Source organism: Streptomyces ovatisporus, assembly GCF_042653885.1.
GTDB lineage: Bacteria > Actinomycetota > Actinomycetes > Streptomycetales > Streptomycetaceae > Streptomyces > Streptomyces ovatisporus.
Map to the genome: position 1 here is coordinate 1 of NZ_JBHSFH010000005.1, position 115,343 is coordinate 115,343.

The following is a 115,343-nucleotide window of genomic DNA, read 5'->3' on the forward strand; positions in this document are numbered from 1 at the left end:
AGCACTCGGAGGCAAGCCACCGATCAGCCGTGTGAACAACGCATCAGGTCAATACACCTAGTGGGTCATGGCTTCCACCCTATGTGCGGGCCCGGCGCAGCGGCACGGCCGCCCTCGCGGAGCTTTTTGCATCAGATCGGCTACAGGCTCGGTCCGATGCGGTACCCGCTCTGTGTTCACCCCGGCGGCGCAAGGCAGACTGCCGTCCATGAATGAGTGGCCCGGTGGATGGAACGACGGTTCCCGTGACAGGTACGGCAGCCCGCGAGCCCACGGTGGCGTGCCGCCCCAGGCGAGGGGCGGCCATGACGCCGGTTACGGCAGACAGCCGGGCTACTACGAGGACGGTTACACCGACTACGACTCCGGATACAACACGGGGCAGGTCTACGGCGGCCAGGGCGGCTACGACGACTACGCCCCGTACGACGAGCCGCCCCGACGCAGGCGCGTGCGCTTCAAGACCGTGCTCATATCGCTGGTCGTCGTGCTGCTGGCGTGGTCGATCGGCACGTACTTCTGGGCGAACTCCAAGCTGAAGCGCGAGGTCGACCTCAGCATCGTCCAGGACCGGCCGGAGACCGGGGACGGGACCAATTACCTGATCGTCGGTTCCGACAGCAGGGAGGGCCTGTCCGCGCAGGAGAAGAAGGACCTGCACACGGGTTCGGCAGCCGGGAAGCGCACGGACTCGATGATGATCCTGCACGTCGGAAGCGGCGCCCCGACGCTGATCTCCCTGCCGCGTGACTCCTGGGTCGAGATCCCGCCCTTCAAGGGTTCCGAGTCCGGCAAGCAGTTCAACAACACCCAGCAGACGAAGCTCAACGCCGCCTACTCGCAGGACGGCGCCCCGCTGCTGGTGCGTACGGTCGAGCACAACACCGGCCTGAAGATCGACCACTACGCGGAGATCGGTTTCGGCGGCTTCGCGAAGATCGTCGACTCGGTCGGCGGCGTCGAGATGAACATCCCGCAGGACATCAAGGACAAGAACTCCGGGGCCGACTTCAGGAAGGGCAAGCAGACGCTCGACGGCAAGCAGGCCCTCTCCTTCGTCCGCAACCGTCACGCGGGTACCGGGGACAGCGACCTGGGCCGCACCAAGAACCAGCAGAAGTTCCTGGCCGCGCTGGCCAGCCAGACGGCGACCCCCTCGACGGTCCTCAACCCCTTCAAGCTCTACCCGACGATGGGTGCCGGCCTCGACACGCTCATCGTGGACGAGGACATGAGCCTGTGGAATCTGGGCTCGATGTTCTTCGCGATGAAGGACGTCTCAGGCGGCCAGGGCAAGCGGATGAACATGCCCATCTCCGGGCCCGCGCCCGCCGGTTCGCTCCAGTGGGACAAGGCGAAGGTCCAGAAGCTGATGCAGCAGCTGAAGAACGACGAGGAAGTGACCGTCACTTCGGACCGGTGACCCGGCTGTCCGCGCCCGCTGTCGACGGCGGCGCGGACACCGGAACGACGTGGGTCCAGCCGTCGGCCTACGACACGCACAGACAGAACGGGTGCCCGGCAGGGTCCAGGTAGACGCGGAAGCCCAGCTTTCCGTCGTCGTCCCCCTGGATCCTCCGGGCACCCAGTGCGATGACGTCCTGCTCCGCCTGGTCCATGCGCTCCCGTGGCACCTGCAGGTCCAGGTGGAGCTGCTGGGCGTGCTCGAGACTGGGCCACTGCGGCGGGATGAAGCCGGGCGACTCCTGGAACGCGAGCTTGTGTCCGTCGGGACCTGTGACGTCCACCCAGTCGTTGTCGTCGCCGGGTTCGATCTTTCCGCCGAGCACCTGCGCGTAGAACTCGGCGAGTCTCCTCGGGTCCGGGCAGTCAAGAACTACCGAGTGCATCGTGGCGATGGCCATGGTGGTTACCCCTTAGTGCCGTTATCCGGTAACGCTCTTGGTTACCGAATGATGGTCCCCTGTCGGTAATCTGGCAAGCGTGACGGACCGCTCAGCCCCGAAATCGCTCGTTCTGGTTCAAGAGCTGACGAACACCCTCGACGTCGAGACGGGTGAGGACGCGCTCGCCGCCCCGGACGGCGTCGCGGACTTCGTGCAGCGCCAGGGACTGCGCGGCCTCGGCCTGGAGGAGACGGGAGAAGCCGGGCTGCGGGCGGTCCGCGAACTCAGGGAGGCCCTGCGGGCGGCGTGCCTGGCACACACCGGGCCGGACATGCCGCAGGAGGCGTCCGCCACCCTGGAGCGGATGCTCGCCCGCGCGCCCCTCGTCGTGACAGTGGACGGGACGGGCCGCGCACGGCTGGGCCCCGCCGAGGGCCTGTCGGGGATCGCCGCACTGACCGCCCGGATCGCCGCGGGCATCGCCGCCGCCGAGGCGGACGGCACATGGCAGCGGCTCAAGGCGTGCGAGGCACACGACTGCCTGTGGGTGTTCTACGACCGCAGTCCGGCCGGCCGGGGCCGCTGGTGCACGATGGCGGTGTGCGGCAGCAGGGCGAAGATGCGCACGTACAGGGCGAAGCGCCGCACCTGAAGCCGGGCCCCGGCGCCCGGCCCGTCAGGCCGGACGCCGCCGGTACCGACGGGGAGATCAGGCCGTGGGGCGTCCCAGCGCACGGAACTGCCAGTTCTCCTTGCGCCACAGAGCCGCGTCCAGAGTGTTCCGCCCGTCCAGCACACGCCGTACGGCCACGGCCTCGCCCAGCGCCGCCGGGTCCAGCTCCTGGAACTCGCGCCACTCCGTCAGATGCAGCACCACGTCCGCGCCACGCGCGGCCTCCAGCGCACTCGGCGCGTAGCGCAGCGTCGGGAAGATGGCACGCGCGTTGTCCATGCCCTTGGGGTCGTAGACCGTCACCTGCGCGCCCTGCAGGTGCAGTTGGCCGGCGACGTTGAGCGCGGGCGAGTCGCGTACGTCGTCGGAGTCCGGCTTGAACGTGGCCCCCAGCACGCAGATGCGCGTCCCCAGCAGGGTGCCGCCGACGGCCTCGCGGGTCAGCTCGACCATCTGTGCACGGCGTCGCATGTTGATCGAATCGACCTCGCGCAGGAACGTCAGCGCCTCGGACGCGCCCAGTTCGCCCGCCCGTGCCATGAAGGCGCGGATGTCCTTGGGCAGGCAGCCGCCGCCGAAGCCGATGCCGGCGCGCAGGAACTTCTTGCCGATGCGGTCGTCGTACCCGATCGCCTCCGCCAGCTTCACCACGTCGCCGTCGGCGGCCTCGCACACCTCCGCCATGGCGTTGATGAAGGAGATCTTCGTCGCCAGGAAGGAGTTGGCGGACGTCTTGACCAGTTCGGCGGTCGGGAAGTCGGTGACGACGAAGGGCGAGCCCTCCGCCAGCGGCGTCGCGTACACCTCGCGCAGCAACTGCTCCGCACGCTCGCTGCGCACGCCCACCACGATGCGGTCGGGGTGCAGGGTGTCCTTGACCGCGAAGCCCTCCCGCAGGAACTCCGGGTTCCAGGCCAGTTCGGCCTCCTCCCCCGCCGGCGCCAGCTCCGCGAGGCGCGCTGCGAGCCGCTGCGCGCTGCCGACGGGCACGGTCGACTTGCCGACGACCAGGGCCCGGCGGTTCAGATGCACGGCGAGCGAGTCGACAGCGCTGTCGACGTAGGACATGTCGCAGGCGTACTCGCCGTGCTTCTGCGGGGTGTTGACACAGATGAAGTGGACGTCCCCGAACTCGCCCACCTCCTCGTAGGAAGTGGTGAAGCGGAGCCGTCCGCTGGAATCGGGGTGCCCCGCAACGTGCCTGCGCAGCAGTGCGTCCAGGCCCGGTTCGTACATCGGGGTCTCGCCACGCTCCAGCAGCGCGATCTTCTCCGGCGAGATGTCCAGTCCCAGCACCTCGAAGCCCAGTTCGGCCATGGCGGCGGCGTGGGTGGCGCCGAGGTATCCGGTACCGATGACGGTGATCCTGAGCGGGGCCGTGTTGGCCATGAAGGGTGCTCCTGTGGGACGACGTCTGGAACGCTCCGAGAACGCTGCCCGGGCAGCATATCCGGGGCGCCCTGTCGTGAACCTCACGTATCCCGGTCAGGCCGCGGGCCTCTAGAATCGAGTTACTTAACGGTAGTTAGCAATCCCAGACGTATGCCGCTCGCCGCCCAGCGGAAGCAGAGCTGAAGAGGAGTGAGTCACCTTGGCGCCATCGGGAAAAAGCGCGGCCGCCGAATTCGGCCTCTACCGGCCGTCCGAGGAGCACGACATGCTCAGGGACTCGGTGCGCGCCCTCTCCGAGGCGAAGATCGCCCCCTTCGCCGCGGAGGTCGACGAGGAGGGCCGCTTCCCGCAGGAGGCGCGGGACGCGCTCGAGGCCAACGACCTGCACGCCGTGCACGTACCCGAGGCGTACGGGGGCGCGGGGGCCGACGCTCTCGCGACCGTCATCGTGATCGAGGAGGTCGCCCGCGTCTGTGCCTCCTCCTCCCTCATCCCGGCGGTCAACAAGCTCGGTTCGCTGCCCGTGATCCTCTCGGGCAGCGAGGAGCTGAAGAAGAAGTACCTCGCGCCGCTGGCCCGCGGTGAGGCGATGTTCTCGTACTGCCTGAGCGAGCCGGACGCGGGTTCGGACGCGGGCGGCATGAAGACCAAGGCCGTGCGGGACGGCGACCACTACGTACTCAACGGCGTGAAGCGCTGGATCACCAACGCCGGTGTCTCCGACTACTACACGGTCATGGCCGTGACCGACCCGGACAAGCGCACGAAGGGCATCTCGGCCTTCGTCGTCGAGAAGGACGACGAAGGAGTGTCCTTCGGCGCCCCGGAGAAGAAGCTCGGCATCAAGGGCTCCCCCACCCGCGAGGTCTACCTCGACAACGTGCGCATCCCCGCCGAGCGCATGCTGGGCGAGGAGGGCACCGGTTTCGCCACCGCGATGCAGACCCTGGACCACACCCGCATCACCATCGCGGCCCAGGCGCTCGGCATCGCGCAGGGGGCCCTCGACTACGCCAAGGGCTACGTCGCCGAGCGCAAGCAGTTCGGCAAGCCGATCGGCGACTTCCAGGGCGTGCAGTTCATGCTCGCCGACATGGCGATGAAGCTGGAGGCCGCCCGTCAGCTGACGTACGCGGCCGCGGCCAGGTCCGAGCGGGTCACCCTCGGCAGCGACGAAGAGGCGCTGACCTTCTTCGGCGCCGCGGCCAAGTGCTACGCGTCGGACGCCGCCATGGAGATCACCACGGACGCCGTCCAGCTTCTCGGCGGCTACGGCTACACGCGCGACTACCCGGTCGAGCGGATGATGCGCGACGCGAAGATCACGCAGATCTACGAGGGCACGAACCAGGTCCAGCGGATCGTGATGTCCCGCAACCTGCCGTAGGGCGGACCGGGACGAGCCGTCCGGGACCGGTTACGGCGGCTGCCGGCCCACCGGCCGGAAGAGGGGCGCTCCCTGTGCGGGAGCGCCCCTTCGTCCTCTCCGCACTCCTCTGGCGCTGCCCTGACGCAGCCCTGGCACTCCTGCGGCACTCCTCTGCCCTCTAAGGGGCCGCGCCGCCTGCTCCGGAGGACGCGCGGCCTCCCGTCCCTGCGAACCCGTCGCGCGGCCGTGCCGCTCCACCCGCCGCACCGGTGTCCGTACGCACCGCGATCCACTCGAGGACCTGCTCGGCGACAGCCGGTACCCGCATCAGCGCCCCACCGTGCTCCGCCCCGGGTACCGTCACGACGCTGATGTCGTCCCGTGCCATGCCCTGCCGCCGTTGAGCCGCGCGCAGGGCGTCGGAGTGGAGCACAGGGACGAAGTCGCGTCTCGAGTGGACGAGCAGCATGGGGGCGTCCTCGCTGCCCGTCGCGTGGTGCACCGCGGACATGTCCCGCCAGACGCGCAGGCAGCCCGTCCGGTCCCGCCCGGTGCCACGCCGGGGGTCACACCCCGCCAGCACGGCGGCACTCGCCCGCAGCACCGCGACCCCGCTGCCGCCGGTGCCGCGCCCGCCGTCCAGCCAGGCACGGTACGGATCGACGACGGGCGAGAGCCCTATGACTCCCGCGAGGAGCTTGCGGCCCGCCCCGTACGCCGCGACGTTGGTGGCCAACTGCCCCCCGGCGGACGACCCGAGAAGCACCAGCCGGCGGGTGTCGACGCCGAAACTGGCGGCGTGCCGGCGTATCCAGCGCAGCGCTCGCAGTACGTCCCGGCGCTGCGCGGGCCAGGGGGCGTCCACGTTGCGCCGGTAGTCGACGTCGAAGACGACGGCACCAGCGTCCGCGATCCGCTGCGCCCAGACGTTCCAGCCCGGGGACCGGTCCTTGAACCAGAAGCCGCCGTGCAGGATGACCACGCCGGGGCGCGCCGCGCGGTCGGCGGGCGCGGTCCGGTCACGGTAGGCGACCAGCCGCTGGCGCGCCCGGGGGCCGTAGGAGTGGGTGCGCTCCGCCTCCCGGCCGTCTCCGGAGCCGACGTACATCACGGGTGACGTGCAGAGCAGCACGGCCAGACAGACGATGACAGCGAGCGGGAGCCTGCGCACCCCTTCAGCGTCAGGGCGCCCGGCACTGGCCGCAACTGCACGCTCTGTGACGACGGGCCGACGGGAGACTGCGGGAGAACGACAGGAGCACGACCCGAGCACAGCGGGAGCACGCCGCGTACGACGTCGCCCGGAGCCCGGACGCACCGCGGCCCCCGGGCTCGGACAGTGAGCCGGGGGCCGCACGTGGGCCTGCTGCGCGTACGCCGGGCGGGTGCTACTTCACCGAACCCATCAGCGGCCTGATCTTGTTGCGCGCGGCGAGGAAGACCACACCGGCGAGGGCGGCGATGACGCCCTGCACAGCGAATCCGGTCTTGCCGCTGGCGGCGTCGCCGACGAGCAGCTGGACGATCGCGAAGACGCAGTCTCCCGCCGTGACCGCGAGGAACCACACGCCCATCAGCTGACTCGCGTACTTGGCCGGAGCCAGCTTCGTCGTCACCGACAGACCGACCGGGGAGAGACACAGCTCCGCGAGGGTCTGGAGCAGATAGACGAAGATCAGCCAGAGCGGGCTGACCTTGGTGTCGCCTGCCGCGGCGGCCATGGCCAGCATCATCAGCCCGAAGGAGACACCGACACCGATGAGGCCCATGGAGAACTTCGTCGTCGTGGTGGGGTTGCGGCTGCCGAGCTTCACCCACAGCGCGGCGAGCACCGGGGCGATCGTCATCACCCACAGCGGGTTGACGGACTGGAACCAGCTGGTGGGGAAGTTGATGCCCCACAGGTCGGTGGACGTCTCCTTCTCGGCGAACAGCGTCAGCGTCGAGCCGGACTGGTCGAAGATCATCCAGAAGATGGCGGCGGCGACGAAGAACCAGATGTACGCGCTGAGCTTCTTCTTCTCCTCGGCCGTGACCTCACGGTCACGCCGCATCCGGACGAAGTACCAGGTCGGCAGGACCAGTCCGGCGATGCTCAGCGGCCACAGCACCCAGTCGATGGTGAACGCCTCGGCGAGCACGACGGCGGTGTAGAAGAGCGCCAGTACGACGGCCGCCAGCACGGTGTTGCGGATCGCCTTGTTCCGCTCCTCGCCGCTCAGCGGGTAGGGGACGACGCTGGACCGTGCCGGCAGGTGCCGCGTCCCGATGAGGAACTGGATCAGCCCCAGCCCCATGCCGAGTGCGGCGAGACCGAAGCCGAGGTGCCAGCTGACCTTCTGGCCGGCCCAGCCGATCAGCAGCGGCGCGGCGAAGGCACCTATGTTGATCCCCATGTAGAAGACGGTGAATCCGCCGTCCCTGCGGGGGTCGTCGGGCCCTTGGTAGAGGTGGCCGACCATCGTGGAGATGTTGGCCTTCAGCAGGCCGGAGCCGACGCCGATGAAGACCAGCCCGACGAAGAAGAGGGCGTCGACGCCCACCGCCAGCAGGGCGTGGCCGATCATGATGACGAACGACGAGACCGCGACCGTCTTGCGGGGACCCCAGACGCGGTCGCCGAGCCAGCCGCCCGGCATCGCCATGAGGTAGACGGTGGCGTTGTAGACGGAGTAGAGGGCGACGGCGGTGGCCGAGGCCATTCCCATGCCGCCTTCGGTGACCGCCGCCGTCAGATAGAGAACGAGCAGGGCGCGCATTCCGTAGAAGCTGAAGCGCTCCCACATCTCGGTCATGAAGAGGGTGGCGAGACCACGAGGGTGACCGAAGAAGGTCCTTCCCTCGGCCGCGGGTGGATCCTGCGGCTCGTCCTTGGAGAGTGTGGAGGCCATGTGGGGGGTTCCTCGCTGTGTGGATGGTGCCCGCCAGCCGAGCGCACCCCCGTGCAACGCGCGTAGACCACGCGACGGGCCCGGCCGACGGGTCATTGACCGATCTCGGGCCGCCTCCGCCGTGCGCATCAGGCCGCGACGACGGCCGGGCGGGCATCTGCGTGCAGAAGCCCCGAACAGGGCCGACGGTGATACGTGCACCGCACACGCACCCGGAAGCGGCCCTCACCATACGTCACGCCCGCCCCCCGAACGGAAGGTCTTGCGACACAGATCACAGGTGACGGCCGTATCATTTCAGCCAAATCGAAGGTAACGAGTGTGCATCTCCGAGGATCCGCACTGGTTGCCGGGGACCGGCCTTACGCACCGCAACGAGGACTACCATCAGCCCATGACCCGTGTACTGCTCGCCGAGGACGACACCTCGATCTCGGAGCCGCTGGCCCGTGCGCTTCGCCGCGAGGGATACGAGGTCGAGGTGCGCAAGGACGGCCCCACGGCACTCGACGCCGGGCTGCGCGACGGGATCGACCTGGTCGTGCTGGACCTCGGCCTCCCCGGAATGGACGGTCTGGAGGTGTGCCGCCGGCTGCGCAACGAGGGGCACACCTTCCCCGTGCTCGTCCTCACGGCCCGCGCGGACGAGGTGGACACGGTCGTGGGCCTCGACGCCGGTGCGGACGACTACGTCACGAAGCCCTTCCGGCTCGCCGAACTGCTGGCGCGCGTCCGGGCCCTGCTCCGGCGCGGGGCGCCCGTCGAGCCCGCGGTGCCGCCCTCCACGCACGGGGTGCGCATCGACGTCGAGTCGCACCGCGTGTGGATGGGCGACGAGGAACTCCAGCTGACGGCGAAGGAGTTCGACCTGCTGCGCGTGCTGGTACGCGACGCGGGCCGGGTCGTCACGCGCGACCAGCTGATGCGCGAGGTGTGGGACACGACGTGGTGGTCCTCCACGAAGACCCTCGACATGCACATCTCCTGGCTCCGCAAGAAGCTCGGCGACGACGCCGCCAACCCGCGCTACATCGCCACCGTGCGGGGTGTCGGGTTCCGCTTCGAGAAGAGCTGACCGTGGAGGAGCGCACGTGCGACGACGGCTGATCCAGTCGACGCTCGCGGTCGTGCTCGTCGTCGTCGCCGTCTTCGGCGTCTCGCTGATCCTCGTGGAGTCCCGCTCCATCGAGAACAGCGCCCAGGACGGTGTGAAGTCGGAGGCCGTCCAGCTCGTCTCCGTCGTGGAGAGCCGCATCGTCGCAGGTGAGAGGGTTTCCCCCGGCACGATGGGCAATGCCGTCCCCAAGAACCGCTACGTGCGCATCGAGGTGCCGGGACGGCGCGCCATCACGCTCGGAGAGCGCCCGGAGGGCAGGGTCCTCGAGGCGTCGCAGACCGGCGGCCACGGTGAACGCATCACAGTGCAGCGGTCCTACAGCTCGGTCCAGGAGGAGATCGGCCGCACCCTCATGATCATCCTCGCCGTGGCACTGCTCGCGGTGGCCGCCGCCGCGATCCTCGCCGTACGGCAGGCGCACCGGGTCGCCGCGCCCCTCACCGACCTCGCCGAGACGGCGGAGCGGCTGGGCTCGGGCGATCCACGGCCGCGTCACCGGCGCTACGGCGTCCCCGAGCTGGACCGGGTCGCCGACGTGCTGGACGGCAGCGCCGACCGCATCGGCCGGATGCTCACCGCTGAGCGGCGGCTGGCCGCGGACGCCTCACACCAGCTGCGTACGCCGCTGACCGCACTGTCCATGCGGCTTGAGGAGATCATCGCGACCGCCGACACGGACGATCCCGAGGACCGGGCGACCGTCAAGGAGGAAGCCACCATCGCCCTGGCCCAGGTGGAGCGGCTGACGGACGTCGTACAACGTCTCCTGACCAACTCCCGCGATCCGCGCTCCGGTTCGGCTGTCGACTTCGACCTGGACGAGGTACTCAAGCAGCAGGTGGAGGAGTGGAAGCCCGCGTGCAGGAACGAGGGACGGGCGATCGTTCGTTCCGGGAAGCCGGGCGTGCGGGCCGTGGGCACCCCCGGAGCCGTGGCACAGGTGCTGGCGACGCTGATCGAGAACTCCCTGATGCACGGCTCCGGGACGGTCGCACTGCGCACCCGCGTCACGGGCAATCAGGTCGTGGTGGAGGTGACCGACCAGGGCCCGGGGGTGGACCCCCAGCTGGGCTCGCGGGTCTTCGAACGTACGGTCAGCGGCCACAACTCGACAGGTCTCGGCCTGGCAGTCGCCCGCGATCTCGCCGAGGCGGACGGCGGACGGCTGGAGCTACTTCAGCAACACCCGCCGGTCTTCGCTCTTTTCCTTGGACGAGAGGTTTCCGGAGCCGCCGGAACGTCCGAAGATGCGGCCCGCTGAACCGGTCCGGAACACCCACGTGCGGTACGTCCAGAAGCGGAAGACCGTGCCGATGCCCAGGCCGATCACGTTCTTGGCGATGTTGTCCGCGAGCGGCGAGGTGAAGCCGAGGCCGTAGTGGGAGACGGCGAGCACCGCGTTCTCGATGACGAGCGCGACGCCGCTGAAGGCGAAGAACAGGGCCGTCTCACGCCGGATGCGGCGCTTGTCGGTGTGCCGGTACGTCCAGTAACGGTTGCCCAGGTAGTTGGTGCCGATCGCGACGACCTGCGAGATCACGCCGGACCGGATCGGCGCCAACTGGAACGTGTGGATGCACAGGTTGAAGACGGCCACGTTGACCAGGAAACCGACCGCACCGACAGCACCGAACTTGGCGGCCTCGCGAGCGAGGCGTTCGAGCCGGGTGCGCAGTCTTCTCACTGTGCGCGCTGCGCCCCATTCACCCATGGTCTCGCTGTGCCCCGTTCCGGTCGTGGTCGTCCGTCCCCCGCCGCACATGCTAACCAGCGGCCCCGGCTCGCGCAGCGCGGTGCGCGGCGGCCGGGCGGGCCGGGACGGCGGCCCGGCGCCCGTCCCGGCGGCCACAGGCGCACCAGGGCGGGGGCCGGACGGCCGGGGCGCCGCGCGAGCCGCGGCGAGGTGCGGCAGGGCCCGGAGGAGGATCCCGGGCGGCACCTGCCGGTCTTCGGACCCGCACGGCGTACGGATACGCTGACGTTGTGACGTTCCCGGTAGTCGGCATGGTCGGCGGTGGCCAGCTCGCCCGTATGAGCCACGAGGCGGGCATCCCCCTCGGCATCGGATTCAGGCTTCTCTCGGACACTCCGCAGGACTCCGCTGCGCTGGTCGTGCGCGACGTCGTCGTGGGCGACTACCGCGACCTGGACACGCTGCGTGCGTTCGCCCGCGGGTGCGACGTGATCACCTTCGACCACGAGCACGTACCGACCGATCACCTGCGGGCCCTGGAGGCGGACGGCGTGCCCGTACGCCCGGGGCCGGACGCTCTGGTGCACGCCCAGGACAAGGGCGTGATGCGCGCCCGGCTCGACAGCATGGGGGTGCCGTGCCCGCGGCACCGCATCGTGCGCGATCCCGCAGACGTGGCTGCGTTCGCTGCGGAGGTGGCGCGGGCGGACGGCCTGAGCAGCGGCCGCGATGCCGGCAGCCCCGGCGGCCGCGATGCGGGCGGCCCCGGGGCCGGGAGCGGGTTCCCCGTGCCCGTCGTGCTGAAGACCGTGCGCGGCGGCTACGACGGCAAGGGCGTGTGGGTCGTGCGCAGCGCCGCCGAAGCGGCCGATCCCTTCAAGGCGGGAGTGCCCGTCCTGGCGGAGGAGAAGGTCGGCTTCGCCCGCGAGCTGGCGGCCTGCGTGGTGCGCTCGCCGCACGGCCAGGCGGTCGCCTATCCCGTCGTCGAATCGATCCAGGTGGGCGGCGTCTGCGACACCGTGATCGCCCCCGCGCCGGGTCTGCCGGCGCACGAGGCCGTGCAGGCGCAGGAGTTGGCGCTGCGGATCGCGGACGAGCTGGGCGTCGTCGGCCATCTCGCGGTGGAGCTCTTCGAGACCCCCGACGGCCGCGTACTGGTGAACGAACTGGCGATGCGCCCGCACAACTCCGGCCACTGGACGCAGGACGGCGCGGTCACCTCGCAGTTCGCCAACCATCTGCGGGCCGTGCTCGACCTTCCGCTGGGTGATCCGCGGCCGCGTGCGAGGTGGACGGTGATGGCGAACGTACTCGGCGGCGACTACCCCGACATGTACTCCGCGTACCTGCACTGCATGGCACGGGACCCGCAGTTGAAGATCCACATGTACGGCAAGGACGTGAAGCCCGGCCGGAAGGTCGGCCACGTCAACACCTACGGCGACGACCTGGCCGATGTGCGCGAACGCGCCGCCCACGCCGCCGGATACCTGCGAGGGACGATCCCCGAATGACGACTGGAACCCCGCTTGTCGGCCTCGTGATGGGCTCCGACTCCGACTGGCCGGTCATGGAGGAAGCCGCCAAGGCGCTGGACGAGTTCGAGATCCCGTTCGAGGCGGACGTCGTCTCCGCGCACCGCATGCCTCGCGAGATGGTCGCCTACGGGGAGGGGGCCGCCGCACGCGGACTGCGGGCGATCATCGCCGGCGCGGGCGGCGCCGCCCACCTGCCGGGCATGCTCGCTGCGGTGACGCCCCTGCCGGTGATCGGCGTGCCGGTGCCGCTGAAGTACCTCGACGGGATGGACTCGTTGCTCTCCATCGTGCAGATGCCTGCCGGGGTGCCCGTGGCGACGGTCTCGGTCGGCGGCGCGCGCAACGCGGGCCTCCTGGCCGTCCGGATGCTCGCGGCCGGCGAGCCGGATCTGCAGGAGCGCATGCGGCGGTTCCAGGACGAGCTGAACGACGAGGCGTCCGAGAAGGGCCGCAGGCTGCGCAGCAAGGTGGCAGCGGGCCGTTCCGGCTTCGGCTTCGGGAGCTGATGCGGGGTGGCGACCGACGACTCCCTCCTGGAGCGGGCACGCGAACTCCTCGCCGCACACCCCGTCGTCGACGGGCACAACGACCTGCCCTGGGCGCTGCGCGAACAGGTCGCCTACGACCTGGACCTGCGTGACATCTCCGAGGACCAGTCCGCCCATCTGCACACCGACATCCCCCGGCTGCGTGCGGGCGGTGTCGGCGGCCAGTTCTGGTCGGTGTACGTACGCACCGACCTCCGCGGGGACAGCGCCGTGAGTGCGTGTCTCGAACAGATCGACGTCGTACGTCAGTTGGCGGACCGCCACTCCGCGGACCTGCGGCTCGCCCTGACGGCCGACGACGTGGAGGCGGCACGGTCGGAGGGCCGTATCGCCTCGCTCATGGGAGCCGAGGGCGGCCACTCGATCAACAACTCTCTCGCCACGCTGCGAGCGCTGCACGAGCTGGGCGTGCGCTACATGACGCTCACCCACAACGACACGATCGACTGGGCCGATTCGGCGACCGACGAGCCGCGGCACGACGGCCTCTCCCGCTTCGGCGAGGAGGTCGTACGGGAGATGAACCGGGTGGGGATGCTCGTCGACCTCTCGCACGTCGCCGCGAGCACCATGCGGGACGCCCTGCGGGTGAGCGAGGCGCCGGTGATCTTCTCGCACTCCTCGGCACGCGCGGTGTGCGACCATCCGCGCAACATCCCCGACGACGTGCTCGCGGCGCTGCCCGCCAACGGGGGTGTGGCCATGGCGACGTTCGTTCCGAAGTTCGTCCTCCCGGAAGCCGTCGCGTGGACGAAGGCCGCCGAGGAGAACATGAGCGCCCACGGGATGCACCCGCTGGACAGCAGCGAGCAGGGCATGCGCGTGCACCGGGAGTTCGAGCGGGACAATCCGCGTCCGCTCGCGGACGCGGCCACGGTGGCCGGTCATCTGGACCACATGCGTGACGTGGCGGGCATCGACCACATCGGCATCGGCGGCGACTTCGACGGCACGGCGTTCGTACCCCGGCAACTGGAGGACGTCTCCGGCTACCCGCACCTCGTCGCCGAACTGCTCCGCAGGAGCTGGTCGGAGGAGGACCTGGCGAAGCTCACGTGGCGCAACGCGGTGCGTGTGCTGCGCGACGCGGAGGCGGTCGCACGTGAACTGCGGGCGCGGCGCGGGCCGTCCGTGGCGCGGATCGAGCAACTCGACCGCTGAGGCCGGGAGTCAGGGCGGAAGTTCAGGCCGGGAGTCAGGGCCGGGTCGAGGGTGCCGGAACGCGGGACGGGCCGGACGGGCTTTCGGCACCGGCCCACCTGGGCATACGAAGGCGTGAGAACGGCGCCCGTCAGCTGGGGGCTGCCAGCTCCGCCCAGACGGTCTTGCCGCTGCCCTCCGGATTGCGCACGACACCCCAGTCGAGGCAGAGCCGCTGGACGATGAACATGCCGTGTCCCCCGGGACGTCCGGCACGGTGCGGCGTGCGGGGGGCGGGCGAACCGCTGCCCTGGTCGACGACCTCCAGCCGGAGCATCTTGGATCCGCTGCCGACGCGCAGTTCCTCGGGCCCGTCCGCGTGGAGGCACGCGTTCGTCACCAGTTCGGAGACGACCAGCAGGACGTCTTCCGCGGCGGCACGCTGGTCGCCGGTTGCGGCGGGCAGCCACCCCCAGTCCTGGAGCGCCTGCCGGACGAAGTCACGGGCACGGGGAACGGCACCGCTGACCCCGACCAGGCGCAGTCTGCGCACCTGGCGCATGGGATGCCCCTTCCCGGTCTCTCCCTGGGCGGGACCGCCGGCACGGCCGGTCTGCCCCGTTTCGCCGTCGTGGGCCGCGTCACCTGTGGGAGGCGCCTGCACGGGCTGCTCGGCCCGAGCGGCACCGGGGGCCTGGTTCTGCGCACCCGGCTGCTCCGCCGAGCCGGAGACACCGCCTGTGCCGGGGGGCCCTGCCGGGCCGGACGCGCTCGCGACACCGGGGCCGGAGATGCCGGCGACGGCTCCCGTTCCGGCAGTCCCGGCGCCGGGCGTGGCTGCTGTCGTCGCGGCGCCCTCGGGCTCCGGACCGCAGTCGCCCGCCGGATACGGCCGGATGGTGCTCATCAGTGGTTCACCTCACCGATCACCGATAATGCCTCTCGTCGCCGGGTGCCCGGGCCAGCGACAACACACGAGTGTCTGACTGCCCATCTGACTGCCCAGAGGACCTCCTGCCCTACGGGGCCGTGAGAACACCCACTGATTCGGACCGACTCGTGTGACACGCGTAACTTCCGCGTCGCCTCCCCTGCACAAGCGATGCGGACACCGTCACGCCTCCGCCACATGCGCAAGCGCTGCGTCGACGTCGTCGTGCACAGTGAAGACCGCTCCGGCGCCCGTGATCTCGAAGACCCGGGACACCACCGGCAGCATCCCGGCCAAGTGCACCCCGCCGCCGGCCGCCTCGGCCTTCAGCCGGGCTCCGAGCAGCACGTTCAGGCCTGTCGAATCGCAGAACTCCAGTCGCGCGCAGTCCAGGACCAGGCGGCTGTAGCCGTCCTCGAGGGCTTGCTCCAGCGGGGCGCTGAGCACCTCCGCCGTGTGGTGATCGAGCTCACCCTCGGGGGTCAGGACGGCACTGCCCCCCTGGTGTCTGACGTCGACCGTCAGCCGACCCCGGCTCGTACTGCCGGGCATCCCGCGGTCCATGCACACCCCTTTTTGATTGCCAAAGCGCCGTCACTTGTTCCCCCGTCGAGCGACATGAACCCTACGCCTTCACCGACACAACCGGTAGCCGAACAACCCACACATTGGTGCAAATTCGGACATTTAGCACTTGCCATGCGTGTGCACGACCGGGTAGGCGTATAGGCATACAGAAAACGCGTCGGCTTTGGAGGCGCCGCACCTTCGTAGTGCACGTCACGGCTTCGGCAGCCATATGCCGAGATGATGGAGGACACCGCCATGTCACCCAGGCTCGACCACGGGAAACCGGGCATCGTCACCGACCCGGTCGTTCCGGCGCAGTTCAGCCCGGAGCAGGTGCCGGACCCCGCGGGCCCGGAAGAGGTCGCGGAGATCCTCGAGGGCCAGTTCGGGCTTCCGGAGCTCCCACCCTACGACGAGGTCGGACCGGTCGACGCGCGGGCCATGTCCAAGACGCTCTTCAAGCGCCTGGAGCGCCTCGAAGAGGGCACTCACGAGTTCGCGTACGTACGCAACACGCTGGTCGAACTCAACCTCGCGCTGGTGAAGTTCGCGGCCTCCCGCTTCCGCTCCCGCAGTGAGCCCATGGAAGACATCGTCCAGGTCGGCACGATCGGCCTCATCAAGGCGATCGACCGTTTCGACATGGAACGGGGCGTCGAGTTCCCGACCTTCGCGATGCCGACGATCGTCGGCGAGATCAAGCGCTTCTTCCGCGACACCTCCTGGTCGGTGCGCGTGCCGCGCCGCCTGCAGGAGCTGCGGCTGGACCTGGCGAAAGCCGGCGACGAACTCGCCCAGACCCTCGACCGCGCGCCCACGATGGAGGAGCTGGCCGAGAGGCTCGACATCAGCGTCGAAGAGGTCGTCGAAGGCATGGCGGCGAGCAACGCCTACACCGCCAGCTCGCTCGACGCGCAGCCCGAGGAGGACGACACCGAGGGCGCCCTCGCGGACCGCATCGGCTACGAGGACAACGGCCTGGAGGGCATCGAGTACGTCGAGTCCCTCAAGCCGCTGATCGCCGAACTTCCCGCGCGCGACCGGACGATCCTCTCCCTGCGCTTCGTCGCCAACATGACCCAGAGCGAGATCGGCGAGGAACTCGGCATCTCCCAGATGCACGTCTCCCGGCTCCTGTCGCGGACCCTGAACAAGCTCCGCAAGGGGCTGATGATCGAGGAGTGATCCTCCCCGCCCCCTTCGGGGCGGGACACGCACGTGAGGCGGTCCGCTCCGGTCGTGAAGACCGGAGCGGACCGCTTTCCGCTGCCGCGTCCGGCCCGTTCCCTGTTCCTGCGGCGGGCCTTCGGCCAGTGCCCTGCCCGCCTCACTCCCCCAGCAGTGCTCCGCGGCGCCAGACCCGCGAGACGAGCGGGACGCCCGGCCGGTAGGCGAGGTGCACGTGCGAGGGCGCGTCGAGCAGCACGAGATCCGCGAGAGCGCCCGGGGCGATGCGCCCGATGTCCGTACGCCGCAGCGCCCGTGCGCCGCCCGCAGTCGCCGCCCAGACCGCCTCGTCGGGGGTCATGCCCATCTCCCGTACGGCGACGGCCACGCAGAACGGCATCGACGAGGTGAAGGACGAACCCGGGTTGCAGTCGGTGGACAGGGCGACAGTGACACCGGCGTCCAGCAGGCGGCGGGCGTCGGGGTACACGGCGCGGGTGGAGAACTCGCAGCCGGGGAGCAGCGTCGCGACGGTGTCGGCGGACTGGCTCAGAGCGTCCACGTCCGCGTCGCTCAAGTGCGTGCAGTGGTCGGCCGAGGCGGCACCCAGTTCGACGGCGAGCTGCACGCCGGGGCCGTAGGAGAGCTGGTTGGCGTGGACGCGCGGCGTCAGCCCCTTCGCCTGGCCCGCGGTGAGGACGGCGCGGGCCTGGTCGCCGTCGAAGGCGCCCTTCTCGCAGAAGACGTCGACCCAGCGGGCGTACGGGGCGCAGGCGTCCAGCATGGGTCCGGTGACGAGGTCGACGTAGGCGGCCGGGTCGTCGGCGTACTCGGGGGCGACGATGTGGGCACCCAGGTAGGTCACCTCGTCGGTCTGCTGCGACGCCACCCGCAGTGCGCGGGACTCCTGGCCGGGGGTGAGGCCGTAGCCGGACTTGGTCTCCATGGTGGTGGTGCCCTGGCGCCGCGCCTCGGCGAGGTAGCGCGCCAGGTTGTCCGCCAGCTCCCCGTCGCTCGCCTCGCGGGTCGCGGCGACCGTGGTACGGATGCCGCCCGCGCTGTAAGGGCGTCCCGACATGCGGGCGTTGAACTCGGCCGTGCGGTCGCCGCCGAAGAGGAGGTGCGAGTGGGAGTCGACGAATCCGGGGAGAGCGGCGCAGCCTTGCGCGTCGTGGCGTTCGTCGGCCGCGGGCGCCCCGGACGCGGGACCCGCCCACGCGACGCGCTCGCCGTCGAGGACGACGGCCGCGTCCTCGACGAGGCCCAGCGGCCCCTCGCCGAGGGCGGGGTCGTTGGTCACCAGAGTGCTGATGCCGGTGACGAGGGTGCTGGTCATCTCTCGGGTCCTCCCGGTGGTCACGTGGGCGCCTCGCCTGCCCGGCCTCGGGTGACCGGGCAGCGGGATGAGGGGGTGTCTCGGGCGACACCCCTAGTTGAGGGCTCCGATGGCTTCGGCGAGTGCGCGGGGCACGTCGCCGACGGACGTGTGGTGGCCGTCCCTTACGACGTGGCGGCCGCCGACGACGGTGTGCCGGACGTCCGCCGCGGTCGCCGCGAACACGGCCGTCTCCGCGGCCGTACGCGGCAGCGCTCCCGCCGTGCGGACGGAATCCAGCGCGACCGTGGTGAAGTCGGCGAGCATTCCCGGCTCCAGGCGGCCGGCCTCGGGCCAGCCCAGCGCCTCGTGTCCCTGCTCCGTTGCCGCGCGCAGCAGTTGAGCCGCGGTCCAGTGCCCCCGGGTGCGGGCGCGCAGCCGTTCGTTCAGCTCCATCGCGCGCATCTCCTCCAGCAGGTCGACCACGGCGTGGCTGTCGCTGCCCAGCGACAACGTGGCCCCGGCACGTTCGAGTCGGGGGGCCGGGCCGATGCCGTCCGCGAGGTCGCGTTCGGTGGTGGGGCACATGCACACCCCTGCCGATGCGCCGCCGAGCAGAGCGATGTCGTCGTCCGTGAGGTGCGTGGCGTGGACCGCGGTGGTGCGGCGTCCGAACACCCCGTGGTCGGCGAGGAGACGGGACGGTGTGCAGCCGTGCGCCTCCTGGCAGGCGTCGTTCTCGGCGGTCTGCTCCGAGAGGTGTACGTGCAGGGGCGCCTCGCGTGCCCGTGCCCACTCGGCCACAGTGCCCAACTCCCTTGCGGGGACCGCCCGTACGGAGTGGATGGCCGCACCCGTACGGACGTGGGCCGCGTCGGCCCGCAGGTCGCCGGCCCGCTCCGCCCACGCGTCCGCGGTGCCGTCGGAGAACCGCAGCTGCGGGCGGGTGGGCGGCTCGCCGGCGCCGTGGCGTCCGATGCCGGAGGCCAGGTAGGCCGTGTCCAGCAGGGTGATGCGGATGCCCGCGTCCGCGGCGGCGGCGACGAGTGCGTGCCCCATGGCGTTGGGGTCGTCGTAGCGCTCGCCGCCGGGTGCGTGGTGGAGGTAGTGGAACTCGCCGACGCAGGTGATGCCGGCCAGGGCCATCTCCGCGTAGACCGCCCGGGCCAGGGCGTAGTAGGAGTCGGGCGTCAGCTGGGACGCGACCCGGTACATGGTCTCCCGCCAGGTCCAGAAAGTGCCCGACCCGACCTGTACGGTTCCGCGCAGCGCACGGTGGAAGGCGTGCGAATGCGCGTCGGCCAGGCCGGGCAGGGTGAGTCCGCGGAGCGGTTCGGCGCCCTGCGGGGGTGCCTCGACCGCCGTGCGCACGTCGGTGATCATGCCGTCGGCACCGGTGCGCAGCACGACGCCGGACTCCACGAGACCGTTCAGCCACGCGTATTCGCACCAGTAGGCAGTCCGCGCCGGCTCCCGCCCGGATGTCATCGGCACGCCAGCCCCTCCAGTACGTCGGCCAGTGCGGCCACCCCGGCCTCGCAGTCGTCCTCCTCGGCGAACTCGGCGGGCGCATGGGAGATCCCGGTGGGGTTCCGTACGTACAGCATCGCCGTCGGGACGGACGCGGAGAGGATGCCGGCGTCGTGTCCGGCTCCGGTCGGCAGCAGGGGCGCGTCGCCCAGCTGCTGCGCGATGCGGTCCCGCAGGCCGTGGGCGAACTCCACGACGGGGGTGCGGGATTCGCGCGTCACGTGCACGTCGACGCCGTCGCGGCGCCCGCGTTCGGCGGCGGCGTGCTCCACCGCGGCGACGACGGCGGCCAGGGTGTCCTCGTCCGCGGCACGGGAGTCGAGCCAGCCGCGCACCAGGCCGGGGACTGCGTTGACGCCGTTGGGCTCGACGGCGACCTTGCCGAACGTGGCCAGCGCACCGGCATGCAGGGCTTCCTCGCGGGCTGCGAGCACCGTGGCCGCGTAGGTCAGCATGGGGTCACGTCGGTCCTCGATGCGGGTCGTGCCCGCGTGGTTGGCCTCGCCGTGGAAGTCGAAGCGCCAGCGCCCGTGCGGCCAGATCGCCGACGCGACACCGACGGGACGTCCCCGCGGGCCCACGGAACCGCTGTCCGCGCCGGTGCGGGCGAGCGCGGCCGGGTCGGCGAGCGCGCGTCCCTGCTCGATGTGGAGTTCGACGAACGCGCCGATACGGGCGAGGCGTTCGGGGTCGGGCCCGATGGCGTCCGGGTCGTGCCCCGCCCGTTCCATGGCTTGCGGGAGGGTGATGCCGTCCCCGTCCGTCAGGGCGTGCGCCTGCTTCTGGCTGAGGCCGCCCGCGCTGAGCCTGGAGCCGACGCAGGCGAGCCCGAAGCGCGCGCCTTCCTCGTCGGTGAAGTTGACGATGCCGACGGGCGCGGTGAACGCCGCGTGGTCCTCCCGGAGCCGGTCGAGCGCGGCGAATGCGGAGACGACGCCGAGCGGCCCGTCGAAGGCGCCGCCGTCCGGGACGGAGTCGAGGTGGGAGCCGGTGACGACCGCGTTGCCCAGGGCGATGTCCTCCGCGGTGGCGACTCCGAGCCAGGCCCACTGGTTGCCGTTGCGGTCCAGCTCGTAGGCCAGGCCGCGGCTCTCGGCCTGGGCGCGGAACCAGGCTCGGCAGTCGGTGTCCGCGCCGGTCCAGGCGTAGCGGCGGTAGCCACCGCTACGCCTGTCGCGGCCGATGGAGGCCAGGTCGCGCCACATCTCGTGGAAGGAGGGCTGCCGCATGACGGCTTCCGCGGCATCCGCGGCGGCCCGCAGTCGCGGTACGGGCCTGCCCACGACCGGCCTGCCCCGGGCCGACGCGGCGGGGCCGCCCGCCGCGCCGGGGGCGTCCTGGCTCTCATGGTCCTGCTGCGGTGAGGTCACACGCTCTCGCCTTCCCGCATCGGCACGCGTACGCCCCTCTCGGCGGCGATCTCCTCCGCACGCTCGTATCCGGCGTCCACATGCCGTACGACGCCCATGCCCGGGTCGTTCGTCAGCACGCGGCGCAGCTTCTCCCCGGCGAGGGCCGTGCCGTCCGCGACGGTGACCTGGCCGGCGTGGAGCGACCGGCCCATGCCGACGCCACCGCCGTGGTGCACCGAGACCCAGGTCGCCCCGGAGGAGACGTTGACCATGGCGTTCAGCAGCGGCCAGTCCGCGATGGCGTCGGAACCGTCACGCATGGCTTCGGTCTCCCGGTAGGGCGAGGCCACCGATCCGCAGTCGAGATGGTCGCGCCCCAGGACGACGGGGGCGGAGAGTTCCCCGGCGGCGACCATGTCGTTGAAGCGTTCGCCGGCGCGGTCCCTCTCGCCGTATCCGAGCCAGCAGATGCGGGCCGGAAGGCCCTGGTAGTGGACGCGTTCACCGGCGAGGCGCAGCCATCGCGAGAGCGACTCGTTCTCCGGGAAGAGGTCGAGCAGCGCCCGGTCGGTCGCGGCGATGTCCCTGGGGTCGCCGGACAGGGCCGCCCACCGGAAGGGCCCCCTGCCCTCGCAGAAGAGCGGCCGGATGTAGGCGGGCACGAAGCCGGGAAAGTCGAACGCCCGCCCGTAGCCGTGGAGTTGCGCCTCCCCGCGGATGGAGTTGCCGTAGTCGAAGACCTCGGCGCCCGCGTCCATGAAGCCGACCATGGCCTCCACGTGCCGGGCCATCGACTCCCGTGCCCGCAGGGTGAAGTCGGCGGGCTTGTCGGCCGCGTACGAGGCCATGTCGTCGAAGTCGACTCCGACGGGCAGATAGGACAGCGGGTCGTGCGCGCTCGTCTGGTCGGTGACGATGTCGATCGGAGCGCCGCGCCGGAGGAGCTCCGGCACCACCTCGGCCGCGTTTCCGAGCACGCCGATCGACAGGGGCCGGCGGTCGTCCCGGGCCCGGGTCGCCAACTCCAGCGCGTGGTCGAGGGAATGGGCGCGTACGTCCAGGTAGCCGTGGTCGATGCGCCGCTCGATGCGGGACGGATCGCACTCGACGCAGATCACGACCCCGTCGTTCATCGTCACGGCGAGCGGCTGGGCACCGCCCATGCCACCGAGGCCGGCGGTCAGAGTGATCGTCCCGGCGAGGGTGCCGCCGAAGCGCTTGGCCGCGACCGCCGCGAACGTCTCGTAAGTCCCCTGGAGGATTCCCTGCGTTCCGATGTAGATCCACGAACCGGCCGTCATCTGCCCGTACATGGTCAGGCCGAGGGCGTCGAGGCGGCGGAACTCCTCCCAGTTCGCCCAGTCGCCCACCAGGTTGGAGTTGGCGAGGAGGACGCGCGGAGCCCACTCGTGGGTCTGCATCACGCCGACGGGGCGGCCCGACTGGACGAGCATCGTCTCGTCGTCCCGGAGGGTGCGGAGCGTACGCACCATCGCGTCGAAGGAGGGCCAGTCCCGGGCCGCCTTGCCCGTGCCGCCGTAGACCACGAGCTTGTCGGGGTGCTCGGCGACCTCGGGGTCGAGGTTGTTCTGCAGCATGCGAAGGGCGGCTTCCTGCTGCCAGCCCCGTGCACTGAGTTCGGTGCCGCGCGGCGCCCGTACGGGTCGCGGTCCAGACATGTGCCCTGCCTCCCTGCTGTGCACCCGACTTCATTTATTCACCAACTCTACGGAGTGAATAGACCTAGTCAACACCGTGAAGTGGTCTATACCGCTCCTGGCCCGAACGTGTTTGGCTTGTTCCATGCACCACTCCACCGACACCCAGGGCGACTCCGCCGCCGCAGCCACCCGCCGCGACCTGGCCGTGCGGGCCGCCGTCGATCAGGGCCTCGTCACCGAGGACGACCAGCCCGTCGTCGCACTGCTCGACGTACGGAGCGTGCGGGAGACCGCAGCCGCGGTGCGCGACGCCTTCACCGAGGTGGCCGCCCCGGGCCAGAACGTCCTGCACACCTTCGCCGTCAAGGCCGCCTCGCTCGTGCCCGTACTGCGGCTGCTGGCCGACGAGGGCATCGGCTGCGAGGTCGCCAGCCCCGGGGAGCTGGCGCTGGCCCGCGCAGCGGGCGTCCCGGCGGACCGGACGGTCCTGGACTCCCCCGCCAAGACCGGCGCCGAACTGCGCGAGGCGCTCGCCCTCGGCATCGCGCTCAACGCCGACAACCCGCAGGAACTCGCCCGGCTCGACGCCCTCGTCACACCCGGCGCGGCTCCGGCCTCACCCGTCGGGCTGCGCGTCAATCCGCAGATCGGCGAAGGGGCCATCGGCGCCATGAGCACCGCGACCGCCACCTCGAAGTTCGGCGTCGCCCTCCGCGACCCCGGAGCCCGGGACTGGGTCGTCGAGGCGTACCGCGAGCGCCCCTGGCTGACCCGGCTGCACTCGCACATCGGCTCGCAGGGCATACCGCTCGAACTGATGGCGGAGGGGGCCCGGGCGACGTACGACCTCGCCGAGGAGATCAACGCCGCCACGGGACGCCGGCAGATCGACACCCTCGACCTGGGCGGCGGCCTTCCCGTCAACTTCTCCTCCGACGAGTTCACACCGACCCACCGCGACTACGCGCGGCTGCTCGCCCGTACCGTGCCCGGACTCTTCGACGGCCGCTACGGCATCGTCACCGAGTTCGGCCGTTCCCTGACCGCGAAGGCGGGCACGGTCCTCGCCCGCGTGGAGTACGCCAAGTCGGCGGGCGGGCGGCCCATCGCCGTCACCCATGCGGGCGCACAGATCGCGGTACGCACCGTCTTCACGCCCGACGCCTGGCCGCTGCGCGTCGCCGCCTACGACGCCAAGGGAATGCCGAAGAGGGGCGACACCGTCGCCCAGGACGTCGCGGGCCCCTGCTGCTTCGCCGGCGACCTCGTGGCGCGCGACCGGCCGCTCCCGCGACTGGAGGCGGGCGACCATGCCGCGCTCCTGGACACCGGCGCGTACTACTTCTCCAACCCCTTCGGCTACAACTCGCTTCCCCGGCCGGGCGTCTACGGCTTCACGGTGGCCGACGACGAGGAGGTCAGCTTCACGGCCGTACGCGAACCGCAGTCGCTGGACGACATCGTCGCCGAGTCCGGCGGGGCACAGCGCGACGCGCTGCGGTCCGCGAACTGACCGAGTTCGGCGGCGAGTTCACCGAGAAGCCCGAGGCCGGCGGCGACAGCCGGGTGACCGTCGCCGCCCCGCCGCGTGACGGTCAGCAGACGCCTCGACGGCGCCGACTCCAATGGCGTGCGTACGAGGTCGAGTTCGGAGGGCAGCACGGCCAGCCGCGGCACCAGCGCGATCCCCAGGCCGTGGGAGACGAACGTGGCGGCGACGCTCCACTCCCGCGCCTCGTGGGAGATGGAGGGCACGAACCCCGCACTGTGGCAGGCCGACATCACGAGCTGCCGTGAAGTGCAACTGCTGCCGGGCATACCCAGAATCCACTTCTCACCGGCGAGATCGTCCAGCGGGACGGCATCCTTGCCGGCAAGCGCATGGCCGGGGTGCGTGAGCAGGTCGAACGGGTCGTCCAGCAGCCGCCGCTGGTCGAAGCGCCGGTCGTTCGGGGGAGGATTCTCCGGCGTCGCCTCGACCACGGCCAGGTCGGTGTCGTCCGCGAACAGCAAGGAGAAGCACTCGAGCGGCTCGGCCTCCCTCACCTGGACGGTCAGCGCGGACCACGTGCTGTGCAGCCGTACGGCCATCGGCGCGAGCAGCGCGGAAGCGGCGGTCGGGAACCCGGCCACCCGCAGCGTCCCGCTCGGCTCCCCGACGGCCGTGCCGTGCAGCTCGGCCTCGGCACGCTGCCACAACTCCTCCATGGCGTCGGCATGTTGAAGCAGCACACGCGCCGCGGGAGTCAACCGCACGCGCCGGCCTTGCGGCTCCAGCAACGCCACACCCAACTCCCGGCCCAGCAAGCGGACTTGCTGGGAGACCGCCGAAGGAGTCAGATGCACTGCCCCCGCGGCAGCGGTCACTGTGCCGTACTGCGCGATGGCCCGCAGGACAGTGAGACGCCGCAAATCAATCATGTAGCTGTTGTACACGTTCAGTTGAAAAAATCGAACCTGGACCTGAACGGTTCCGCCCCGGCAGCCTTGACTCATGTCTCACTGCCCGTACTGCGGCCGGCCCGACGACCAGCCGGCCCAAAATCTCTCCCTTCACCCCACAGCCGAAGGCGCGGTCGTCTGGACCCGCTGCGCCTGCGGCTCACTCCAGGCCCGGGTCCTCACCTCCGGCAGCCTCAGAATCGTGACCCGCAGCCGCCCACCCTGCTGACGGAGGCAAGACCGCCGGAAGGGAACGGAGCCCGAGGCGGAACCCACCGAAGGAACCGACGGACCCGAGGCGGAACCCACAGAAGGAACCGACGGACCCGAGGACAGGACGGACGGGGGACCCACGGGACCGACGGGCCCGAGGCTGGACTCACGGGAGGGGACGGGGTCGGAGCGGTGGCCGTTCCGGGACACTCAAGCGTGATTTTCGGCCCGGACACACCATCTGGCTGGGCTGCAACTCACCGCACGGGTCCGGGCCGTAAATCATGCCGTCCCGGAATGGCCACCGCGGAGGCCCCGGCCCCGCCCAACCCCTCGCCCGCCCCGCACCACACCGCACCCGCAAACGGACCCGCACCCGCACCCGCACCCGCACCCGCACGAAGCAACCCACAGCCCCGCCGCCCCCACCACCCCGCGCGCCGGCTCACGCCCCGCCCCACACCTCCTCCGCCGTCTCCACGATCAGCGCCAGCTTGGCCTTCTGGTCGTCGATCGTGAGGTTGTTGCCCTCCAGCGTCGAGGAGAAGCCGCACTGCGGCGACAGGCACAGCTGGTCGACGTCCACGAAGCGTGACGCCTCGTCGATGCGGCGCTTCAACGCGTCCTTGTCCTCGAGTTCCGGCCGCTTGCTGGTCACGAGCCCGAGGACGACCTGCTTGCCCTTCGGCACGTACCGCAGCGGTTCGAACCCGCCGGAGCGTTCGTCGTCGTACTCCAGGAAGAAGCCGTCGACGTCCAGCCCCCCGAAGAGAGCCTCGGCGACGAAGTCGTAGCCGCCGGAGGCGACCCACGAGGAGGCGAAGTTGCCGCGGCACATGTGCGTGGTGACGCGCAGGTCGCCGGGACGGTCCGCGAGGGCCCGGTTGATGTTGGCGATGTACGTCTCGTGCTGGTGCTCCGGATCGCCGCCGATCTCCGCGACGTGCCGGCGCTGTTCGGGGTCGTTGAGGTAGGCGAGGCTGGTGTCGTCGAGCTGAAGGTAGCGGCAGCCCAGCTCGTACACCCCGCGTACCTGGTCCGCGTACGCCGCCGTCAGGTCCTCCCAGAAGGCGTCCATGCCGGGGTAGACGCTCTCGTCGATGGCAGCGCGCCCGCCCCGGTAATGGACCATGCTCGGCGAGGGAATGGTCAGCTTCGGTGTGACGCCTGCCGGGACGGTGTCCCGCAGGAACGCGAACGCGTCGGCGAAGATCGTCTCTTCGAGCCGCACCCGGCTCACCACGTGGGCCGAGGGCGGGGCGAACTCGATGTCCCCCTCCTCGTTGTGGAACTGGACGCGCAGGTTCTCGTCCATGACCTTGTTGACGCCGCCGAGCGCGTAGATGAAGTCCATGTGCCAGGACTGTCGGCGGAACTCCCCGTCGGTCGCGCCCCGCAGCCCCGCGTCCCGCTGAAGCTGCACGACCTCGCGCACTGCCTCGTCCTCGGCCGCCCGCAACCCGGCCGCGTCCAGCTTCCCGGCGGCGTGGTCCTCCCGTGCGGCCTTCAGCCCGGACGGGCGCAGCAGGCTCCCCACGTGGTCGGCGCGGAAGGGAGGCAGCGTGCGGGAGCCGGTCGTGACAGGGCCCGGCGGATTCGGTGGTGTCGTCGGCTCTGGCGTCATGTGAGGCGTCCTCTCCTCGGGGTAGGGGGAGACACCCTGCTCCGGAACGGTCCGCTCCTCAACCGTGTCTTCCGGTATCCGGAAGCGGCATCCACAGCCGCTTCCGACAGGTGGCCGGGCGCCGCGGCACCGCACCGCCGGCCCCGGCACGGCACCGCCGCCCGGTACCGGCGGCCCCGCCCTCAGCGACGAGCCCCCTGCGGACCGAAACGCCACCGCGTCTGCGCGTAGTCGCCCTTGCGGAAGCCGAACGCCTTCACCGGCGCCACCTCGTAGACCAGCGCCTTCCCACCGTCCGAGTGGTGGAACGCCCCGTCCCCGGCCTCGAAGCGCCACTCCTCCCCGTACTTCTCCACCCACGCCTCCGCCAGGCGGCGCAGCTTCGCGTCCTCCGGCACACGGACCGCGTCGCCCTCCACGACCAGGTCGAGCCCTTCGTCGGCGGAGTCGTTCCCCGTCGTCAGGACGCAGTGCGAATTCGCCGCCAGATTGCGGGACTTGCGCTCCTCCTCCCCGGTGCAGAAGTACAGCGCACCGTCGAACCACACCGCGAGCAGCGGCGTGACGTGGGGCCTGCCGTCGGGACGGACCGTCGAGAGCCAGTAGATTCCCGCGGCGGCCAGCCGGTCCCGTGCCGTATCCCACTCGGTGGGCACCGCGTCGGGGGCGCTGTATCGGGGGTCCAGATCGGTCGTCGGTCGCTTGTCGGACATGCGGATCTCCTCGTCGCTGCCGTTACGGAACGCCTCCCGCGGTCCCGCGGTCCCGTGCGCTCGGGCGCGTGCATGGGGGCGCTTGCATGGGGGCGCGCACGGCGTGCCGGCCCCCGCGGACAGACCACGTGACGGAACGGAAATCATCGGAGGCGCTAACGATCACTGGGATGGGAAGCTAGTGCGCATGCCGGACACTCGAGATGCGACAGCGCCCACGAACCCCTCCGGGGAGACCCCTCTCCACCGCGCGATCGGCCCCAAGCTGCTGGTCCTCTTCATCATCGGCGACATCCTGGGTACCGGCATCTACGCCACCACCGGCAGCGTCGCGGGCAAGATCGGCGGGGCGCTGTGGCTCCCGTTCGTCATCGGGTTCGCGGTGGCGTTGCTGACTGCGGCGTCGTACGCGGAACTGGTGGGCAAGTACCCGCGTGCCGCCGGAGCCGCGCTCTACACGCAGCGCGCGTTCAAGGTGCCCTTCCTGACGTTCATCGTGGCGTTCATGGTGATGTGTTCCGGGCTGTCGTCGGCAAGTGCGGCCGCCCGCGCGTTCGCGGGGGACTACCTGGGCGAACTCGTGGACGTGCCGCCCACGCTCATCGCGATCCTCTTCATCCTCGCGCTGGCCGCCCTGAACCTGCGCGGCGTCTCGGAGTCGGTCAAGACCAACGTCGTCCTCACGGTCATCGAGCTGACGGGTCTGCTGATCATCATCTCCATCGGCGTGTACGCGGTCTTCGCGGGCGAGGGCGACCCGGGCCGGCTGGCCGAGATCGACACGGCGGGCGGCACCGGATACGCCGTACTGACGGGCGTGATGGGAGCGACCGCGCTGGGCTTCTTCGCCTTCGTCGGCTTCGAGGACTCCGTCAACATGGCGGAGGAGACCATCGATCCCTCGCGTACCTTCCCCCGGGCGCTGTTCATCGGCGTCTGCGTCACGGGCACGATCTACGTGCTGGTGGCGCTGGTCTCCTCGCTGCTGGTCGACTTCCGGGTACTGGAGAACTCCAGCGGCCCGCTGCTGGAGGTCGTCAAGGCGGGCGGGGTGAGCTTCCCGCCCGAACTCTTCGCCGTCATCGCCCTGTTCGCGGTCAGCAACTCCGCGCTCATCAACATCATGATGGCTTCGCGGCTCTGCTACGGGATGGCCAACGAGCGCATCCTGCCCCGCTTCATGGGCAAGGTCCTGCCGGTGCGGCGTACGCCCGTCGTCGGCATCGTCTTCGTCACGCTGCTCGCCGTCGCCCTCGTCTCCACGGGGGAGATCGAAGGGCTGGGCGACACCACCTCGTTCCTGCTCCTGTGCGTCTTCGCCGTGGTCAACGTCGCCGTGCTGGTGCTGCGCAAGGAACGGGTGGACCACGAGCACTTCCGTACGCCCACCGCACTGCCGGTCATCGGTGCCGTCGCGGCCGGGCTGCTGGCCAGTCCGCTGGCGGACCGTGAGACCGACGTCTATGTCCGGGCGGGCGTGCTCGTGCTGCTCGGCGTCGCGCTGTGGGCGGTCAACAGGTTCGCTCTCGGAGCGGCCGCCCGGCGCCGATGAGTTCGCGGTCCGCGCGCAGTCCGTACAAGTGACATCGGAAGAACCGTCACCTGTGGAGGACTCATGGCAGCCCCCGGCAATCTGCACGCCGTCGGCATCCTGCTGAGCAGCACCGACCGCGACCGGCTCATCGCCTGGTACCGCTCCGCACTCGAACCGCTGGGCGCCCGCTGGGAGGAGCACCTGCTGGCGATCGGGGACGGCATGTACCTGGGGTTCGACAAGCGGGACGACGTCGCGCCGAGATCGGCCGAACCCGGCCGGCACATGGTCAACTTCAGCGTGCGCGACATCCGGGCCGCCGAGCGGCACCTGAACTCTCTCGGCGTGCGCTGGGTACGTCCCGTGGAGGAGACCGACTTCGGCTTCTGGTTCTCCACGGTCGAGGATCCGGACGGAAACTACGTCCAGTTCATCCAGATGAAGGACGAACAGGACTGAACCGTAGGGGCGTTGGGCGGCGGGAGGGCGGGAGGGTGATGGAGGACGGCACGCTGACGGCCGAAACGGCGTTGCTGGAGCGGGCGTTGGGGTACGCGCTGTGCGCTCTGCGGCCCGTCACTTCCCGGACGCTCAACCATCCGACGCCGTGCCGGAGTTGGGATCTGCGGACGCTGCTGTGGCACACCCACGACTCGCTGTGCGCGCTGTGCGAAGGCATCGAGGACGGATACGTGGAGGTGCCCTCCGCGGCGCAGGCGGCGGACGCGGGCCCGCGTGCGGAAGCTGCTGACGCAGCGGCAGCGGAAGCCCGTGCGAACGCCGCTCCGGAGCCTCACGCTCCGGCGGACGCCCACGAGAACCACAGGGACGATCCGGCGGCGGCAGTACGTTCGACGGCGTCGCGCCTGCTGGGCGCCTGGGCGGCCGCCGGCAGCGGTTGCGACCGGGTGGTCGCCGTCGCCGACCTGCCGATCACGGCCGCAGCCGTCGCACGCGCCGGAGCGCTGGAGATCGCCGTGCACGGCTGGGACATCGCTCGGGCGACGGGGCTGCCCCGACCCGTCCCGGCTGCTCTGGCGAACGAACTGATCCGTACGGCACGGCAGTTGGTGCCGACACCGGCGTTGCGTTTCCCGCTCTTCGGGCCACCGCTGACGGTTCCCGCGGAGGCCGATCCGAGCGACCGCCTCGTCGCGTTCCTGGGACGCGATCCGCACTGGCAGGCGGACGGACCGCGGCACCGGACCGGCTCCCGCCCGGCCCCGCCTCCGGAGACCCCCTCCCCTCCGCCGCTCACTCCATGAACAGCCCGCGTTCCGCCGCCCGCGCGTCGAAGTCCTCGAGGCGTGCCTGCGCCTGCGGCAGCCCGTCGCACATCGCCTCCAGCAGCACCCGGCCCAGCAGCATCGGCGCACAGGCGGTGTCGAACACCAGCCCTGTTCCGACGGCCGCCGGGAGCAGCAGATCCTCCGGGTGTGCGACGGGCGCGAAGGCGCTGTCGGCGACGGTGACGATCCGCAGCCCGGCACCTCGTGCGTACGAGAGCGCCTCGGCGACCTCCTTCGGGTGCCGGGGCAGCGCGAAGCAGAGCAGCACCTGCGCCCCGGCTCGTACGCACCCGTCGATGCGGTCGGCCAGCATGCTGCCGCCCTCGTCCAGGAGCCGCACGTCCGGGTGGACCTTCGCCGCGAAGTAGGCGAAGCCGCGAGCCTGCGCCGACGCGGCGCGCAGGCCGAGGACGGGAAGGGCGGGCGTGGCGGCGAGCATGCGGCCCGCGCGTTCGACGGGGGCGGGGTCGGCGAGCAGCGCGGCGAGGTGCCGCAGGTTGTCGATCTCCGCCTGCACGGCCTGCTGGTAGGCGTTGCACGGATCGGGTTCGCCGTCGTCCTCGCCGCGCGGCGGCGAGGACGCCGTCTCGGGGGCCGTCTCCCGGAGGTGCCTGCGCAGTGCCGGGTAGCCGTCGAAGCCGAGCGCCACGGCGAAGCGGGTGACGGAGGGCTGGCTCACGCCTGCCAGCTCCGCGAGCTCCACGCTGGACAGGAACGGCGCGTCGCCGGCCTGCCGCACCATGCAGTGCGCGATGCGGCGCTGCGTCGGCGTGAGGCGGTGCCCCTCGAAGAGCTTCAGCAACCGCGCTCCGGCGCTGCTCATCCCGTCCTCCTGGTCATGACGCTCCCGCTCGCCGTGCGTCGTGGCGCCGCCGGCGGCCCGGGGACCGGAGGTTCCCCACCCGGCTCGTGAGATCTATTCACCACGGAACGACTGTGCATGACTATATGCAGTCGGGCAAGTGACTCCGGATGATCAGCTTCGGCGACGAGGCACAGCACCGTACGGCCCCGGCAGCCCGCGCACCGCCTCACCGCCTCACCGCGAGCCAACTTCCGGCGAACCTCGGCGGGACGGCGATCGGCTCGCTCCGGCTGGGGAACGCGCCGACGTGTACGTCGTCGGGCCCCTCGCCCGACTCCCGTTCCCGGCAACGCACTTCGGCACCGGGCACGTCCCCGGCCGCACGATCCCCGGAACCGCACCGCAGGGGGTCCGAGCCGGGACCCCGCCGCCGCACAGGAGGGGCCGCCCGCAGCCGCATACGGGGGCTAGCACCACTGTTGTCGGCAGCCCGGAAGCGTAACGTCGCGGCCATGAACGCCCGCGACCCCGAGTTGGCACGAGAACTCGACGCGACTCTCCAGACCCGCAGGGAACTCGGCCAGGAGTACGAGGAAGAGCTGATCGCCTCCTTCCTGGACAAGATCGACAAGCGGCTGGAGACCGTCGTGGACAAACGGACCCGCCGCGCCATGGCCGAGCAGCAGATGGTCGTCGCCCGCGGCAGCACTCGCTCGCACACCACCGCCGGCTCGCCCTCCTACCCGGAAGGCATGGGCCCCCGGCTGCTCGGCGTCGCCTCGCTGGTGCTCGCCGTTCCCCTCTCCGCGATCGCCGCGGTCAACACGGGACTTCCCGGGCTGCTGGTCTGCTGGGGCGGGATCGTGGCGGTCAACGCCGTGCAGGCGCACCGGTCCTGGTTCGGCTTCGGACGGGCCAAGGAGCCCCGCAAGGACGACGACTGGGACTGACACCGCACGGAACGGGACGGGTGCGGGGGCCGGCCAGCCGTTCCCCGCACTGGTGTTCACCGGCCGTGGACCGCGACGGTCACGGCGGCGGTGTGACGCAGACCGCGGGCGAGGGCCGGGGAGTGCGCCGGGACGGGGGCCGCCGCACCCCGGTGCGTGCACCGGGGCGGGACGACGGCGGCCCCCGCCGGGATGCGCGCCGGCCGGAACCGGTCGCGTCCAGGGCGTCCTCGAGGTCCGGGAGCCGCTCCGGAATTCCCCGACGCCGACACGGACAACTCTGCGGGAGCGGTGTTAAGCGCTCTTTTCCGGGCCGTGACACTTGCGGATCACTTCGAGGACCCGCTCCCTGCGCCCTGGTTGCTCCGTCGGCTACTTCTTCGCGCCGCTCGCGAGGTACGCCAGCAGGTCCTGCCTGCTGACCACGCCCACGGGCTTGCCGTCCGCCAACACCACTGCCGCGTCCGCGCCTTCGAGCACCGGCATCAGATCGTCCACGGACTCGCCGGAACCGACGTGCGGCAGCGGGGCGCTCATGTGCTTCTCCAGCCGGTCCCCGAGCGAGGCGCGCTGCGCGAACAGGGCGTCCAGGAGCTCCCGTTCGACGACCGACCCGACGACCTCGGCCGCCATCACGTCCGGGTGCCCGGCGCCCGGCTTGACCACCGGCATCTGCGAGACCCCGTACTCGCGCAGTACCTCGATCGCTTCACCGACCGTCTCGTCGGGGTGCATGTGGACGAGCGAGGGGATGGGACCTTCCTTGTGGCGCAGGACGTCTCCGACGCGTACGACCGTGGCCTCGCCCTCCGAGAGGAAGCCGTAGTCGTTCATCCACTCGTCGTTGAAGATCTTGCTGAGGTAGCCCCGGCCGCCGTCCGGCAGCAGCACGACGACCACGTCGTCCGGGCCGAGCCCGCGGGCCACCTCCAGCGCACCCACGACGGCCATGCCGCAGGACCCGCCGACGAGCAGCCCCTCCTCCTTGGCGAGACGCCTCGTCATCTGGAAGGAGTCCTTGTCGGAGACGGCGACGATCTCGTCGGCCACGCCGCGGTCGTACGCGTCCGGCCAGAAGTCCTCACCGACACCCTCGACGAGGTACGGGCGGCCCGAACCACCGCTGTAGACCGACCCTTCCGGGTCCGCGCCGACGATCCGCACGCGGCCTTCGCTGATCTCCTTGAGATAGCGGCCCGTTCCGGAGATCGTGCCGCCGGTGCCGATGCCCGCGACGAAGTGGGTGATGCGTCCGTCCGTCTGCTGCCACAGCTCCGGTCCGGTCGTTTCGTAGTGCGAGCGCGGGTTGTTGGGGTTGCTGTACTGGTCGGGCTTCCATGCGTCGGGCGTCTCGCGCACCAGCCGGTCCGAGACGTTGTAGTACGAGTCGGGGTGCTCGGGATCCACGGCAGTCGGGCAGACGACGACCTCGGCGCCGTACGCGCGCAGCACGTTGATCTTGTCCGTGGAGACCTTGTCGGGGCACACGAACAGGCAGCGATACCCCTTCTGCTGGGCCACGATGGCAAGCCCCACACCGGTGTTGCCGGAGGTGGGCTCGACGATGGTGCCGCCCGGGCGCAGTTCGCCCGACGCCTCCGCCGCCTCGATCATCCGCAGCGCGATCCGGTCCTTCACCGAACCGCCGGGATTGAAGTATTCGACCTTCGCCAGAACGGTCGCCCGGATACCCTCCGTGACGTTGTTCAGCTTGATCAGCGGGGTGTTGCCGACAAGGTCGATCATGGACTCGTGATACTGCACCGTGGTCTCCGCGTGTCCGTGGGCAGCGTCGTTGCTTGCCCGTACCGTCACCATATTGCGCAACACGCGCACACCGGAGGCCCGTTGCGAAGGTTGCAGAGGGGGCCTCACGGGGCAACACAGTGTTAGGAGCGCTCAGCCCGCACGTCACAGGACGCGCACCGGGCGCTCACAGCGACTACCCATCCAGGGTGCCCCTTCATGCACCTGAGCACCACCGGCACCTGGATTTCGGCGGTACGGGCACGACCGACGCGGTCACACGGATCGCCGGAACACAGCTCACACGTGACGAACCACGCACCACCGCACACGCACCACCTACGACGCACCATCCAGCACGTACGACCCACAACGTACGACCAGCACCACGCAGCAGGCCCCGGGCAGGCAGGGACGACCACGCACCACGCACACTCCGTCCAGGGCGCCGGAACCATCAGCCGGGAGGCGGACCAGAAACATGCCGATGTCGAAGGCGGCGAGCGCAAGAGTGGCACGGCGGATCGCGACCGCGGCCGCATACGGGGGCGGCGGACTCAGTCTGCTGGGCGGCGCGGCGGTAGGACTGCTGTTCACCGAGGCACAGCTCGCCAAGCGCAAGATCGGTGGTTCGGACGACGAACCGCCGCCCGCAGACGGGCTCTACGGGTCCGCGTTCGCCGGCCAGCAGCACGGCCGCCGGATCCGGCTGGGCTTCCTCGGCGACTCGACCGCTGCCGGCCAGGGCGTGCAGCGTCCGCGGCAGACACCGGGCGCGCTGCTCGCCTCCGCGCTCGCGGCCGTGGCCGAACGCCCGGTGGAACTGCGCAACGTGGCACTGCCCGGAGCCCAGTCCGACGATCTGGAACGGCAGGTGACGCTGCTGCTCAGCGAGCACGACCTCGATATGGCGCCGGACGTGTGCGTCATCATGATCGGCGCCAACGACGTGACACACCGGATGCCGCCCTCCCGGGCGGTGCGGCTGCTCTCCGACGCGGTGGCAAGGCTGCGCACAGCCGGATGCGAGGTGGTCGTCGGCACCTGCCCGGATCTCGGTTCCATCGAGCCGGTCGGACAGCCGCTGCGCTGGGTGGCGCGGCGGCTGAGCCGCCAGCTGGCCGCGGCACAGACCATCGCCGTGGTCGAGGAGGGCGGCCGGACCGTCTCGCTGGGGGACCTGCTGGGTCCGGAGTTCGCGGCACACCCCAGCGAGCTGTTCGGCCCCGACAACTACCATCCCTCGGCCGAGGGTTACGCCACCGCGGCCATGGCCGTCCTGCCGACGCTGTGCGCCGCGCTGGGCCTGTGGCCCACCGAGGACGAGCGTCCGGACGCCGCCCGGCGCGAGAGCATCCTGCCGGTCGCGCGTGCGGCGGCCGAGGCCGTCGCGGAGGGCGGCACGGAGGTCACCGGCGTACGCGGCCCGTGGGCGCTGCTCAAGCACCGGCGCCGCCGCCGGCTGCCGCCCGCGGAGGACGTCACGACTCCCCGCGAGGAGGCGGTCTAGGGTGCGTCGTTTGGATCTTCGTGGGTCGGCGAGCGGCGTCCGGTGCGTCCAGATGCCAGGCGGAGGATCGCCCTCGTACTGGGCGTACTCGGGCGACTCCGACAACGCAGCAGATGGGCGGGCCGGGCGTCGCGAGCCCGCGAAGATCCAAACGACGTGCCCTAGTAGGCGGTGTCGCTTCGGTCACGTCAGATCCATCGGGCGGCTGACGGCGGCGGCCCCTCACGGGAGCCGGCAGCCAGAAAAGTGAGTCGAACGCGGCGTCGACCTCTGAGAAGGTCCTGAGTGCCCCGGAACTGCTGCGAAAGGAAGCCCGTGCCGCGTGCCGTCACATTGATCCGCTCTGCCTCCCTGTCCGATGTTGCGGAGTACGCCTACGCGGCCACGGCCCCGGCCGAGTCGCGGCTGATCTTCCTGGCCGGAGCTTGTCCTCTGAATGAGGACGGCTCCACTGCGGCGATCGGGGACTTCGCGGGGCAGGCGGCCAGGGCTGTGGAGAACATGCGGACCGCTCTGACGGACTCCGGCGCATCACTGCACGATGTCATCAGCACCCGTGTTCTTGTGGCCTCCCACCGGCGGGAGGACCTGGTGACGGCGTGGGAGGTTGTCCGGGACGCGTTCGGCGACCACGACGTGCCCAGCACATTGATGGGTGTCACCGTGCTCGGCTATGACAGCCAGCTCGTAGAGATCGAAGCCATCGCCGCCGTGCTTGATTCCTGAGCCGACGGGCCGTCCCTGCCGGGGACCAACCGCCAGCGGCCCTCCGCGACCAGGTGCATTTCGGCCGTCAGTCCGAGGTGCCGTCGGCCGACCACAGCAACTGCCGCTTGTGAACCGTCTTCCACGGCCGAGGCGTTCGGGCAGCAGACCGTGCGGCAGGGCACGCACGAGCCGGTACGGGTCCGGCCGGCGTGGCGGGCAGCGCCTACTTCCGCACGCGGAAGCGGAGCATCGTGACGGCGCCCGACTGGGTGTTGCTGAAGGGTTCCAGTTCGATCCTGCCGAGGCTCGGGGGCGAGAAGCGGACGCCGTCGCCGAGCAGCACCGGCAGGACGTACACCAGGATCTCGTCGACGAGCCCGCGCTGCAGGCACTGGGCGGCCACGTCGGCACCGAGGATCTCCAGGTTCTTGTCGCCCGCGGCGCTGCGTGCCGTGGCAACGGCTTCCTCGAGTCCACAGGTGAGGAACGTGACGGTGGTGTCCGGCTCGTCGGGAGGGTTGTGGGTGAGGACGAACTGTGCGCCCCCGTCGTAGGTGGTGTCCTGGTCGGCCATCCGCTTGGCTGCCTCATACGTGCCCCGGCCGATGAGCATGGCGCCCGTGGCCGCCATGACCTCCGGGAACGCGTCCGCAGTCACGTAATCGGCGATCCAGTCCATCGCGTGGCCAGGACCGGCGATGAAGCCGTCCAGCGACATCGCCCTGTTCACGACCACTTTGCCGGTGCGGGTGCTCACATCACTCATGCGTTTTCCCCAACGATTGTGGAGGCCCGAAGCCGATCATAGTTCGGCCGGCGGGGAGGGCGAGGGCGCGAGCCGTACGCGCATCCGTGGCACACCGCGGACAACCGGGCGCCCGGATGCAGGGGCCGCGCAGCGCGGCGACCGGCATACCGTGGAGTGGGGCCCTGTCCGTCCCGCTCTGCGCGAGCCGGCCGGGAACCAGCGGAAAGCAAGCGCTTAGAAAAGAGTCCCGCATCACACCCTGCGAGCAGTGACCCGGGGCTTACGGACAGGTAGCTTCCCGCACGTAGCCAACGTGCCGACGCAGACACCCTCTGGAGCCGTGATGCCCGAAGCAGTGATCGTCTCTGCAGCCCGCTCGCCCATCGGACGCGCCTTCAAGGGGTCGCTCAAGGACGTACGGCCCGACGACCTGACCGCGGAGATCGTCAAGACCGCGCTCGCCAAGGTCCCCGCGCTCGACCCCGCGCAGATCGACGACCTGATGCTCGGCTGCGGTCTGCCGGGCGGCGAACAGGGCCACAACCTGGGCCGGGTCGTCGCCGTACAGATGGGCATGGACCATCTGCCCGGCTGCACGATCACCCGGTACTGCTCCTCCTCCCTGCAGACGACCCGGATGGCCATGCACGCCATCAAGGCGGGCGAGGGCGACGTGTTCGTCTCGGCCGGCGTGGAGACGGTCTCGCGCCAGGTGAAGGGCACCTCCGACGGCATGCCCGACACCCACAACCCCCTGTTCGCCGAGGCCGAGGCCCGCACCGCCGCCCGGGCGGAGAACGGCGGCGAGGGCTGGGAGGACCCGCGCGAGAGCGGCGGGGTCCCCGACGTCTACATGGCGATGGGCCAGACCGCCGAGAACCTGGCGCGCCTCAAGGGCGTCACCCGCAAGGACATGGACGAGTTCGGCGTCCGGTCCCAGAACCTCGCCGAGAAGGCCATCGCCGACGGCTTCTGGGAGCGCGAGATCACTCCCGTCACGACGCCCGACGGCACGGTGGTGGCCAAGGACGACGGCCCGCGCGCGGGCGTGACCATGGAGGGCGTCGAAGGGCTCAAGCCGGTCTTCCGCCCCGACGGGCTCGTCACCGCGGGCAACTGCTGCCCCCTCAACGACGGTGCCGCGGCGCTGGTGATCATGTCGGACACCAAGGCGCGTGAGCTGGGCCTGACCCCGCTGGCCCGCATCGTCTCCACCGGCGTCTCCGGCCTGTCCCCCGAGATCATGGGCTACGGGCCCGTGGAGGCCAGCAAGCAGGCGCTGGCCCGGGCGGGCATGACGATCGGCGACATCGACCTCGTCGAGATCAACGAGGCGTTCGCGGCCCAGGTCATCCCCTCCTACCGGGACCTCGGCATCGACCTGGACAAGCTCAACGTCAACGGCGGCGCCATCGCCGTCGGACACCCCTTCGGCATGACGGGCGCCCGCATCACCACGACACTGCTCAACTCCCTGCAGTGGCACGACAAGCAGTTCGGTCTGGAGACCATGTGCGTCGGCGGCGGCCAGGGCATGGCGATGGTGCTGGAGCGCCTCAGCTGACGCCGCCGCGGTTGCGCGGAGGCCGCCGCGAGATGGTGCCGAAGCAGCCGCACTGCCCGTTCTCACGGGAAGCATGCGCCCCCGGGATGTGATTTATCCCCCGGGGGCGCTGCGTTTCCCCAGCTCACAACGGCAGGGGCGACAGCGGTCGGTGTTCACCTCTGTCCTATTCACGGCGTTTGGGACTACGGTCGACACGCCTTCCACCTAAATGGAGGATGCACAGGACTTCGGGGGAACAGACCAAACCGGGAGTACGTCAGTGAGCGCCATATCTCTGCTTCTGCTCGCGACCGCGGTGACCGCCACGGCCGTCGGCGGCGCTGCCCTGCACTCTGCGCGCGGCCTGCGCCGCCAGCTCGACGACCTGGGTGCCCGGCTGGGCGCGGCAGCGGACGCCTGCCCGGCTCCCGGCAGCCACTCCGCAGCCGCCACGACCGTGCCGCAGGCCCGTACGGCCGCCTCCGCGGAGGAGATCCGCAGCGTCGTCGCGGAGGCGCTCGCCGAGGAGCGGGAGCGCGAGCTGGCCGAGGCGCGGGCCTTCTGGGCCGCTCAGGAGACGCGCGGGGAGAACCCGGAAGAGGGTTCGCTGCTGGCAGGGCACGGCACCGAGTACGAGGTCGCCCCCGCACCCTCCGGTGTCGACTCCGCCCTCTGGGACGCGCTGCTCAAGGGCCGCGTCGACGAGGACGTGCTGCAGATCCTGCGGGACCTGCGGGAGCGGGACGTACCGGAGCCGGGCGTCTTCGTGCCCCGGCAGGCGGAGCGGGACATCGAGCCGGCGCTGGACATCGACGTCCGGGCCGTGCCCGGGGACGGCGCGGCCGGCTCAGGAGCGGGCGCGGAAACCGGCACGGCGGCGGGTGCGGAAACCGGCGCGGAAACCGGCACGGAACCCGGCACGGAACCCGGCTCCGCAGCGGCGGACCCCGCCACGGAGCCGCCTGCGGGCAGCCCGGCCGGGACTCCCGGGAGCACCGCCTCCCCCGCACCGGACGAGGCCGGGGAGCACGGCCGCGCGGTGGGCGACAGCCCCGTTCCGGGTACGGCCGCCGACAGCCCCGTTCCCGGCGCGGAGTGCGGCGCCGAGCCGCCCGAGGTCACCGCCGCCCGCCGGCGCCACCCCTCGCAGCCCGACTACACGCTCAGCGGCGAGCCGTCCGCACCGGCCGGGGCACCGCCGTCCGGCGCCCAGGTCGTCGCGGGCCACGAACGGACCGTAGGGCGGCTGGCCGAGCTGGCGCACGCCCGTACACCGTTGGCCGACGTGCGGCAGGGGCCCCTGGGCACCCTGGACGTCTACCTCTTCCAGGACGGCACCACCGTGTGCCTCTCCCCCGGTCACCGCGAGACGGCGGACCTGCTGTGCGCCGCGCTGCGGGAGGGCGACGTACCGGTGCTGATGGGCGGCTCCAGCGTCTCCGGGGCCTACGCGCTGACTTTCGCCTACGGAGAGGGACGTACGGCCTACCTGCTGGCCGACCGCGTCATCGCCTCGCTGTAGCGGCGTCTCCGATCCTGCGGGCCGCCGCGGCGACGAGTCCGGCGGCGTCCGCCAGTTCGTCGGCGGCGTCAACGTCGCGCACGATTTCCGCCAGATCGTGTGCGGCCACCGCGAGCTGGTCCCCGACGGCGAGAACGCCCACGTCGGGCAGCTCCAGCGGGGTGCGTGCGGGGAACTCCAGGAGCTGCGCCCTGCGGGCCAACTCCCGGGCCAGGGCAAGCCCTTCGGCCGCCGCACCCCTGCGCAGGGCGCTTTCGGGGAGCCTGCGCAGACGGTCGCTCAAGAGCTGCGCGGGAACGGTCAGCGGGGCTGTATCGAGCACCGTGCAAGCGTATGCGCCCCTGCCGGACTGTTGCCAACGCCCCCGCGCTCAGGCACCTTGGCGGGAAGGACTCCAAAAGGCAGCATCCGGAGGCGCCGATGTCCCAGATCTTCTCCGAAGAAACCCACCGGAACATGCTCACCCGCATCCCACACTGCACCGGTCGTGAAGTGTCCGACTGGCTGCGCACCGTCGACGAAGGTCCGTCCCTTTTCCGCTTCGAGGAAAAGGTCAGCTGGCTGCGGGGCGAGCACAACCTCGCCTACGGCCACGCGAAAGCCATCATCCACGAGTACGACCTGCGACGCGCTGCGCGTCACCGCTGAACCCGCCTCCCCGTCAGGACTTGGAACCTCGGAACACGCGACAGGGCCCGTGAGGCGGTCGGCCGCCTCACGGGCCCTTCGTCGTGCGGGTACGGGCTCACAGGTCACGCATGAACCTCACCGGCCCGCCCCGGTCGTGCGGAGATCCCGGTCAGTCGTTCCCTTGCAGGATCGCGATCAGCCGCAGGAACTCCAGGTAGATCCACACCAGGGTGAGGGTCAGACCGAAGGCCGCCAGCCAGGACTCCTCACGGGGCGCGCCGTAGGAGATGCCGTCCTCGACCTGCTTGAAGTCGAGCGCCAGGAACAGGGCCCCGATCACGATGCCGGCGATGCCCATGATGATGCCCAGGGTGCCGCTGCGGAAGCCGAGGCCGTCACCGCCGCCGATGACCGCGAACAGCAGGTTCACCATCATCAGCAGGACGAAGCCGATCGCCGCCGCGATCGCGAACTGGTAGAAGCGCCGGGTGACACGGATGATCCGGGTCTTGTACATCACCAGCACCGCGGCGAAGACCGCCATGGTGCCGAGCACCGCCTGCATCGCGGCGCCGTCGGCGATGTAGCTGTCGACGAAGTTACTGATGGCGCCCAGGAAGAGACCTTCCAGGGCGGCGTACGCCAGGATCAGTGCGGGCACTGCCTTGCGCTTGAACGACTGCACAAGCGCCAGCACCATCGCGACGAGACCCGCCCCGATGGCCAGCGGCAGCGCCAGGTCGGTGATCCAGGCCACCGCAGCCATGACGACGACGAGCCCGACCGTCATGCCTGTGCGGGCGACGACGTCGTCCATCGTCATCCGCCCGGTCTGGGGCGGAGCGGCGGGCGGAGCACCGAGGGGCTGCCCGGTGGTCTGGGGCTGCTGCTGGGCGTAAGGGTTGTTCGCGTAAGGGCTGTTCGCGTACGGGTTCCCGGCCTGCGGCTGCTGTCCGGCGTTGAAACCGGCGTAGCCGCCCGAGCGGCTGAACCCCCGACGCGAGAAGACCGGGTTGCTGCTCCTCATCTCACTCCTCCATGGCCGCACGGCACGACCTAGCTTTCAGAGTAATGCTTTAGCAAAACCAGCACGCTACTCCACCGTCAAGAACGAAGGAAAGCAACGGCTGGTTCCGTCTTTGTTCCGTTCTTGTACCGCTGTACGAGCGGCGTACACGGTGAACGTCTCACTCCCGCAAAGCTGTTCCGGAGCCCGGGTTTCGCGGCGCCCGGGGCGTGCGCCCGCACAGGGCTACGGGAGCCCCGGGGACCGGCTCGGGAGAACGACCGTGGCGGGTGCAGCCAGGAGAGTCACCAGGGCGACCCATCGTCGTCCAGGCCACGGAGTCGTCGACGGGCCCCGGCTGGAGGCGCCGCAGCGGACCGGGCCGCTTCTCCGTACGGCCTTCCGGCGGGCGCCGACGGCGGCGACAGCCGTGCCGCGCACCGGCGCGGGGTGACGAGGTGCCGAACGGCGGCGGTCCGCCCAAGGCCGTGTCTGAAGAGTCTGAAGAGTTCGAAATGGACGCCCATCAGGGGGAGTTCGCGTGGAGCCGCGTCGCCGCGGGAGGCCGTCGGGGTCAGCCGAGGGCGTGGCCGGTGGTGGCGTCGATGTGGCCGGGGAGCGGGTCGTGCCGTTCGCCGACGGTCGAGGTGCCGGAGGGCTCGAACATCAGGATCGCGGCACCGTGCCCGGAAGCAGGCCTGTGTGGGACGCCGCGCGGGACGACGAAGACGGAGCCCTTCCGCAGGGTCACCGTTCGCTCGGTCGCTTCCGTTCCGGCACCGCTCCCGGCCGCGCTCCCGCCGCCGTCCTCACCGGCGTTCCCGTCGCCGGTGCGGCGGTCGCCGTCGCGGAGTGCGATGTCCACCTCGCCGTCCAGCACGAGGAAGAACTCGTCGGTGTTCTCGTGCACGTGCCACACGTGCTCCCCGGCGACCTTCGCGACCCGTACGTCGTAGTCGTTGACCCTGGTCACGATGCGCGGGCTCCACAGCTGCTCGAAGCGTGCGAGTGCGGACTCCAGGTCGATCGGCTCGTCTCTCATGCAGGGCATCCTCGCCGCTGGTGCCCGAGCCCGGTGAGTGCTAGGAATCGCATGTGCCGCATGAATCCTCGCAGCCCTGCCGAGACCGCCGACGCCGCCCACACCGCCCTCCGGCAGCCGGAGCCGGAGGGCGAGAAGCACGTCCGCCGCACCGCGTCGCCGCGATCGTCGACGAGGGCTCCAACCCCTTCGAACTGGGCGTGGCGACCGAGCTGTTCGGGCTGCGCCGTCCCGAAGTAAAGCGGCCCTGGTACGACTTCACGCTGTGCGCCGCGGCACCCCGCACCCGGATGCATCTGGGGATGTTCACGCTCTCGGACGTGGCGGACCTCTCGGCGGTCGACGAGGCCGACACCGTCCTCGTCCCCAACCGGCCGGACCCCGAAGTGCGGCCGTGCAGCGGCGTTCTGGACGCCGTGCGGCGTGCGGCGGACCGGGGCGCGCGCCTGGTGAGCTTCTGCACGGGGGCGTTCACGCTGGCCGAGGCGGGCGTGCTGGAGGGCCGGCGGGCCACCACGCACTGGCGGTGGGCGGAACTCTTCTCGGCACGGTATCCGTCCGTACAGCTCGAACCGGATGTGCTGTTCGTGGACGACGGCGACATCCTCACCGCCGCCGGCAGCGCTGCCGCCCTCGACCTGGGGCTGCATCTGATCAGCCGCGACCACGGCGCCGAGGTGGCGAACACGGTCAGCCGCCGCCTGGTGTTCGCCGCCCACCGTGACGGCGGGCAGCGGCAGTTCGTGGAGCGGCCGGTGCCGGTGACGCGGGACGCCTCACTCGCACCCGTACTCGACTGGGCACGCGAACGGCTCGGCCGGCCGATGACGGTGAACGCCCTGGCGGTCAGGGCGGCGGTCAGTCCGGCGACCCTGCACAGGAGGTTCCGTACGGAGCTGGGTACGACGCCGCTGGCGTGGCTCACCGGTGAACGCGTAGCGCTGGCCTGCCGGATGATCGAGCGCGGTGAACGTTCACTCGACGTCGTGGCCCGCGAGAGCGGACTGGGCACCGCGGCGAATCTGCGCGCACAGCTGCGACGCCGCACCGGGCTCTCCCCCAGCGACTACCGCCGCCAGTTCAGCGCACGGAGCACGTGACCGGCCGCCCCGTCACCCGTTGCCTGGCCTCGGCCCCGCTCCCGGCACGCCGCGCGTATCAGGGCTTCCGCGCGACACCCCCCAGGATCAGGGCCTTGTTGTCGGGAAGTTCGGGCGCCTCCCCGTCCGGGCGCCACCGGGTCACGGGTACGAGGCCGGGCTCGACCAGATCGAGGCCGTCGAAGAGCGAGAGGATCGTCCCGTACGGACGGGCCTGCCCGTCGGAGACGTTGGTGCGGTAGTACTCGGCGGCACGCTCGGACACCTCCGTCTCCTCCGGGTCCTCCGTGCCGTGGGAGATCACCAGATGGCTGCCCGGCGCCAGCGGCTCCATCAGCCGGCGCACGATGTCCGTCGCGGTGCCGTCGTCCGCGATGAAGTGCAGCAGCGCGACGAGCGACAGGGCGACCGGCTGCTCCAGGTCGAGGGTCTCGCGCACCTCGGGAGAGGTGAGGATCGCCCGCGGGTCGGTCACGTCGGCGTGGAGATAGGCGGTGCGGCCCTCCGGCTTCGAACGCAGCAGGGCCTGTGCGTACTGCAGGACGATCGGGTCGTTGTCGACATAGACGACCCTGCACTCCGGGGCGCACTTCTGGGCGATCTGATGGAGATTCGGCTCCGTGGGGATGCCGGTGCCGATGTCGAGGAACTGCCTGATGCCCGCCTCCGCGGCCAGATGGCGCGTCGCCCTGTGCATGAACGCCCGGTTGGCTGCGATGAGCCGGCGGACTCCGGGCCACATCCTCTCGACCTGCTCGCCCGCTTCGGCGTCGACCTCGTAGTTGTTCTTGCCCCCGAGCCAGTAGTCGTAGACCCGCGCCGAGTGGGGCTTGCTGGTGTCGATCTCCGGATTCACGTCGGTCCCCTCATGAGCCCTGCCTCGTCCCGGCTGGATCCGTGGTCGCTCCCCGGCAAGGTCTGGCCAAAGTTTAGGCACGGGCTCCGTGGCTGTCCGGCTTTCCCCTCGTCCTGACCGCCTCCGGCCTGCGCAGCGCGCCCTTCCGGCCACGTCCGCCCGGCGCCCAGGCGCCTCCCCGTTTCCCCCGCCCTCCCCGTCCTCCCGTGCCCCCCGACCGGCGGCGACCGACTCGCGCACCGCCGGGTACCCGCCCGCGCGGCCACGGCACGCACGGCGCAAGAGAAGCGAGGACCTCGGTGACTGGAGCAGGACCCCGACGTGTCTGACGTATCCCCGCAGGAGAACACCCGTCGCTGGAAGGCGCTGGCCGTCTGCCTGGTGGCGGGCTTCATGGCGCTGCTGGACGTCTCAATCGTGAACGTGGCCCTGCCGTCCATCCGTGAGGGACTGCAGACCTCCGAGTCCGAACTGCAGTGGGTGCTCTCCGGGTACGCGCTCTCCTTCGGCCTGTGCCTCGTACCCGCGGGGAGGCTGGGCGACGCGCGGGGGCGGCGCAGGGTCTTCATGGCCGGTCTGGCCCTGTTCACCGTCGCGTCCGCCGGCTGCGGAGCCGCCCTGTCGAGCATGTGGCTGATCGTGGCCCGCCTCGTGCAGGGGCTGGGCGGCGGGCTCATGTCCCCGCAGATCTCGGCGCTGATCCAGCAGATGTTCAGGGGCCAGGAACGCGGCAGGGCCTTCGGCATGTTCGGCACCGTCGTCGGCGTCTCCACCGCTGTCGGGCCGCTGCTCGGGGGTCTGCTGATCCAGGTGGCGGGCGCGAGCGAGGGCTGGCGGTGGGTCTTCTACGTCAATCTGCCGATCGGCATCGTCTGCCTGGTCCTCGCCAGGCGTCTCCTGCCGGACACGCCCTCCGCCGCCGGCGCCCCGCACACGCAGAGCCTCGACCCGGTCGGCGTCGTGCTCCTCGGCGGGACGGTGGTGGCGGTGCTGCTCCCCTTCGTGCAGTCGCAGCAGTGGCGCGGTGACGCCAAGTGGCTGCTGCTCGTCGTTGCGGCAGCCCTCGCGGCGGTCTTCGTCAAGTGGGAGTCGCACTGTTCACGCAGGACCACGGTGCCACTCGTCGACCTGACGCTCTTCCGCATCCGCTCGTACTGGCTGGGCTGCCTGCTCATCCTCTTCCACTTCGCCGGATTCACCTCGATCTTCTTCGTCACCACGCTCTACCTGCAGAGCGGACTGGACTACACCGCGCTGGAGGCGGGCCTCGCCATCACCCCCTTCGCGCTGGGCTCGGGAGCCTCGGCGGGGCTGGGCGGGAGGCATGTGCTGCGCTACGGGAGGCCCCTCGTCGCCTGGGGCCTCGCGCTCACAGCCGTCGGCCTCGCGGGCGCCATCGGCACCGCGCACGCCGTGCCGGGCCGCGAGACGGGCTGGTTCCTGACGGTGCCGCTGCTGGTCGCCGGCGTCGGCTCGGGGCTCGTCATCTCGCCGAACCAGACGCTGACGCTCTCGCAGGTCCCCGTGGCGCGCGGCGGCAGCGCGGGCGGCGTACTGCAGACCGGGCAGCGCATCGGGGCGGCCGTCGGCATCGCGGGCGTGGGGTCCATCTTCTTCAGCCGGCTCAACGCGGGGAACGGCAGCCCGGGCTCCTGGGCCGGGGCGTACCAGCACGGGCTGGTGCTCTCCGTCGCGTTCGTCCTCGTGGCGCTGGCCGCCGCACTGGCCGACGTCTGGACGGGGCGGCGCGAGGAGGGACGCGGGACGAAGCAGTCACTGCGCCGAGGGATCCTGCGGCGGCTGCCCCGCTGAGCGCTGACGGGCGGTCAGGGCCTGCCCGGTGAGTTGCGCTGCTGCGGCTGCCCGCTGCCGTCCGCTGCCGGTTCGTCGTCGGACAGCCCCGAGCCACCGCTGGGCATCGCCGGATGACGCCCGAGGAGGAAGATCGCGGAGACGGCCGCCCCCAGACCGACGATCTCCCCCAGCATCGCCAGCGGCGTGACCCGTACGGTGTCGCCGAGGAATCCGATGCTGCACGCGATCCCGGAGAGCGGGTTGGCCGCCGTCAGAGCCGGCAGTGACTGACGCAGCGGCCCGGCCTCGAACGCGCTCTGCACGAGGACCAGCCCGACGACGGCCGAGGTGACGATCGTGTAGGGCTGCCATGTGGTGACCAGCCCGCCGATGCCGGACTCCTCCAGGACAGTGCTGGCGTCCCGCGTCAGCGCGTCCTGCAGCCCGTAGAGCACTCCCGCACCGGCGGCCAGCCAGGGCGGCTCCTCCGCCAGCCGCAGATGGCGGGCGATCATCACCATCAGCAGGGCCACCGCGATCACCGCACCGATCACGAGCCAGCGGCGCAGGGGGCCGATCTGCGCGTCGTCGTTGCCCTGCGGCGAGCCGGCCGCCACGAACACGGCCACTCCGCCGCTGAGCAGCACCACCCCGGCCCAGCCGGTGCGTCCGAGCCGCTGACCGCTGATGCGCCTGGCCAGCGCCATGGCGAACAGCAGATTCGTGGCCAGCAGCGGTGCGACCCGGGAGACGTCGCCCAGCGAGAGCGCCAGCGCGCTGAGCAGCTGTCCGACGACCATGAAACCGATGCCGAGCAGCCACCGCGGGACCTTCATCAGGTCCAGCAGCAGACGGAAGGAGAGGATGTCGGCGAGCGGGGCGCGGGCGGCGGCGTCCTGCTGCAGTACGAACCCCACTCCCAGGAAACAGGACGCCGCCAGGCCGTACACGTAGACCAGGATCGGCATGCCACTCCACGGCGCTCGGGCGGGGCCCGCGCAGCTGCCCCGGCGGTTCGTCCGGTTTCGCCCCAGCATCTCCCACCGGTGGCACCGGGATGCGTTCACGAGGCCGCGACACAGGTGATTGCCATCCCTGCCGCTGCCGGCCGCTGCTCCGCCCTGGGCGTGCGCGGCCCGGGCCTCCGCCGGCCCGGGGGTTCGCTGCCGCGTCCGGGGCCGCGTCCGGGGCCGGAGGCGGTCGTGCAGGGCGAGGGAACCGGGACGGCCGTCCGGTGCCGCCCGCCCTCGGCGGGTCAACTCCCGTGGCTGGAAAGGCAGTACGGCAGATGCCGCACTCGGCCCCGCTTCCGCAACCCGGCACACGCCCGGCTCCGCACTGCCTAGCGTGGACGGCATGAGCCTGATGACCGAGGGAGAGGCACCGGGGCCTGTGCGGTTCTACCTGACCTGTGACGACATCGGCTGCCCAGCACGCGCGGTGTTCGACCTCGTGATCGACGAGCCTCCGCCTCCGATCGAGCAGGACCTCTTCGCCCACGTCCTGCACAGCAGCACGCGAGCGGCCCCCTACCTCGAGAAGCAGGGCTGGACCTTCCGGCAGGGCATCGGCTATTGGTGCCCCACCTGCTCCACTCCCCGGTCCCTGCGGCCCGCTCCGCCGAAGCCCGCACGCCGGTCCCCCGTGCGGCGCCAGCGGCGGGACCCGAAGGGCCCCCAGAAGCAGTGACCCGCGGTGACACGCGATGCGTGACACGCAACCCGCAGTGCCGCGGGGTCCCGCGCGACGTGGTCCGGCGCGGCCCGCCGTGACGCTCGGCCGACGGAGTCGTCCACGGATGCCGGAGGCGCTCGGACGGTCCGCGGCACCCCGTTCTTCAGCGCCTCGCGGGCCTCCTGCGCCCTCCACGGCACCGTCCGCGCCCGCTGCGGTTGTGTCCGGTCCCGTCTGGATCGACCCTGTAAGAAACGAATGCGGGCTGGATTGGTGCCATGAACGCGTGGAGCGAGGCCGAGACCATCGACTTCCGTGGACCACTCGACGTCACGAGTGCCGCCACGGCGCTGCTCGACAGCGAAAACGTGGTCATCGGGTGGAGCGAAGCCGCCGAGGAGCTCTTCGGTTACACACCGCGCGAAATCCTGGGCCGTCGGGTGGACACGCTGATGGTGGGCCGTTCGGCCCACGAGCACGCGTTGATCGAACTGCTCGACAGGTCCGTCGGTCCCACCTGCCGCAACGAGGCCCGTATCGCCCGCCACCGTGACGGCCACCCGGTGGAAGTGGCCACGACCATCTGTTCCCTGGCGGGCGAAGACGGCCCACCGCAGATCATGGTCGCCGTTCCGCTGGAGCCGCTGCGCTCCTGGGAGGCCCATCAGGCCATGCTGCGCGGACTGTCGACGCAGTCGCCCATCGGTCTCGGCATCTACGACACGGAACTCCGGCTGACCTGGGCGAACGCCAAATACCGGAGCGAGATCGACCGCAAGTTCAGCGAGTACGCCGGGAAGCGCGTCGACGAGCTGTACAACGAGGGCGAAGTGCTCACGGAGGGCTACCCCCGCGCTCTCGAAGACGTCATGCGGGGCGTGATCGAGAGCGGCGAACCGGTCTTCGGCCTGCTCTACCAGGCACGTCCGCCTGTCGACCCCGAACACGAGCACGTCTGGTCCTGCGCGTACTACCAGCTGCGCGATCCCGACGGCCACGTGCTCGGCGTCTGCGAGGACGCGCTGGACATCACCGATCGCTACCGCGCACAGCAGCGGCTCGCGCTGACCGTACGGGCAGGCGTCCGCATCGGCACGACGCTCGACATGGTCACCACGGCCCGCGAGATCGCCGAGGTCGTCATCCCGGCCTTCGCCGACAGCGTCACCGTGGATCTGGTCGAGGGCGTCCTGGAGGGTGAGGAACCCCGCCCGCAGGGAGAGTCGCCCTCCCTCGTACGGGTCGTGGAGCGGGTCGGAAGCCCGTACGCGGGCGCCGACGGCGAGGACGCCCCCGCCAGGGGCCCGTTCCACGTCGACTACGAACCCGGCTCCCCCCAGCAGGCCGCGCTCTCCACCCGCAAGGCCGTCATCGTCGACCGGGAGAGCGAGACGGAGCCCCGCGAGCAGAACGGCATGCACTCCACCCTGGCCGTTCCGCTGCGCGCGAGGGGCACGACCATGGGACTCGTCACCTTCCAGCGCCACGAGAGCTCCGCCCCCTTCGACCAGGACGAGATGTCGCTGGCCAACGAACTGGCCACCCGTACCGCCCTGTCGATCGACAACGCCCGCCGCTACACGCGTGAGCGCGCCGCGGCACTCACGCTCCAGCGCAATCTGCTGCCGCGGGGCCTGCCCGAACAGTCCGCCGTCGACGTCGCCCACCGCTATCTGCCCGCCGACATCGGCCTCGGCGTCGGCGGTGACTGGTTCGACGTCATCGCTCTCTCCGGCACCCGCGTCGGCCTCGTCGTCGGCGACGTCGTCGGGCACGGCGTGAACGCCGCCGCCACCATGGGGCGACTGCGCACCACCGTCCGGGCGCTCGCGCGGCTGGACCTCTCCCCCGACGAGCTCCTCTCCCGCATGGACGACCTCGTTCTCCAGGGTGTCGAGGAACAGGAAGCGGGCGCCGGCCCCGGAGCGGACGAGGGCCTGGGCGTCGCCTGCCTGTACGCCGTGTACGACCCGGTCTCCCGCGTGTGCACCGCCGCCCGCGCGGGCCACCCGCCCGCCGCCGTCGTCGATCCGGAGGGCCGTTTCACCCTGCTCGAGATCCCGCCGGGACCGCCGCTGGGTGTGGGCGGTCTGCCCTTCGAGTCGATGGAGATCTCCTTGCCGGAAGGCAGTCTCCTCGCCCTCTTCACCGGCGGTCTCGTGCAGGACCGCGACCGCGACATGGACACCGGGGTCGAGAAGCTCAAGGACGTCCTCAGCGACCGGCAGAGCACCCTGGAGCAGCTGTGCGACCGGGCTCTCGCGGAGCTCCAGCCCAACGGCCCCGCCACCGACGACGCGGCTCTGCTGCTGGCCCGTACCCACGAGCTGGGCGCGGACCAGGTCACCGGCTGGGAGCTGGAGGCGGAACCCAGCGCGGTCTCCCGCGCCCGCTCCCTTGCCCTGGACCAGCTCGGCGAATGGGGCCTGGAAGAACTGTCGTTCACCACCGAGCTCGTCGTGAGCGAACTGGTCACCAACGCCATCCGGCACGCCTCCGGCCCCGTCTACCTCCGGCTCATCCGGGACCGCAGCCTGCACTGCGAAGTCTCCGACAAGGGCCACACCTCGCCGAACCTGCGGCACAGCGCCACCGACGACGAAGGGGGACGCGGTCTGTTCATCGTCGCGCAGATCGTCCAGCGCTGGGGCACGCGCTACACCGCTTCGGGGAAGACGATCTGGACGGAACAGGCCCTGCCCTGACGGACGAATCCCGCGCCCGGCTCCCTCCCGGCGGCCCGCTCCCTCCGGTGGCCCGCTCGCTCTCAGCGCCCGGCTTTCTCTCAGTAGCCTCGACGCATGAGCGAGGCAGCGGTCGCACGCTTCTACGACGGCCTGGCCGACCACTACCACCTGATCTACGCGGACTGGGACGCGAGCATCCGTCGCCAGGGCGCCGCTCTCGACGCCCTGATCGGCGGGGAGCGCGCAGCGGTGCTCGACTGCTCCTGCGGTATCGGCACGCAGTCGACGGGGCTGGCGCTCCGTGGCCACCGCGTCACGGGTACCGATCTCAGCCCCCGTGCCGCGGCCCGCGCCACCAGGGAGGCCGCCCTGCGGGGGCTGACCGTGCACACGGCTGCCGCCGACATGCGACGCCTTCCCTTCCCCGGCGAGCAGTTCGACGCCGTCGTGTGCGCCGACAACTCCCTGCCCCACCTTCTCCGGGAGGAGGACGTACTCGCCGCCCTGGCCGAGATGCGCCGCGTGCTGCGTCCCCGCGGACGGCTGCTGGTGAGTACCCGGCCCTACGACGACCTCCTGCGCGACCGTCCCTCCTCGACGCCCCCTCAGGTCCACCGAGGCGCCGGGGGCGGCGAGGGCGGCGAGGGCGGCGAACGTACCGTCACCTTTCAGCTCTGGCACTGGCACGACGACGGCGAGCACTACGACCTGGAGCTGTTCCAGCTCCTTCCGGCGGGCGGCGAATGGCACGTCCAGGTCCACCGGGCGACGTACTGGGCTCTCGGCAGCGACCGGCTGACCGGGCTCGCGTCCGCCGCCGGGTTCGTGGAGCCCCGGTGGCTGACGCCGCAGGAGTCGGGTTTCTTCCAGCCGCTGCTGACGGCCCGCGCGGACGGGTGAGCCGCTCGGCCCGGACGGCTCTCCGGGCGTCCCGCACCCGCACCGGTTCGCACGAAGGCTCTTGGACAGCACGATGACGGCACTTCGACGGCAGGAGTGCCACCCGGAACTCCGCGGGGAGCGCGGCAGTTGGTGCCGCCGCCGCGGATCACCGACTTGATCGGATGGTGCCCGGAGCCGGACTTGAACCGGCACGGCCCTTAGGGCCAACGAGGTTTAAGCTCGTCGTGTCTACATTCCACCATCCGGGCACCGGCTCCAGGACTCCCGCCGTCCGCTACAGAGAGCGCGCGGTCCTACCCCAGGGTGCAGGGAGAGCCTATCCAGCGTCACGCCCCCAACTGCGGGGCGCTGGCCCGATGTTGTCTTATTTTATGGGCAACTGACGAGCCGTCAGTACAGCGGCCCCCATTTCGGGGCCTCCTGCGGAGTCCGTCCCTTGCTCGGGAAATGACGGAAAGTCGCCGTCCGGCCACTGGAATTCACATTCCGCCACCGGGGCCTCCCCCACCCGCACCGGCACTCAGGGAGAGCGTCATACCCAAGGAGGACTGCCCGGGCGGGCACTACCTCGGAAGGCTGGGCCGGAAAGGGGCACCGGGGCTGATCCGCAGGCCGGGACGGCACGGAAGGATGAAGTCGTCCCGATCCGCCACACCTTCCGACAGGAGCCCAGTCCCGTGACCACCACCTACACAGGCGTCAACGCAGCCGCACCCGCGCCCGCCGGCGTCGCCGCCGCGCGCGCCACAGATCTCACCAAGGTCTACGGACAGGGGGAGACCAAGGTGGTCGCCCTGGACCATGTTTCGGTCGAATTCCGGAAGGCCGAATTCACCGCGATCATGGGGCCGTCGGGCTCCGGCAAGTCGACGCTGATGCACTGCATGGCCGGACTGGACTCCGTCTCCGGCGGCAGCGCCCTCATCGGCGACACCGAACTGACCAAGCTCAAGGACAAGAAGCTCACGCAACTGCGCCGCGACAGGATCGGCTTCATCTTCCAGGCGTACAACCTGCTGCCGACGCTCAACGCCCTGGAGAACATCACGCTTCCGCTGGACATCGCCGGCCAGAAGCCCGACAAGGCATGGCTCGACCGGGTCATCGACACCGTCGGTCTCTCGGGCCGCCTGAAGCACCGGCCCAGCGAGCTCTCCGGCGGTCAGCAGCAACGCGTCGCGGTCGCCCGCGCGCTCGCGAGCAGGCCGGAGATCATCTTCGGGGACGAGCCGACCGGCAACCTCGACTCCCGTTCCGGCGCGGAGGTCCTGGGCTTCCTGCGCAACTCCGTACGAGAACTGGGCCAGACCATCGTCATGGTCACCCACGACCCGGTGGCGGCCTCCTACGCGGACCGCGTCATCTTCCTCGCCGACGGCCGCATCGTCGACGACATGTTCGGACCGACGGCCGAGTCGGTGCTGGAGCGGATGAAGAGCCTCGACTCCAGGGTCCGTACGAGCTGAGCGGCCCGTCTGCCGAGACGGCCCCCGGCAGGCGCCACTCGCAGGTGAATCCGCGGGCACCGCGACATCCGGGCCCGCGAACTCGCAAGCAGGACAGTCCACTCCACAGGGCACGCCACGCGAAGGACGGCGGGCCCGTCAGCCGGCCTGCCCGCGGCACACCCCACCGAAGCCCGCCCACGACCGGGGCGGGCCCCACTCACTTCCAGGACTCACCGATGCTCCGTACCGCCTTGCGCAACGTCTTCGCGCACAAGGCCCGGCTGCTGATGACCGTACTCGCCGTGCTGCTCGGCGTGGCCTTCGTCTCCGGCACCCTGGTCTTCACCTCGACCATCTCCGACGCCTACCAGAAGAGCTCCGAGAAGGGCTTCAGCAACGTCGACCTCGCCATCGAGCAGACCGGCGGCGAACCGTCGGACACGGGGGCTCCGGGCAAGCGGCCGCGGATCTCCCAGGCCACGCTGGAGAAGGCCCGGGACCTGCCCGGCGCCGCCGGCGTGACCGGATCCGTCTCCGGATTCGCCGCGCTCGCCGACAAGGACGGCAAACTCGTCGGCGAGGGCTGGCAGTCCACCGGCGCGAACTACTACGCCGGCCCCGAGGGGGAGGACAAGGACGCCCGCTACCCGATGAGCGAGGGCAGAGCACCGCAGCGCAGCGGTGAGATCGCCCTCGATCAGAAGACCGCGGAACGCACTGGCTACAAAGTGGGAGACACCGCCCGCCTGTCCATCGACGGCCCGGTACGCAAGGACCGCGTGGTGGGCGTCTTCACCACCGACGACGGCAACGTGGCCGCGGGCGGCACACTGGTCCTCTTCGACACCTCCACCGCGCAACGCCTCTTCGCCGTGCCCGGCCAGTACGACCAGGTGACCCTCGAGGCCGCCGCCGGCACGTCGCAGGGAGAACTGAAGTCGCAGGCGCAGAAGATCCTTCCCGCCGATGCCGAGGCCGTCACCGGCAAGAAGCTCGCCGCGGACCAGTCGAAGACGATCGAGGAGAGCATGAGCGGCATGCAGACCGGCATGCTGGTCTTCGCCGGGATCTCGCTGTTCGTCGGCATCTTCATCATCGCCAACACCTTCACGATGCTCGTCACCCAGCGCACCAAGGAGCTGGCGCTGCTGCGGGCGGTCGGTGCGAGCCGCCGTCAGGTGACGCGTTCGGTTCTCATCGAGGCTTTCGTGGTCGGGACGGTCGCAGCCGTCGCGGGCCTGGCGGCGGGCGTCGGAATCGGTGCCGCGCTGCGCTCCCTCATGGGCAAGGTCGGCGCGACGGTCCCGGACGGGCCGCTCGTCGTGGACAGTTCCGCCGTCGTCACGTCACTCGTCACGGGCATCGTGGTCACGGTGCTCGCCGCGTGGCTGCCGGCCCGGCGGGCTGCGAAGATCCCGCCGGTGGCGGCGATGAGCAGCATCCACGCCACCGCAACCGTGCGTTCCCTCGTCGTCCGCAACTCGATCGGCGCGCTCCTCGCCGCCGGCGGCACGGCCCTCGTGCTGTACGCGACGACGCTGGACAGCGCCGGCGAGGGCGACGTCCCCATGGGGATCGGTGCCGCCGTGCTGCTGATCGGCATGTTCGTACTGACGCCGCTGCTGTCGCGGCCCCTCATCGCCGCAGCCGCTCCGCTGATGCGCGTGTTCGGCGTCTCGGGGAAGCTGGCCCGGCAGAACTCCGTGCGCAACCCGCGCCGTACGGCCGCGACCGCCTCCGCGCTGATGATCGGCCTCACTCTCATCACGGGCATGACCGTGATCGCGGGCAGCGTCCAGGAAGCCATCGACAAGATGGCGACCAAGTCGTTCAGGGCCGACTACAGCATCAGCATGGCCAACTTCACGCCGCTCGCCCCGCAGGTGGAGAAGAAGCTGGAGCGGGAAGGGCAGATCACCGCCTCCAGTCCCATGCGCAACTCGCCGGCGCGCGTGGGCAAGGACGTCGAGTACATGACGGGTGTGAACGGCGAGACCATCGGCGAACTCACCGATCTCGAGTTCACCTCCGGCAGCTTCGACGGTCTGTCCGGCAACAAGGTCGTCGTGGACAAGAAGACCGCGGACAGCAAGAAGTGGAAGGTCGGCTCGTCCTTCCCGGTGATCTACGAGGACGGGAAGAAGAGCAGGCTGACCGTCTCGGGTGTCTACGAGGGCAACGAGATGATGCAGGGCATGCTGCTGGACACCGGCACCCTCGACCCGCACATGGAACGGGTCGCGAGCATGCAGCTGATGGTCAAGACGGCGGACGGCGCGAGCGAGTCGGCCAAGTCCTCGCTCGAGAAGGCCCTCGGCAACAACCCGGCGATCCTCGTCCAGGACGAGAAGGACCTCTCCGAGTCCATCGCGGAGATCTTCACGCTGATGCTCAACATGCTCTACGGGCTGCTGGCGATGGCGGTGATCGTCGCGGTGCTCGGCGTGGTGAACACGCTGGCCATGTCCGTCTTCGAACGCTCCCAGGAGATCGGCATGCTGCGGGCCATCGGTCTCGAACGGCGGGGCGTCAAGCGGATGGTGCGGCTGGAGTCGCTGGTCATCTCCCTCTTCGGCGGGGTGCTGGGCATCGGCCTGGGCGTCTTCTTCGGCTGGTCTGCCGGGGAGTTGATCGCGTCCTCGCTTCCGCAGTACGCACTGGTGGTGCCGTGGGAACGGATCGGCCTCTTCCTGGCACTGGCGGCCCTCGTGGGCATGCTGGCGGCGCTGTGGCCGGCACGCCGGGCGGCGAAGCTGAACATGCTCACCGCCATCAAGAGCGAGTGAGGCAGCAGGGCTGAGGCAGGCATTGCCTCAGCGACGGGCGGTGGCCCGGTTCCCCGGCTACGGGGGACCGGGCCACCGCCGTGCGGGCGTCAGCTCGGCGGGTCGCCGAAGTCGGGGACGGTCAGCCGCTCACCGTCCCGCCGCGCCGAGTCGTGAGCGACGATGCCGGGCACTGTGTAGCGGGCGGCGACCCACGCGTTCACCGTCGGCAGCGTTCCGCCGTTGACGGCCTCGACGAAGTCGTCGACGAGGAAGTGGTGCGAGCCTTCGTGCCCGTTGGGGGCGTGCGCGAACTCGCGGGGCAGCCGCGACCGGTCGTGCACGGGGGCCGTGCCGGAGATGAACGCGTCCCGCAGCGCGGGCGCGACGTTCTCCAGCGAAGGATCGTCGGCCGCGAGTGTCGGCACCGCCTGAAGGTGTTCGGACACGTCCCGCACACCCGTCTTGTCCTGCCAGACGCTGACTGTCGCGAGCTGCTCGAAACTGCCTTCCGTACCGAAGAAGCGGAAGCGGGACTCGCGGATGTGGGAGGGGTAGCCGACCCGCCGGAACTCGTTCGTACGGAACGAACCGCCGCCCGCCACCTCGAAGAGCGCGGTGGCGTTGGAGAAGTCGTTGTCGAACCGGCTCGTCCCGCGGTCGAAGACGCCGTCCCCGCGGTCGTCGGTCACGCCGACCGCGCTGACGCTGGTGGCGTACGTCTGCCACGCGCCGAGGATTCCCCCGATGGAGTGCGTGGGGTAGAGCAGCGGCGGATAGCTGGCCGTCTCCTTCCACGTCTCCCCGCCGCTGTACCGGTACGCGTCGTAGAAGCCGAGGTCCATGTCGTGGACGTAGTCGCCCTCGGCGTAGAAGAGGCGCCCGAAGCCGTTGCCGGCGATCTTCTCCCGGGCGTAGACGGTGGCGGGGTTGTAGTGGCTCGTCTCGCCCATCATGTACGTCAGGCCGGTCTCCTTGACGGCCTCGATGATGGCTTTGGTCTCCTCCAGGGAGACGGCCATGGGCACCGCGGAGTAGACATGTTTCCCGGCACGCAGCGCCTGCACCACCAGCGGTCCGTGTGTCCAGCGCTGGGTGAAGAGGGCGACCGCGTCCACATCGCCGGTGAGGAGTTCGTCGAACGAGGGCACGCTGCCTGCCAGACGCAGTTCCCTCACGAGCCGGTCCGCACGCTCGGGAAGCAGGTCCGTGGCGTATATGTCACCGACGCCGGGGTGCAGTTGGAAGAGTTTGGCGAACGACCCGGCGAACTGGCCGGCGCCGACGATTCCGATGGAGAAGGGCACGGGTGGGGGCCTTTCCTGTTGTTGCATGCCGTCAATTGTCCTGTTCGAAAAGGAAGTTGATTTGCTTGTTGACTTCGTCGAGAGAGCTGACGGGGGCGCCTCCCCCGTATATGTCCTGCATGACGGGGATCATGATGGCGCCGATGTCGGCCGCGTGATCCGTCACGGGGAAGGGGAAGGTCGTCTTCTCCGCTATGTGCCGGGTGAACTTCCACGACTGGGCCCGTGGCGCCGCGGTACTCGCCATCCAGGTGCTCGTCCTGGGCGGCGCCGCCGAGGACTGACGGCGCCGCCGCGACTAACCGGCAGCCGGGTCCGAACGACGGCCGGGCAGGGTGAGTTCGTCAGCCGCCGAGCCACTCCCGCGTCCGCAGCGGAAGTCCGGAGTCCCCGCTGACGGGCGTCTTCACCGCGAGGATCTGGTTGATGCCGATCCGGTTGCGTTCGAAGGCGAGCGCGCTCGCAGCCATGTAGAGCCGCCAGACCCGTGCCCGTCCGGGCGAGGTGAGCGCCGCGGCACGTGCGAAGGCCCCCTCCAGGTTGGCGACCCAGGCGCGCAGCGTCAGGGCGTAATGCTCCCGCAGCGACTCCACGTCCCGGACCTCGAAGCCCGCCTCTTCCAGGACGCCCGCCGTCAGGGCCAAGGGCGCCAGCTCGCCGTCCGGGAAGACGTATGCCTCGATGAAGTCGTCGACCTGGTAAGCGGATTCGTCCTGCAGGGGGCGCCGCGCGATCTGGTGGTTGAGCAGCCGCCCACCGGGTTTCAGCAGCGAGTACAGCCCGTTCGCATACTGCAGGTAGCGCTCCCTGCCCACGTGTTCGGCCATGCCGATGGAGGAGATGGCTTCGTAGGGGCCGTCGGAGACGTCCCGGTAGTCCTGGACCCGGATCTCCACACGGTCCGCCAGGCCCTCCTCCGCCACGCGCTTGCGCGCATAGGTCGCCTGCTCGTGCGACAGCGTGATGCCGACAGCGCTCACCCCGTACTCGCGCGCCGCGTGGAGCACCAGCGAGCCCCAGCCGCATCCGACGTCCAGCAGCCGACGGTCCGGACCGAGCGCCAGCTTGCGGCAGACGAGATCGAGCTTGGCGCGCTGGGCGTCCTCCAGAGTGGGCGTCCGTCCAGGACTCCCCGGCTCCCAGTAGGCGCAGGAGTAGACCATGCTCGGACCGAGCACCAGCTCGTAGAAGTCGTTGCCGACGTCGTAGTGGTGCCGGACGGCCTGACGGTCACGCCCCGGTGTGTGCCGTGCGCCGAAGCGCCGGCGCTTCTCCTCCCGGGGCGGTGCGGGAGGGGGCAGGAGACCGCCGAGGGACAGCAGTTCACGTGCGGCCGCCCGGATGTCCGGGTCGCGGGCGAGCGCAAGGACGCGCCGCTCGGGACTGCCGCCTTCGTCCTTCTCCCAGAGGAGACCGGCCAGTCCGCTGAGCAAGTCGTACAGCTCTCCGTCGACGTCGAGTTCACCGGCAACCCAGGCGCGGGCGAGCCCCAGCTCCCCGGGCGACCACAGGATGCGGCGCAGCGCGCGACGGTGCCGGATGCGGAGTACGGGGGCGCCGGGCGGCCCGGCCTCACTGCCGTCCCAGGCCCGGACACGGATCGGAAGCGGTTCCTCGAGCACTCTCTCGGCGAGCGCGACGAGCCGCGGCGCGACGTCGGTCAATGCACACACCTCCAGGGAAGGAAGGGGCGAATCTCCCTATATGCAACCCGATTGTCGTGCAAATTATGCCGATTCACACCTGACTTCGGGCAGTTCGTCGCACCGCCGCCCGGGCACCGGCCGCAAGGACGCCGCGACACGGGCAGCGGCCGTCGCGCGCCCCGCCGACCGCGCCCCCGGACACGGCGAAGGGGGCGCCCGCCCCACGGATGGCGGACGCCCCCTTCGCGGGGCTCTCTGCTCTTCGCTCCCCGGCCGACGGCCGGCTCCTCGTCGCCCGGTGCGTCCGACGATGCGACCGAGCCGGCGTCAGGAAGCCTTGGCTTCTTCCCTCTGCCGAGCGCGGCTCTCCTTGACCCGGGTCTTGCGCTCCGCCTCCGCCTCTTCACCGGCGACCCTCGAGACGGGCGAGGCCGCTTCGTAGAACTCCTCGCGCGGGTGTTCCATCGCCCCCAGCGAGACGACCTCCCGCTTGAGGAACATCGCCAGCGTCCAGTCGGCGAAGACGCGGATCTTACGGTTCCACGTCGGCACGGCGAGACCGTGGTACCCGCGGTGCATGTACCAGGCCAGCCGGCCCTTGAGCTTGATCCGGGTCCTGCCCAGGACGATCATCGCGACGCCCTTGTGCAGTCCGAGACCGGCGACGGCGCCCTTGTTCGCGTGCTTGTAGTCGCGCTGGGGGAAGCTGCGCAGCCGGGAGATGACGTTGTCGCCGAGCACCTTGGCCTGACGCAGGGCGTGCTGCGCGTTGGGCGGGCAGTACGCCTGCTCCTTGCCCGCCGTCAGGTCCGGCACCTGTGCGTTGTCACCGGCTGCCCAGATGTGGTCCGTGCCGCGGACCTGCATCGTGGCGTCGACGTCCACGTGACCCTTGGGGCCGAGCGGCAGACCGAATCGAGCCAGTGCCGGGTTGGGCTTCACGCCGGCCGTCCACACGATGGTGCTCGACTCGACGTCGAGACCGTTCTTCAGCAGGACGCGACCGCCGACGCAGGACTCCAGCGAAGTGCTGAGGTAGACCTCCACACCGCGGCTCTTCAGATGCTCCAGGCCCCACTCGCCCAGCTTCGGGCCGACCTCGGGCAGGATGCCGGGCGCGGCGTCGACGAGGATGAACCGCATGTCCTCACGCCGGACGCCGGGGTAGTACTTCGCGGCGTCCCGGGCCATGTCCTCGACCTCGCCGACGGTCTCGGCACCCGCGAAGCCGCCGCCGACGAAGACGAAGGTCAGCGCCCGGCGCCGCACGTCCTCGTCGTTGGTCGAGTCGGCCTTGTCCAGCTGTTCGAGCACGTGGTTGCGCAGGCCGATGGCTTCCTCGACGCCCTTCATGCCGATGCCGTTCTCGGCGAGGCCGGGGATCGGGAAGGTGCGGGAGACGGCTCCCATGGCGATGACCAGGTAGTCGAAGGGCAGGTCGTACGCCTCGCCGACCAGCGGTGCGATCGTGGCGACCTTGCGGTCCTGGTCGATGGTCGTGACGCGGCCGGTGAGGACCTCGGCCTTGGGCAGCACGCGTCGCAGGGGAACCACGACGTGGCGCGGCGAGATGCTGCCGGCGGCGGCTTCGGGGAGGAAGGGCTGGTACGTCATGTACGAGCGCGGGTCGACGACCGTCACGGTCGCCTCGCCGTAGCGCATCTTCTTCAGGATGCGGCGCGCCGCGTACAAGCCGACGTACCCGCCGCCCACTACGAGGATTCGGGGACGCTCCGTGGTGCTCATGTCTCCGAGTATCCACCCGGCCCCCGGGGGGACCTCGTGAGGGGCTTCACAAGCACCGTCCGGGGGGCTGCTACACTGCGCGGCCACGCACCGGAAGCCGTCCGGCCCGTCGAGGGTCCGTAGCACGCCCGGTGCCGCGATACCCGCCTTGAGCTGCACTTGTCGTCGTCTTCACGAGGACAGCGGGGAGTGTGGCAGCACCGGTGTCACACGGCTGGAATCCGTCGTTCACGAAGCCGGGCCGCGACGGAGGCCCTGATTCGGCTCTCACGGGTGTGATGTGCGTCCGACGAGGCACTTTCCCGCGTGAATTATTTCACGAGACTTCTTCGGCGGCCTTGCGGAGGCCGCATCCGGCTCCTTTCAAAGGAGCCACGGGGGTGCTCAAGTGAGGCTCCACGCAATGCCGTCGAGGATGTCGTGCTCGCTGACGACGACCTCGCCGGCGCCCGTACGCTCCATGATCACCTGCAGTATCAGGGCTCCCGCGGCGATCACGTCCACACGTCCCGGATGCATCACGGGGACCGCTGCCCGCTCCTCGTGCGTGCTGCTCAGCAACCGCTGTGCGATCTCACGGACCTGCCCGGCGGACACCCGGGAGTGGTGGATGGCGGCGGAGTCGTACGCGTCCAGCCCGAGAGCGATCCCGGCGACGGTGGTGACCGTCCCCGCGAGCCCGACGAACGTACGGGCCTCGGCCAGCGGGACGCTCTGCTCCGCCTCGTCGAGCGCGGCGGCGACGTCCGCGCGCATCGCCTCGATCTGGGCGGGGGTGACCGGGTCGGAGAGCCCGTGGCGTTCCGTCAGCCGGACACAGCCGATGTCGACCGACCGCGCCGCGCGGACCTCCTCCTCACCGACCACGAGCTCGGTCGAGCCACCGCCGATGTCGACGACCGCATAGGGCTTCTTCAGGTTCTGGCGGCCCGCGAGCTCCTTCGTGGCGCCCGTGAAGGAGAACTCCGCCTCCTGGTCGCCGGTGATCACTTCCGGCTCGACGCCGAGGATCTCCACCACGCCGCGTACGAACTCGTCACGGTTGTCCGCGTCCCGCGACGCCGACGTGGCGACGAAGCGCAGACGCTCCGCGCCGTGCTCCTCGATCACCTGCGCGTACCGACGGCACTCGGCGAACGTCCGCTCCAGCGCCTCCGGCGCGAGCCGGCCCGTACGGTCGACTCCCTGGCCGAGCCGGACGATCTCCATCCGCCGGTCCAGGCTCTTCAGTTCACCGGTGGCGGGGTCGGCGTCGGCCACCAGCAACCGGATCGAGTTCGTACCGCAGTCCACAGCGGCGACACGGGGCATGCGTTCTCCTCACGACAGCCGCCCTTCGAGGCAGCCGCCCGATCGACGGCTGTCCTCGCGACGGCCTCACGACGGGCCGGCCTCCAGCGTATGCGGCCACGCCGCCGGGACGGCCCGGGTTTCGGCGCCGTCAGTCCCGGTCCGACGGGGCCTGGGCCGGAGTGACGCACGGACCCTTGGCCCACCACTCCGGCAGCATCGCCAGCGCCTCGTCACCGAGGGGGTTGACGCCGGGCCCGGCGACCAGGGAGTGCGCGACCAGTACGTGCAGGCACTTCACGCGGTCCGGCATGCCGCCCGCGCTGGGGAAACCGCTGAGCACCTCGATGGCGTCGCGCCGGGCCAGGTAGTCCTCGTGGGCGGCGCGGTACGCGGCGGCCAGCTCCTCGTCCTGCTCCAGCCGCGCCGTCATCTCGCGCATGACGCCGTTGGCCTCCAGCGTGCCGATGGCGGAGGAGGCACGGGGGCACGTCAGGTAGTACGTGGTGGGGAAGGGGGTGCCGTCCTCCAGGCGCGGCGCCGTCTCCACCACGTCGGGGAGCCCGCAGGGACAGCGGTGCGCGATGGCACGCAGGCCGCGCGGCGGACGTCCCAACTGCTCCTGGAACGCGGCCACATCCGCGTCCGTGGGGGGCGTGGGTTCGGTCTGCGGCGGAGGCGTGTCCATCGGTGTCGGGCTCTTTCCGGGGTGAGTCGGCTGTGGTCGGGGGCAGAGCCGGCGCAGCCGGCCGGCGGAACGGGAGTTGCCGGGCCCGGGAGGACCCGCGGCCGTAGTGGCCCGTACGGGAGGACGGAAGGACGGGCAGGACGGGCAGGACAGGCAGGACGGGGGTGCGGAGCGGGAAGCGGGACGGATGGGTGGCGTCAGCCTCGTCCGTCGGCCTCGTCCACGCCGTCCCACAGGTTCTGGTACCAGGCGCGGTCGGGTCCTCGGTCCGTGGGCCGCCGGGCGCCGCCCGTCCCGTCGCGCACGGTGTAGCCGACCTCGCCGGGACGGACGAAGTGCAGGTGCTCGCGGGCCTGTTGCTCGACGTACGCCGGGTCCTCCCAGCGAACCCGCAGTTCGCGCAGCTGCTTGACCTTCTTGCGCGCCTGCTCCGCCTGACGCTGCTGCTCGGCGATCTCCGAACGCTGCGAGACGTACTGGCGCATCGGGTACGCGAGCGCCACCACGAGGGAGCAGACGACCAGGGCCAGCAGCGCGGCACGTCCGGTCAGGCGGCTGCGGCGCGGCGTGCGCACGGTGCGGCCACGGGCCCGGTAGACACGTTCGGCAGCCTGGGCACCGAGGGCCCTGATTCTGGTCGCGGTGGAGAACCGATCCGCGGGCACGTTCCTCCCCTGTCCCCTTCAGCTGTCCTTGGGCCCGTCCCGTCGGGCCGCCTCCGGCGGAACGCCGGCATGTGGCCCGGGCCGTCGCTGCGCCCGTCCCCGCCACCGTACGGGAACGGCAGCGGGGTCGGGCGCAGCGACGACCGGTCGGACCGGCCGCCCGGCCTCGCGGGCCAGGCCCTTGCTGTCAGCCCTTGTAGCGCGGGAAGGCGCTGCGGCCGGCGTACACGGCGGCGTCGTCGAGGATCTCCTCGATGCGCAGGAGCTGGTTGTACTTGGCGACGCGCTCCGAGCGGGCCGGGGCACCGGTCTTGATCTGACCGCAGTTGGTCGCCACCGCCAGGTCGGCGATGGTGACGTCCTCGGTCTCGCCGGAACGGTGGGACATCATGCACTTGAAGCCGCTGCGCTGGGCCAGCTCCACGGCGTCCAGGGTCTCGGTGAGCGAACCGATCTGGTTCACCTTCACCAGCAGGGCGTTCGCGGCGCCGTCCTCGATGCCGCGGGAGAGCCGCTCGGGGTTGGTGACGAACAGGTCGTCGCCGACGAGCTGGACCTTCGTGCCGAGCTTCTCGGTGATGGTCTGCCAGCCGTCCCAGTCGTCCTCGTACAGCGGGTCCTCGATGGACACCAGCGGGTAGGCGTCGACGAGTTCGGCGTAGTAGTCCGTCATCTCGGCGGCGCTGCGGTCCTTGCCCTCGAAGGAGTAGACGCCGTCCTTGTAGAACTCGGACGCGGCGACGTCGAGGGCCAGGGCGATGTCCTGCCCGACGGTGTAACCGGCCTTCTGTACGGCCTCGATGATGAGGTCGAGTGCTTCACGGTTGGAGCCGAGGTTCGGCGCGAAACCGCCCTCGTCGCCGAGCCCGGTGGCAAGGCCGCGCTCCTTCAGTACGCCCTTGAGCGCGTGGTAGGTCTCGGCACCCCAGCGCAGCGCCTCCGAGAAGGACTCGGCGCCGATCGGGGCGATCATGAACTCCTGGACGTCCACGTTGGAGTCCGCGTGGGAGCCGCCGTTGAGGATGTTCATCATCGGCACGGGGAGCATGTGCGCGTTCGGGCCGCCCAGGTAGCGGAAGAGCGGCAGGTCAGATGCCTCGGAGGCGGCGTGGGCGACTGCGAGCGAGACACCGAGGATGGCGTTGGCGCCCAGCGAGGACTTGTCGGCCGTGGCGTCCAGGTCGAACATCGCCTGGTCGATGAGGCGCTGCTCGGTGGCGTCGTACCCCACGAGCTCGGGACCGATCTGCTCGATGACGGCGAGTACGGCCTTCTCGACGCCCTTGCCGCCGTAGCGGCCCGTGTCGCCGTCGCGGAGCTCAAGGGCCTCGAAGGCACCGGTCGAGGCGCCCGACGGGACGGCAGCACGCCCAGTGCTGCCGTCGTCGAGGCCGACCTCGACCTCCACCGTGGGGTTGCCTCGCGAGTCGAGAATCTCGCGGGCTACGACGACGTCGATGGACGGCACGAGGGTCTCCTTCATGAAGGGTCTGGCTTACTGCACCAGAGCCTAACGGGCGCGGAGGTCTGCCCCGCCCGTGCACTCGTGTCGGGCGGGGGAACAACCGGCGAAGCTCCAGCTCAGGGGGCGGGGAGGCGTCGTCGATTTTGTTTGGCAGGGGAAGAAAAGGTGCCGCGGGGCGCCGCGACGTCCGTTGCCACTGTCACACGACGTCCGTTGCCGCTGTCAGAGGCGCAGTTCCTGACCGGGAAGGATCAGGTCCGGGTCCGAGCCGACGACGTCCCGGTTGCTCTCGTACAACTCGGGCCAGCCGCCGCGGACTTCGTACTTCTCGGCGATGCCGGAGAGGGACTCTCCGGGGGCGACACGGTGATCCTCGGCATCCGCGCCGGCACCGGGGCGCTCGCCCCCCTCACGGGGGTCGTCCCCCTCACGGGAAGGGTGTTCGTCCGCGTCGCCGCGGCCCTCTTCGGCGCCGTCGCCGGACTGGCCGGACTCGCTGCCGGAGTCGGCGGAGCCGTCCGGGCCCGCGGAATCACCGGAGTCGCCGGCGGCGCCGTCCTCGGACCCGCTGCCGGACTCCGGGGGCCCATCGGAAGATGACGGATCGTCCGGCTCTCCCGAGTCACCCGAATCGGCCGACTCGTCCGGCGCGGACGGAGTCGCCTCAGGCCCGCCGGAGGTGTCGCCGTCACCCGAGTCGCCCGATGAACTGCCGTCTCCCTCAGGGGTACTGCCCGACGGGTCGGTGGGATAGGGGCGTTCGGGAACGGGTTCGTACGACTCACCCGACCCGTCAGGGTCCGTCACGTCGGGCGTCTCGGTGGAATCCGCCGAAAGGCCCGCACTTTCAGCACAGTCGGGCCATGCCTCGGTACCGCGACCCTCGAGGATCTTCTCCGCCACCTCGATCTGCTGACCGCGACTGGCGAGGTCGGGGCGCTCCGCGTAGTCGGTACCGCCAAACTCCTCCCAGGTCTCCTGGTCGAGTTGGAGGCCGCCGTAGAAGCCGTTGTCCTCGTCGGCGCTCCACAGGCCGCCGCTCTCACACTCGGCGACCTTGTCCCAGGTCGAGGTGTCCGCCGCGTTCGCGCCGGTCGCCCCGAGCAGCGGGAGTGCGATACCCGCTCCCGTCACGCCTGCGGTGACCACGAACGAGGGCGCCTGACGCGGGCGTCGGTGGCGCCCGCTCCCGGAAAACAAGGGCGGCATGGGGGGGACCTCTCGTAGGAACTCGGACGTTCGCCGCCCGAAGCTATCTTTGAATGTTCATCATCACAAGGTCGTGTCACGCAGATCACGCGAAGGTCACACGGCGTTCAGGCGTCACACCCGTCACAGGATTTCGGGCCGTTCGACGCCCGTACCGCTCTCCACGCCGAACTGCACGGGCAGTTGGCGAAGCCCACGCATGATGAGACCGCCGCGCCACCGCAGTTCGGACGGTTCCGCCGCCAGCCGCACATCGGGCAGCCGCCGCAGCAGCGAACTCAGCGCAACTCGGCCTTCCAGCCGGGCGAGCGGCGCACCCAGGCAGTAGTGGATTCCGTGCCCGTACCCCAGGTGCTGGTTGTCGCGCCGCCCCAGGTCCAGTACGTCCGGACGGTCGAACTTGGCCGGATCACGGTCGGCCGCGGCCAGCACCACCAGCACCGGGTCGCCCTCACCGATGCGCTCCCCACCGATCTCCAGTGGCTCGGTCGCGAAACGCCAGGTCGCCATCTCAACAGGGCCGTCGTAGCGGAGGAGTTCCTCGACCGCCGCGGCCAGCAGCGCCTCGTCTCCCTCGGCGACGGCGCGCGTCAGCCCGGCCCGCTGCCCCGGGTTCCGGAGCAGGGCGTACGTGCCGTTGCCGATCAGGTTGACCGTCGTCTCGAAACCCGCGAAGAGCAGGATGAACGCCATGGCGGCGGCCTCGTTCTCGGTGAGCTGCTCCCCGTGGTCGCTGGCGCGGATCAGGCCCGAGATCAGGTCTTCGCCCGGCTTCTCCCTTTTGCGGTGGATGAGTTCGGCCAGGTAGTTGCGCATCTTCTTCACCGCGCGGCCGACTCCGCCGCGCGGCGGGCCGGACTGGCCCGGCTTGTGGTGGCGCAGCATCATGCCCGCCCAGTCGCGGAAGTCGTCCTGGTCCTCGGCGGGGACGCCGAGCATGTCGCAGATCGCGTAGATGGGGAGGGGGAAGGCGAACTCGTGGATGAGGTCCGCCTCTCCGCGTCCGGCGAAGCCGTCGATGAGCTGGTCCGTCAACTCCCGTACGCGGGGCTCGAACTCCGCGACCCGGGCCGGCGTGAAGGCTTTCGACACGAGGCGGCGGAGCCGGGTGTGGTCCGGCGGGTCGATGTTGAGCAGGTGCGTCATCAGGTTCGCGCTGCGCTCCCCCGGAATGCCCACCTTGCCCTTGCCGTGGGCGGAACGCTCGCTGTGGTGCCCGGGGTTCTTGCTCAGGCGCTGGTCAGCGAGCGCCTGCCGGGCGTCCGTGTAACGCGTGACCAGCCACGCCTCGACACCGCTGGGCAGTTCGGTCCTGCGTACGGGGGCGTGCTCGCGCAGCCAGGCGTAGGCGGGGTACGGGTCGGCCGCGAACTCCCAGTCGAAGAGCGGGGGCATGGGGCACGCCTCGGACGTGTGTGCCGAGATGCCGGCCTCGTCCTCGGCGAGCTGGCGGGCGGCGACGCTGCGCACCGCCGTCTCGTCTGCGGGGGTGTTGTCTTGCACACGTCGACGCTAGCGGGTGCAGGAAGTCGCGGAGGTCGCCCCGGGCAGCCGCTCACGGCGGGAGGCACCTGCCGACGGCACCCCCGAGGGCACCCGCCGACGGGCGGCGGATTCGAGGCGCCATGGGCGGACGGGCGGGAGGGACGGGGCGCGAGGGGGGCGGCGCCTCCTGCCCTGAGCCACCGGAGGCGCTCGGTGCCGCTGTGCGAGGGCGCCGTACGGACGCGGTACGGGCCCGGAAACGGGCGAGGGGAGAGGCATCTCCGGCTCCCGGCGAGTGCCTGGCCGGTCCTTCTTGCGACGGTCGACCTGCGGGACGCTCCCTCGCTCAGGCCCGGCAGGCGGGCCCCGCTCCCAGTACCCGCTCACCGGATGAGGGCGGGGCTGCAACTCGGCGTCACCCTTCGCCGGACGCTGCGCAGCGCGTGCGGCTTACGGACTCAGTGGTGGCCCGGGCCGCCGCTCCCGAACGAACCGCTGCTGCCCTCATCCCACTTGGGCTGCGGCCGCTCGTGCTCACCTGGATGACTGTCGGAGTCGTAGTCCTTGAAGTCGTAGGGCATGCGCCGCAGCCCGTCGTGCGGCACTTCGTCAGGGACACGGTGACTCGTCTCGTACCCCTGCGGCTCCTCCGGGCCCGGCTCCCCCGGGCTGGAAGGGCGCTGATCTCCGCGGCTGCGGATCCGGATGCCGTACGAGACGGCAAGGATCAGGCCGACCACGACCACGATGCCTGCCACCAAGGGGGCGATCCCCACCAGCAGGTCGCGGTTGTCGGCAAGCGGAATCAGCGAGGCGATTCCGGCGAGTGCTGCGTACATGGCGTACGGGTACCCCCGATCGGCCGGGTATGCGGTGCCCTCACAGAGCGCTGCCACGGGGCGTGAGCACCGCTCTCGGAACGGAGCGGCGTTTGGACGGTTCCCGCGTGGAGCACCGTCACGAGGCGTGAGCGCCGCTCTCGGAACGGAGCGGCGTTTGGACGGTTCCCACGTGGAGCACCGTCACGAGGCGTGAGCGCCGCTCTCGGAGCGAAGCAGCGTCGGACCGTTGCCGCGTGGAGCACCGCCACGAGGCGTGAGCACCGCTCTCGGAACGGAGCACCGGCGGACCGTTGCCGCGTGGAGCACCGCCCGGCCCGTGAGCACCGCTCACGAAACGAAGCAGCGTCGAACCGATCACCACGTGGAGCACCGCCCTGGCCCGTGAGCACCGCTCACGAAACGAAGCACCGGCGGACGGATCACCGCGTGGAGCACCGCTCACAGAGCAGAGCGCCGACCGCGACCTCGGCCTATGCGCCCTCACCCTCCGCATCCTCACCCTCCGCGCCGACCGCTCCCTCCGCTCCCGCGACCCCCGCACCCTCACCCTCCGCGCCGACCGCTCCCTCCGCTCCCGCGACCCCCGCGCCCGCACCCTCACCCTCCGCGCCCGCGACCCCCGCGCTCTCGGTCGCGCGGATCGCGTCGCGGTACGTACGTGCGGCGGCTCGGAGCGCCGTCTCCGGGTCGGTCCCTTCCGCTTCGGCGCGTACGGCCAGCGCCAGCAGTTCGTATCCGACACCGGGCCCTTGCGGAGTGCCTCCGGGCAACTCCAGACCGGCCAGGCGCACCCTGCTCGCCAGCTTCGCGGCGAGCGCCAGCGCAGGCTGCCCGAGCGGAATCCCCTCCGTCACCGAGTCCCGCTGCTTCTCCTCCGCTTTGGTGCGCAGCCAGTGGGCCCGTACGTCCTCGGCCGTCGCGGCCTGTTCCTCCCCGAAGACGTGCGGGTGCCGGTGCACGAGCTTCTCCACGATGGCGCCGGCGACGTCGTCGATGGAGAACGGCTCGTCCGGGTCCTCCTGGGCGATGCGGGCGTGGAAGACGACCTGAAGCAGCACGTCGCCGAGCTCTTCGCACAGCTCGGCCCGGTCCCCGTCCTCGATGGCCTCGACGAGTTCGTACATCTCCTCGATGCCGTACTTGGCCAGCCCTTCGTGCGTGCGTGCGCCGCTCCACGGACAGTCGCTGCGAATGCTGTCCATGACCTGCACCAGGTCGAGGAAGCGTGCGCCGGGCAGGTCGTAGGAGCCCGGCAGCAGCTCCAGCTCGGGCATCGCGGTCCGTCCCGATCCGGCGAGGGCCGCGAGGGAGTCGGTCAGCCGGGGTTCGCCTTCCGGCGCTGCGATGACGACGGTCGTACGGCCTTCGGAGCCCGCGTCGACGAGTTCCTGTGCCTTGGGTTCACTCCCGGCGTCCACTTTGATTCCGGCTTCCCGCACGTAGGGCAGCTGCGGGTGTTCCGGGTCCGCGCACACGACGTGATCGGCGTTGCGCAGCGCCTCCCAGGCGGGCCAGGACAGCAGCCCCGGAGCGACGCGGTGGCTGGTGGTCAGGAGGATGATGCGACCAGTAGGAACGGATGTGCTCACGCGTCGAACGTACCGCAGCAGCCGGTCAGTCCATCCCCCCCTGCCGGCCCGCCGCACTCATTGCCGGGTTCCGCGGAACGGTCGCTCCCGAGGCCCGAGACGTCCCGGCCGGCGCCGGCCGCCCGTCGCTCCGAGACCGCTGGCCGGCGCTCCGAGCAACGGGCCTGGCAGAGACCGGCCGGTCCCGCAGGACCGGCCGCCGCCCTGCGGCGCCGCCGCCCCGTCAGGACTGCTGCTGCTGGCGGTCGGCCTGCCTGCCGGAGATGTCCCGCAGCCACGGCTCGTTCTGGTTGCCCAGGACGGACTGCTTCGCGTCCCACTTGCCGAAGCGCGGGTTGACGCTGATGTGCATGCCCTCGGAGGTCTTGGAGAACTTGTCCGCCAGCGCCTTGTTGCTCTCCGGCGAACCCGGCTGGATGCCCGCGGCCTTGGCGATCTTGTCCACGGCGAGCTGCATGCGCAGACGGTTGTCGATGTCGCCGGGAGCGATGGCCTGCTGCTGGAGCAGGGCCTCCTTCAGTTTCTTCGCCCCGCCCGCCTGCTTCTCCAACTGCGCCCGCGCCTCGCCGACTTCGCGGCGGGTCACGGAGACGCCGGCGTCGTCGGCGGCCTTCTCCACGATCCGTTCGCGGATGAGGTTGTCGAGGGTGGCGCGCGTCAACTGACCGCTGCCCTTGATGATCTCTTCGCCGCGCGGGATTTCGCGCTGTGCGTCCCTGACGTCCTTCACCTTCGCCTGGAGCTGCCCCATCGTGATCCGCTCACCGCCCAGCACGGCAGCTGCACCGGGGTGCGCGTCGTTGCCGCACGCGGTGAGCAGCGGTGCTGCGACGAGCAGCGTGGCTGCACCGCAGACGGTGAGCGCGGACCTGCGGCGACGGCTTCCCTTGGTGCTGCTGTGCATCGATTCTCCCGGACGGCGGCAAGGGTCGTGCGAGGGTGCATGACCTGGCGTTGCTCGATGTTAAGTAGATCGCGGTGGTTGAGACCACCGCTTCGGCTCTCTTCCCGACAACGATTCCGGCGCGGCCGTGGAAGCGCCCCGGCCGCAACCGCCACGCGAAAGCCCCCTGATTTCCGGCCGAGAGCCGCACGGGACGGTCCCGACTGCTGCCCGCGGGCGAGGCCGTGAGCGTATCGGCAGGGGCCCTGGCCCTGTGCGGGCAGCGCCCCCGGCGCCTCACGCCCCCGGCACCGAAGTGAGGAACTCCCCGACCCAGGCCAGCAGATCCCGCCCCACGACGGGCTTGCCGCCGATGCCGCCCGCCTTCGGACGCGGCACCAGCACCTGACGCGTCGCACTCTTGACGACGGAGCGGGGGTAGAGCCGGTCGAGCCGCAGCTCCTGCGACTCACGCAACTCCACCGGGCTGAAACGGACGTTGTTGCCCTGGAGGGTGACGTCGGTGACGCCGCACGAGCGGGCGAGCATGCGCAGTCCCGCCACCAGCAGCAGGTTCTCCACCGGTTCGGGCAACGGGCCGTAGCGGTCGGCGAGTTCCTCGCGGACGGCGGCGATGTCCTCCTCGGAGTTCGCGGAGGCGATGGCCCGGTAGGCCTGCAGGCGCAGCCGCTCGCCGGGGGCGTAGTCGTGCGGTACGTGCGCGTCGACGGGCAGTTCGATCTTGACCTCCAGCGGGGCCTCCTCCACCTCGCCGCCCTGCTCCAGTGCGTTGCGGTAGTCGGCGACGGCCTCGCCGACCATCCGCACGTACAGGTCGAAGCCGACACCCGCGATGTGCCCGGACTGTTCGCCTCCGAGGAGGTTTCCGGCGCCGCGGATCTCCAGGTCCTTCATCGCCACGTACATGCCGGCGCCCATCTCGGTGTGCTGGGCGATGGTCGCCAGCCGCTCGTGTGCGGTCTCCGTCAGCGGCTTCTCCGGCGGGTAGAGGAAGTAGGCGTAGCCGCGCTCGCGGCCGCGCCCGACCCGGCCGCGCAGCTGGTGCAGCTGTGAGAGGCCGAAGTTGTCCCCGCGTTCGACGACGAGGGTGTTGGCGTTGGAGATGTCGATGCCGTTCTCGACGATCGTCGTGGCGACCAGCACGTCCGACTTCTTCTCCCAGAAGTCGACGACGACCTGTTCGAGGGCCTGCTCCGACATCTGTCCGTGCGCCGTCGCGATACGGGCTTCCGGCACGATCTGCCGCAGCCGTGCCGCCGCCCGCTCGATGGACTCCACACGGTTGTGGATGTAGAAGACCTGGCCCTCGCGCAGCAGTTCACGGCGGATCGCTGCGCCGATCTGCTTCTCCTCGTACGGCCCGACGAAGGTCAGCACCGGGTGCCGCTCCTCGGGCGGGGTGGTGATCGTCGACATCTCACGGATGCCGGTGACCGCCATCTCCAGGGTGCGCGGAATGGGAGTGGCGGACATGCTCAGCACGTCCACGTTGGCCCGCAGCTTCTTCAGCTGCTCCTTGTGCTCGACGCCGAAGCGCTGCTCCTCGTCGACGATGAGCAGGCCGAGGTCCTTGAACTTGGTGTCGGAGGAGAAGAGCCGGTGCGTGCCGATGACGACGTCGACGGACCCCTCCCGCAGTCCGTCGACGACGGCCCGCGCCTCGCTCTCGGTCTGGAACCGCGACAGCGCCCGCACGTTGACGGGGAACTGCCCGTACCGCTCGGAGAACGTCGAGAAGTGCTGCTGCACGAGCAGCGTCGTGGGCACGAGCACCGCGACCTGCTTGCCGTCCTGTACGGCCTTGAACGCGGCCCGCACGGCGATCTCGGTCTTGCCATAGCCGACGTCGCCGCAGATCAGCCGGTCCATGGGGACCGACTTCTCCATGTCCTCCTTCACCTCGCCGATGGTGGTCAGCTGGTCGGGCGTCTCGGCGTAGGGGAAGGCGTCCTCCAGCTCCCGCTGCCAGGGCGAGTCCTGCCCGAAGGCGTGCCCGGGGGCCGCCATGCGCGCCGAGTACAGCTTGATCAGGTCGGCGGCGATCTCCTTGACGGCCTTCTTCGCGCGGGCCTTCGTCTTCGTCCAGTCGGCGCCGCCGAGCCGGTGCAGCGAGGGCTGCTCGCCGCCGACGTACTTGGTGACCTGCTCCAGCTGGTCCGTGGGGACGAACAGCCGGTCGCCGGGCTGTCCGCGCTTCGCCGGGGCGTACTCCACCAGCAGGTACTCGCGGGTGGCGCCCTGCACGGTGCGCTGCACCATCTCGACGTAGCGGCCGACGCCGTGCTGCTCGTGCACGATGTAGTCGCCGGGGACGAGTGTGAGCGGGTCGATCTGCTTGCGCCGCCGTACCGGCATACGGGCGGCTTCCCGGCCTGCGGCCTTCTGCCCGGACAGGTCGGTCTCCGTCAGCACGGCCAGCTTCAGCCCCGGGTCGACGAAGCCGTTGTCGAGACACCCCTGGGCCACGTGCACCACCGACGGCGCGATCCCGCCCAGGTCGCTCTCCTGGCGGGCGGCGATCCCCTCGTTGCTGAGCACCTCGACCGTACGGACGGCGGGGCCGTGGGCCTCGGTGACGTACACGCACCGCCAGCCCTCCGACAGCCATCCCTTGGTGTCCGCGAGCGCGCGGGCGGTGTCGCCGCGGTACGTCTCGGGGGCGTGCATGCCGAGGCGCAGGACGTCGTCCCCCTCGGCCTCCAGTTCCGCGTCGCCGCTGAAGGGGCTCACCGACCACCACAGCATGCCCAGCTCGCGTGCGCGCTCCCGGACGTCGGCGATGCCCCACAGCGAGGCCGCCCCGAGGTCGACGGGGGCCTCGCCCGACTCGGACATGGCGGTCGCGCCCCACGACGCCTGGAGGAACTCCTGCGAGGTCGCGACGAGGTCGGCAGCCCGGGTGCGTACCCGCTCCGGGTCGCACACCACGGCCATGGTGCCCTCCGGTACGACGTCGAGCAGCAGCTCCATGTCGTCGACGAGGACCGGCGCCAGCGACTCCATGCCCTCGACGGCGATGCCTTCGGCGATCTTGCCGAGCAGTTCGCCCAGCTCGGGGTGCTCCTCGGCGAGAGCGGCGGCCCGCCGGCGCACCTCGTCCGTCAGCAGCAGCTCCCGGCACGGCGGCGCCCACAGCCCGTGCTCGGCGGCTTCCAGGGACCGCTGGTCGGCGACGCGGAAGTAGCGGATCTCCTCGACCTCGTCGCCCCAGAACTCCACCCGAAGGGGATGCTCCTCGGTGGGCGGGAAGACGTCGAGGATGCCGCCTCGTACGGCGAACTCGCCGCGCTTCTCGACGAGCTCGACCCGGGAGTACGCAGCCGCCGCGAGTGCGTCCACGATCTCGTCCATCTCGACGCTCTGTCCCTGCCGCACCGCGACGGGCTCCAGGTCGCCCAGGCCCGCCACCTGCGGCTGGAGCACCGACCGTACGGGCGCGACGACGACGCTGACGGGGCCCGCACCCGGATCGTCCGCCGCGTCCTCTGCGGGATGCGCGAGGCGGCGCAGGACGGCGAGGCGGCGGCCGACGGTGTCGGAGCGGGGCGAGAGCCGCTCGTGCGGCAGCGTCTCCCACGACGGGTACTCCACGACGCCTTCGGGCGGCAGCAGCGAACGCAGTGCCTCCGTGAGGTCCTCCGCCTCGCGGCCCGTCGCCGTCACGGCCAGCACGGGACGGCCGGAGGAGCGGGCGAGCGCGGCGACGGACAGCGGCCGCGCGGCGGCGGGGCCGACGAGGTCGACGTGGTGCCGGTTGCCGTCGGCGGCGGCCTTGACGGCCTCCTCGAGTGCGGGGTCACGGGCGACGGCGTCGAGCAGTCCGGTGAGACTCATGTGGGGGCTTCCCGTCCGGGGGTGGGCAACGCGAACGCCCCGCAACGGCGCGACGCGGACGTTCCGGGGGTTCCCAAGCGTACGGCGGCCGGACGCCGGCCGGTGACCCGATCGGCGGTGGCGCCCCCGCGAGGGCGACGTCCGGACCGTCGCCCTCGCGGGGCATGCGCCCTCGCAGCGCATGCGGGCTCGCGGGCTCGCGGGGCATGCGCCCGGGCGTCGACAGCGCGGAGGCCCGGGTGGCGTCCGTCACGCTCACCCGGGCCCCGCCGCTGCCGACGCCGGCCGGCTACTCCGTCGCGATCGCGTTCAGCACGTTCATCCGTCCCGCCCGGAACGCCGGGACCAGCGCGGCCACGAGGCCGACGAGCGCCGAGCCGACGAAGACCGAGCCGATCGTCTGCCAGGGGATCTCCAGCACGCCCAGGCCCTCGAGCGCCAGCAGCTTCTGCGCCGCGGCACCCCAGCACATGCCCAGCCCCAGGCCGAGCAGCGCCCCGAAGAGGGCGATGACGACCGACTCCAGCCGGATCATGCGGCGCAGCTGCCGCCGGGAGAGGCCGATGGCCCGCATCAGACCGATCTCACGGGTGCGTTCGACGACGGAGAGGGCGAGGGTGTTCACCACTCCGAGAACGGCGACGATGATCGCCAGCGCCAGCAGCCCGTAGACCATGTTGAGCATCTGCCCGACCTGGTCCTGGAGGGTCTGCTTGTAGTCGGCCTGGTCGCGCACCTGGTACTGCGGGTACGGCTTCATCTCCTTCTTCAGCGCGGCGTACGCGGCGTCCTCCTGCCCCTCCTCCGCCGTGCCGAGCACCATCATGCTGAGCGGGACCTGGTCGGCGGGGAGGTACCGGCGGGCGGTGTCGATGTGGGTGTACATCGCGCCCTTGTCGACGCTGGTGTCGTCGGAGGTGATCGCGGCGACGTCGAGTTCCGCCTTGCGGCCGCCCGAGAAGGCGACCTTCAGGGTGTCCCCGACCTCGACGCCGTGCTCCTTGGCGTAGGCCGCACCGACGGACATGGCGTCCCGGCCGTACGCCGCCGAGAGGTCGCCCGCCGTCGTCTCCCGCCGCAGGTCCTTCATGTACGAGGGGTCGGTGGCGGCGAGCTGCTCGCCCGCGGTGGAGCCGTCGGGCGCGGTGACGCGGGCGCCGACCGCCTTGTAGGAGGTGACCGTCTCCAGCTGCTTCGATTCCTTGATCTTCTTCTCGGCGCCCGCGGTCACCGGCTGGCCGTTGCCGGACTGGACGATGAAGTCCGCTCCGACGGACCGGTCCAGTTCCTCCGTGGCGGACGCGACCATCGACGAGCCGACGACCGAGAGCGACGCGACGAGCGCGAGCCCGATCATCAGCGCGGCGGCGGTCGCCCCGGTACGGCGCGGGTTGCGCAGGGCGTTGCGCTCGGCGAGGCGGCCGACACGTCCGAAGGGACGCAGCGTCACCACCGAAAGCACCCGCACGAGGCCGCCCGCGAGCAGCGGGCCCACGACGACGAACCCGACGAGGGTCAGCACCACGCCGACGCCCAGCCACACCGAACCGTCCGCGGCCTTCTCGGCCTGCGTCGCCGCGTACAGCCCCGCACCACCGCCTCCGGTGAGCAGCACGCCCAGCACGCCGCGCACCACACCGGCCCTGCCGTCGGCGGGAGTTCCGGCGTCCCGCAGCGCCGCCATCGGGGAGACGCGTCCGGCGCGCCGTGCCGGAAGGTAGGCCGCGAGCAGCGTGACGAGGATGCCCAGGACGAGCCCGGCCACGGGCGTCGTCCAGGCGAGCGTCAGCTCCGAGGTGCTGAGGTTCATGCCCATGGCGCCCATCAGCTTCATCAGACCTATGGCCAGGCCGACTCCGGCGCCGACGCCCAGCACGGAACCGACGACGCCCAGCAGCAGCGCCTCGGTCAGCACCGACCTGTTGACCTGCCGGCGGCTGGATCCGATGGCCCGCATGAGGCCGATCTCCCGGGTGCGCTGCGCCACGAGCATCGAGAAGGTGTTGACGATCAGGAAGATCCCGACCAGGAGCGCGATGCCGGCGAAGCCGAGCAGGGCGTACTTCAGCACGTCCAGGAAGGAGCCGATCTGCTCACGGCTGGAGTCGGCGGCCTCCTTCTTCGTCTGGTAGGTGTACTTCCCCGCGCCGAGGGATTCGGTGACGTTCTTCTTCAGCGCCGCGTGCGTGACGCCGCTGTCGGCGGTCACGGCGACGCCCGTGTAGGCGTCCGTGGTACCCAGCAGCTCCCGCTGTGCGGTGCGGGTGTCGAAGTAGACGATCGCCGCACCGGGGTTGGTGACCTGGAAGGTCGCGATGCCGGAGATCTTCGCGTCGAAGTCGCCGGTCGCGGTGATGGTGCGCAGTTCGTCGCCCAGCTTCAGCTTCCGCTTCTTCGCGGTGTCGGCGTCGACCATGACGTCGGCAGCGCCGCGGGGCGCGTGCCCCGAGGTGATCTCCATCGTCGCGCGGTCGCCCGTCGTCCAGTTGGCGGCGATGGTGGGGGCGCCGGTCGTGGAGCCGATGTTCTTGTCGTCGCCGTCCACGACGGTGACCTTCTCGCTGGCGACCATGCCCTCCACGGACTTGGCGCCCTCCGCGGTGCGCGCCCCGGCGAGCGCGGAGGCCGGGACGGTGCGCGGCCTGCCGGTCTCCTGGCCCGCTTCGCGGTCCTCGAGCTTCTTCGGGCCGACGGTCACGTCCGCCGACGTCGAGGCGAACAGCCTGTCGAAGGTGGTGGTCATGGTGTCGGTGAACACCAGCGTCCCGCACACGAACGCCACGGACAGCACGACCGCGACGCCGCTGAGCGCCATCCTCCCCTTGTGCGCGAAGAAGTTGCGCAGGGATGCCTTGAAGACGGTCACGACGCGCTCCTGTAGGTGCCGTTGGAGGCGGTGCCGTGGACGTCGTCGCCCGGTTCCGGGGCGTCCGCGGCGAGGCGCAGCATCTTGTCGAGCACCGCCTCGGCCGTGGGCCTGTGCATCTCGTCGACGATGCGGCCGTCGGCGAGGTAGAGCACGCGGTCGGAATAGGCGGCGGCCACCGGATCGTGGGTGACCATCACGATGGTCTGGCCGAGTTGGTCCACCGAGCGGCGCAGGAACCTGAGCATTTCGGCGCCCGAGCGGGAGTCGAGGTTGCCCGTCGGCTCGTCCGCGAAGATGATCTCGGGCTGCGCAGCAAGGGCGCGTGCGACGGCGACCCGCTGCTGCTGGCCGCCGGAGAGTTCGCTGGGACGGTGCTTGAGGCGGCCGTCGAGATTCACCGTGGCGATGACGTTCTCGAGCCACGCCTTGTCGGGTTTGCGCCCCGCGATGTCCATGGGGAGGGTGATGTTCTCCAGGGCGTCGAGCGTGGGCAGCAGATTGAACGCCTGGAAAATGAAGCCGATCCGGTCCCGGCGCAGCCGTGTGAGCTTCTTGTCCTTCAGCCCCGTGATCTCCTGCTCCCCGACCCAGACCCGGCCCCCTGTCACCGAGTCCAGACCGGCCAGGCAGTGCATCAGGGTCGACTTGCCGGACCCGGAGGGGCCCATGATCGCGGTGAAGGCGCCGCGGGCGATCTCCACGTCGACGTGGTCGAGCGCAACGACCCGGGTCTCCCCCGAACCGTAGGACTTCACCAACTGCTGGGCGGAGGCGGCAACAGCCGAACGTGCCCCGTTGCCCCCTGTTGCGGGTTTCGTCACAGCCGTCGTCACGTTCTTTCTCCTGTCGGGTGTCGTACGGATCGCTGTCGTACGGATCGCTGTCGTGCGGATAGCTGTCATGGCCGTCGTGGCTGTCGTGCGGAGTGCCGTGAAGCGAGGCATGCCGCAGCCCGGTGAGCGTCCCGGCGGACCGTTCCGGTCCGCCCCGTCGGGCCACCGCCACGACCCGAGGGTCGGCCGGGCGGCCTGCGCGACGGTTGCGGCCGCCGTACACGCCGAGCTTTCCGGAAGGACGGTGCGCGCCGCGATGGTGCCCGTACGCGTCTGCGGGCGGGGGTTACCCCCACCTCCGTACGGAGTCCGAACTGCCCCTGCCGGGCCGGACATTCCCGGCGTGCCCTGTCGGCAGCCTATAGACCCCCCGCGGCGGTCTCCTCCTGCCCCAGGACGAAACCCGGGGGCCCGGATCAACAGGGTGCCGACGGGGACAGCCCCTAAGGGGCATTGACACTTTCCGACATTACCGTAAGTAACGATGTGGACTTTGTGACAGGTTCCCGCGCGACCCTTCCACCCGCACCGACCCACCAGTAACGTGCCGACGACCTCGGGTTTTTCGGCTCCGGGCAGAAGGGGAACCACGAATGGCGTTCAACACCGATGATCATCGTGGGTTGCCCGAGGACTACGGAACGTATCCACCCCCGCCCCCGTATCCCCCCTGGCACCCCCAGCCTCCGCACCACGCTCACCAGCCGCCGCCGGGCCGTCAGCCCCCCGCCCCGGCCCGGGAGAACACCGCCCTCCGTCAGCTGCGCACCTCCTACCGCCGGCTGCGCCGCACCCTGGCGGCGGCCGTCCTCTCCTACTACACCGTGTTCCTGGTCATGGCCTCCTACCTGCCGGACGTCATGGACACGGCGGTCGCCGGAAACCTCAACCTCGGGGTGTGCCTGGGCCTTTCACTCGTCCCGATCACCCTCGCGGCGATCCTCGTCTACGAGTTCCTCGCCCGCTCCACCATCGACCCCGTCGCACACCGCGTACGCATAGCCGACGCCGAGGCACGCGAGAAGGCCAGGGCCCGACAGAGGTGGAGCCGGTGAACTCCCAGACAGTCGACGCCGGTTCGCAGTCCCTCTCGTTCGCGATCTTCGCCGGCCTGGTCAGCATCACGATGCTGCTGTGCATCATGACCAGCGCCGAACGGGACGACCTCGACGAGTTCTACACCGGCTTCCGCACCCTCGCCCCCCTGCGCAACGGCCTCGCCATCGCCGGGGACTACATCTCCGCCGCGACAGTCCTCTCGACCATCGGCATCATCGCCCTCACCGGCTTCGACGGGCTCATCCTCGCCCTGAGCACCGCCCTGTCGCTCCTTCTGCTCATGGTGCTCCTGGCCGAACCGCTGCGCCACGCCGGGCGGTTCACCATGGGGGACGCCCTCACCCACCGCGCACCCAGCCGCAGCGTGCGCCTGGCGACGACGGCCGTCACCCTGGCCTCACTGCTGCCCCTGATGGTCTTCCAGCTCTCCGGCGCGGGACACCTCGTCACGCTCGTACTCGGCTTCGAGGGCTCCTCGGTCCGTACGGCCACGATCATCGCCCTCGGCGGTCTCATGATCGGCTACGCGGCCATCGGCGGCATGAAGGGCACCGCCCTCATCCACATCATCAAACTCGTCGTGCTCTTCGCCGCGTCCACGCTGCTCGCAGTGCTCGTCATGGACAAGGTCGGCTGGAACCCCTCCCGCCTCCTCGCTCTCGCCGACGAGGGCAGCGGCGCGGGACCGGCGTTCTCCCGGTCCGGGCTGCTCATCGAGGCCACGTCGCTGGGCAAGGTCGACCTGGTCTTCAGCGCGCTGACCGTCGTCTTCGGCGCGGCCTGCCTGCCCCACGTCACGATGCGCATGTTCACCGCGAAGAACGCGCCCGCGATCCGGCGGGCCATGTCGTACGCCGTGATGATCATGGGTGTCTTCGTCGTCCTCATCGCGGTCGTCGGCGCCGGCGCCACCGCCCTGCTGGGACGGGACGTCATCCAGGCGGGCGGACCCCAGGGCAGCACCGCGATCCTCCAGCTGGCCCAGGCGATCGTCGCGGACTCCGCCACGTTCTCGACCCTCGTCTTCACCACGGTCGCGACCGCGGTCTTCCTGACGCTGCTCTCCTCCGTCGCCGGCATGATCCTCGCCTGCGGGAACTCCCTCGCCCACGACCTGTACGCGCACGTCACCACCGGCAGGGACGCCGAGCCCTCCCCCCGGCGCGAGCTGCTCATCGCCCGGCTCGCCGCGTTCGCCGTGGGCGTGCCCGCCATCGCCACCGCCGTGCTCGTCCAGGACAACGGCCTCCGGGCGCTGATCATCCTCTCCTTCAGCATCGGTGCGTCCGCCATCGCACCCGCCCTCGTCCTCAGCCTCTTCTGGCCGCGCTGCACACGCACCGGTGTACTCGGCTCCCTCATCGGGGGAACGGTCTCCGCGACCGTCGTGACGGTCTTCTCCACCACCGTCTCCGGGACGCCCCAATCCCTCTTCCCCGACTCCGACTTCGACATCTTCCCGCTCACCACCAGCGGCCTGATCAGCATGCCGCTGGGCTTCCTCCTCGGGTGGGCGGGAACCCTTCTCAGCCGGCGGGAGAGCCAGGAACGGCAGATCCAGGAGTACGCGGCGGCCGAGCCGCGCCTCCTGGCGGGAACGGAACGGCGGTGACGGCTCGGGCGCCGTGACCCGAACGGGCCCGCCGACAGGGCCCGTTCAGCGCGCTCGCCCTCCGGGCTGCTCGCCCTGTCCCGGCACGACGACCGACCGGCCGCCCGGGGCGGACGGGACGTCCGGGCCGTCCGGACCGTCCGCCCCGTCCTCCAGCTCGGTCTCCGCCTCCGGCTCCCGGCCCGTGAGTGACGCGAGGGTGCTGCGCACGCGCGCCATGTGCTGCCTCAACTGCTCGGCCCGTTCGGCGTGTTCGCGCAGCACCTCGGCCGTCTCCTGCTCGACGGCCTCCTCACGCACCCGGGCCGCCGCCAGCAGCTCCTCCCCCCGCGCGACGGCCTCGCCCTGCCGCAGCCGTGCCGCCTCCTCCGCCTCCGCGCGTTCGGCCCGCGCCTCCCTCAGCAACTGCTCGCCCCGGGCCGACAAGCCCTCGACATAGGCCTCGACGTCCCCCTCGCGGGCGGCGAGCCGCCGCTCCGCCTCCTCCTGCGCCTCCGCCTGGGCCCGCTCCTGGCCGGCCATGGCCTCGGCGCAGCGCCGCGAGACCTCCCGCAGGTTCTCCTCCGCTGAGGTACGGGCCTCCTCCGCCGCCGCACGGGCCTCCGCGAACAGCGTGACGCCCTCGCTCTTGGCGGCCTCCACCGTCCGGGCTGCGGCCGCTGCCGCGTCCGTACGCACCCGCTGGGCCTCACGCTGCGCCGCCTCACGCCGGGCGACCGAGAGCGATTCCGCCTCCAGCAGCGTCCGCCGCGCGTCCGCCTGACCCGCCTCACGCAGCCGCGTGCTCTCCGCCTCCGCCAGCGACAGCAGCTGCCCGGCCCGCTCACCGAGCGCTTCGTACTCCTGCGGCGGCCTGGACGCGACCGCGTCCCACAGCCGGGCGGCCTCCAGCCGCAACTCCTCAGCGCGGTCCGTGAGTTCAGCGACGTGCTCCCAGTCCTGCCGGGACTCCTCGATCAGGCCGGCCACCATCCTGTCGACCTGCTCGGGCCGGTAACCACGGCCCCGTACAACAGCGAAGGCATGCGGCGACGCACCCATTTCGAGCCCCTTACTCAGCAACCAGCAACACACTCAACGGCGGAGAGGCACATCTTTCTTGATCCGAGCGAAGCGGGCATAACGCAACACTCCATCCGAGCGCACCACGAACGGGGCGTCCGGCCACCGGTACCGGAGCGGAGAGAGCGGCTCAGGGCGTTGACCGGCCGGATTCGGCGGCGGCCGCGGCAAAGAGGAACCCGCCGCCGGTCACCTCGGGTGGACGGCGGACCATCCGTGCGAGTGACAGGCGACGGGTGAGATCCGCCGCGAAGGGTGAACTGCGGGCGCCCGGCCCGCAGGAGCGGGGCGCCAGGGAAGCGTCTGCGGACCACGCACGCCGTTCCGACCGACGGCTGCGGCAGCGGCAGCGCCTGCGGCTACAGGCGCGGCTGGGGGCTGGGGGCTGGGGGCTGGGGCTATGTGGCGACTGGCCGGGGGCGAGCCGCTAGAAGAGCCCGTCCCACATCTGTTCCAGCAGCACCGCCCACCAGTTCTCCGGCGAGGAGAGCGCCGCCGGGTCCAGCGCGGCCAGCTGAAGCTGGAAGTCGACGGTCCAGCGGCCCGCCTGCTCCTGCGTCAGCCCGTACCTCAGCGGCCACATCCGGCCCAGGCCCGCCAGGCAGCGTACGAACTCCGGCAGGCCGGTGTTGACGAACTGCGGCTGCGCCGCCCGCCCTTCGGGACCGCCCTCCAGCGGTACCGCCACGATGTGCGCCGTGCCGTACTGCACGCACAGCTGACGGCCGAAGTCGTTGCCCATCACCAGATACGACCCCGCGTCGGCGGCCGGCTGCACCCCCCGCTCCTGCGCGAGTTCGGCAAGCGTCGGCACCGGACGTCCGGGCTGCGCCTGTCCCCAGAAGAAGGGGTTCACGTCGACCGGTACGCCCGCCCACATCAGGGTCTGCCCGACGATGTCGGGGACGCCCTGGCGCGAGACCGAGTGCTGGTCGAACCGGAAGACGCCCTGCGGCCCGAAGGCCTGGGCGAGTTCGTGCCCGACGGCGTCCGGCGGCAGCGGCGGCACGGGCGGGATCTGGTGCGGCGGCGGCAACGGCACCCGGAAGGGAGCGGGCCGCGCCGGCCCGTCGGCGACCTGATGCAGTTCGCCCTGGTGCTCCAGCAGGTGCCGTACGCCCTGCTGGCGGGAGGCGTGGTCACGTCCGTACGGGGCGGTGTGCGTGACCCTCACCTGCGGCCAGGTCTCGCGGATCATCCGGGCGCAGTAGCCGCCCGGCAGTTCGCAGGACTCCAGCTCCGTGTGCAGCTCGACCACTTGCTGCGGCGGCACGTTCATGTTGCGCAGCTCGTGCAGGATCTGCCACTCGGGGTGCGGGGTGCCGGGGGCGGAGCGGCGGATCAGCTGCTGCTCCGACCCGTCGGGCGCCCGGTAGCTGAGCACCGCCATGTAGCCGGGGCCGACCGTGGGCTGCCCGCTGGGCTGCTGCTGCTGTTGCGGGTATCCGTACGCGGGCGGCGCGGGCGGCTGCCCCATGGGGGGCGCTCCGGCCGGCTGCGGGCCCGGCCCGCCCTGCGGGAAGCCGTACGCCTGCGGCGGGACGCCCGCGCCCGGAGCCGGGGGCACACCAGGAGGTGCGCCGGGAACGCCCGGCGGAGGTCCGGGCGGTGCGGGAGCGGCGGGGCCGCCGCCCTGCGCGGGGCCGGCGAGCATCGTCGCCGCATGGTGGACGTCACCGCCGCCGGCGCCACCTCCAGCGCCCGGAGCAGGCGGGGCGCCCGGCGCGGGGGGTGCGGGCGGCGGAGTACCCGGGGTGCCCGGTGCGGGGGGAGCGCCGGGGGCTCCCGGCGCGGGCGGAGGCGGCGGGGGCCCGCCCGGGCCTCCGGAGCCCCCCGAAGAGGGGTCGGCGAGCATCGTCGCCGCATGGTGCACACCACCGCCGCTGCCCGGCCCCTGCCCGGCGCCCTGGTCCCCGGACGATCCGGAACCGCTGGAACCGCTGGAACCGCTGGAACCGCTGGAGGAGCCTTCACCGCCTCCGGAGTCGGCGCCCGGGTACCGGCCGCTCTCGCGGAGCTGGCTCTCCACCTCCGCGGAGGAGACCAGCTGCGTCGGTACGTATCCCCCGCCGGACGGGCCGGACGCGTCCGGCCCTGCCGCACCGGCGGAGCCGCCGGGCCGCGCACCTGGCGTGCCGGGGGCACCCGGCGGCGGCGGTACGGACGGCCCGCCGCCCCGCGAGGGCGTGGAATCGCGCGGAGCACGGCCGGTGTCCGCGTCGGCGAGGTTCCCCGCGTTCCGAGGTGCCCCGGGCGGTGCCGGGGGCGGCGGGGGCCCGCCCGGACCGCCGGAGCCCCCCGAAGAGGGGTCGGCGAACATCGTCGCCGCATGGTGCACACCACCGCCGCTGCCCGGCCCCTGGCCCTGCCCGTCGCCGGGGGCCGAACCGGCCGGCGGCGGAGGGACGTTCGGCGGCCGGGACGGGGGCGGCGGCACGGCCTGACCCGCGTCCGCCTGCGGATCGTCCACGGCCGGAGTCACGGCCGTACTCGGCAGGGCGCGGGCCTCCGGCATCAGCTCCGTCTTCGCCTCCCACCGCTCGTCGTCGTCACTCCCGGACAGCGGGGGCGCGAAAACCGTCGCGGGCGGCAGCTGTGCTTCGCCACCACCCGAACTGCTGGTGTCCGCAGCGTCCCAGGGGCTCGCGGTCTCCGGCGCCGGAGACCGCGGAACACCCGCGGCAGCGCCCGGAGCGGCCTGCCCGGCAGCGCTGCCGAACGTCGAGGACCGCCGGTCCGGGACGCCCATCTGGTCGGCGGCCTCCTGCAGCCACCCCGGCGGAGTCAGCAGGAACGACGTCGCCTCCAGGTCCAGCCGCTGCGGCGGAACCCCCGAAGGGGCAGGCACAGCACCGGAGTTGCCGTACTCCTCCTCGTAGCGCCTGATCACCTCGCCCACGGGCAGACCCGGCCACAGAGTCGTCTCCCCGCTGTCCCGCGCGATGACGAGTCGCTGACGCCCGCCCTCCGGCGCCGGCCCACCGGCGTCACCGGAGTCCGCCGGGGCCTCGGCCCACGCCACGAACCCGAGGTCGAACTCCCGCACCCGCACCTCGAACCGCCGGTGCCCGGGCCCCTCGGGGACGCCGCCGTTGATCCAGCGCTCCGCGCGTTCCTGAGCCTGTGCGAAGGTCACCATCGCGTCATCACCCCACCCCTCACTTCACCCTCAGAGCTGAACGGCACGGGCGAAGCCGCCGTCCACCATGAGGTTCGCCACGGTCTCCAGCTCCGGCGGATTGCCGGCCAGACGCAGCAGGAACTCGTCGAAATCGGCGCCGCACGGGCGCAGCAACTGCTCCGCCCGCTCCTGCACCTGAAGCCCGTCCCGGTCCCGTACGTCGTCGAACGGACAGAACCACACCGAACCGGCAGCCTCGCCCTTCACCTTCACTGCGAGCAGCCCGCCCTGTACGAACCCCACACCGAGGAAGTCCTTCGTGAAGTGATCACGCAGGCACTTGTTGACGTACACCAGGTCGTTGACTGCCGCGTCCTCCCGCACCGTGAAGAACGGCTGGTCCACCAGCAGCCCCAACTCGGCGTCCAGGGCCACGCCCCGCGGCGCGCAGCCGCCCGCGGCCTTGAGGAACGTGCGGTACGCGCCCGGCAGCCGGTACCCCAGCCGCTCCTCCGCCTCGATCACCTGCGACTCGCTCACCGCCACCCCGTGCGGCACCTCGAAGTGCACCGGCCGGGTGTCCTGGAGGGGCCGCGTACCGGTCCTGGCATGGTCGACGGCCGCCGCCGCCAGGCCGCCGTGATGCCGCAGCAGCGCCTTGACCTCGACCGGCACCAGCTCCATGCGGCGCCCGTACGCCACGTGGTGCCACGTCCAGCCGTGCGGCGTGGCGACAGGCGGAAGATCGGCCCACAACTCGTGACCGGAGGCGTGCAGCGCGGCGTTCGCCGAGACGTAGTCCGTCAGGCGCAGCTCGTCACCGCCGAAGCCCTCGGGCGGCTCCGCGATCTCGGCGGCGGCACGCGCGTACGGCGAGAAGTCGGGCAGGCCGTGCTCGTCCACCCGCACCCCGCCGGGATGGCGGGCGGCGCGCACCGGATCGGGGAAGTTCACAACCTGCCCGGCATAGGCCCGGTTCGGTGGCGCGGCGATCCCCGAGCCCTGGGAACCGCTAGGCGCCCCCAGCCCGAGCCGACCTGTCGTCATGGCGTTGGCCCCCTGCTGCACGTCTGGCTGACACGGCACAGCCTATGCGGTAGGGCAACGGGACAGCACCGCCCGGGGACCGCCTGCGGCCCCCGCCCACCCGGACCACCCGCGCAGGTCGACGCGCCGTTCCCGGACGCGTACGGGCAGGCAGGGACGGACGAGCAGGGGACGGACGGACGACGGGACGCGTACGAGCCGCCGGAGCCCGTACAGCCACGCGACGTCGGTAGGAGCGCGACGGCGGACGGCACCCGCAGGTGCGCGGAAAGGCCGCCGAGCGGTGCGCCGGGGACGTCAGCCGCGGCCGAGCGCCGCCAGCTTCTCGTGCTGCTTCACCGCGAGGGCCTTCGCGATCGGCCGAGGCTCCCCCGAGAGCGAGATCGACATGAACGAAGCCGTCCTGCCGCCCGTCCGTACGATCGTGAAGACCAGCGGCGAATCCCTCTGCTCAGTGACCCGCAGCGTGAACTCCACCGAATCGTCGCCGACCGCTCCCACAGGCCCCCGCGCCACATTCAGCCGGACCTTCTCCCCCGCACCGTCCTTGGCGGTGAAGGACTTGCAGCCGCCCAGCGCCTTCCTCAGCTCCGCCAGCCACTGCTGGGCCCCGTCCTTCTTGTACGACGCGAGCAGCACCTGCTGCACCGCGCCGCTCGACGCCGGCGAAGAGCCCTTCTGCAGCACGCCGTTCGTGTACGCGGTACGCGCATGCTCGGGGTCCGAGTCCATCGCGTCGGTGACCGCCGAACACTTCGGGTCGTCCGACTGCACGGTGTTGTGCCGGGGCAGCGCGTCCTTCTTGCTGCGCTGCACCCGGTAGCCCGCCACGTCCCCGGACTTCAGCAGCGCCGAGGCCAGCCGCTTCCCCTCCGCGGACTCCCCGCCACCGGAGCCACCGCCCTCGCCGCCGCCGCTCTTCCCGGCCGAGCCGCCCGAACTCCGCTCCTCCCGGGCGTCGTTCTTCTTCCCGCCGTCCCCGGCCCCGTCCGAACCGCCGCTGCAGGCCACCACGGACACGGCCAGCACCGGCACGCCCACCGCGATCCCCACCGCACGCCGCACCCTCGCAGCCAGAGCACTACCCCGGCGACCACACTTTCGAGTGTGACGGTCACGAGCATCGCGACGCCGTACAGAGGTGCTGAGCATTACCGGACTCCTGCCTCGAGGATTGACGTACCGCGCATGCTGGCGCCCGCTCCGCAGAACCACCACCCCTGTTCCACGCCGCTACGGAAACCGTCACAACCCCATGACATACGACGCGACATGATCGACTCGGCGCGCACACTGCATACTTGGCGCGACACGCAGGCGACACACACGGCACATACGGCACATACGGCAGAAGGGGCCGTTCGGGGAGGAACCACCAGATGAACACCGCACCACTGCGATCCGTACAGCGGCAGTCCGCGCCGCCACAGCCCGGACCGCCAGAGCCCGGCCCGATGCAGGCCGGACCGACGCAGGCCGGCCACTCCGCAGGCGACGCACCCACCGCCGCGGCCGCCGACCCCCGCGTCGGCTGGACCGCCACCGGCCACGACGCCGCGCCCCCGCTCCAGCACCGCCGCGACGGCATCCTCCCCGCCGTCGCCGCCGCCCTGTCCGTACGCGGCGAGACCCTCACCTCCACAGCGCACAAGGGCGACCAGGAACCCGCACCCCACCCCCTCGTACAGGACTTCCTCGACACCCTCGCCACCGAGCACCGCTCCCGCCACTCGGGCCGCTGCCCCGAAACCGTCCTGCTCTCCCGCTTCCTCACCACCGCCGAAACCGCCCGAACCGCCAAACGCACAAACCGCAGGAACACCGGAAAGCCCCGACCGCTCACACACAGCGAAGCCCGCCGCGCCCTCAAACACGCCAAGATCACCGCACGCCACATCCGCGAGGACGGCGACCCCCTGCACGGCCGCTACGCACCCCCCTGCCGCTCCTGCACCGTCCTCCTCGCCCACTTCGGCGTACGCCCGGTCGACCCCGCGGCCGCCGCAGAGGCGACGACGTGAGCCCACCCCACGCCCGCACCTCCGCCAACCGCACATCCGCGACCCGCTTCTCCGTCGCCGTCGACGACGCGCTGCGCACCGCAGGGTGGAAACCCGGCCGCTGGGACATGCTCCAGGCAGAACAGTGGGCGGACACCCTTCGCGGCCACACCGCACCCGGCGGCCACCAGCACTCCGTCTGCGCCGCCGCCGTCGAAGTCTGGGCCGAATTCGGCAACCTGCCCATCGACCCCACCGGCCCGGGCCGGCAGATCGCCCCCAGCGGCCTGCGCATCGACCCCCTGCACGCCCTCCACGCCGCCCGCACCCTCGCCGACCTCGGCCGCGCACTCGACACCGCCATCTGCCCGCTCGGTACCGACGGACCCGACGCCGCCCTCCTCGCCATCGACACCGACGGGCGCGTCTACAGCCTCGACCACACCGGCGACTGGTACCTCGGCCGCGACTTCGACACGGCCCTCTCGGCGCTCCTCACCGGGACCCGGCCTCAGCGCCTCACACGGCACGGCACGCAACACGCCTGAACCGCCGGACGACAGAGCCCGGCGCCCCGGTCGTCCCCGGGACCCGGACCGCGGTCCCACCGGCAGAACCGGCTGAACCGGCTGAACCGGCGCCGCCCGTTCCGTCCACCACCCGACCGTCCGTCGGCCCGACAGCCCCGTCAGCCCCCGACCGCCCCGACCGCCACGTGACAGGCGCTACCGCCGCACGTCCGGGCCCTGCGCCGGAATCACCGCCGACACCCGGAAGCCCCCCGAATCCGTCGGCCCCGACACGAACCCCCCGCCCAGCGCCGCCACACGCTCCTTCATCCCCACCAGGCCGTTCCCCCCGCTCGGCAGCCCCGCACCCGCAGAACCCTCGCCGTCCTCCGGCCGCTCGTTCTCCACCTGCACCGCGACCTCCCCCTCACGGTGCGCGAGCCGCACCCGGGTACGAGCACCCGACGCGTGCTTGTGGACGTTCGTCAGCGCCTCCTGCACCACCCGGAACGCCGTCTGCTCCACACCCGGCCCGTAACCACGCGAGGCACCCGTACCGTCCACCGAGAACTCGACGGACATACCCGCCTCACGCGACTGCCCCACCAGAGCCTCCAACTCCTCCAGACGAGGCCCCCGGCCCGCCCCGGCACCGGAATCCCCGGCACGTTCCGGCCCTCCGGCACCGCCCTCCGGCGAACCACCGGCCGAACCGCCTGCGCCCGCGCCCGCGCCCGCCGGGCCGTCGTCGCCCAGCTGCTCCAGACCGTCGTCCCCGGCCCTCGACGACCCCGCAGCCGCCACCGCGAACTCCGCCAGCCGCTCCGAGACGCCTCCCTGCCCCGTACGGCCCGCCTGCCCGCCCTCCGGCGAACGCAGAACCCCCAGCATCGTCCGCAGCTCCGTCAGCGCCTGCCGCCCCATGTCCCCCACCAGCGCGGCGTTCTTCGATGCCTTCTCCGGGTCCTTCAGCGCCACCGCCTGCAACGCGGCCGAATGCACCACCATCAGGCTCACCCGGTGGGCCACCACGTCGTGCATCTCCCGCGCGATCCGCGTCCGCTCCTCGTTGCGCGCCCACTCGGCCCGCTCCTCCGCCCGGTCCGCCAGCAGCGCCAACTCACGCGCCAGACCGTCCGCCCGTTCCCGCAGCGACTCCACCAGCCTGCGACGCGCCCCCACGTACAGGCCCATCAGCACGGGCGGCGCCGTCAGCACCAGCGCCATCGTGAGGGACATCAGCGGGATGAACCACGCCGGCGGATCGAACCCCCGGTCCCGCCCGATGCTCTGGTGCATGCGTATCAACGTGATGATCACTGTCGCCGCCGCCTGCATCCCCGTCAGCAGCACCAGGATGCGGCGCGGCACATCGGCGACCGCCAGGCTGTAGAGCCCGACGAAGCCGAGCAGCAGCCCCATCTCCGCCGGAGACAGCGCCACGGACACCAGCACGACGGCGACCGGCCAGCGCCGGCGCAGCACCAGCGTCGCCCCGGCCACGATCCCCAGCAGCACACCGGCCGCCGTCGGAAGCCCGGCCTCCGACGCGAAATCGACCCCCTGAAAACCGCACTCCGCCGAGGACATCGAAGCCAGGGCGACGTCCAGCGCCGCACTCCTGCGACGCTCCCACCACCAAGGTCCGCCGGCCGCTCGGCTCTCCCCCGTCTCGGTCATACGGGTCAGCGTACGACCGGCCACCGGCCCTTTTCCCGCCTCCACCGAGGAACCGTCCATTCCGCCACAGAACCCGACCATGCCGTCGCACAGCCAGGACAGGCGCGACATCGCAATGGAAACGCAATTTCCCTACTCGAACTGGTGAATAGCCCCCAAGTCCGCCACGCTCGCCCTCACTCACGACACAAGCTGCCGCCATGAGAGAAATCCCAGCTGAAGCACAACGCCGGGACGGCGACGGCGCAGGCGGCCTCCGACAGGGCTCGGTCACGTTCGAAGAACTGCGGACACGGGCAATCGCCCTGCGCCGGGAAGGACTCAGCCGGCGCAGGATCCGCGACCGGCTCAAGGTGGGCAACAACGACCTCCTCAACCGGCTGCTCGAAGGCGAGCCCCCACCGGAATGGACGAAACGGCCCAACGCGAAGGACGAGCTGAGGGCGAAAGCCCGTGCGCTGAGGCGGGAGGGCAGGACGTATGACCAGATCCAGCTGGAGCTGGGGGCGGCCAGGAGCTCGATCTCTCTTTGGGTGCGGGACCTTCCGAAACCTCCGCCCCGTACGCGCGAAGAGGCTTCGGAGATCGCCAGACGAGGCTGGAAAGTGACGCTGGAGAGGCGTGAAGAGGAGCGGCAGCGAGTCAGGTCCGAGGCGGCGCGAAAGATCGGCAGCCTCACCGACCGCGAACTCTTCCTGATCGGAGTGGGCCTCTACTGGGCCGAGGGGTCGAAGAGCAAGCCACATCGGCGGGCCGAGTCCGTCACCTTCATCAACAGCGACGCCGGCATGATTCGCGTGTATCTCTCCTGGCTCTCCCTCCTGGGCGTGGAGGCTGAGCGCCTTCGCTTCTCCGTGATGATTCACGAGTCCGCGGACGTCGAGGCCGCCGAACGCTATTGGGCGGACCTGGTGGGCCGGGGCCCGGACTCCTTCGGCAAGACGACGCTGAAGCGGCACAACCCCAGGACGGTGCGTAAGAACGTGGGGCATGACTACCGCGGTTGCCTGGTGGTCCGGGTACGGCAGAGCGCCGATCTGTACCGGCGCATCGAGGGGTGGTGGGCAGGTGTCGTGGCCGACTGCAGGCCTCCTGCCCTGCCCCCTGATTCAGGTATGGTCTGACGCGGCGATCCCCTGTGGTGTAACCAGGCAGCACCCCAAGTTTTGGTCTTGGTAGTCAAGGTTCGAATCCTTGCGGGGGAGCTCACCGTACGTAAGTGCCCCGTTCCGGCCCTGGCTCTCCCGAGCCGGGGCCCGCTCGCGTGTCCGCGAATCCCGGCCTCGGGCAACCCCCCGGTATCCTGCGGGTGTTCCCCCTGACCCCGTAGCCGAAGGGCACCCCCGTGAGCGCCAACCGCCCGGCAGCCGTCGTCGTACTCGCAGCGGGTGAGGGCACCCGTATGAAGTCCGCCAAACCCAAGGTCATGCACGACATCTGCGGCCGTTCCCTCGTCGGCCACGTCGTCGCCGCGTCCCGCAGTCTCGGTCCCGAGCACCTCGTCGTGGTCGTCGGTCACGGGCGGGAGCAGGTGACCGCGCATCTCGCGGAGGTGGACGCGGACGTGCGTACGGCGGTGCAGCGCGAGCAGAACGGCACGGGCCACGCGGTCCGGATGGGCCTGGAGGAGCTGTCCGACAGCGGCGTCGCCCTGGACGGCACGGTCGTCGTCACGTGCGGGGACACGCCGCTGCTCACCGGGGAGACCCTCCAGGCGCTCGCGGACACCCACTCGGCCGACGGCAACGCCGTCACGGTCCTGACCGCCGACGTGCCGGACTCGACGGGTTACGGCCGCATCGTGCGCGACCCGGGCAGCGGCGCGGTGACGGACATCGTGGAGCACAAGGACGCCACAGAGGCACAGCGCGCCATCTCCGAGATCAATTCGGGGGTGTTCGCCTTCGACGCCCGGCTGCTGGTCGACGCGCTGGGCAAGGTGCGGACGGACAACAGTCAGGGCGAGGAGTACCTGACGGATGTGCTCGGCATCCTGCGCAGCGCCGGGCACCGGGTGGGCGCGTCGGTTGCGGGTGATCACCGGGAGATCCTGGGGATCAACAACCGTGTGCAGCTCGCGGAGGCGCGCCGCCTGTTGAACGGGCGGCTGCTGGAGCGGGCGATGCTGGCCGGCGTGACGGTGGTCGACCCGGCGTCGGTGCTGATGGACGTGACGGTGTCGTACGAGCAGGACGTGACGGTGCTGCCCGGTACGCAGTTGACGGGTTCGACGCATCTGGCGGCGGGTTGCGAGGTGGGCCCGAATTCGCAGCTGGCGGACACCGTGGTGGGTGCGGGTGCGTCGGTGAGCAACACGGTCTCCCAGGGCGCGGAGATCGGGGCCGGTGCGAAGGTCGGCCCGTACACGTATCTGCGGCCGGGTACGCGGCTGGGCGCGGGGGCGAAGGCGGGCAGTTTCGTCGAGGTGAAGAACGCGGAGATCGGTGAGGGCACGAAGGTGCCGCATCTTTCTTATGTGGGGGATGCGTCGATCGGCGAGCACAGCAACATCGGTGCGGCGTCGGTGTTCGTGAATTACGACGGTGTGGACAAGCACCGGACGACGATCGGGGCGCATTGCCGTACGGGCGCGGACAACATGTTTGTGGCGCCGGTCACTGTCGGGGACGGTGCTTATACGGCGGCGGGTTCGGTGATCACGAAGGACGTGCCGGCGGGTTCACTCGCGGTGGCGAGGGGTCAACAGCGCAATATTGCGGGCTGGGTGGCGCGTAAGCGGCCGGGGAGCGCTGCGGCTCGTGCTGCCGCGGGGGCCGGGGAGACCGGGGACTCGCAGCGTGTGGAGGGCGATTGACGTGCAGTGTCGGCTGCTGCCGGGTGCGGTGCGGGTTTCGCCGGGGCGTACGGTTGTGTCGCACGCACGCCCCGCGGAACTCAAGGAGACGGTGCAGTGACCGGGATCAAGACGACCGGCGAGAAGAAGCTGATGCTCTTCTCCGGCCGCGCCCACCCCGATCTGGCGAAGGAGGTCGCGGAGCAGCTGGGTATCAGTGTGGTCCCGACCAAGACTTTCGACTTCGCCAACGGTGAGATCTACGTTCGTTTTCAGGAGTCGGCGCGTGGTGCTGACTGCTTTCTGATGCAGAGCCACACTGCTCCGATCAACAAGTCGATCATGGAGCAGCTGATCATGATCGATGCGTTGAAGCGTGCGTCTGCGCGCAGCATCACGGTGATCGTGCCGTTCTACGGTTATGCGCGCCAGGACAAGAAGCACCGTGGGCGGGAGCCCATTTCGGCGCGGTTGATGGCCGATCTTCTGAAGACGGCGGGTGCGGACCGGATTCTGACTGTGGATCTGCACACGGATCAGATTCAGGGTTTCTTCGACGGCCCGGTGGATCATCTTTTCGCTCTGCCGGTGCTGGCGGACTATGTGGGCGGGAAGGTCGACCGGGGCAAGCTGACGGTGGTCTCGCCGGATGCGGGCCGTGTGCGGGTGGCGGACCGCTGGGCGGACCGGCTGGGTGCGCCGCTGGCGATCGTGCACAAGCGCCGTGATCCTGAGGTGGCGAATCAGGTCACGGTGCACGAGGTGGTGGGTGATGTCGAGGGCCGGGTGTGCGTCCTGGTCGACGACATGATCGACACCGGGGGCACCATCTGTGCGGCGGCGGAGGCGCTGTTCGCGAACGGCGCGGAGGACGTCATCGTCACGGCGACGCACGGGGTGCTGTCGGGTCCTGCGGCTGACCGTCTGAAGAATTCGAAGGTGAGCGAGTTCGTTCTGATGAACACGCTGCCGACGCCGAACGAGCTGGACCTGGACAAGATCACGGTGTTGTCGATGGCTCCCACGATTGCCCGCGCGGTGCGTGAGGTGTTCGAGGACGGTTCGGTGACAAGCCTCTTCGAAGAGCAGGCGTAGTCCTGTTGCGGCTTGTGCGCTGCGCTTCGGCGGCGCCGGCCGCTCGCTGATCGATTTCCGCACGGCCTTCCTCGCCGCGTAGACTCCTGCTGTCGCTCGGCGAGGGAGGCCGTGTTCGTGCGTGGACGTACGGGCCCGGCTCATCCGTTATCGACGCGCGCTCTTCGTCAGGGCTCCTCGGACGGTCCGTTCATGGTCGGCTCTGCGGCGTAGCCGGTCTGTCGTGGACGGACCGAGTGACACCACAGATGCGGGATCCGTTTCGATTGCGAGGAGCGCAGCATGGCTGACGTCAATCTTTCCGCCAGTGTCCGTACCGAGTTCGGCAAGGGTGCGGCGCGGCGTCTGCGCCGCGAGGAGAAGATCCCCGCGGTGATCTACGGGCACGGCGCCGAGCCTGTGCATGTGGCGCTGCCCAGCTACGACATGATGATGGCGCTGAAGTCTTCGAACGTCCTGATCCACCTGGATGTCGAGGGCAAGAAGCAGCTCGTCATTCCGAAGGCCGTGCAGCGTGAGGCGATCCGCGGCTTCCTGGTGCACGTGGACCTGCTGATCGTCCGTAAGGGCGAGAAGGTCAACGTCGACATCCCGATCCACGTCGAGGGTGACCTTGCTCCGGGGCAGCACCTGCTGGAGCACGTGCTGATGGCTCTGCCCGTCGAGGCGGAGGCGACGCACATTCCGGAGTCGGTCACGGTGTCGGTCGAGGGTCTGGCCGCGGGTGACTCGGTGCACGCGCACGAGATCCAGCTGCCGAAGGGCACGTCCCTGGCGATCGACGGCGACGACGTCGTGATCCAGGTGCTGGCGGCGCAGGCCGAGGAGCCGTCCGCCGATGAGGAGACCGAGGGCGCGGTGGAGGCTCCGAGCGAGGTCGCTGCTGAGTGATCTGCTGTTGCGGGTCGCCCGTCGGTGAGGTGTCCCCTTCGGGGGTTGCCGCCGGGTGACCGTGGCTTCCGCGGCTGCCGTCGTGTTCCCGGGCCTGTGCTGCTTGTGCGGCCGGGTGCGCGGCGGCAGTTGTTCCTCTTTCTCCGAAGGACCGCACACATGACGACCGATGCCAGTACGGGTGGGACGGCCGGGCCGTGGCTCGTCGCGGGGCTGGGCAATCCGGGTCCAGGTCATGCGGGCAACCGGCACAACGTGGGTTTCCTGGTGACCGATCTGCTCGCTTCGCGTCTCGGCGGGAAGTTCAAGGTGCACAAGTCCCGTGCCCGTGTGGTGGAGGGGCGGATCGGTGTGCCGGGTGTCTCCGGGCAGCGGATCGTCCTCGCTCAGCCGCTGTCGTACATGAATCTCTCGGGCCGCCCGGTGGGGGCGCTGCGGGATTTCTACAAGGTGCCGGTGGGGCGGATCGTCGTGGTGCACGACGAGTTGGACATCGATTTCGGTGCGCTGCGCCTGAAGAAGGGCGGCGGCGACAACGGTCACAACGGGTTGAAGTCGCTGACGAAGACGCTGGGTGCGGACTATTTCCGGGTGCGGTTCGGTGTGGGCAGGCCGCCGGGTCGTATGCCTGTTGCGGATTACGTGCTGAAGGACTTCTCCGCGGTGGAGCGCAAGGAGCTGGACTACTTCGTGGACCGGGCTGCTGATGCGGTGGAGTCGCTGATCGTGGATGGTCTGGAGCGGGCGCAGAGCACGTACAACTCCTAGGGTGCGTCGTTTGGATCTTCGTGGGTCGGCGAGCGGCGTCCGGTGCGTCCAGATGCCAGGCGGAGGATCGCCCTCGTACTGGGCGTACTCGGGCGACTCCGACAACGCAGCAGATGGGCGGGCCGGGCGTCGCGAGCCCGCGAAGATCCAAACGACGTGCCCTGGAGCTCGGCCTGTTCCTGCGTGTTTCCCGTCGGCTGCCCTGCCGGGGCCGGGGTGCCGGTGGTGTCGTCGCTCTGGTCTGCGGGCGGGGCGTTCCGTCCTTTTGTCTTCCCGGCAGGCCCGGTGGTTGACCCGCCGGTAGGTTTCCCAGAAGGATCTCGGCCATGTCCTCCTCGACGAGCACCGTCAAGCGCAGCCGTACCCGCAGGGCGGGGGAGAGCGCGTTCGGGATGCTTCTCCTGGTCCGCAACATCGTGCTGGTGCTCGTCTGTCTGCTCGTGCTGGCGGCCGGCGGGTGGACGTCGTGGAAGACGGCGGGGCCCGCTCTCACGGGTGACCAGCGCGGCACCGTGGAGGTGGCCAGGTGCGTCGACGACGAATGCTCGGGGACGTTCCGGCCCGCGTCGGGCGGTGGTTCCGGCGTGCGGCGGGTGACGATCGCGGAGTCCGTGTCGGGGGTCGTCGGTGAGCGTCTGCAGGTGGCGCTGAAGCCGGACTCCGGGGAGGCCGTGCGTACGGGCCCGGCGGGTGCTCTCTACGGTGCGGTGCCGTTCGGCGGCGCGCTGCTGCTGGCCGCGCTGGTCGTGGCGGTCGGACTGCGGTGGCGGGGTACGGCGTTGGTGCTGGGGCTGCTGGGCGCCGCGCTGACGATGACGTCCTGGGCGTTGCTGACGTTCTGAACTTCCGTCTGCCGGCGGCTGCTCCGTACGGCGGGCGGCCTGTGCGCGCCGGTGCTCGGTGCGCGGGTCCTCCACGCGCGGGTCCTCCACGCGCCGGTCCTCCACGCGCCGGTTCCCGGGGAACGTCCTCTGTGTACGACTGCGGCGCCGCCGCGGCGGGTGGTTCCCCGCTGCGGCGGCGCCGTCTGTCTGCCGGAGTGCTGCGGGGTGTTCAGCCGGTGTTGCGCAGTCCGGCCGCGACGCCGTTGACGGTCAGCAGCAGAGCGCGGCTGAGCATCTGGTCGGGCTCCTCGCCGCGTTCGGCTGCCGCACGCTGCCGGTGCAGGAGCGTCACCTGAAGGTAGGAGAGCGGGTCGAGGTAGGCGTCGCGGATCGCGAAGGTCTGCTTCAGCACCGGGCTGGCGTCGAGCAGTTCGCGTTCTCCGGTGATGCGGAGCACTTCCCGTACGGTCAGTTCGTGTTCGGCGCGGATCGTGTCGAAGACGTGCTTGAGCTCCTCCGGCACGAGGGTGTCGACGTAGTGCTGGGCGATGCGCAGGTCGGTCTTGGCGAGGGTCATCTCGACGTTGGCGAGGAAGTTCTGGAAGAAGTGCCAGTGCTCCTGGGCCTCTTCGAGTACTTCGCCGAGTCCTGCCTCGCGGGCGGCGGCGAGGCCGGTGCCGACGCCGAACCAGCCGGGGACGATCTGGCGGGACTGCGTCCAGCCGAACACCCAGGGGATGGCGCGCAGTCCGTCCAGTCCGGCGCCGCTGTCGGGCCGCCGGGACGGGCGGGAGCCGAGGTGGAGCTCGGCGAGCTGGTCGACGGGGGTGGAGGCGAAGAAGTACGCGGGCAGGTCGGGGTCCTCGACGAGCCGCCGGTACGCGCCGTGCGCGGCGTCGGAGACGGTGTCCATGGCGGCGTCCCAGCGGGCCAGCGCCTCGTCCGACTGGCGGGGTGCGGTGTGCAGCGCGGACGCCTGGAGGGTGGCGGCGACGGTCAGTTCCAGGTTCTCCCTGGCCAGGGACGGCACGAGGTACTTGTCGGAGATGACCTCGCCCTGTTCGGTGACCTTGATCTCGCCTTCGAGGGTGCCCCAGGGCTGGGCGAGGATCGCGTCGTGTGTGGGGCCGCCGCCGCGGCCGACGGTGCCGCCGCGGCCGTGGAAGAGCCGCAGCCGTACGCCGTGCCGGTGGGCGACGTCGCGGAGCCGCCGCTGCGCGCGGTGGATCTCCCACTGGGAGGTGGTGATGCCGCCGAACTTGGAGGAGTCGGAGTAGCCGAGCATGACCTCCTGCCGGTCGCCGCGGAGGGAGACCAGCTTGCGGTAGGAGGGGTCGGAGAGCATCGCGTCGAGGAGTTCGTCGGCGATCTTCAGCTCGTCGGTGGTCTCCAGCAGCGGGACGATGCCGATGCGGGCCCAGCCCGCGTGCAGGTCGATCAGTCCGGCTTCGCGGGCGAGCACGGCCGCGGCGAAGACGTCGTCGGCTCCCTGGCACATGGAGATGATGTACGACTCGATGACCTCGGGCCCGAAGGTCTCCAGCGCCTTGCGGACGGTGGTGAAGACACCGAGGGTCTTGGCGCCTGCCGCGTCCAGGGGCGCGGGCGAGGGTGAGAGCGGACGGCGGGAGCGCAGTTCCTTGGCGAGGAGACGCTGCCGGTAGTCGCGGGGCATGTCGACGTAGCGCCAGGACTGTTCGCCGAGCCGGTCGAAGAGCTGCCCGAGGGCGTGGTGGTGTGCGTCGGCGTGCTCCCGTACGTCCATCGTGGCCAGCTGCAGGCCGAACGCGGCGAGTGTGCGCAGGACGCGCTCGAGGCGGCCGTCCGCGACGAGTTCGCCGCGGTGCGCGCGCAGCGAGGTCTGGAGCAGCTTCAGGTCCTCGACGAGCTCGGTGGTGCCGAGGTAGTCCCGTCCGTCGACGTGGGGTGCGCCGGAGGCGAGCCTGTCGCGGGTGTTGAGCAGCTTCTGCCGGATGCAGGTGGCCTTGAGGCGGTAGGGCTCCTCGGCGTTGAGGCGCTTGTAGCGGGGGCTGATCTCGGGCAGCCGGTCCAGGTCGCGGCCGAGGGAGTCGAGCAGTTCCGGGGTGGCGCCGCTGTTGCGGATCGAGTTGGAGAGGGCGCCGCGCAGCTCGTCGACGTGTTCGAGGGCGTCGGTGATGCCGTGTTCGTGCTGCAGGAGCAGCACCTCCCAGGTCACCTCAGGTGTGACGTTGGGGTTGCCGTCGCGGTCGCCGCCGATCCAGGTGCCGAAGGTGAGGGGGCGGGTGTCGGCGGGCAGGGGGGCGCCGGCGCGTTCGAGTTCGGCGGCCAGGTCCTCCAGGACGTCGCCGACGGCGCCGCGGTGCAGCTCGTCGAGGTAGTAGACGGCGTTGCGGGCTTCGTCGGCCGGTTCGGGGCGTGCGACGCGCAGTTCGTCGGTCTGCCAGACGAGGTCGACGTTCTCCGCGAGGCGCAGGTCGGTGCGGCCGCGGTCGGTGGGGTCGGTGTGCTCCAGCAGTTCGGCGATCTTGCGGAGCTTGGTGAGGACGGAGCGGCGTGCGGCTTCGGTGGGGTGTGCGGTGAAGACGGGGCGTACGCCGAGGTTGCGCACCGTGGCGGCCAGATGCGCCGGGTCGGCGTCCTTGAGCATGTCCGCGGTGCGGGAGAGGTTGCCGCCCTCGGCCGCTCGCCTGGTGCGCAGTTCGCGGCCGCGATGGACCTGTTCGGTGACGTTCGCGAGGTGGAAGTACGTGGAGAAGGCCCGCACCAGTCTGGTCGCCGTCTCCAGGTCGGTGCGGCCCAGCAGCGCTGCGGCTGCTTCACCGTCGCTGCGGGTCAGGGCCCGTACCCGTTCGACGAGGTCGAGCAGTTCGGCGCCCTCCTGCCGTACGAGGGTCTCGCCGAGCAGGTCGCCGAGGCGGCGGATGTCGGCGCGCAGAGCGGTCGTGGATTCGGTCTCGGGAGTCGCGTCGGCGCTGCCGGGCGACTGGGCCCCGGTCGTGGAGCGGGCTCCGGAGTCGGTCGGGGTCCCATGCCCGGGGTCGTCGGCACGGCTCACATCGGCACTGCTCACAGGTGCGGCTCCTTGCAGCTCTTTGCAGCGTTCGCTTCTGGCAGGTCGCGGACCGCGCTGTCCGACGCCTCCCAAGGATAGGCGGGGCTACTCAGGGTCCGGACGTGCCGTCCGATGGGTGAGCACGGCGCCCGCACTGCAGACCCCCTCTTGATAGGGCCCGCATGGCTGCCATACTTACGAAGCCGTAGGTTACGGTTCCGTAGGGCTTGCGGGGGTACCCGCTCCCGACCTGCTCCGACTCCGACGACCGACTCCTACCCCTTACCGCTCTGAACAAGGGACATCTATGACCAGCAGCCCCCCCGACGTACTCGACTCCCCCGAGACCGAGAGCAAACCCGCCGCGGGCGGCTCCGCCGCACCCGCCTCCCTGGCGACCCTGGGCGGTGACAAGCGCCATTCGGCCGAGCAGATCGCTCTGCTGCTCTTCATCGTCGTCCCCTTCCTCGCACTGGTGGCGGCCGTGCCGCTGATGTGGGGCTGGGGGGTGAGCTGGCTCGACCTCGGCCTGCTCACGGCGATGTACTTCATCGGCTGCCACGGCATCACCATCGGCTTCCACCGCTACTTCACGCACGGCTCCTTCAAGGCGAAGCGGCCGTTGCGCATCGCCCTCGCGATCCTCGGTTCGCTGGCCGTGGAGGGCCCGGTCGTCCGCTGGGTCGCCGACCACCGCAAGCACCACAAGTTCTCCGACGCCGAGGGCGACCCCCACTCGCCGTGGCGCTACGGCGAGACCGTCCCCGCCCTGATGAAGGGCATGTGGTGGGCACACGTCGGCTGGATGTTCGACGAGGAGCAGACACCGCAGCACAAGTACGCCCCCGACCTGATCAAGGACCCGGTGATCCGCGCCGTCTCCCGGCAGTTCGTGCTGTGGACCACGGTGACTCTGCTGCTGCCCGCCGCCATCGGCGGTCTGGTGACGATGTCCTGGCAGGGTGCGCTGACGGCGTTCTTCTGGGGTTCGCTGGTCCGTGTGGCGCTGCTGCACCACGTGACGTGGTCCATCAACTCCATCTGTCACGCCGTGGGCAAGCGCCCCTTCAAGTCCCGCGACAAGTCGGGCAACGTGTGGTGGCTGGCGATCCTGTCCTGCGGTGAGTCGTGGCACAACCTGCACCACGCGGACCCCACGAGTGCACGGCACGGCGTGGAGAAGGGCCAGCTCGACTCCAGTGCCCGCATCATCCGCTGGTTCGAGAAGCTGGGCTGGGCGTACGACGTGCGCTGGCCGAGCAGTGAGCGAATCGACTCCCGCCGCAAGGAGCAGTCCGGCCAAGCGGCATGATGGAGGCTGTGCCGATCGACGACAGCACCGCCAAACCTGCCAGGGCGCCCAAGAAGGAGAAGCGCGCCGCGCGGCGCCGCATGACCGGGAAAGAACGCCGTGAGCAACTCCTCGACATCGGACGTGCCCTCTTCGCCGAACGCGGCTTCGAGGGCACGTCCGTGGAGGAGATCGCTGCGAAGGCAGGGGTCTCCAAACCGGTCGTGTACGAGCACTTCGGCGGCAAGGAAGGGCTCTACGCGGTCGTCATCGACCGCGAGATGCGCCAGCTGCTGGACATGGTGACGGGTGCCCTCACCGGAGGGCACCCGCGCGAGCTGCTGGAACAGGCGGCGTTCGCGCTGCTCGACTACATCGACCTCTACACGGACGGCTTCCGCATCCTGGTGCGGGACTCGCCCGTCGCCCAGTCCACGGGCAACTTCGCGTCCTTGATCAGCGACATCGCCACACAGGTCGAGGACATCCTCGGCCGCGAGTTCAAGTCACGGGGCTTCGACCCGAAGCTCTCGCCGCTGTACGCGCAGGCGCTGGTCGGGATGGTCGCCCTGACCGGGCAGTGGTGGCTGAACGTCCGCAAGCCGAAGAAGGCCGAAGTGGCGGCCCATCTGGTCAACCTCGCCTGGCACGGCCTGGACGGGCTGGAGGCCAAGCCCCGTCTCATAGGTCACCGGCGGAGCTGACCGCCTCCGGCCGGTGCGGACGCCGTACGGGCCGGCGCCGGGAATCACAGCACGGGACACCGCAGAGACACTCCACGGCACAAGAAAAGGGGCGCCCCCGATCGGCACGGGGGGCGCCCCTTCGTCATGGCCTTACGGGACTCCGCGTCAGCGGGTGCCGACCAGCGCCTCCCACGTCCGGGGGCCGACGAGCCCGTCCACGGTCAGCCCGTGCGCCTTCTGGAAGTCGGTGACGGCCTTCTCCGTCGCCGGACCGAACTCCCCGTCGACGGTCAGGCCGGCGCCGTAGACGTTCAGCTGCGTCTGCGCAGCACGCACGGCGTCGCCCTGAGCACCGCTCTTCACCGGCTCGACCAGCTCCGGCCACGTCTTGGGACCGATCTCCCCGTCGGCGACGAGTCCTGCTCCCGCCTGGAACGCCTTCGCCTGCTCCGCCGTCTTCGGCCCGTACGCCCCGTCCGCGTCGGTCATGTGGCCGTGGTCGCGCAGCAGGTACTGGGCGGCGGTGACGTCCGCGCCGCTGTCGCCCTGGGTGAGCATCGGCCACTGCGCCGACGGCGGCGTCTCGGGCGGCGCCTCGCCGGTCAGCTTCACGGGGCGGTAGGGCTTGTACTCGCTGCCGGAGTCCAGGCCGTAGTCCAGGACGCGGTGGTCCGTACCGTGGCCGCCTCGCTGCTCGAAGGCGGAGTACGCGGAGTGCGAGGAGTCCGTCCACTTCTCGAAGATCACCACGTGGCGGGTGGTGTTGGAGCCGTCCGCGTCGATGAGCAGGTCGCCGGGCCTGAGGTCGCCGAGGCCGATGGGTGTGGTCAGTTCCCGGTTGGAGGCGAGCTCCACCGTGTTCGGGCCGGACTTCCACAGGCCCAGCGTCATCGAGACGTAGCCCGAGCAGTCCTGGCGGTAGCCGTCCGACCAGGTCTTCGTCTGGCTGTAGGGAACCTGGGAACCGTTGTTCGCGGTGAGCCACGTGGCTGCGCGGCGCAGCATCTCCTCCGGGCTCAGCTCCGCCGCGGCGTTCTGCTTCTGCTCGGCGGCGGCGGTCCGGGCGGCCGCGCTGGGAGCGTCGGCGAACGAGGCCGGTACGACCACGCCTACGAGTACGGTGACCGCGCCGGCGACGGCGGTGGCCGCGTAGATTCTGGCTCTGCGGCCCATTCCGGACATGAGCACGGCGGTACCTCCTGCGAGTGGGGGGACGGTTGTCCGCCGCACCCGGACGGGCCGGAGGTGCGGCGGAGCTCACATCGTTGTCCAGTTCACGTCAACTCCTGACGCGGGAGCTAAATTTTCACGGCTCCACCACAAACGGAGTCGTCATCAACGCCACATGACGGACGTTCGGGACGGCGACAGGGGCGCCACCGGCGACCCGCCGCTCACCGCGGCCGATCGGGCTCCAGGAATTCCAGGCGGTTGCCGACCGGGTCCTCGGAGTAGAAGCGCCGGTGCCCGGGAAGGTCGTCGTCCCAGGTCACAGGGATTCCGGCGCGGACGAGGCGGGCCGCGAAAGCGGTGATGCCACGTACCCGGATTCCCGGGTGGGCCTTCCGTGCCGGGCGGAAGGTCTCCTCGATGCCGAGATGCAGCACCACGGAACCCGCCGCGAACCAGCAGCCGCCGCGTGCGGCCAGCGCCGCCGGTTTCGGGATCTCCGTCATGCCGAGCGTCCCCCCGTAGTACGCACGCAGCGCGTCCTCGGAACCGGGAGGGGCGGCGAGCTGGACGTGGTCGAGGGAGTCGATCACCGTTCCGCCTCCCTCTTCACCGCCACGACGAAGACGCGGCGGAAGGGGAGGACCGTCCCGGCCGAAGTGCCCCCGGGCAGCGGCGGATAGGCCTCGCGGAGCAGTGCCCCGTATTCGTCGAGGAACTGCTCCCGCGCTGCCGGGTCGTCCTCGAGGAGGGTGAGCACGGGACGCAGGGCCGTGCCCTTGACCCAGTCGAGGACGGGGTCCTCGCCGTGGAGCACGTGGGCGTAGGTGGTCTCCCAGGCGTCGACGTCGCAGCCCAGCGGGGTCAGGGCGGCGAGGTAACCGACGGGGTCGAGGACCGCGCCGCCCCGTGCCCCGGTGCCGAGCCGGTCACGCCAGCGCGGGGAATTACGCAGCTCCAGCAGCAGGGTGTGGCTCGGAGATCCGAAGTTGCCCGGCACCTGGAAGGCGAGGACGCCGCCGGGCCGCAGAGCGGCGGTCCACCGGCGGAAGAACTCCTCGTGGCCGGCCACGTCTCCCTTGCCTGCGTCGGGAAGGACCCGTCCCTCGCCTCCGGCAGGGAGAACCCAGTGGAGAGCGGCGTTGGAGAAGAGAAGGTCGAAGGTCTCCCCCGGCGCGGGCCGCCATGTGGCCAGGTCGGCGTGGGTGAAGTCCAGCCGGCCGCCCGACGCCGTCTTCTCCGCGTGGGCGCGTGCCTCGCGGAGCATGGCCGGTGAGTTGTCGTAGCCGGTGACGTGCGCCCCGGGCCAGCGTTCGATCAGCGGCAGCGAGGGACCGCCGGGTCCGCAGCCGAGGTCGGCCACACGCGGATTCCGCTCGTCGGGCAGCGGCGGGATGCGGGCCAGCAGGTCGTGGACGGGCCGTACACGCGGCGCAGCGTGGCGCAGGTACTGGTGGGGGTCCCAGGCGGGTGACGTCATGGCGGTCGCGCCTCCGAACGAGGTATCTCGACATCGAGAGAAGTAATGCTTCAGACTTGGTGTCTCGATGTCAAGAGACTTCACGTCGACACAACTACTACACTGATCACTATGGAGGACGAGGTCGATCGACTGGTGGCAGCCTGGCGCCGCGAGCGCCCGGACCTCGACGTGGAACCCCTGGAGGTACTCAGCCGCGTCAGCCGGCTCGCGCGTCACCTCGACCGCGCGCGCCGCATCGCCTTCTCCGAACACAACCTGGAGCCCTGGGAGTTCGACGTCCTCACGGCGCTGCGCCGGGCCGGCACGCCGTACCAGCTCTCCCCCGGCCAGCTCCTGACGCAGACGCTCGTCACCTCCGGCACCATGACGAGCCGCATCGACCGGCTCGCCAAGAAGGGCCTCGTCGAGCGGCTGCCCGATCCCAGCGACCGCCGCGGCGTCCTGGTACGCCTCACCGCCGAGGGCCGCAACCGCGGCGACAGCGCGCTGGCGGGTCTGCTCGACCAGGAACGCGCCATCCTCGCCGAACTCTCCTCCGCGCAGCGCGCCGAACTCGCGTCACTGCTGCGCCACTTGACGGCGCCGTTCGACAACATCCCCGGCTGACGGTCCCGCCGGCTCCCTTCCCGCCGGGAAGGGAACCGGCGGCTCGCAGCACGAGGGCTTCCCCAGGGCGGGCATCTGATCGGTCGGCCCATTCGTGGCAGCCGGGTGATCCCAGTCGTCCCGATATGAACCCGCAGGCGGCGCACCGCTGTTGGCCCCGTACCCGGTCGGCGGAGTGCCCCGGTGCATCCGGTGGTGCACAGCCCGTAGCATCCCTCGCATGGGCGGACGTCATTCAGATCGTTTCGCGGGGCGCACCGTCCTCGTCACCGGCGGTGGCGCGGGCATCGGTGCCGCCACCGCGCACAGGCTGGCGGACGAGGGTGCCGCCGTGGTCATCCTCGACAACGAGGAGGAAGGCGGCCACCGCACGGCCCGGGAGATCACCGCATCGGGTTCCCGCGCGGCCTTCGTACTGGGCGACGTCACCGACGAACCCGCCTGGCGGCGTGCCGTCCGCACCGCCCACGACGGATTCGGCCCCCTCGACGGGCTGGTGAGCAACGCCGCGCTCGTGCGGCCGGGCCCGGCCCACGCGCTCTCCCTCTCCGACTGGGAAGGGCAGTTAGGGGTGAACCTGACGGGCGCGTTCCTCGGCGTACGGGCGTGCCTGGCGGATCTGCGGGCCCGGCGGGGGGCGATCGTGCTGACGTCCTCCGTCCAGGCCCACTTCGGGCTTCCCGCCCGCCCCGCCTATGCGGCGACCAAGGCCGGGCTCACCGGTCTGGGGCGTCAACTCGCCGTCGACTACGGGCCGATGGTCCGCGTCAACTGCGTGCTGCCCGGCCCCGTCCTCACCCGCGCGTGGGACGGCGTGGACGAGGCGGACATGCGCCGCACGGTCCGGGAGACCGTCGCCGGGCGGCACGGCCACCCCGACGAAGTGGCCGCGGCCATCGCCTTCCTGCTCTCCGACGACGCCTCCTACGTGACGGGCACGAGCCTCGTCGTGGACGGCGGCTGGAGCGTCTGCAAGAACTCCTTCTGAGCCGCGCCCGGCCGGCACGCGCGCAGTCCGGGCCCGCACGCGGGCAGTTCGGGCCGCCGCACGGGCCTTCGGTGCCCGGTGTTCGGCCGGGGGTCTCAGTTCGCGGCGCTCGATTCGAGGTCTGCGGGGCCGACTCCGGCCCGCCGTGCCAGCGCCACGGCTGCAAGCGTCGAGTGCACGCCGAGCTTGCCCAGCACGTTCTGCATGTGCGTACGGACCGTGTGCGGCGAGAGATAGAGCCGCTCGGCCACCGCCTTGCGGCCGAGCCCCGCGACCATGCAGCGCAGCACTTCCCTTTCCCTGGGCGTGAGGGACTCCACGAGCTGCTCGCTCTCCGTACGGTGCTTGCGGGAAGCGGTCAGCTCCTTCAGGACGCCCGTCAGCAGGGCGGGCGGAAGGTGCGTCTCGTCCTTGAGCACGCCCCGGATCACCTGGAGCAGCCGGGAGAGCGAGCAGTCCTTGGCGACCCAGCCGCAGGCGCCGGCCTGCAGGGCCGACGCCGCCTGGCGTGGGTCGTCGCGCTCGGCGAGGACGACCGTACGTACGGCGGGGTGGTCCGTGCGGACGCGGCCGACGAGCGGGATGCCGCCCGGCTTGGTCTCCGGCAGGGCGGCGGCCCGCGGAACCGCCGCTCCGGCCGTGGTGCCGCCCGGTGATCCGCCGCCCGTGGTGCCCGAGGTGCCGTCCCGCTGCACGACGGCCGACAACTGCCCGTTGACGCCGTTGGGATGGGGGCCCACAGCGGGAGCGGCACCACCCGCGGGTGAACTCCGTTCCACGGAACCGGAGTTGGGCACCGCTGGTGCGGTGGCCGCCGCACCGCCCGTACCCGGCGCGGCGAGATCGGCGTCGACCAGCGCGACGTCGAACTGCCGCCCCTCCACCGCCGCCCGCTCCAGGCAGCGAAAGGCCGCCGGCGCGCTGCCTGCCGCTGTGACCTCGACGTCGGGCTCGGCCGCGAGCGCCGCGGCCAGTGACTCGGCGAAGATGCGGTGGTCGTCGACCACCAGCACCCGGATACGTTGCATGGCACCCCCTGGCAGTGCGGGTACGTCACCCGGTGCGGAGGGAAGAGATCCGCGCGAGTTGGGAGTTCCTCCCCCACCGAAGCTCGTGGGGCGGACACCGCCGCGCCTCTGCTGTCCCACCCGGCAAGCGCTGCCCGGCGTGCTGCCCGGCGCTCTCGCCCCCTGAATAAGGCACCGGCCCCCACCGGTGCGATGCATCACACTCAGGGTAAGGCCGCGGTGTGACTACCGAAACCGATTGGCGAAAGTGCCGGGCGGACTCCGGGCGCCCGTCGGCTCCTGGCGCCGGTGGACCCGGGTGCCCCGGAACGGCGGATCAGACGGGAGCCGGCCACCGACGCGTACGCCCCCGCCAGTCAGAGGCCGCGGGCCGACGGGCCCGTCAAGAGGCCGTGATCCGTCCGGCGCCGCCCCCCGGCACGGCCTCGAACACACGCGGCTCCCGGTGTTCCGCCTTCGCGAATGCGTCGTGGACGGCTTCGCCGACGGCTGCCGCCTCCGATGCCTCGGCGAGCACGATCGCCGAACCGCCGAAGCCGCCTCCCGTCATCCGCGCGCCGAGCGCGCCTGCCTTCTCGGCGGCCTCGACGGCCAGGTCGAGTTCCGCGCAGGAGACGGTGAAGTCGTCACGCAGCGAGGCGTGCCCCTCGCTGAGCACGGGCCCGATGTCGCGCGTCCGCCCCGCGTCCAGCAGCCGTACGACCTCGCTGACGCGGTGGTTCTCCGTCACCACGTGCCGTACGAGGCGCCGCAGGCGCTCCTCCCCGAGACGCTCCAGCGCCTGCGGCAGCTCCTCGTACGGCACCTCGCGCAGTGTCCGGACGCCCAGGGCGGCGGCACCCGCTTCGCAGCCGGCTCGGCGCTCGGCGTAGGCGCCGTCGCCGAGTGAGTGCTTCACGCGGGTGTCGACGACCAGCAGCCGCAGCCCCTGTGCGGCCAGATCGATGGGCACCTGCCTCCGCGTGAGGTCGCGGGTGTCCAGGTGCAGGGCGTGGCCCGGGGTGCAGCAGGCCGAGGCCATCTGGTCCATGACGCCGCAGGGCACCCCGACGAAGTCGTTCTCCGCCCGCCGGCACAGCTGGGCGAGCCGGGGCGCGTCGAGGCCGAGTGTGTACAGGTCGTTGAGGGCGACAGCCGTCGCGACCTCCAGCGCCGCGGAGGAGGAGAGCCCCGCCCCGGTGGGCACGGTGCTCTCGAAGTGCAGGTCGACGCCGCCCACCCGCAGCCCGGCGGCCCGCAGCGCCCACACCACGCCCGCCGGGTAGGCGGCCCAGCCACCGCGGTCGCCGGTGGCGCCCAGCGGGGCGAGCGAGTCGACGCGCAGTTCCGTGACGCCGCCCCGCACGTCCGAGGAGTGCAGCCGCAGCACACCGTCGTCGCGGCGGGCCGCCTGGACGGCACAGGTCTGCGGCAGGGCGAGCGGCATGACGAAACCGTCGTTGTAGTCGGTGTGTTCGCCGATCAGGTTGACCCGGCCGGGGGCCGCCCACACACCGTCGGGCCGGCCCCCGTAGACCTCTCGGAAGCCTTCCGTCATGCGGTGCCCGTCCGCCGGGCGAGCTGCTGTGCGAAGTCCCAGGCGTCCTGGACGATCTGGGCGAGGTCGGTACGCGAGGGGTGCCAGCCCAGGTGCTCGGCGGCGCGTTGCGCGGAGGCGACCAGCGTGGCCGGATCGCCGTCCCTGCGGGGGGCGAGGACCTCGGGCACGTCGTGCCCGGTGACCTTCCGCACGGTCTCCACGACTTCGCGGACCGAGAAGCCGTTGCCGTTGCCGAGGTTGCAGATCAGGTGCTCGCCCGGGTCGACACGCCGCCGGGCCGTACCGCCGGACGCTCCGCCGGGAGCCGGCTGCCCGGCGTCCGCCGCAGTCATCGCGTCCATGGCGAGGAGATGGGCCTCGGCGAGGTCGGCGACGTGGATGTAGTCGCGGACGCAGGTGCCGTCGGGCGTCGGGTAGTCGCCGCCGAAGACGGAGATCGCGTCCCGGCGGCCCTGCGCGACCTGGAGCACGAGGGGGATGAGATGCGACTCGGGGTCGTGCCGCTCGCCGTGACCGTTGTACGCGCCCGCCACGTTGAAGTAGCGCAGCGAGACGGCGGACAGGCCGTAGGCACGGCAGTGGCTGCTGATCATCCTGTCGACGGCGAGCTTGGAGGCGCCGTAGGGGTTGGTCGGTGCCTCGGCGGCGTCCTCGGAGATCGGAGAGACGGCGGGCTCGCCGTACGTGGCGGCCGTGGAGGAGAACACGAGCCTGCGTACGCCCGCCTCACGCATGGCACCGAGCAGTTCGATGGTGCCGCCCACGTTGTTGCGCCAGTACTTCTCCGGGTCCTGCACCGACTCCCCGACCTGCGAGTGCGCGGCGAAGTGCAGCACACCGTCGTAGGCGGCCCGGCCCCGGCCGCCGTCCCCGCCGGCCTTCTTCAGCCACCTCGCCGCGTCCTGGACGCGGCCCTCGGCGAACTCGGCGCCCTCGGGGACCGCCTCCCGGAAGCCTGTGGAGAGGTCGTCGAGGACGGTCACCGCGTGCCCCGCCTCCAGCAGGTGCGCGGTGACGACGCTTCCGACGTAGCCGGCTCCGCCGGTGACCAGGTACTTGCGCGGAGGCACGGATCCCGGCACGCGGGCCGCCGTGGGGGGCATCTCAGTCACTCGCTACCTCTCGCAGTCGCTCGGCCGCGCTCTCGGGCGGCACATCGTTGATGAACACGTTCATCCCGGATTCGGAACCCGCGAGGAACTTCAGCTTGCCGGAAGTCCGTCGGATGGTGAAAAGCTCGAGGTGCAGCGCGAAGTCCTCGCGGGTCACGGAGGCTTCGGGGCGCACGGCAGCCGCCGCACCGTCGTCCTGCCCGTGGCGCTGTCCGTACCGGGGACAGAGGAACGGCGCCTGGTGCCAGGCGGCTATGTAGGGCGTCGGCGGCTCGTCCGGGCCGAAGACCCGGTCGAAGCGGCGCAGCAGCTCCAGATAGATCCCCGGGAACTCCGCACGTGCTTCCTCGCTCAGCCCCAGCAGGTCGGGGACCCGCCGCCGCGGGTAGAGGTGCACCTCGTACGGCCAGTGGGCGGCGTGCGGGACGAAGGCGACCCAGTGCCGCCCCTCGCACACGACGCGCCTGCCGTCCGCCAGTTCGGCGGCGAGCACGTCGTCGAAGAGGTTGCGCCCGCCGGTGCGCGCCGCGTGGCCGGCGACCGAGTCGAGCATGCGCGCGGTACGGGGGGTGGTGAAGGGATAGGCGTAGATCTGCCCGTGCGGATGCTGGAGGGTGACGCCGATCTCCTCGCCCCGGTTCTCGAAGCAGAAGACCTGCTCCACGCCGGGGAGCTGGGAGAGCTCGGCGGTCCGGTCCGTCCAGGCGTCCAGCACCAGCCGGGCCTGGCCGTCGGTGAGGGAGGCGAAGGACGCCTGGTGGTCGGGGGTGAAGCACACGACTTCGCAGCGGCCGGCGCCGGGACGGTGGGCGAACAGGCCGTACGGTGCGTCGGCCGGTCCGGGGCCCGGGCCGCCGGTGAAGGACGGGAAGCGGTTCTCGAAGACGGCGACGTCGTAGTCGGCTTCGGGGATCTCGCTCAGCCGGCCGTCGCGCGTCGGGCACAGGGGGCAGGCGTCTGCCGGCGGGTGGTACGTACGGCCCTGCCGGTGCGCCGTGACAGCCGTCCACTCCGAGAGCAGCGGGTCGAAGCGGATCTCCGAGGCCGTGTCCGTGCGCTCCAGCGGGCGTTCGTCGACCGCGTCGCGGACGGCGTCGTCGCGCAGGTCGTAGTAGATGATCTCGCGACCGTCGGCGAGCCGGTTCGACGTCTTCTTCAACGGGTTACTCCTCACCTTCCGACCCGAACATAATCGCACACAAGAAATCAGATCCCAACATCCGGAGGTGGACGGACGGACCACCCGCCGGCAGACGACGGCGAAGGGCGCGCCCCGATGCGGGCACGCCGGGACCTGCCTCCCGGACACGGATGAACAGTGACCGAGGAGCGGCGAAGAGAGCCGGAGAAGGACCATGATGCAGGCACGGCAACGGCAGGCACGCACCATCTCCGTGCCGTCGCGCGCGTCCCGCCGGGCTCAGTCCAGCGGAGCACCGGGGCGTGCGACGACCCGCTCCAGCAGCCCCGTACGCGCCGCGAGCGCCGCCGCCTCCAGCCGCGATCCCACCCCGAGCTTCATCAGCACCCGCTGCACATGCGTACGCGCGGTGCTCGGCGCGATGCGCATCCCCTCGGCGATGAGCCTCGTGTCCTCGCCCTCGGCGACGCGCATCAGCACCTCCACCTCGCGGGGCGTGAGCATCTGAAGGAGGCGGGCACCCTCGTCGTCGGGTTCCGCGACGGGATTGAGCAGCTCCGCGAAGGACTCCTGGAGCAACTGCGGCGCCACGGCCGACTCTCCCGCCCGCGCCTTCATCATCGCGCGTTCGACGCCCTCGATGCGTTCGTCGTGCCGTACATAGCCGGACGCCCCCGCGGCGAAGGCGGCGGCGATACCGCGCGGGCTGGGCACCGGCCCCAGCACCACCACGGCGATCTGCGGTTTCTCCCGCTTGATGCGGACCACCGGGTCGAAGACGCCCGCCTCCGCGGGCGAGGCGGTGCCCAGCAGACACACCTCGGGCGCCCGGCTCAGCACCAGGTCCGCCGCGCCGGCACTGGGCGCGGCAGCGGCGAGTACACGGTGCCCGCGCAGTTTCAACGCCGAGGCGAGAGCCTCGGCGAGCAGTCTGTGCTCGTCCACGACCATGAGCCGGACACCCATGCGCAACAACCCCCACGCTCCCGCGGGGGCCGCACCCTCCCCTCGCCCGACGGGCTCGGTGCCCCGGGCCGCCGTGCGGCAGCCGTGAGACCCCACCCGGGCACAGCCCCTCTCCTGTGCTCCCGGAAGCTACACGCTCGTCCGCCGTTCCGCGCCCCTTCGGTGAGAGAAGGGCGCGGAGACGGCGGAGGAGCGGAGTCCGGCCCCGCGGCGCCCTGCACCGGGCGCCGGGGGCCGATACGTCACGCCGTCACTCGGCGCCGAAACCGATGCCGAGGTACTGGGCGTAGCTGTTGACGCTGTTCCTCGAGATCAGTGTGTGGTGGAGGAAGAGACGCCCGTTCTGGTAGAGCGGCGGCTCGCGCATCGAGATCGCGGCGAAGTTGTTCTCCGTCCGCGACGAGCCACCGGGGTTCTCCAGGTAGATCTCCTGCTTGCCCCTGCCCTCGGGGTCGATGGCGACGACCTGGCCGCCGTTGCCGCTGTACGTCGGCTTCTTGTACGCGATGAGCTTCCCGTCGAGCACCCGCACGGGAATCATGGTGCGCTGCTCACCCGCGTCCGACTTCCACTCGGGCTTGCCGGTCTCGAAGTCGAAGGCGATGATCTCGTTCGTCGACGAGGTCTGGCCTTCGTGGGTGCCCGTGGGCATGTAGACGAACTTCTCGTCGACGGCCACGGAGGCGCACGACTCGACCTCGGTGTAGCAGCCGGGGTCGTACTTCCGGTCGCCCAGGGAGATCTTCGCCTTCAGCTTCTTGTCCTCGCCCACCGTCATCACGTCCGTGGTCGTGCTGGTGCCGGCGCTGATGGCGAGCACGACGGGGTCGGTGGAGATGATGCGGGTACGCTCCACGCCCTTGGGGACGTCGAACTCCCAGGTGGACTTGCCCGTCTCCGGGTCCACCTTCTGCACCTTGAGCACCGGGTCGGAGTAGCTGCCGCACCGGACGACGGCCATCAGCACCTTGCCGCCCGCGAAGCCCTCGTCCTCGCAGTTGCCCTGTTCGAGGGACTGCCACAGGCGGGTGCCGCTGGTGACCTTGTAGCCGACCGAGCCGCCGATCCACTTGGCGGCGACCACGTTCTGGCTGATGGTCAGGTTCACGCCGCTGGCGCTGACGATGTCGCCGTCGGGCAGCGACTTCTGCCAGGTCTTCTTCCCGTCGTCGAGGTCGATGACGGCGATCTGGGTGCAGTCCGCACGCTCGGCCTTGCTCTCCTTGAAGATCAGTGCCGTCCTGCCGTCGTCCGCGACGTGTCTGGAGGTCGCGCACACCTCACCGTCGAGCTCGACGTTCCAGGCCTCCTCGCCGCTGGAGGCGTCCATGCCGATGATCCCGTGCACCGTGCTCTTGGCGAAGATCTCGTCCGTGGCCCACGCCCCGGGCACGCTCGCCGGGCGGTCGCTGGAGATCGTCGGCGACTTGATCTTGAAGAGCTCCTTGCCCTCGGCGGACGCGGGCTTCTCGCCGCCCGTCGGAGAGGGCCCGTTTTTCTTCCGGGACTCCGTGTCGCTGTCGTCGTTGACCAGGAAGAAGCCGACGGTGGCGATGACCACCACCGCCGCGACCGCGGCGGCGATGATCGCGATCACCTTGCCGTTGGCACCGCCCCCGGGGGCACCGGGACCACCCGGGCCGTACCCGCCGGGAGGCGCCGTCGGATACATCCCGGGGCCGCCCGGACCGTACGGAGGCTGACCAGGCGGCTGACCCGGCTGCTGCGGGTAGCCGTAACCGGCGTGCGGAGGCTGCTGGGGGAAGCCGTAACCCGGCCCCTGGGGCGGGGCGCCGAAACCGCCCTGCTGCTGCGGATAGCCGTAACCACCGCCGGAGGGCGGCTGTTGGGGATAGCCGTATCCCCCGCCGGGCGGCTGGGGCGGAGCACCGAACCCGCCCTGCTGCGGCGGCTGCGCGGGAGCCTGAGGTGCCTGCTGATCCGGCGACTGCTGCTCGGGGCTCTGCTGCCCCGGACCGTCCGGGGCCTGCTGGCCCGGGGTCTTCTGGTCCGGGGTCTCCTTGGACAGGGAGGGAGGACCCTCCGGCTCGTCCGGGGAGGCACCGCCGGGCGGCTGGTTCGGCGGTGGAGGCGGAGGCGGCTGCGACATGACGGGTCCCCTCGTTGATGAACAGACCGGACGTCCGCCCCTCAAACCCCCGTAGGGCGGAGCGAATCGGACATCAGGCCCGCCTTCGGATGGCTCTGTAAGCGGAAGCTCTTTCTATCACCGGACAGCACGAACCGGCGGTCCGGTTCCCGGTGGGGAGCAGAGGCCGAAACGTCCTCGAGACGGAGCCGTTGCCCTGCCGTTAACGCCCCGCGCCGCCTGCCGGGGACCGGCGGGATCCCCCCGCGTCACTGCCCTTCGGCGAGCTCCAGCCAGCGCGATTCCAACTCCTCGCGCTGCACCGTGAGTTGGCGGAGTTCGGCGTCCAGGTCCGCCACCCGGGCGAAGTCCGTCGCATGCTCGGCCATCGCGGAGTGCAGCACGGACTGCTTCTCCTCGATCTTCTCCAGCTGACGCTCGATGCGCTGCATCTCCTTCTGCTCCGCGCGGGCGGCGGCGGCCGGCTTCGCCGGAGCGGACTTCGCCGGAGCGGTTCCGGACGCGCCCCCCGACGCGCCTCCTCCGGACGGGGACGAGGCACCGCCGCCACCGGGGCCGGCTCCCGGAGTGCCGCTGCCGCCGGGCGACTTCACCGGCGCCGTCACGGCCTCCCGCTGCCGGGCACGCCTCTCCAGGTACTCGTCGATGCCGCGCGGCAGCATCCGCAGGGTGCCGTCCCCCAGCAGCGCGAACACCCGGTCGGTGGTGCGCTCCAGGAAGAAGCGGTCGTGCGAGATGACGACGAGCGAGCCCGCCCATCCGTCGAGCAGGTCCTCGAGCTGGGTGAGGGTCTCGATGTCGAGATCGTTGGTCGGCTCGTCCAGGAAGAGCACGTTGGGCTCGTCCATGAGCAGACGCAGGATCTGCAGCCGGCGCCGTTCGCCTCCGGAGAGGTCCCCGACGGGCGTCCACTGCTTCTCCTTCACGAAGCCGAAACGCTCGCACAGCTGCGAAGCGGTCATCTCCCGGCCCTTGCCGAGATCGACGCGGCCGCGCACCTGCTCGACGGCCTCCAGAACCCGCATCCCGGGGTCCAACTCGGCGACCTCCTGCGAGAGATACGCCAGCTTCACCGTCCTGCCGACCTTGATGCGTCCGCCCGCCACCAGCCCGGACTGCCGCTCGCCACCGCTGCGCGCGGTCTCCTCCAGCGCCCGCAGCAGCGACGTCTTGCCCGAGCCGTTGACCCCGACCAGGCCCACCCGGTCGCCCGGGCCGAGCTGCCAGGTCAGGTGCTTCAGCAGCATCTTCGGCCCGGCCTGCACGGAGACGTCCTCGAGGTCGAAAACGGTCTTGCCCAGCCGGGAGTTGGCGAAGCGCATCAGCTCCGCAGTGTCCCGGGGCGGCGGTTCGCCCTCGATCAGC

92 protein-coding genes, 1 tRNA gene and 3 pseudogenes (1 of these 96 running past the window's edge) are annotated in these 115,343 nt (G+C 71.0%); 40 read left to right on the forward strand and 56 right to left on the reverse strand.

Annotated features, from left to right (window positions below):
* Nucleotides 1-208: 208 nt before the first annotated feature.
* A complete protein-coding gene (locus ACFPA8_RS08490) occupies nucleotides 209-1,423 on the forward strand; it encodes an LCP family protein (RefSeq protein WP_386444766.1) in 1,215 nt (404 codons plus the stop codon).
* Nucleotides 1,424-1,490: 67 nt separating this feature from the next.
* Here ACFPA8_RS08490 and ACFPA8_RS08495 read toward each other — a convergent pair whose 3' ends face one another.
* Complete coding sequence (locus ACFPA8_RS08495; protein ID WP_386444768.1) at nucleotides 1,491-1,865, reverse strand: VOC family protein; 375 nt, start codon at nucleotides 1,863-1,865, stop codon at nucleotides 1,491-1,493.
* A gap of 79 nt (nucleotides 1,866-1,944) precedes the next feature.
* Between ACFPA8_RS08495 and ACFPA8_RS08500 the strand changes: the two genes are divergently transcribed.
* Nucleotides 1,945-2,499, forward strand: coding sequence for a CGNR zinc finger domain-containing protein (locus ACFPA8_RS08500; protein ID WP_386444771.1), 555 nt, complete (start codon nucleotides 1,945-1,947; stop codon nucleotides 2,497-2,499).
* 57 nt (nucleotides 2,500-2,556) lie between these two features.
* On the opposite strand, the gene ACFPA8_RS08505 is transcribed toward ACFPA8_RS08500, so the two are convergent.
* A complete protein-coding gene (locus ACFPA8_RS08505) occupies nucleotides 2,557-3,909 on the reverse strand; it encodes a UDP-glucose dehydrogenase family protein (protein ID WP_386444774.1) in 1,353 nt (450 codons plus the stop codon).
* A 202-nt stretch (nucleotides 3,910-4,111) separates the two neighbouring features.
* On the opposite strand from ACFPA8_RS08505, the gene ACFPA8_RS08510 reads away from it, so the two are divergent.
* Nucleotides 4,112-5,299 carry an acyl-CoA dehydrogenase gene (locus ACFPA8_RS08510; RefSeq protein ID WP_386444777.1) on the forward strand — a complete coding sequence of 396 codons (1,188 nt, stop codon included), beginning with the start codon at nucleotides 4,112-4,114 and terminating at the stop codon, nucleotides 5,297-5,299.
* 160 nt (nucleotides 5,300-5,459) lie between these two features.
* Here the strand turns inward: ACFPA8_RS08510 and ACFPA8_RS08515 are convergent, their stop codons facing one another.
* Both ACFPA8_RS08515 and ACFPA8_RS08520 read right to left on the reverse strand, forming a co-directional pair.
* Nucleotides 5,460-6,452, reverse strand: a complete 993-nt coding sequence (locus ACFPA8_RS08515; RefSeq protein ID WP_386444780.1) for an alpha/beta hydrolase — start codon at nucleotides 6,450-6,452, stop codon at nucleotides 5,460-5,462.
* 217 nt (nucleotides 6,453-6,669) lie between these two features.
* Nucleotides 6,670-8,172 (reverse strand): peptide MFS transporter, encoded by a 1,503-nt coding sequence (locus tag ACFPA8_RS08520; protein WP_386444783.1) that lies wholly within the window; start codon nucleotides 8,170-8,172, stop codon nucleotides 6,670-6,672.
* A 394-nt stretch (nucleotides 8,173-8,566) separates the two neighbouring features.
* Between ACFPA8_RS08520 and ACFPA8_RS08525 the strand changes: the two genes are divergently transcribed.
* Nucleotides 8,567-9,247 (forward strand): response regulator transcription factor, encoded by a 681-nt coding sequence (locus tag ACFPA8_RS08525; RefSeq protein WP_386444786.1) that lies wholly within the window; start codon nucleotides 8,567-8,569, stop codon nucleotides 9,245-9,247.
* A 16-nt stretch (nucleotides 9,248-9,263) separates the two neighbouring features.
* Nucleotides 9,264-10,550, forward strand: coding sequence for an ATP-binding protein (locus ACFPA8_RS08530; RefSeq protein ID WP_386444789.1), 1,287 nt, complete (start codon nucleotides 9,264-9,266; stop codon nucleotides 10,548-10,550).
* Here the strand turns inward: ACFPA8_RS08530 and ACFPA8_RS08535 are convergent.
* Nucleotides 10,461-11,138: a GtrA family protein gene (locus tag ACFPA8_RS08535; RefSeq protein WP_386444792.1), complete on the reverse strand. Its 678-nt coding sequence runs from the start codon at nucleotides 11,136-11,138 to the stop codon at nucleotides 10,461-10,463. The genes ACFPA8_RS08530 and ACFPA8_RS08535 overlap by 90 nt on opposite strands.
* Nucleotides 11,139-11,272: 134 nt before the next feature.
* Here ACFPA8_RS08535 and ACFPA8_RS08540 point away from each other — a divergent pair, with 134 nt between their 5' ends.
* From ACFPA8_RS08540 to ACFPA8_RS08550, 3 genes are read left to right on the forward strand one after another with little or no spacing between them, the layout of a single operon-like run.
* Nucleotides 11,273-12,496: a 5-(carboxyamino)imidazole ribonucleotide synthase gene (locus ACFPA8_RS08540; RefSeq protein ID WP_386444795.1), complete on the forward strand. Its 1,224-nt coding sequence runs from the start codon at nucleotides 11,273-11,275 to the stop codon at nucleotides 12,494-12,496.
* Nucleotides 12,493-13,026: a 5-(carboxyamino)imidazole ribonucleotide mutase gene (gene purE / locus ACFPA8_RS08545; RefSeq protein ID WP_386444798.1), complete on the forward strand. Its 534-nt coding sequence runs from the start codon at nucleotides 12,493-12,495 to the stop codon at nucleotides 13,024-13,026. The genes ACFPA8_RS08540 and purE overlap by 4 nt, the downstream gene beginning before the upstream one ends.
* Before the next feature lie 6 nt (nucleotides 13,027-13,032).
* A complete protein-coding gene (locus ACFPA8_RS08550; RefSeq protein ID WP_386444801.1) occupies nucleotides 13,033-14,229 on the forward strand; it encodes a dipeptidase in 1,197 nt (398 codons plus the stop codon).
* A 130-nt stretch (nucleotides 14,230-14,359) separates the two neighbouring features.
* Here ACFPA8_RS08550 and ACFPA8_RS08555 read toward each other — a convergent pair whose 3' ends face one another.
* Both ACFPA8_RS08555 and ACFPA8_RS08560 read right to left on the reverse strand, forming a co-directional pair.
* On the reverse strand, nucleotides 14,360-14,872 hold the full coding sequence (locus ACFPA8_RS08555) for an ATP-binding protein (protein ID WP_386446230.1): 513 nt from the start codon (nucleotides 14,870-14,872) through the stop codon (nucleotides 14,360-14,362).
* A gap of 450 nt (nucleotides 14,873-15,322) precedes the next feature.
* Nucleotides 15,323-15,703 carry an STAS domain-containing protein gene (locus ACFPA8_RS08560; RefSeq protein WP_386444804.1) on the reverse strand — a complete coding sequence of 127 codons (381 nt, stop codon included), beginning with the start codon at nucleotides 15,701-15,703 and terminating at the stop codon, nucleotides 15,323-15,325.
* A 261-nt stretch (nucleotides 15,704-15,964) separates the two neighbouring features.
* On the opposite strand from ACFPA8_RS08560, the gene ACFPA8_RS08565 reads away from it, so the two are divergent.
* Nucleotides 15,965-16,894, forward strand: coding sequence for an RNA polymerase sigma factor SigF (locus ACFPA8_RS08565; protein WP_386444807.1), 930 nt, complete (start codon nucleotides 15,965-15,967; stop codon nucleotides 16,892-16,894).
* A 142-nt stretch (nucleotides 16,895-17,036) separates the two neighbouring features.
* On the opposite strand, the gene hutI is transcribed toward ACFPA8_RS08565, so the two are convergent.
* The 4 genes from hutI to hutU all read right to left on the reverse strand — a co-directional run bounded on the left by hutI (nucleotide 17,037) and on the right by hutU (nucleotide 22,752).
* Complete coding sequence (gene hutI / locus ACFPA8_RS08570) at nucleotides 17,037-18,212, reverse strand: imidazolonepropionase (RefSeq protein ID WP_386444810.1); 1,176 nt, start codon at nucleotides 18,210-18,212, stop codon at nucleotides 17,037-17,039.
* Nucleotides 18,213-18,305: 93 nt separating this feature from the next.
* Nucleotides 18,306-19,679: a formimidoylglutamate deiminase gene (locus ACFPA8_RS08575; RefSeq protein ID WP_386446233.1), complete on the reverse strand. Its 1,374-nt coding sequence runs from the start codon at nucleotides 19,677-19,679 to the stop codon at nucleotides 18,306-18,308.
* On the reverse strand, nucleotides 19,676-20,926 hold the full coding sequence (locus ACFPA8_RS08580; RefSeq protein WP_386446236.1) for an allantoate amidohydrolase: 1,251 nt from the start codon (nucleotides 20,924-20,926) through the stop codon (nucleotides 19,676-19,678). The genes ACFPA8_RS08575 and ACFPA8_RS08580 overlap by 4 nt, the downstream gene beginning before the upstream one ends.
* A 161-nt stretch (nucleotides 20,927-21,087) precedes the next feature.
* Nucleotides 21,088-22,752, reverse strand: a complete 1,665-nt coding sequence (gene hutU, locus ACFPA8_RS08585) for a urocanate hydratase (RefSeq protein ID WP_386444813.1) — start codon at nucleotides 22,750-22,752, stop codon at nucleotides 21,088-21,090.
* A gap of 124 nt (nucleotides 22,753-22,876) precedes the next feature.
* On the opposite strand from hutU, the gene ACFPA8_RS08590 reads away from it, so the two are divergent.
* Nucleotides 22,877-24,247 carry a type III PLP-dependent enzyme domain-containing protein gene (locus ACFPA8_RS08590; RefSeq protein ID WP_386444816.1) on the forward strand — a complete coding sequence of 457 codons (1,371 nt, stop codon included), beginning with the start codon at nucleotides 22,877-22,879 and terminating at the stop codon, nucleotides 24,245-24,247.
* Between the two features lie 11 nt (nucleotides 24,248-24,258).
* On the opposite strand, the pseudogene ACFPA8_RS08595 reads toward ACFPA8_RS08590, so the two are convergent.
* The 3 genes and pseudogenes from ACFPA8_RS08595 to ACFPA8_RS08605 all read right to left on the reverse strand — a co-directional run.
* Nucleotides 24,259-25,155, reverse strand: a pseudogene (locus ACFPA8_RS08595) (LysR family transcriptional regulator); the annotation flags it as partial.
* A gap of 679 nt (nucleotides 25,156-25,834) precedes the next feature.
* A complete protein-coding gene (locus ACFPA8_RS08600; protein ID WP_386444819.1) occupies nucleotides 25,835-27,013 on the reverse strand; it encodes a 5-methyltetrahydropteroyltriglutamate--homocysteine S-methyltransferase in 1,179 nt (392 codons plus the stop codon).
* A 182-nt stretch (nucleotides 27,014-27,195) separates the two neighbouring features.
* On the reverse strand, nucleotides 27,196-27,726 hold the full coding sequence (locus tag ACFPA8_RS08605; protein ID WP_386444821.1) for a pyridoxamine 5'-phosphate oxidase family protein: 531 nt from the start codon (nucleotides 27,724-27,726) through the stop codon (nucleotides 27,196-27,198).
* Nucleotides 27,727-27,913: 187 nt separating this feature from the next.
* On the opposite strand from ACFPA8_RS08605, the gene ACFPA8_RS08610 reads away from it, so the two are divergent.
* From ACFPA8_RS08610 to ACFPA8_RS08620, 3 genes are all read left to right on the forward strand, one after another.
* On the forward strand, nucleotides 27,914-29,278 hold the full coding sequence (locus ACFPA8_RS08610) for an APC family permease (protein ID WP_386444824.1): 1,365 nt from the start codon (nucleotides 27,914-27,916) through the stop codon (nucleotides 29,276-29,278).
* Nucleotides 29,279-29,341: 63 nt separating this feature from the next.
* Nucleotides 29,342-29,719: a VOC family protein gene (locus ACFPA8_RS08615; protein WP_386444827.1), complete on the forward strand. Its 378-nt coding sequence runs from the start codon at nucleotides 29,342-29,344 to the stop codon at nucleotides 29,717-29,719.
* Nucleotides 29,720-29,757: 38 nt separating this feature from the next.
* Entirely contained in the window at nucleotides 29,758-30,525 is a 768-nt protein-coding gene (locus ACFPA8_RS08620) for a maleylpyruvate isomerase family mycothiol-dependent enzyme (protein ID WP_386444830.1), read from the forward strand.
* Here the strand turns inward: ACFPA8_RS08620 and ACFPA8_RS08625 are convergent.
* Complete coding sequence (locus ACFPA8_RS08625) at nucleotides 30,515-31,372, reverse strand: MurR/RpiR family transcriptional regulator (RefSeq protein ID WP_386444833.1); 858 nt, start codon at nucleotides 31,370-31,372, stop codon at nucleotides 30,515-30,517. The two genes, ACFPA8_RS08620 and ACFPA8_RS08625, sit on opposite strands and share 11 nt — an antisense overlap.
* Nucleotides 31,373-31,866: 494 nt before the next feature.
* Here ACFPA8_RS08625 and ACFPA8_RS08630 point away from each other — a divergent pair, with 494 nt between their 5' ends.
* On the forward strand, nucleotides 31,867-32,304 hold the full coding sequence (locus tag ACFPA8_RS08630; protein WP_386444836.1) for a hypothetical protein: 438 nt from the start codon (nucleotides 31,867-31,869) through the stop codon (nucleotides 32,302-32,304).
* Between the two features lie 372 nt (nucleotides 32,305-32,676).
* On the opposite strand, the gene ACFPA8_RS08635 is transcribed toward ACFPA8_RS08630, so the two are convergent.
* A complete protein-coding gene (locus ACFPA8_RS08635; protein WP_386444839.1) occupies nucleotides 32,677-34,068 on the reverse strand; it encodes a cystathionine beta-synthase in 1,392 nt (463 codons plus the stop codon).
* Nucleotides 34,069-34,531: 463 nt separating this feature from the next.
* On the opposite strand from ACFPA8_RS08635, the gene ACFPA8_RS08640 reads away from it, so the two are divergent.
* Together ACFPA8_RS08640 and ACFPA8_RS08645 are read left to right on the forward strand one after the other, a co-directional pair.
* On the forward strand, nucleotides 34,532-35,560 hold the full coding sequence (locus ACFPA8_RS08640) for an SGNH/GDSL hydrolase family protein (protein ID WP_386444842.1): 1,029 nt from the start codon (nucleotides 34,532-34,534) through the stop codon (nucleotides 35,558-35,560).
* 315 nt (nucleotides 35,561-35,875) lie between these two features.
* Entirely contained in the window at nucleotides 35,876-36,286 is a 411-nt protein-coding gene (locus ACFPA8_RS08645; protein WP_386444845.1) for a RidA family protein, read from the forward strand.
* Nucleotides 36,287-36,491: 205 nt separating this feature from the next.
* Here the strand turns inward: ACFPA8_RS08645 and ACFPA8_RS08650 are convergent, their stop codons facing one another.
* On the reverse strand, nucleotides 36,492-37,034 hold the full coding sequence (locus tag ACFPA8_RS08650; protein WP_386444848.1) for a dihydrofolate reductase family protein: 543 nt from the start codon (nucleotides 37,032-37,034) through the stop codon (nucleotides 36,492-36,494).
* A 325-nt stretch (nucleotides 37,035-37,359) separates the two neighbouring features.
* On the opposite strand from ACFPA8_RS08650, the gene ACFPA8_RS08655 reads away from it, so the two are divergent.
* Both ACFPA8_RS08655 and ACFPA8_RS08660 read left to right on the forward strand, forming a co-directional pair.
* Nucleotides 37,360-38,580, forward strand: coding sequence for an acetyl-CoA C-acetyltransferase (locus ACFPA8_RS08655; RefSeq protein WP_386444850.1), 1,221 nt, complete (start codon nucleotides 37,360-37,362; stop codon nucleotides 38,578-38,580).
* Between the two features lie 262 nt (nucleotides 38,581-38,842).
* Nucleotides 38,843-40,084, forward strand: a complete 1,242-nt coding sequence (locus ACFPA8_RS08660; RefSeq protein ID WP_386444852.1) for a hypothetical protein — start codon at nucleotides 38,843-38,845, stop codon at nucleotides 40,082-40,084.
* On the opposite strand, the gene ACFPA8_RS08665 is transcribed toward ACFPA8_RS08660, so the two are convergent.
* The gene (locus ACFPA8_RS08665; RefSeq protein WP_386444855.1) at nucleotides 40,068-40,406 is read right to left on the reverse strand and encodes a hypothetical protein; all 339 of its coding nucleotides are present in this window, start codon (nucleotides 40,404-40,406) and stop codon (nucleotides 40,068-40,070) included. The genes ACFPA8_RS08660 and ACFPA8_RS08665 overlap by 17 nt on opposite strands.
* Before the next feature lie 98 nt (nucleotides 40,407-40,504).
* Between ACFPA8_RS08665 and ACFPA8_RS08670 the strand changes: the two genes are divergently transcribed.
* On the forward strand, nucleotides 40,505-40,732 hold the full coding sequence (locus tag ACFPA8_RS08670; RefSeq protein ID WP_386444858.1) for a DUF4287 domain-containing protein: 228 nt from the start codon (nucleotides 40,505-40,507) through the stop codon (nucleotides 40,730-40,732).
* A gap of 151 nt (nucleotides 40,733-40,883) precedes the next feature.
* Here the strand turns inward: ACFPA8_RS08670 and ACFPA8_RS08675 are convergent, their stop codons facing one another.
* The gene (locus ACFPA8_RS08675; RefSeq protein ID WP_386444861.1) at nucleotides 40,884-41,741 is read right to left on the reverse strand and encodes a Bax inhibitor-1/YccA family protein; all 858 of its coding nucleotides are present in this window, start codon (nucleotides 41,739-41,741) and stop codon (nucleotides 40,884-40,886) included.
* Nucleotides 41,742-42,294: 553 nt separating this feature from the next.
* Nucleotides 42,295-42,762 carry a cupin domain-containing protein gene (locus ACFPA8_RS08680; RefSeq protein WP_386444864.1) on the reverse strand — a complete coding sequence of 156 codons (468 nt, stop codon included), beginning with the start codon at nucleotides 42,760-42,762 and terminating at the stop codon, nucleotides 42,295-42,297.
* Between the two features lie 164 nt (nucleotides 42,763-42,926).
* On the opposite strand from ACFPA8_RS08680, the gene ACFPA8_RS08685 reads away from it, so the two are divergent.
* Entirely contained in the window at nucleotides 42,927-43,862 is a 936-nt protein-coding gene (locus ACFPA8_RS08685; RefSeq protein WP_465270233.1) for a helix-turn-helix domain-containing protein, read from the forward strand.
* Between the two features lie 58 nt (nucleotides 43,863-43,920).
* On the opposite strand, the gene ACFPA8_RS08690 is transcribed toward ACFPA8_RS08685, so the two are convergent.
* Entirely contained in the window at nucleotides 43,921-44,718 is a 798-nt protein-coding gene (locus ACFPA8_RS08690; protein ID WP_386444870.1) for an SAM-dependent methyltransferase, read from the reverse strand.
* A gap of 321 nt (nucleotides 44,719-45,039) precedes the next feature.
* On the opposite strand from ACFPA8_RS08690, the gene ACFPA8_RS08695 reads away from it, so the two are divergent.
* Complete coding sequence (locus tag ACFPA8_RS08695; RefSeq protein WP_386444873.1) at nucleotides 45,040-46,530, forward strand: MFS transporter; 1,491 nt, start codon at nucleotides 45,040-45,042, stop codon at nucleotides 46,528-46,530.
* Between the two features lie 14 nt (nucleotides 46,531-46,544).
* On the opposite strand, the gene ACFPA8_RS08700 is transcribed toward ACFPA8_RS08695, so the two are convergent.
* Nucleotides 46,545-47,480 (reverse strand): DMT family transporter, encoded by a 936-nt coding sequence (locus ACFPA8_RS08700; protein ID WP_386444876.1) that lies wholly within the window; start codon nucleotides 47,478-47,480, stop codon nucleotides 46,545-46,547.
* 388 nt (nucleotides 47,481-47,868) lie between these two features.
* On the opposite strand from ACFPA8_RS08700, the gene ACFPA8_RS08705 reads away from it, so the two are divergent.
* From ACFPA8_RS08705 to ACFPA8_RS08715, 3 genes are all read left to right on the forward strand, one after another.
* Nucleotides 47,869-48,201: a hypothetical protein gene (locus tag ACFPA8_RS08705; protein WP_386444879.1), complete on the forward strand. Its 333-nt coding sequence runs from the start codon at nucleotides 47,869-47,871 to the stop codon at nucleotides 48,199-48,201.
* A gap of 263 nt (nucleotides 48,202-48,464) precedes the next feature.
* Nucleotides 48,465-50,891, forward strand: coding sequence for a SpoIIE family protein phosphatase (locus tag ACFPA8_RS08710; protein WP_386444882.1), 2,427 nt, complete (start codon nucleotides 48,465-48,467; stop codon nucleotides 50,889-50,891).
* A 96-nt stretch (nucleotides 50,892-50,987) separates the two neighbouring features.
* Entirely contained in the window at nucleotides 50,988-51,773 is a 786-nt protein-coding gene (locus tag ACFPA8_RS08715; RefSeq protein WP_386444885.1) for a class I SAM-dependent methyltransferase, read from the forward strand.
* Nucleotides 51,774-51,938: 165 nt separating this feature from the next.
* On the opposite strand, the gene ACFPA8_RS08720 is transcribed toward ACFPA8_RS08715, so the two are convergent.
* A tRNA-Leu gene (locus ACFPA8_RS08720) sits at nucleotides 51,939-52,024 on the reverse strand.
* Nucleotides 52,025-52,453: 429 nt separating this feature from the next.
* Here ACFPA8_RS08720 and ACFPA8_RS08725 point away from each other — a divergent pair.
* Complete coding sequence (locus ACFPA8_RS08725) at nucleotides 52,454-53,242, forward strand: ABC transporter ATP-binding protein (protein WP_386444888.1); 789 nt, start codon at nucleotides 52,454-52,456, stop codon at nucleotides 53,240-53,242.
* Nucleotides 53,243-53,460: 218 nt separating this feature from the next.
* On the forward strand, nucleotides 53,461-56,010 hold the full coding sequence (locus tag ACFPA8_RS08730; RefSeq protein ID WP_386444891.1) for an ABC transporter permease: 2,550 nt from the start codon (nucleotides 53,461-53,463) through the stop codon (nucleotides 56,008-56,010).
* Nucleotides 56,011-56,099: 89 nt separating this feature from the next.
* On the opposite strand, the gene ACFPA8_RS08735 is transcribed toward ACFPA8_RS08730, so the two are convergent.
* From ACFPA8_RS08735 to ACFPA8_RS08810, 16 genes are all read right to left on the reverse strand, one after another.
* Complete coding sequence (locus tag ACFPA8_RS08735; protein ID WP_386446239.1) at nucleotides 56,100-57,296, reverse strand: Gfo/Idh/MocA family protein; 1,197 nt, start codon at nucleotides 57,294-57,296, stop codon at nucleotides 56,100-56,102.
* A gap of 31 nt (nucleotides 57,297-57,327) precedes the next feature.
* Complete coding sequence (locus ACFPA8_RS08740; protein ID WP_386446326.1) at nucleotides 57,328-57,543, reverse strand: hypothetical protein; 216 nt, start codon at nucleotides 57,541-57,543, stop codon at nucleotides 57,328-57,330.
* 97 nt (nucleotides 57,544-57,640) lie between these two features.
* Entirely contained in the window at nucleotides 57,641-58,960 is a 1,320-nt protein-coding gene (locus ACFPA8_RS08745; RefSeq protein WP_386444894.1) for a class I SAM-dependent methyltransferase, read from the reverse strand.
* Nucleotides 58,961-59,269: 309 nt separating this feature from the next.
* Complete coding sequence (locus ACFPA8_RS08750; protein ID WP_386444897.1) at nucleotides 59,270-60,688, reverse strand: NAD(P)/FAD-dependent oxidoreductase; 1,419 nt, start codon at nucleotides 60,686-60,688, stop codon at nucleotides 59,270-59,272.
* A gap of 384 nt (nucleotides 60,689-61,072) precedes the next feature.
* Nucleotides 61,073-61,999, reverse strand: a complete 927-nt coding sequence (locus ACFPA8_RS08755; RefSeq protein ID WP_386444900.1) for a Ppx/GppA phosphatase family protein — start codon at nucleotides 61,997-61,999, stop codon at nucleotides 61,073-61,075.
* Nucleotides 62,000-62,129: 130 nt separating this feature from the next.
* Nucleotides 62,130-62,666, reverse strand: a complete 537-nt coding sequence (locus ACFPA8_RS08760) for a DUF501 domain-containing protein (RefSeq protein WP_386444903.1) — start codon at nucleotides 62,664-62,666, stop codon at nucleotides 62,130-62,132.
* Nucleotides 62,667-62,863: 197 nt separating this feature from the next.
* A complete protein-coding gene (locus tag ACFPA8_RS08765; RefSeq protein WP_386444907.1) occupies nucleotides 62,864-63,331 on the reverse strand; it encodes an FtsB family cell division protein in 468 nt (155 codons plus the stop codon).
* A 187-nt stretch (nucleotides 63,332-63,518) separates the two neighbouring features.
* Nucleotides 63,519-64,799, reverse strand: coding sequence for a phosphopyruvate hydratase (gene eno / locus ACFPA8_RS08770; RefSeq protein WP_386444910.1), 1,281 nt, complete (start codon nucleotides 64,797-64,799; stop codon nucleotides 63,519-63,521).
* Nucleotides 64,800-65,018: 219 nt separating this feature from the next.
* Complete coding sequence (locus ACFPA8_RS08775) at nucleotides 65,019-65,945, reverse strand: transglycosylase family protein (protein ID WP_386444913.1); 927 nt, start codon at nucleotides 65,943-65,945, stop codon at nucleotides 65,019-65,021.
* A gap of 183 nt (nucleotides 65,946-66,128) precedes the next feature.
* Complete coding sequence (locus ACFPA8_RS08780; protein WP_386446241.1) at nucleotides 66,129-67,400, reverse strand: cytochrome P450 family protein; 1,272 nt, start codon at nucleotides 67,398-67,400, stop codon at nucleotides 66,129-66,131.
* Between the two features lie 548 nt (nucleotides 67,401-67,948).
* On the reverse strand, nucleotides 67,949-68,329 hold the full coding sequence (locus tag ACFPA8_RS08785; RefSeq protein ID WP_386444916.1) for a DUF6479 family protein: 381 nt from the start codon (nucleotides 68,327-68,329) through the stop codon (nucleotides 67,949-67,951).
* Between the two features lie 473 nt (nucleotides 68,330-68,802).
* On the reverse strand, nucleotides 68,803-69,921 hold the full coding sequence (locus tag ACFPA8_RS08790) for a nucleoside triphosphate pyrophosphohydrolase (protein ID WP_386444918.1): 1,119 nt from the start codon (nucleotides 69,919-69,921) through the stop codon (nucleotides 68,803-68,805).
* Between the two features lie 223 nt (nucleotides 69,922-70,144).
* On the reverse strand, nucleotides 70,145-70,825 hold the full coding sequence (locus ACFPA8_RS08795) for a SurA N-terminal domain-containing protein (protein ID WP_386444921.1): 681 nt from the start codon (nucleotides 70,823-70,825) through the stop codon (nucleotides 70,145-70,147).
* 276 nt (nucleotides 70,826-71,101) lie between these two features.
* A complete protein-coding gene (mfd, locus tag ACFPA8_RS08800) occupies nucleotides 71,102-74,659 on the reverse strand; it encodes a transcription-repair coupling factor (protein ID WP_386444924.1) in 3,558 nt (1,185 codons plus the stop codon).
* A gap of 289 nt (nucleotides 74,660-74,948) precedes the next feature.
* Nucleotides 74,949-77,525: an ABC transporter permease gene (locus ACFPA8_RS08805; RefSeq protein ID WP_386444927.1), complete on the reverse strand. Its 2,577-nt coding sequence runs from the start codon at nucleotides 77,523-77,525 to the stop codon at nucleotides 74,949-74,951.
* Nucleotides 77,522-78,361, reverse strand: a complete 840-nt coding sequence (locus tag ACFPA8_RS08810) for an ABC transporter ATP-binding protein (protein ID WP_386446244.1) — start codon at nucleotides 78,359-78,361, stop codon at nucleotides 77,522-77,524. Before ACFPA8_RS08810 ends, ACFPA8_RS08805 begins: the two co-directional genes overlap by 4 nt.
* A gap of 593 nt (nucleotides 78,362-78,954) precedes the next feature.
* Here ACFPA8_RS08810 and ACFPA8_RS08815 point away from each other — a divergent pair.
* A complete protein-coding gene (locus ACFPA8_RS08815; RefSeq protein WP_386444930.1) occupies nucleotides 78,955-79,416 on the forward strand; it encodes a DUF485 domain-containing protein in 462 nt (153 codons plus the stop codon).
* The gene (locus ACFPA8_RS08820) at nucleotides 79,413-81,032 is read left to right on the forward strand and encodes a sodium/solute symporter (protein ID WP_386444933.1); all 1,620 of its coding nucleotides are present in this window, start codon (nucleotides 79,413-79,415) and stop codon (nucleotides 81,030-81,032) included. Before ACFPA8_RS08815 ends, ACFPA8_RS08820 begins: the two co-directional genes overlap by 4 nt.
* Nucleotides 81,033-81,077: 45 nt before the next feature.
* On the opposite strand, the gene ACFPA8_RS08825 is transcribed toward ACFPA8_RS08820, so the two are convergent.
* The 4 genes from ACFPA8_RS08825 to ACFPA8_RS08840 form a co-directional block, all read right to left on the reverse strand.
* Entirely contained in the window at nucleotides 81,078-82,073 is a 996-nt protein-coding gene (locus ACFPA8_RS08825) for a coiled-coil domain-containing protein (RefSeq protein ID WP_386444936.1), read from the reverse strand.
* Between the two features lie 448 nt (nucleotides 82,074-82,521).
* Nucleotides 82,522-85,233, reverse strand: a complete 2,712-nt coding sequence (locus tag ACFPA8_RS08830; protein ID WP_386444939.1) for an SUKH-4 family immunity protein — start codon at nucleotides 85,231-85,233, stop codon at nucleotides 82,522-82,524.
* 30 nt (nucleotides 85,234-85,263) lie between these two features.
* Nucleotides 85,264-86,262, reverse strand: coding sequence for an SMI1/KNR4 family protein (locus ACFPA8_RS08835; protein WP_386444942.1), 999 nt, complete (start codon nucleotides 86,260-86,262; stop codon nucleotides 85,264-85,266).
* A 297-nt stretch (nucleotides 86,263-86,559) separates the two neighbouring features.
* Nucleotides 86,560-87,315 (reverse strand): sensor domain-containing protein, encoded by a 756-nt coding sequence (locus tag ACFPA8_RS08840; protein ID WP_386444945.1) that lies wholly within the window; start codon nucleotides 87,313-87,315, stop codon nucleotides 86,560-86,562.
* A gap of 401 nt (nucleotides 87,316-87,716) precedes the next feature.
* On the opposite strand from ACFPA8_RS08840, the gene ACFPA8_RS08845 reads away from it, so the two are divergent.
* Nucleotides 87,717-88,283: a YwqJ-related putative deaminase gene (locus ACFPA8_RS08845; protein WP_386446247.1), complete on the forward strand. Its 567-nt coding sequence runs from the start codon at nucleotides 87,717-87,719 to the stop codon at nucleotides 88,281-88,283.
* The gene (locus ACFPA8_RS08850) at nucleotides 88,280-88,810 is read left to right on the forward strand and encodes an SUKH-3 domain-containing protein (RefSeq protein ID WP_386444948.1); all 531 of its coding nucleotides are present in this window, start codon (nucleotides 88,280-88,282) and stop codon (nucleotides 88,808-88,810) included. Before ACFPA8_RS08845 ends, ACFPA8_RS08850 begins: the two co-directional genes overlap by 4 nt.
* A 177-nt stretch (nucleotides 88,811-88,987) precedes the next feature.
* On the opposite strand, the gene ACFPA8_RS08855 is transcribed toward ACFPA8_RS08850, so the two are convergent.
* Nucleotides 88,988-90,451: a sensor histidine kinase gene (locus ACFPA8_RS08855; protein WP_386444950.1), complete on the reverse strand. Its 1,464-nt coding sequence runs from the start codon at nucleotides 90,449-90,451 to the stop codon at nucleotides 88,988-88,990.
* Between the two features lie 200 nt (nucleotides 90,452-90,651).
* Here ACFPA8_RS08855 and ACFPA8_RS08860 point away from each other — a divergent pair, with 200 nt between their 5' ends.
* The 6 genes from ACFPA8_RS08860 (at nucleotide 90,652) to ACFPA8_RS08885 (ending at nucleotide 96,841) form a co-directional block, all read left to right on the forward strand.
* On the forward strand, nucleotides 90,652-91,575 hold the full coding sequence (locus tag ACFPA8_RS08860; protein WP_386444953.1) for a hypothetical protein: 924 nt from the start codon (nucleotides 90,652-90,654) through the stop codon (nucleotides 91,573-91,575).
* Nucleotides 91,576-91,796: 221 nt separating this feature from the next.
* A complete protein-coding gene (gene glmU, locus ACFPA8_RS08865; protein ID WP_386444956.1) occupies nucleotides 91,797-93,266 on the forward strand; it encodes a bifunctional UDP-N-acetylglucosamine diphosphorylase/glucosamine-1-phosphate N-acetyltransferase GlmU in 1,470 nt (489 codons plus the stop codon).
* Nucleotides 93,267-93,362: 96 nt separating this feature from the next.
* A complete protein-coding gene (locus ACFPA8_RS08870; RefSeq protein WP_386444959.1) occupies nucleotides 93,363-94,340 on the forward strand; it encodes a ribose-phosphate diphosphokinase in 978 nt (325 codons plus the stop codon).
* Nucleotides 94,341-94,622: 282 nt separating this feature from the next.
* A complete protein-coding gene (locus tag ACFPA8_RS08875; protein ID WP_386444962.1) occupies nucleotides 94,623-95,231 on the forward strand; it encodes a 50S ribosomal protein L25/general stress protein Ctc in 609 nt (202 codons plus the stop codon).
* Nucleotides 95,232-95,390: 159 nt separating this feature from the next.
* Nucleotides 95,391-95,999, forward strand: a complete 609-nt coding sequence (gene pth / locus ACFPA8_RS08880; RefSeq protein ID WP_386444964.1) for an aminoacyl-tRNA hydrolase — start codon at nucleotides 95,391-95,393, stop codon at nucleotides 95,997-95,999.
* Nucleotides 96,000-96,325: 326 nt separating this feature from the next.
* Nucleotides 96,326-96,841, forward strand: coding sequence for a hypothetical protein (locus ACFPA8_RS08885; protein WP_386444967.1), 516 nt, complete (start codon nucleotides 96,326-96,328; stop codon nucleotides 96,839-96,841).
* 211 nt (nucleotides 96,842-97,052) lie between these two features.
* Here ACFPA8_RS08885 and ppc read toward each other — a convergent pair whose 3' ends face one another.
* Nucleotides 97,053-99,740: a phosphoenolpyruvate carboxylase gene (gene ppc, locus ACFPA8_RS08890; RefSeq protein ID WP_386446250.1), complete on the reverse strand. Its 2,688-nt coding sequence runs from the start codon at nucleotides 99,738-99,740 to the stop codon at nucleotides 97,053-97,055.
* A gap of 424 nt (nucleotides 99,741-100,164) precedes the next feature.
* On the opposite strand from ppc, the gene ACFPA8_RS08895 reads away from it, so the two are divergent.
* Complete coding sequence (locus ACFPA8_RS08895) at nucleotides 100,165-101,169, forward strand: acyl-CoA desaturase (RefSeq protein WP_386444970.1); 1,005 nt, start codon at nucleotides 100,165-100,167, stop codon at nucleotides 101,167-101,169.
* Entirely contained in the window at nucleotides 101,166-101,852 is a 687-nt protein-coding gene (locus ACFPA8_RS08900; RefSeq protein ID WP_386444973.1) for a TetR family transcriptional regulator, read from the forward strand. The genes ACFPA8_RS08895 and ACFPA8_RS08900 overlap by 4 nt, the downstream gene beginning before the upstream one ends.
* Nucleotides 101,853-101,999: 147 nt before the next feature.
* Here the strand turns inward: ACFPA8_RS08900 and ACFPA8_RS08905 are convergent, their stop codons facing one another.
* The 3 genes from ACFPA8_RS08905 to ACFPA8_RS08915 all read right to left on the reverse strand — a co-directional run bounded on the left by ACFPA8_RS08905 (nucleotide 102,000) and on the right by ACFPA8_RS08915 (nucleotide 104,484).
* Nucleotides 102,000-103,016 (reverse strand): peptidoglycan-binding domain-containing protein, encoded by a 1,017-nt coding sequence (locus ACFPA8_RS08905; RefSeq protein WP_386446253.1) that lies wholly within the window; start codon nucleotides 103,014-103,016, stop codon nucleotides 102,000-102,002.
* Between the two features lie 212 nt (nucleotides 103,017-103,228).
* The gene (locus ACFPA8_RS08910) at nucleotides 103,229-103,597 is read right to left on the reverse strand and encodes a VOC family protein (protein WP_386444976.1); all 369 of its coding nucleotides are present in this window, start codon (nucleotides 103,595-103,597) and stop codon (nucleotides 103,229-103,231) included.
* Nucleotides 103,594-104,484 carry a methyltransferase domain-containing protein gene (locus ACFPA8_RS08915; protein WP_386444979.1) on the reverse strand — a complete coding sequence of 297 codons (891 nt, stop codon included), beginning with the start codon at nucleotides 104,482-104,484 and terminating at the stop codon, nucleotides 103,594-103,596. The genes ACFPA8_RS08910 and ACFPA8_RS08915 overlap by 4 nt, the downstream gene beginning before the upstream one ends.
* Nucleotides 104,485-104,595: 111 nt before the next feature.
* Here ACFPA8_RS08915 and ACFPA8_RS08920 point away from each other — a divergent pair, with 111 nt between their 5' ends.
* Nucleotides 104,596-105,093, forward strand: a complete 498-nt coding sequence (locus ACFPA8_RS08920) for a MarR family winged helix-turn-helix transcriptional regulator (RefSeq protein ID WP_386444982.1) — start codon at nucleotides 104,596-104,598, stop codon at nucleotides 105,091-105,093.
* 220 nt (nucleotides 105,094-105,313) lie between these two features.
* Complete coding sequence (locus tag ACFPA8_RS08925) at nucleotides 105,314-106,081, forward strand: SDR family NAD(P)-dependent oxidoreductase (protein ID WP_386444985.1); 768 nt, start codon at nucleotides 105,314-105,316, stop codon at nucleotides 106,079-106,081.
* Between the two features lie 95 nt (nucleotides 106,082-106,176).
* Here ACFPA8_RS08925 and ACFPA8_RS08930 read toward each other — a convergent pair whose 3' ends face one another.
* The 8 genes and pseudogenes from ACFPA8_RS08930 to ACFPA8_RS08965 form a co-directional block, all read right to left on the reverse strand.
* Entirely contained in the window at nucleotides 106,177-107,109 is a 933-nt protein-coding gene (locus tag ACFPA8_RS08930; protein WP_386444988.1) for a LuxR C-terminal-related transcriptional regulator, read from the reverse strand.
* A gap of 382 nt (nucleotides 107,110-107,491) precedes the next feature.
* On the reverse strand, nucleotides 107,492-108,646 hold the full coding sequence (galK, locus tag ACFPA8_RS08935) for a galactokinase (RefSeq protein ID WP_386444991.1): 1,155 nt from the start codon (nucleotides 108,644-108,646) through the stop codon (nucleotides 107,492-107,494).
* Entirely contained in the window at nucleotides 108,643-109,752 is a 1,110-nt protein-coding gene (gene galE, locus ACFPA8_RS08940; protein WP_386446256.1) for a UDP-glucose 4-epimerase GalE, read from the reverse strand. Before galE ends, galK begins: the two co-directional genes overlap by 4 nt.
* A 1-nt stretch (nucleotide 109,753) precedes the next feature.
* A pseudogene (locus tag ACFPA8_RS08945) lies at nucleotides 109,754-109,918 on the reverse strand (galactose-1-phosphate uridylyltransferase); the annotation flags it as partial.
* Nucleotides 109,919-109,990: 72 nt separating this feature from the next.
* A pseudogene (gene galT / locus ACFPA8_RS08950) lies at nucleotides 109,991-110,920 on the reverse strand (galactose-1-phosphate uridylyltransferase); the annotation flags it as partial.
* Between the two features lie 261 nt (nucleotides 110,921-111,181).
* Nucleotides 111,182-111,868 carry a response regulator transcription factor gene (locus ACFPA8_RS08955; protein ID WP_386444993.1) on the reverse strand — a complete coding sequence of 229 codons (687 nt, stop codon included), beginning with the start codon at nucleotides 111,866-111,868 and terminating at the stop codon, nucleotides 111,182-111,184.
* 250 nt (nucleotides 111,869-112,118) lie between these two features.
* Nucleotides 112,119-113,978, reverse strand: a complete 1,860-nt coding sequence (locus ACFPA8_RS08960) for an outer membrane protein assembly factor BamB family protein (protein ID WP_386444996.1) — start codon at nucleotides 113,976-113,978, stop codon at nucleotides 112,119-112,121.
* A 248-nt stretch (nucleotides 113,979-114,226) separates the two neighbouring features.
* Nucleotides 114,227-115,343, reverse strand: the 3' portion of a protein-coding gene (locus ACFPA8_RS08965) for an ABC-F family ATP-binding cassette domain-containing protein (protein WP_386446259.1). Its footprint extends 791 nt past the window's final position; the window shows 1,117 of its 1,908 coding nt (coding positions 792-1,908); its start codon lies beyond the right edge, outside the window; it ends in the stop codon at nucleotides 114,227-114,229.

Bases quoted from the DNA above. Each gene is read 5' to 3' on its own strand.
- ACFPA8_RS08490 (WP_386444766.1), top strand. From the start codon at position 209: ATGAATGAGTGGCCCGGTGGATGGAACGACGGTTCCCGTGACAGGTAC.
- ACFPA8_RS08495 (WP_386444768.1), bottom strand. From the start codon at position 1,865: ATGGCCATCGCCACGATGCACTCGGTAGTTCTTGACTGCCCGGACCCG.
- ACFPA8_RS08505 (WP_386444774.1), bottom strand. From the start codon at position 3,909: ATGGCCAACACGGCCCCGCTCAGGATCACCGTCATCGGTACCGGATAC.
- ACFPA8_RS08520 (WP_386444783.1), bottom strand. From the start codon at position 8,172: ATGGCCTCCACACTCTCCAAGGACGAGCCGCAGGATCCACCCGCGGCC.
- ACFPA8_RS08525 (WP_386444786.1), top strand. From the start codon at position 8,567: ATGACCCGTGTACTGCTCGCCGAGGACGACACCTCGATCTCGGAGCCG.
- purE (WP_386444798.1), top strand. From the start codon at position 12,493: ATGACGACTGGAACCCCGCTTGTCGGCCTCGTGATGGGCTCCGACTCC.
- ACFPA8_RS08560 (WP_386444804.1), bottom strand. From the start codon at position 15,703: ATGGACCGCGGGATGCCCGGCAGTACGAGCCGGGGTCGGCTGACGGTC.
- ACFPA8_RS08565 (WP_386444807.1), top strand. From the start codon at position 15,965: ATGTCACCCAGGCTCGACCACGGGAAACCGGGCATCGTCACCGACCCG.
- hutI (WP_386444810.1), bottom strand. From the start codon at position 18,212: ATGACCAGCACCCTCGTCACCGGCATCAGCACTCTGGTGACCAACGAC.
- ACFPA8_RS08575 (WP_386446233.1), bottom strand. From the start codon at position 19,679: ATGACATCCGGGCGGGAGCCGGCGCGGACTGCCTACTGGTGCGAATAC.
- ACFPA8_RS08580 (WP_386446236.1), bottom strand. From the start codon at position 20,926: ATGTGGCGCGACCTGGCCTCCATCGGCCGCGACAGGCGTAGCGGTGGC.
- hutU (WP_386444813.1), bottom strand. From the start codon at position 22,752: ATGTCTGGACCGCGACCCGTACGGGCGCCGCGCGGCACCGAACTCAGT.
- ACFPA8_RS08590 (WP_386444816.1), top strand. From the start codon at position 22,877: ATGCACCACTCCACCGACACCCAGGGCGACTCCGCCGCCGCAGCCACC.
- ACFPA8_RS08600 (WP_386444819.1), bottom strand. From the start codon at position 27,013: ATGACGCCAGAGCCGACGACACCACCGAATCCGCCGGGCCCTGTCACG.
- ACFPA8_RS08605 (WP_386444821.1), bottom strand. From the start codon at position 27,726: ATGTCCGACAAGCGACCGACGACCGATCTGGACCCCCGATACAGCGCC.
- ACFPA8_RS08610 (WP_386444824.1), top strand. From the start codon at position 27,914: ATGCCGGACACTCGAGATGCGACAGCGCCCACGAACCCCTCCGGGGAG.
- ACFPA8_RS08615 (WP_386444827.1), top strand. From the start codon at position 29,342: ATGGCAGCCCCCGGCAATCTGCACGCCGTCGGCATCCTGCTGAGCAGC.
- ACFPA8_RS08620 (WP_386444830.1), top strand. From the start codon at position 29,758: ATGGAGGACGGCACGCTGACGGCCGAAACGGCGTTGCTGGAGCGGGCG.
- ACFPA8_RS08625 (WP_386444833.1), bottom strand. From the start codon at position 31,372: ATGAGCAGCGCCGGAGCGCGGTTGCTGAAGCTCTTCGAGGGGCACCGC.
- ACFPA8_RS08630 (WP_386444836.1), top strand. From the start codon at position 31,867: ATGAACGCCCGCGACCCCGAGTTGGCACGAGAACTCGACGCGACTCTC.
- ACFPA8_RS08640 (WP_386444842.1), top strand. From the start codon at position 34,532: ATGCCGATGTCGAAGGCGGCGAGCGCAAGAGTGGCACGGCGGATCGCG.
- ACFPA8_RS08650 (WP_386444848.1), bottom strand. From the start codon at position 37,034: ATGAGTGATGTGAGCACCCGCACCGGCAAAGTGGTCGTGAACAGGGCG.
- ACFPA8_RS08655 (WP_386444850.1), top strand. From the start codon at position 37,360: ATGCCCGAAGCAGTGATCGTCTCTGCAGCCCGCTCGCCCATCGGACGC.
- ACFPA8_RS08670 (WP_386444858.1), top strand. From the start codon at position 40,505: ATGTCCCAGATCTTCTCCGAAGAAACCCACCGGAACATGCTCACCCGC.
- ACFPA8_RS08675 (WP_386444861.1), bottom strand. From the start codon at position 41,741: ATGAGGAGCAGCAACCCGGTCTTCTCGCGTCGGGGGTTCAGCCGCTCG.
- ACFPA8_RS08680 (WP_386444864.1), bottom strand. From the start codon at position 42,762: ATGAGAGACGAGCCGATCGACCTGGAGTCCGCACTCGCACGCTTCGAG.
- ACFPA8_RS08700 (WP_386444876.1), bottom strand. From the start codon at position 47,480: ATGCCGATCCTGGTCTACGTGTACGGCCTGGCGGCGTCCTGTTTCCTG.
- ACFPA8_RS08705 (WP_386444879.1), top strand. From the start codon at position 47,869: ATGAGCCTGATGACCGAGGGAGAGGCACCGGGGCCTGTGCGGTTCTAC.
- ACFPA8_RS08710 (WP_386444882.1), top strand. From the start codon at position 48,465: ATGAACGCGTGGAGCGAGGCCGAGACCATCGACTTCCGTGGACCACTC.
- ACFPA8_RS08715 (WP_386444885.1), top strand. From the start codon at position 50,988: ATGAGCGAGGCAGCGGTCGCACGCTTCTACGACGGCCTGGCCGACCAC.
- ACFPA8_RS08730 (WP_386444891.1), top strand. From the start codon at position 53,461: ATGCTCCGTACCGCCTTGCGCAACGTCTTCGCGCACAAGGCCCGGCTG.
- ACFPA8_RS08740 (WP_386446326.1), bottom strand. From the start codon at position 57,543: ATGGCGAGTACCGCGGCGCCACGGGCCCAGTCGTGGAAGTTCACCCGG.
- ACFPA8_RS08750 (WP_386444897.1), bottom strand. From the start codon at position 60,688: ATGAGCACCACGGAGCGTCCCCGAATCCTCGTAGTGGGCGGCGGGTAC.
- ACFPA8_RS08755 (WP_386444900.1), bottom strand. From the start codon at position 61,999: ATGCCCCGTGTCGCCGCTGTGGACTGCGGTACGAACTCGATCCGGTTG.
- ACFPA8_RS08760 (WP_386444903.1), bottom strand. From the start codon at position 62,666: ATGGACACGCCTCCGCCGCAGACCGAACCCACGCCCCCCACGGACGCG.
- ACFPA8_RS08780 (WP_386446241.1), bottom strand. From the start codon at position 67,400: ATGCCCCCGCTCTTCGACTGGGAGTTCGCGGCCGACCCGTACCCCGCC.
- ACFPA8_RS08785 (WP_386444916.1), bottom strand. From the start codon at position 68,329: ATGTACGCAGCACTCGCCGGAATCGCCTCGCTGATTCCGCTTGCCGAC.
- ACFPA8_RS08795 (WP_386444921.1), bottom strand. From the start codon at position 70,825: ATGCACAGCAGCACCAAGGGAAGCCGTCGCCGCAGGTCCGCGCTCACC.
- mfd (WP_386444924.1), bottom strand. From the start codon at position 74,659: ATGAGTCTCACCGGACTGCTCGACGCCGTCGCCCGTGACCCCGCACTC.
- ACFPA8_RS08815 (WP_386444930.1), top strand. From the start codon at position 78,955: ATGGCGTTCAACACCGATGATCATCGTGGGTTGCCCGAGGACTACGGA.
- ACFPA8_RS08825 (WP_386444936.1), bottom strand. From the start codon at position 82,073: ATGGGTGCGTCGCCGCATGCCTTCGCTGTTGTACGGGGCCGTGGTTAC.
- ACFPA8_RS08830 (WP_386444939.1), bottom strand. From the start codon at position 85,233: ATGGTGACCTTCGCACAGGCTCAGGAACGCGCGGAGCGCTGGATCAAC.
- ACFPA8_RS08835 (WP_386444942.1), bottom strand. From the start codon at position 86,262: ATGACGACAGGTCGGCTCGGGCTGGGGGCGCCTAGCGGTTCCCAGGGC.
- ACFPA8_RS08845 (WP_386446247.1), top strand. From the start codon at position 87,717: ATGCAGGCCGGACCGACGCAGGCCGGCCACTCCGCAGGCGACGCACCC.
- ACFPA8_RS08855 (WP_386444950.1), bottom strand. From the start codon at position 90,451: ATGACCGAGACGGGGGAGAGCCGAGCGGCCGGCGGACCTTGGTGGTGG.
- ACFPA8_RS08860 (WP_386444953.1), top strand. From the start codon at position 90,652: ATGAGAGAAATCCCAGCTGAAGCACAACGCCGGGACGGCGACGGCGCA.
- ACFPA8_RS08875 (WP_386444962.1), top strand. From the start codon at position 94,623: ATGGCTGACGTCAATCTTTCCGCCAGTGTCCGTACCGAGTTCGGCAAG.
- pth (WP_386444964.1), top strand. From the start codon at position 95,391: ATGACGACCGATGCCAGTACGGGTGGGACGGCCGGGCCGTGGCTCGTC.
- ACFPA8_RS08885 (WP_386444967.1), top strand. From the start codon at position 96,326: ATGTCCTCCTCGACGAGCACCGTCAAGCGCAGCCGTACCCGCAGGGCG.
- ACFPA8_RS08895 (WP_386444970.1), top strand. From the start codon at position 100,165: ATGACCAGCAGCCCCCCCGACGTACTCGACTCCCCCGAGACCGAGAGC.
- ACFPA8_RS08900 (WP_386444973.1), top strand. From the start codon at position 101,166: ATGATGGAGGCTGTGCCGATCGACGACAGCACCGCCAAACCTGCCAGG.
- ACFPA8_RS08905 (WP_386446253.1), bottom strand. From the start codon at position 103,016: ATGTCCGGAATGGGCCGCAGAGCCAGAATCTACGCGGCCACCGCCGTC.
- ACFPA8_RS08915 (WP_386444979.1), bottom strand. From the start codon at position 104,484: ATGACGTCACCCGCCTGGGACCCCCACCAGTACCTGCGCCACGCTGCG.
- ACFPA8_RS08920 (WP_386444982.1), top strand. From the start codon at position 104,596: ATGGAGGACGAGGTCGATCGACTGGTGGCAGCCTGGCGCCGCGAGCGC.
- ACFPA8_RS08925 (WP_386444985.1), top strand. From the start codon at position 105,314: ATGGGCGGACGTCATTCAGATCGTTTCGCGGGGCGCACCGTCCTCGTC.
- ACFPA8_RS08930 (WP_386444988.1), bottom strand. From the start codon at position 107,109: ATGCAACGTATCCGGGTGCTGGTGGTCGACGACCACCGCATCTTCGCC.
- galK (WP_386444991.1), bottom strand. From the start codon at position 108,646: ATGACGGAAGGCTTCCGAGAGGTCTACGGGGGCCGGCCCGACGGTGTG.
- galE (WP_386446256.1), bottom strand. From the start codon at position 109,752: ATGCCCCCCACGGCGGCCCGCGTGCCGGGATCCGTGCCTCCGCGCAAG.
- ACFPA8_RS08955 (WP_386444993.1), bottom strand. From the start codon at position 111,868: ATGGGTGTCCGGCTCATGGTCGTGGACGAGCACAGACTGCTCGCCGAG.
- ACFPA8_RS08960 (WP_386444996.1), bottom strand. From the start codon at position 113,978: ATGTCGCAGCCGCCTCCGCCTCCACCGCCGAACCAGCCGCCCGGCGGT.